Here is a 112,708-nt window from a genome sequence, read left to right as displayed (position 1 = left end):
GCGATCCTCGTCTCCGGCGTTGGCTGGCGCCAACAGAAGATCACCATCCGGCGGGGAGGCTGAACCATGCGCAAGCTTCTCGTCATCATCATCACCGCCACCCTGCTCTCAGGCTGCCAGACAGCCGAGGATGGATTGACCACCAGTTCAACCCCGGTCGCCGTCACCGGCCCAGCCGCTAGCGCCATCGCCGGCGACATGGCGAGCCGCCTCGCCGAGCAGATCGATCCGGCAGGCACGACGACGCTCAAAATGGAAAAGGACACGTCAGATTTCGCGGCGGCGCTCGAGGCGGCGCTGAAAGGATGGGGCTACACCGTCATCACCGACGGCAAGGTAGGGAAGGATGTGAAGACGGTCGAGCTCGTTTATTCGATCGATGACGTCGACGGCCAGGTGCTCGCACGGCTCTCCACGCCGTCCGTTGCCCTTGGTCGGGCCTACACGGCCACGGCGGCCGGCGCCACGCCGGCAAGCCCGCTTTCCATCATGCAACGCAACTGAGGGGAGGCGAACATGGTCCAGTCTCTCCAGCTTGGCGCCTCCAACCAAGCCGACGATCAGAAGGGTATGCGCCGTCTCAATCGGCTGCCGATCATCATCGCCATCATCATCATCGCGTTGTTCGTCGGGGTGGTCGTGGTCGGGCTGTCGTGGCGCGGGCTGGCATTCAATCGGAACAATGATATCGAGAGCGCCTCGAATGCTCCCGCAACCAATTTTGGAGACCAACTCAAACGCGGCGTTACCGACGGCATCATCGGCGAGCCGGTTGAGCGCGAAGCGTTTCAGCCAACGCCCGCCGTCGAACAGAAGGTCGAGAAGGAAACATCTGTTGTCGACCGCCAGTCCGCGGAAAGGCAAGAACGGCGGCCAAGGCTCGAATCCGAAGAGGAATGGAAAGCCCGCCTGAAACGGGAGCAGGACGAACAATATATCCGCGAGGCGCAGCGCCAGCGTATGGCCCGCCTTCAGGCGCGGGCAACGGCTTTGGACTCGCCATTGAAGGTGGATATTTCCGATGTCGAAAAAGTCGCCAACAATTCCAGAGACACGGGCCGGCAGACGACAACTGCGACAGCCAACAATGCCTCCGACCTCTACGCCTCCGCTGTCAAATCAGGGCTGATGGGACAGAACGTCGATCCGAACACCCAGACTTCGAAGCAGGATTTTTTCAATCAGGACATCAAGGATCTCGGCTATCTGCCGAACCGGGTCGTACCGCAGATCTCGCCCTATGAGCTGAAGCGCGGCTCGGTTATTCCGGCCACGTTGATCACCGGGCTCAACTCCGATCTTCCGGGCAGAATCACCGCTCAGGTCAGCCAGAACGTTTTTGACAGCGCCACCGGCTATCGGCTCCTGATCCCGCAGGGGTCCAAACTATTCGGCCGCTACGATTCCAAGGTGTCGTTTGGCCAGGAGCGCGTACTCGTCGTCTGGACCGACCTCATCTTTCCGAACGGATCGACCCTGCAGATCGGCGGCATGGCGGGCACGGATGCCGAGGGATATGGCGGGTTCAAGGATAAAGTCGATCGACATCTCTGGCGCACCTGGGGTTCGGCAGCACTCGTCGCGCTGATCGGAACCGGGATCGACATGTCCATGCCGGAGAGTTCGACGCTTGCGACGCAGGATACGGCGTCCGATGCCGCCAGACGGAATTTTGCTGAAAGCTTCGGTCGCGTCGCCGAGCAGACAATCTCGAAGAACCTGAATGTACAGCCGACGATCCAGATACGCCCCGGCTATAAGTTCAACGTCCTCGTCGACCAGGACATCATCTTTCCGTCGGCTTACCGCATAAACTAAAGGAAACGCCAAGTCTGCAAGAGGTGCAAATCTGCGAGTTGCGCTGGCTGAAGAAATGGTGCCGGATGGTCCTGCTCAACGCAGGAAAGGATAGGCGATGACAGAAATGGATTTTGGCGATTTGCCGGATGACGACCCGGACCTTCTCGAAAACACCGCTTTGCCGAAGCAGTTTATCTCGCGCCTTCGAAGTGCGTTTTACACCCGGCTTTCGGATTTCGACAACATGGACGATATCCAGATGCCACGCGAGCCGGGAATTAACTGGCGTATCATCAAAGCCGTCAGATCCGAGCGGGCGCGTATCGACGCCAAGTGATCTTGCCGCTTGAAAAGCGCTGGCAGTTTTAGGATTTGGGGCCTTGCGTGGGCAAACGGGCCGGGCCTTATATCGCGTTCTCTTCAGTACATAGCACTCGCGTCAGAACACGGTTTCCATTCGCCCGCAAAAACTTTTCTTGATTTGTCATCTTTTTGAGGCAGGGAGCCTTGAAAGCTCCCCCTTTATGGGTAGTGCTAACGTACACGGCAAGAGGGACTGCTTTGCATCAACCAAGCACCGCCGGTTGCGGAGCTATCGTCAGTTGGCGATTAGCAGGTCCGCCTGTTGCCAAACGACGATGCCCATCATCCAGCGTCTCGGCTGGCAAATAAAGGACCGCGTTACGGGTCAAAAACATAGGAGAAGCGTTCGTGGACGGAGAATTTCGCTCGCTCGTTGATATGCTGGAAGTCGCGCAAGACGAGGCCATGGTCAAGGGCGCCCTCAGGCAGTTCACGCGTTCCTGCGGATACGAACGGTTTGCCTATCTCGAAAAAGAAGGCGCCCAGATCAGGACATTCAACTCCTATCCCAAACCCTGGGAGGGTCTTTACCTCTCGGCTGACTATTCCAGCATCGATCCGGTGGTGACGGAAGCGAAGCGCAAACGGGACGTTTTCTTCTGGACTGCGGAGGATTGGCCGGCCCGCGGTTCTTCACCACTCAGAAAATTTCGCGACGAGGCGATCGACCACGGGATCCGCTGCGGCATGACGATCCCTGTTGAAGGTGGTTACGGCGCGTCGATGATGCTGACCTTTGCATCCTCGGAAAGAGACGTGGACGTCCCGGCCGCATTCGACTCGAAGAGAGCTGTCCAATTGGTGATGATGGTTCATTATCGATTGAAGATGATTGCTGCCAAAACCGCCGTCAATCCGAAGCAGGTGCTGTCACCACGCGAGATGCTGTGCCTGACATGGGCGATGAAAGGAAAAAACACACTCGAAACTGCCGCTGTGACCGGCATCAATTCGAGGACCGTGCAGCACTACCTCGATAAAGCCCGTGCCAAGCTGGGCGCTGAATCAGTGCCGCAGCTTGTTGGAATCGCGAAAGATCGTGGGTTGCTAAGCTCTAATTAGCATCGTCGCGTCAGCCCTCCCACAATTGGAATACGAGCTGCAGACGCGCCCAATTCTGCTGTGTTTGGGCTTGGCGGCAACAGCGAAAGGCCGCCATTATGATGCCTTCGGTCCTTACTTAACTGTCACGGTCTGTCCGTCCGATAGCGTCCGCGCCACCACTTGATTGCGACCGTTCTCTTTCGCCTCATAGAGGGCGTCATCGGCTTCCGAAAGGATGCGTGCTGAGCCGAAGTGCAGACCTTTCCCCGTGACCGTTGAGATTCCTACACTCGCGGTCACTCGCCCGAACTCGCTCCCAGCATGTGGGATGTTCTCTTTGGCCAGGAGATGAGCAAATTCGTCGGCAACGATTGCAGCGCCTTTTTCGTCCGTGTTTGGAAGTAGAACCACGAACTCCTCGCCGCCGTAACGCGCCACGAGGTCCCCTGCGCGCTTCACGGACTTGTCTAGACATCTTCCGACGATGCGCAGGCAGTCGTCACCAGCAAGATGGCCATAGGTGTCGTTGTAGGCTTTGAAGCGGTCGACATCGATCATCAGGACACTGAGCGGCATACCCCTGCTGATACAATGTTCGGTTTGGGCCGCAAAAGCCCGATCGAAAGCGCGGCGATTGGTGAGATTGGTCAGTCCATCCGTGTCTGCAAGGGCTCTGAGCTGGTTAGCCGATTCCTGGAGAGCGATTTCCGCCTGCTTCGTCGCCGTGATGTCAGACACGACCACCATCGCCGTGCCATCATGGGCGAGCCGGGTCTTAAGTGCGCGCCACTCGCCGTTCTGAAGCTGGATTTCTTCGTCCTTGTTGACAGGAAGGCTTGCTGCCGCCAGCTCGATCCATTGCTCTGAAGCCACGTCGGGCATGTCGATACGCTCGCCCGTTTCCGCTACGCTGCGTAAGATGTCGCTGATATGCGCACCGACGACTCGAGCATCGCGTGAAAACGGGAATGCGTCCCGGTATTGCTCATTGCAGAAGACGAGGAACCCCTTCTTGTCGAAAATGGCGAAACCCTCGGACATGCCATGCATCGCAAGCGTCAGCAGGTTTCGCTTTTCGCGAAGCTCGCTTTCGAGTTCCACGCGTTCGGCAATGTCACGGGTGACGCCTGCGAGGCCAACGATGTGCCCCTCACTATCCCGAAGAGGGACCTTCGACGCAAGCAGGTGGCGATCGTTCAACCGCTCCTGAAAGTCTATCTGCGGTTCGCCGGTGCGCATGATCTGCTGTTCGCGGAAATACAGCTCCTCGGCTTCTGGAGGAGTGCGCAGGTTGAAGTCGGAAAGCCCGATCATGTCGGAAGCTGCGGGAAAACGGAATAGCCGGGCCATATTGTCGTTCACGGTCAGGAATTTGCTCTCCCTGTCTTTAACGTACAGATAGTCGGGGGACTGCGAGAATGCCGTTTCCAAAATTCGGCGCTCCAGCTGCACCCGATCTGTCTTGAGCATGATGAGGCCACACAGGATTGCAGCGACACAGTTTGCCGTGATGAGTGGGAACCCGATGGCCGAGAGCGCTTGGACCTCCGACAGGCTTGGAAGAATAGCGAGCACCAGGGTTAGCGCAAGCGCCAGGGCCAGGCTGAGAAATAGAAGGATGCGTCCCGCTGAGAATTTTGTGCGCGGCAGCAAATAGGTCGCCGCTCCCACCGAGCTCACGACCAGGATCGCCACGATCCCGTCAAGGGTAGCCGTTCCGGCAAGATAGAGGCGAAAGATAGCGGCTGGGACTACTGCACCGATGGCAGATATGGGGCCGCCCAATGCAGCGGTCAGCGCAAGCGGAACAAAACGAAGATCAAGATAGATTCCGGGCTGGTATTGGACTGCGAGCAACATGGAGCCGATAGAAGTGCAGCCCGCGAACGCACCAAAAAGAACTTTGTCGTGCCGAACGATTAGCCGACGGTACCAGATCGAAAAATGTGCCCACATGGCGAAGCACAAAACGACAAATGCCAGATTGCCCGCAAGCCGCTCCCAGACGCCCGTTGCCATGCATATACCCTGTGTAATCGCCGAGACCCGGCTGACAATCTGAGAGCGAAGCTGAAATATCAGCCAGAAGTTGCCTGTTGACGATTGATATTGCGTTAAGCATTCAGCGCAAAAATGTGGTTTTCAGGATTCGGCGAGAGATCAGTGATGGGGCATACACACGGGGAGGGGTTTGACCGCTTCAAGAACCTTTCGGAAGTTCCAGTTCAGCGACAACTGCGCGATAACGAGCTGCTTGAACATGTGAGAAAGGCTGTCGGGTTCCGGCACGTCGCCTTCGGTGGACTTGACCTGAACGGATACCACATCGGGCGAGGGCGCTCGATCGAGAGCGACATGCCGCCAGCCTATGTCGAAACATACTTTTCGGAACAGTGGAACCGCTCCGATCCCCTGCTTGTTCGGTCGACTGCACAGGCGACACCGATGACAGAGGAAGAGGCATTTGACCTTTCGCCGCCGGCCCAACGTCTTTCCTATCTGCATCGCTCTTACGAGATCGGCAAGCGCCTGCAAATTCCCGTCGCCAGGGGTGGTGTTGTTTATGGCGGTGTTTGCTTCACGACGGAGCGGGCGTTTACCCCAGGCGAACGAGAGTTCCTGGTATTCATCGCGGAGCCGTTGCACCGGACAATTTCAAAGCCTTTGATGGATCGTTTTGCCGCTGATGCCTTGCGGCTTACAGATGGTGAGCTGCGTTGCCTTCAGCTCGCCAGCACTGGCTTGACCAGCGAGGAAATTTCCGGGGTTTCCGAGTATCGAACCGAAACTGTCAACAGCTACCTGAAGAGCGCGGCGAAGAAGCTGGGCGCGGCTAACCGCGCTCATGCGATCGCCGAAGCAATTCGCCGGCATCTAATATGATGCAGGAGTCTTTGCTCTAACTTCACGTGAAATATAACGGCGCAGCCATCGTGGTTTCGGCAACATCTGCTCGGCAGCCCGTCCTCATTTTAGCAGAAAATTAGCGAATCGACCCAAATCTGGGGTAGGAAGAGACGAGCTCTCGCCTCCACGACACCGCATTTTGAGTATTCTGAGGTACGTACCACAATGTTCATCGAATTTGCAAAGCCGACTTGTGCGGATACTGTTGCCCACGGGCAACTTCCCATTCTTCGGTATCCCTCGGCTGAAATCTGGCGAGAATCTGGGCGGAGCGGTACGGAACTTACCCAAAAGCTCCCTGCCCGATCCGCACGCATCCGGGGGCACTGATGGTGCGGGCTCCTCAAACGTCTCGTTTCAAGTTCGTGCAAATGGACATCGACGAACTTCAGGAACAGCTTCCTCAGAGCCGTGAATGCGTAAAACTCCGCCCTCTCTCCAAGGCCGGAAAGGTCAGCATGGAGAACCTGCAGTTTTCCGCCGGCAGTTTTGACATCTGGCGGACGGATTGTGGCATCGGCGTCGAGGCAAGTTTCGATGCCCCTCCCGACTCGTGTGCTCTGTACCTTCCAATAGCGGGGGCAATGGAAGTTCGTTGTCGCGGCCTCGATCTCGTTTCCAAGTCAGATAGTATTCTGGTCGGCAAACTGCAGCAGACGGAGTTCGTTCGTAAGCATGCGGGACGCTCGCATATCGGCGTCACCTTCAGCCAGAACGCTCTCAAACGGGAACTGAGCTTGTTACTCGATCGGCCTGTGACGGGGGATGTGGATTTCGCGATTGAGATCGAAGCCAACACGACCTTGCACGGATATCTCATGTCCTTGGGAGGCTTGCTGTGGTCGACGTTTGCAAACGACAAAGAAGAAGCCTTGCCACTCCGGTCAACGGAGCTTCTGTTCCGGTCAATGCTCGTATGCATGCTGGAACAGTTGCCACACACCTATTCCAGCGCGCTCAAAGACCCGGCGGCGGCCGCTGTGCCTCGCCACGTGAAGCGAGCGATAGACTTCATGATGGCTCACCTTGATACGTCGCTAGAGATGGCGGACCTCGCAATAGCCGCTGGTGTGAGCATCCGCGCTCTGCAATCAGCATTCCAGCAGTTCAAGGACACGACCCCATCCGACTACTGGCGGCAATTGCGGTTGGAAGCCGTCCGGCGCGATTTTCTCGTTTCGGGAGACTTGACGGTCTCAGCTGTGGCCAGACGCTACGGGTTCGTCCACATGGGCCATTTTTCAGCTCTCTACAAAGCGGCTTTCGGGGAATTGCCTAATGAGACAATTCGCAGGGGTCGGGAAAGCCAAGCCCAGCGCGATTGAAAGAGGCGGGCGGAGACCTTGAAGGGTTTTCCAACCTTGCCCGGCCGGTTCGTTTAGATAGGCGCCGTTTCCATCGACGGTCGCTTTCTTCCCGGATATCCCTGTGGCGTGCCGAATATCCGAAATCCGCAACCTATTTGTTCGCCTTCATCTGGCCAATATTTGATTAATCACAAATTTACAATTGAGCCCAATTCTGGGCTTTATCGGAAAGGCGGATGAACGCCGGGGCTGGCAGGATGTCGGATTTCGATACGACCGGGGTCTGTGCCTGGTCGATATCAACTTTCACCGCCATCGAGACTACTGCGTCAGCTCATCCTTACGATCCGCCGGTTCCCAATTTCTCCTAATACAGCGTCGTTGCGAAATGCCGTGAGGGCTATTCGCTACTGGAAGGCGTGCGGGAAGGAGATGGAATGTCACAATGCTGGTGGCGCTGAAAGACCAACGAATTGCATGATTTAGGGGAATACTCTCAAAATGTCTAATCTCATTTCCTTTCCCAGTACCAGGTTCCAACAGCATTCATCCCCTGAGCTGCGGGCTGTACGTGACCAGATTCTGGAGGTCTATGCACAGCTCGAAGAGATCCGCATGGCGATAACTGCTTCTGCATCGCAAGGCGCTGCCGCACCTCGAATTCAATTGCTGGATCATACGGAGTTTGGTCTCTGGGCCGCGAACGGGCGGGGTGCTGCCTCCGAACTTGCCGGCGAGGGCTGATGAGATGCCGTTTGCTGGACAGCTCATAAGCGAACACAACAAGTCCATGGGTCGGTATATTCGGTCGATCAGCCGGCAATACCTTAACACGGTCATCATTATGATGTTGTTGATCGGGGCTACGTGCGCGACGGTGCTGGTGGCGCTGGACCGCCACTCGCTGCAGCAGAACATCAGCTTTCTGACCAGCAATCAGTTCATACGGTTTCAACAACTCGCCAACCAGACCCGTGCTCTGATGCGCGCTTCGGCTGACCTCAAGCTGCCCGAATATATTGTCGATGCGATGCGTGACGACATCCTCCAGGCAATTACGGACCTCCGCTCCGTGGCGAGCCGGTTGGAAACCATGCATGCAGAAATCAAGGGGAACTACCTTGAACGTCTACTCCCCCAGGACGAGGCGTTTGAGCGCGCAAGAGAGGATTTGGGCAAGTCTGTAGTGGAATTCCTTGGGCGAGCTGAGCAAATCGCAACGGCCGGCACGCAAGAGAGGCGGGATCGATATTCGTTCTGGGGAGCGATAGATTTTGCGGCAGCATCCGACAGCATGTTGATGCGCGGATTTTCAGATCTCAGTCAGCGTACTCACGAACGAAGCACGCTCAGTGTCTACAACGCGAAACTTGCGGGCGTGTGTCTTCTTGCGCTCATCGCAATGACCGTCCTCGTCACAGCCACGCTGGTGTTCCGCCCCCTGCTGCAGAAACTGCGCAATGAGCATTTCCGGACCGTAGACTACCAGTCCAAACTGGAGCATCTTGCGCATACGGATGGTTTGACGGGGCTTGGCAATCGCTCCCAGTTCAACACCGTTCTTACGCATCTTGTCTCTGAACTCGGACGCAAGGATCCGGGTTTTTCAATACTCCTGGTCGATCTCGATCACTTCAAGGGTATCAACGACAGCTTCGGTCATACTGCCGGAGATGCGATCCTCCGGCATGTCGCAGAGGCGCTTCGGCAGGTTGTGCGTGCAGGTGATACGGCAGTGCGTCTTGGGGGAGACGAATTCGCGATGCTTCTTCCTGGCGTGACGGATGCGTCATTATTAATTTCTATTGCGGAGCGCATAAGGCAGGCCATTGCCGAAGATATCGTCTTCGAGGGGCGAATTCTTCGGACGTCGGCATCCGTTGGTGGGGCTATCGCGCCTCTTCATGCAAATGATGGCACCGGTCTGCTGCAAGCGGCCGATGTGGCTTTGTACGCCGCCAAGGGGGAACGTAGTGCCGCCGTCGTCATCGACGAAGCTGCACTTGCCAACCGGATCGAGGACACTCAGCTCTTGGCTGCACTTGCCACCGCAGCCGACCGACAGGAGTTTGTCGTTCACTATCAGCCAAAGGTCGACCTCCTCACAGGCAAGCATGTGGGGTTTGAGGCGCTGGTGCGCTGGCAGCACCCATGTTTCGGATTGCTGCCGCCCGGTCGGTTCCTGCCATTGATGGATGGCACCCAACTCATGAAGGGTATGACCAAGGCAGTCATATCGACTGTTGGCCGTGACCTTCGTTTCTGGAAGCGTTCCGGCTTGGCGCCCGGCACCGTCGCCATCAACCTGCCAGAGATGCTTCTCCTGACGGACGAAAGCTATGATATCTTTGCGAAGGTAATCCGAGAAAACCGCCTTGAATGGAGCGATTTTTCTGTCGAGATCACAGAAGATGTATTCCTCAACCGAGGTTCCCAGCGGATTCTCAACGCTGTGGAGGGATTTCGTCGACAGGGCGTTTCCGTGTCGCTCGACGATTTTGGCACTGGGTTTGCTTCCTTGGTCCATCTGCGGGACTTCCCCTTCGACGAACTGAAAATCGATCGTAGCTTCGTTTCCGGCATCGAAACGGATCCGCGGTCGGCACAAATCATCCGCGCAATCGTGGACCTCTCCAACAATCTCGGAAAACGATGCGTCGCCGAGGGTATCGAGACGGATGCCCAAAGCCGCTTCCTTCTCGAGATCGGCTGCGAGCTGGGTCAAGGCTACCTGTTCGGCAAACCCGCGCCCGCTGAGATTGCGGTCTCTCACATTCCTGCGGTCCAATTCGTACCGTTTGTCGAAACAATCCACCCGGTCGCCGCGGGCGCACATTGACGCATCATTCCGGAGCAAATGCAAAATGACCTTTTCAAACAAAGCAAAGCATCTTGGTCTGGTTCTTGCGCCACTGGTATTTGGCCTGCCCTCCAGTCCTGTTTCGGCAGACGAGCGCGGCGCCATCGATGTCGTCCATTATTGGGTGTCGAAGAGTGAGGCACGAGCGCTCGACGTGTTTCGGGATGCTTGGTCGCGTGCGGGAAACCGTTGGATCGATCTTCCTATGGAAAACAAGGTTGCCGTTCAACGCACAGTGAGTGATCGCGTCGCCAGCGGCTACGCACCCGCGGTCATGCAGTGGAACGCCAATGAAGGTTCCCGGGAATTGCCGGAAATGGGAATCGTCCTGGATCTGGAAGAGGTTGCCGCGGCAGACCGCTGGCGTGAGGTGCTACCTGCGACCGTGGTTGATCGGATAAGCTTCAAGGGGAAGATCTACTTCGCACCAACGAACATTCATGCCGAGAACTGGCTGTGGACCAGCAAGGCCCTCTTTGATCGGCTGGGACTTCCGGCGCCGAGGACGTGGGAGGAAATTATTGGCGCTGCCGACAGGATAAAACAGGAGGGGCATGTTGCTCTCGCACTGGGAGGCGGCCGCTGGGAGATCTCGCTCATATTCAATAACATCATGTACCAGCAGCTGGGTTCGCAAGGATATGCCCGCGTAATCCGGGGTGACGCGTCGATGATACGTGATCCCCGGATGGCTGAAGCGCTCTCGATGTTGCGACGACTGTCCAGCTATGCTGAGCCTGCGCAGCGGCGGGTGGGCAAAACCTGGGCGGATGCTGCTGCGGCGGTGGGAAGCGGGGATGCCGGCATGCAGTTCATGGGTGATTGGGCCAAGGGAGAACTGATGACAAGAGGCTATGTCTTGGACAAGGACTTCCAATGCAGCCTCGTGCCGGGTACGGAAATCGCCTACTTCATGGTCGTCGATGCCTTCGCCTTCCCGATTACAAATCGCGAAGCTTCAATCAAAGCACAGCGGGATTTTGCCCGCGTGGTCATGGACCCGGTCAATCAGGTTGCTTTCAGCGGGCTCAAGGGATCACTTCCCGTACGGACAGACGTGGATCCGAGTAACCTTGATCGCTGTGGTCGTCTTGGATTGGAAATGATCGCAAGGAACAGCGACGTTAGCGCCCAATCCATGGCAATGCCCGCCCAGATGTCCGAAGCATTTATCGCGGTTCTTGCGAACTTTTTCGACGATGATCGCATACCCGTCGAAAGCGCTCAGGAGCAGCTTTATGCTGTCCTAAGCAAGAAATAGGCTCATCAGGGGAAGTGAGCGCTGATCACTCGCAACGGCCGGAGTGCCAGAGCGGGCCGCGGAGGTAGATGAGCCGAGCATAGCACATGCGGTGGCGGTCGTGTGCCTGCCAAGCAATTGATCGCGTCGGAATGACCGCTCATTTTTCATCCCGACAGTATCGGCCGATAATATCCGAAATTCGCACGCGATGTCCCATGGGCGCAGCTAAGGGTGAAGGGTCAAGCACCTATGGGTTTCGGTTAACACCAAATTAACCAGGTCGGCCAAATTTGGGGTCGTCGAGAAAGGCGGATGAGCGCCAAAGCCGGACATGATGACGGGTTTCGACGTGATTGAGGCACTGCCCGATCACCGTTTCAGCCATTTTAATCGAGGTCGGGAATGTCGAGCCAGTCCGCCATGCATACCTGCAGCAACTCCGTCCAGAGTGCTGCAGCTGTAGTCTCAAAGTCAAAAAGTCAGAGTGTCGAGCGTCGTCTCGATTTCATGCAACTCGATCAGGAAGGACGCGCCGGGATCCGATCGCTGAAGGCCCTCGTCGAACGCGAACTGCCACATGGCCTCGACAAATTCTACACGCAACTGCGAATAACCCCCGAAGCCAGCCGCTTCTTCTCCTCCGATGATCACATTTCCCGCGCCAAGGGCGCACAGATGGGTCATTGGGTCAATATCGCGGACGGCAACTTCAACGAGGATTATGTTGCCAAGGTGCGGACGATTGGCACGGTGCATGCCCGCATCGGCCTGGAGCCACAATGGTATATCGGTGGATACGCCATCATTCTCGACCATCTGATCAACAGCGCCGTCGAAGAGATATTCCCGAAGGGCGGGATGTTCTCGAAGAAGACGATGAAGCCGGCAGAGTTCGGCAAAGCACTCGCCGGTCTCGTGAAGGCCGTGATGCTGGACATGGACCTGGCGATATCCGTCTATATCGACGAGGCGGAGATCGCCAAGCAGAAGGCCCAGACAGAAGCCATCGACGCGGAGCGTCAGCTCGTCTGCAACTGTTTCGGCAAGGCGATGGCGGCAATCGCCGCCAAGGATGTGAGCTACCGGATCGATGACGATCTACCGGCGGCCTATCATGTGCTGCGAGACGACTTCAACAATGCACTGGAACAGCTGTCGACGACGATCCAGCATATTGATGGTGCCGCGACCCAGATCAGCGCCGGCGCGCAGGAGATCCGCTCTGCCGCCGATGATCTCGCCAAGCGCACCGAACAACAGGCCGCCTCGATCGAGGAGACGGCGGCGGCGCTGGAGGAGATCACGACAACTGTCAAGGATTCGAGCCGACGCGCGGAAGAGGCTGGGCACCTTGTTGCCAAGGCCCGTGCAGGCGCCGAAAAGTCCGGCCAGATTGTTCAGCAGGCCGTCTCCGCCATGGGTGCGATCGACAGCTCATCGCGGGAAATCTCCAGCATCATCGGGGTGATCGACGAGATCGCCTTCCAGACCAACCTCCTGGCGCTCAATGCGGGTGTCGAAGCCGCAAGGGCCGGCGATGCGGGTAAGGGCTTTGCCGTTGTCGCCCAGGAAGTCCGCGAACTGGCGCAACGCTCGGCCAAGGCCGCCAAGGAGATCAAGGAACTGATCAACAATTCCGGCGAGCAGGTAAAGGAAGGTGTATCGCTGGTCGGGCAGACCGGTGAAGCTCTGACGGAGATCGTCGGCGAAGTGAAAGAGATCGACCGTCACATCGGGGCGATCGTCAGGGCATCCAGCGAGCAGGCGACCGCTCTTCAGGAGATCAATACTGCCGTCAACACGATGGATCAGGGAACGCAACAGAACGCCGCGATGGTGGAAGAATCCACTGCTGCAAGCCATGCTCTGGTCCAGGAGGTCAGCCGTATCACGGGTATGCTCAGCGATTTCAACACCGGCCGAGGTTCGATCGCGCGTCCTCGCCCTGTTGGGAAAGCCACTGTGCACGCGGCGTCCTCTCCGGCGCGCGACCTTCGGTCGAAACTGCGTGAAACATTTGCCAGTCAGGGCAATGCAGCAATCGCTACCGGAGATTGGGAGGCGTTCTGAGAACGCGGACTGAGCGATTGCTCAGTGGTGTCCATTCCGTCGGGCTCTGTCCGCGTTCGCGGTGAAGTGCAGCCAGGAACAGCGCAGAGCACTTCGTTTTTCGGTCCCATCGCTGGAGCGAGAACCCTGTTTTGGGGTCCCTCGTGGAACGGAGCCGGGTCGCCATTTGCCAGACAAAAAATATGAAGAGCAAAGGCGCCCGGCCATCAGGTTTGCACTGGCCCATGGCTCCCAAAGAGAATTTTGACCATGAAGATTATTCACCACCTTATTTTACGTTTGAGCGCCGACCGGCACGGCGGCATCGCGATCATGGCGGCAATACTGCTGCCGGTCATCATTGGTTTTGCTGCTTTGTCCGTCGAGTATGGATACGGGTTGCTGGTCCGGGACGAAAATCAGCGCACTGCTGATCTGGCATCTTACGCGGGCGCGCTCGCCTATAGTGAAACAAGCTCGCAGGATCGGATGAGGTCTGCCGCGCTCAATGTTGCGAAGCTCAACGGCGTCGATCCCGCGAACGTTTCCGTCTCGCTTGCGGCGTCACCGAAAAACGAAAAGCTCCAGGCGGTATACGTTGAGGTGAAGACGACGAACACGCTGTTTCTGGCGCCGGTTCTAGGGGTGAAACCTCAGCTTGACGTCGCAGCAGAGGCCTATTCTTCGTTTGGCGCGGCGGAAAGTGCCTGCATCATCGCGCTTGATAAATCGGGAACAGGCGTGACGCTTTCCGGTGGTGTCCAGGTCGGCGCGCCAAATTGCTACGTGGCCTCTAACAACGATCTGATCGCACCATGTGGTACCAAGATCACAGCCAAGAGTGCCACCTACTTTGAGGGTTCTTCGCAGCCCTGTCCGTGGACAGCGAACATTGTGAAAGGCGACGGCAGCGAAGCTCCCGTCACCAAGCAGTACACCTCCGATCCCTTGGAAAATCACGCGGGCGTGGCGGAACTCAATGCTCGCCTCGACATAATTCGGAAGGCGTCCTGGCCGACTGAGGCTTCGGTCACCAAAGGCAAGGACATCGAGTTCGGTGGCAGCACCTCACCCCCGGACACTGCCGCCGCCCTGCAGGCCATTGGATGCAGCTACGATCCGGCCAACTACAATCAGTACTGGATGGACAAGTGGGATGTGACCTGCAGCGGTTCCAAGATCAACATCGGCTCGTTGCTTGTCCACGGCAACCTCCAGGTGAAGTTCAACGTCTCGGGGGTCAAGTCGACAGTCTATAACTTCTCGGGCAGGATTCAGAACGACTTCGGCACGAAGCTCGAATTCGGTGACGGCACGTTCAACGTCGAGAAGGGGGTCTATGGTGCGGACCTGACATTTGGAACTGGTTCGTTCCACTTCGGCATGGGAGGCGAGAAATGTGGTGATGCCCGCTATAGCCTCTGTGCCTCGGGCAAAGTCACCATAGATGGACCAAGCGCCTTCGTGTTTGACGCAGGTTTCTACACGGGTGCAGGCGCCACACTCAAACTCGGGGCCGGTACGTCCAACAGCTACACCATCGGGAAATCCAGCGGCGACAACGCCATCGGGCTTGATGGCGGCTCCATCACGGTCATGGCGGATGCCAGCACCGGAAAGGGTGTTTTCCGCCTGAACGGAGATCTGAACGGCGGTGGTGGCGGTAGCTGCATCACCATCCCCGCAAGCGCCGAGCATGACATATCCGGAAACGTCAATCTGGCAGGCGGTGCACGACTTGGCGCTGGTACCTATACCGTTGACGGGTACTTCTCGGTGAATACCGGCGGCTCCGCATGCAGCGACAACGTCGCGGTCTCCGGCAAGGACGTCACCATCGTCCTGTCAGGCACCGAAACACCTTCTGATTGGGAATGTAGCGGAAAGTCATTCTGCCTGACCGGCGGCAACGCCATCACGCTCAACGCCCCGAAATCCGGCCCCTATGCGGAATTGGCGGTTATCGGTCCGCAGTCTTCCAAGAATACGACAGGCGCTGAGATCACCTCCGGCGGCAGAGCGAAAATCTCGGGCGCCTTCTATTTTCCAAATGGCGTGATCGATTTTGGCGGTGGTGGTCAGCTCGGGGACGCGGGTAACGGCTGTCTGCAACTGATCGGCACGAGCATCTCGCTATCCGGCGGCTCCCAAGCGATGTCCGAATGTACGCAACTGAGTGGAACCCGAAAGGTGGCCTTGGTCCAATGAAGACGTTTCTGAGAATAATGGCGCTGCGAGCACGCGTTCGCCTTGGCCATCCGCTTTTTGTGTTGAAAGACACAAAGGGCAATGCTGCTATCGAATTTGCCTTGGTCGTTCCCATCTTCGCTCTCGTCTTCGTGGCGAGTGTCGATCTGGGAATGCTGGTGTTCTCGCGATTTCAACTGGAGGCGGCCGTCTCGGCAAGCGCCAGCTATGCAATCGCCCATGCCGACCAGGTCGATGGCAGCAACGGTAGCGAACTGGCCAAGAATCTTGCCCTCATGATCGCCAGCAATTATCGGGGCGATGCCACCGCGGCAATACAGGTCAATAACGGTCCGCAGGCCAGTTATGACGGGGCGACGATCAAGATCGGTGGCGTCTCCAGTCAGGCCAATGCCTGCTATTGCCCGAAGGGGAATGCCGCATCTGTCGAGTGGGGGTCGCAAGTCACCTGCAACTCGTCTTGCCCTGACGGCGGGCGTGCCGGACGCTATGTCGCTGTAACGGCAAAGCAGGCATATACCCCGTTCTTCACGATGTTCGATGTCGTCAAGGACGGTTCCATTGCCGCCAACGCAATGGTGCAGACGAAATGAGGTATTCCATACGCAGGTTCATTCGTGAACGTTCCGGCGCCAGCGCCGTTGAGTTTGCGTTGGTCGCGCCGGTCTTTTTGTTGTTGCTGTTTGGTATGATCGAATTTGCCCGGTTGTTCTGGGCGACCCATGCTCTTCACGAAACAGCAATCGCCACGGCGCGTTGCATGGGCATACCGCAGATCCAATGCGAAGACGGTGGAGCCTACAGCTCGGAGAATGCGATCGCATTTGCGAAGTCCAAAGCGGCGGGGTGGCTCATCCAACTTGATCCGACGGCGATCACTCTCGATCGCAGTGCCAGCTGCAACGGTTTGGAAGGTCTTTCAAAGGCGAGGATCGAATACGAGTTCACGACCGTTGTGCCAAATCTCCTGACGTCCCTGGCGGGCGGCACTCAGCTGAAAGCCGAAGCATGCTACACCAACTACTGATGTGGCCGCACGGGGCTCCATACCACGTTGCACGTCCCGACGGTTTGCTCTGCCGTGGATGAGCGGCGGGCGTCCCCCAGAATACGCGCCTTCAAGGGCGCGCGTATCATCTATAACAACGGCGTGGCCACGCGGGATTGCACGATCCGCAATCTGTCTGCAGGTGGCGCCCGGTTGGTCATGGAAACGACGATGGAACTTCCCAACGTGTTCGAGCTGGCGCTGGAAGGCGGTTCTCGGCGTCAATGTGAAATACGTTGGCGTAGGTTTAATGAACTGGGCGTCGAATTTATGGGTGGCAATATACCAACATGAACACAACGAGCTAGCTTCCAGTCTTCTCCGCCCGATACGATGATACTGATGGCCGGATTGTATGTTCGAAACACCGTGCTGAATCGTCCAATGGGACGTCGGGGATGTAGCCAAGTGCGTCGATGATCTGCGACAGCTCTTCCTGCTGGGCTTCGGACTTCTTCTGACGGGCAATGTATTCATCCTGCAGGTTTGCCAGGACGTCGCTGGAAACCGAGGGGTCGCCGCTCGCGCGAGTCCATTCCTCGTAGACAGCCTCATCCGCGGCGAGCAGCCGGCGGTGTTCGTGTATTGCCGACACCGCCAATTCCTCCAACGCTTCCTTCGGCATCGAACAGAACCGCGGATCCCGCTCGCTCTTGTCGGTCTCAGAGGACTCCGCATCGTTCATTCGTTTTTCCTCGAAACTCATTCCTTCACCACTCGAAACGATGCTTTGGTCCCGCACTGTGCGGCCGCGCTACAGACTATCATAAGACCAACATTGCAAATCCGTCGAAGATCGATTGCCCCCAATATCACAGGACATGTCGAATCGGAACTATAGTTCCTAGAACAATAATTCCGATTCAGGTTCCGCTCACGTCATGGATCTCAACGAGGTCATGGCGGTCAATTTGCGTCGAATACGTCATGGCAAGAAACTGACGCAGGAGGAACTGGCGCACCGCACAGGCCTGAGCGCACGCCATATCGGTGCCATTGAACGCGCCGAAATGTCGGCAACCCTAACGGTCCTTGGCCAGATTTCAGAAGCACTGGGTGTCGAACCTGCCGAACTCGTGACCAAATCGAACTGATCTGCAAATCGCGCGCATGGTGGACTGGATTTTTACGGTTTAGAGGCGGTTTTCGCTTCGAGGCCAATGTGCATTGACCAGTCGGGACAGCTTGACCACAGAGATCATTGATCAAAGGCTTTACACGAGCGTCGGCCGCATTATATATTCTCCACAAGGAGAATGATTATGACCAGCACCTCACACGCCTACACGCCCGCCGAGGCTGCAGCAGTTAGCGAGATCGCAGTAAAGTCGGTGCACAATGCGATCGACAAGCGGATCATCGCGACACATCTCATCGGCGGCACGGGGCGAGCACTCACCGATGATGATCTGCTTCGGTTGAAGCTCTGGTATGGCGTCGGATCGATCTTGTCCGCCGAGCGACGCAAACGCATGTTCGACACCATCGATCAGAACCCCGATGCCGATACCGTCAGGGCGGACGACTATCTGATCGTCGACGTCGCGCGAGCACGGGAGCAGCTGGCCGCGCGCGCCGAGGCACTTCGAGAAGCAGAACGGATGATCGAGAGCGTGAAAGGCGTCGTTGGCGGAGAACCGGTTTTCAAGCGAACCCGTGTTCCCGTGCGAACGATTGCCGCGATGAAGATCCAGGGCGCAAGCACGGCGGAAATCGTCGAGGGTTATCCTGCCGTCACCGAGCGTATGGTGGACCTTGCCGAGATCTGGGCTGCGGCCCATCCCGCCAGGGGACGGCCGCGGAAGCTTTCGGAGCAGGGCCTGAAGGTGAAATCCGTGAAGCGCCTGAGCCTTCGGAACGAGAACGTCTCTAAACCCTCTGGCTCGACCTCGTGAAGTTTCTTATCGATGAATGCCTTCACACGTCTCTCGTGGCCGTGGCGCAAGCGCACGGCCACGATTGCTTCCATGTGAATTGGCTGGGACTGAGCGGCGAAACCGACTGGGATCTGATGCCTCGGATCATCGAGGAGGATTTTACGTTCGTAACGAACAATGCCCGCGACTTCCGGAAGCTGTACGCGAAAGAGGAATTGCATGCGGGCCTGGTGATCATTGTCCCGCAGGTGCTTCCCGCGCAGCAACGAGAATTGTTTGCCCTCATACTGCAGGATTTGGCAGGGGAGCAGGCTATGGTCAACGAAGTCATCGAAGTGACCCTCGACGGCGAAAACGCTGTTCTCACGCGTTATTCGCTTCCGGAGGCATAGCCGCCTCCACTTGGGATCATTTGCCCCCAATTCTCGACAGGTCGATCCGCATCTCCGCTGATCCGACGCTTTCGCCTTTCTCGATACTTTCAGTGTTTGTATTCGCAGGCGGTATGTCCACGCTGGCCTTGTCCTGGACTGCCGGCAACACGTTGTCGATCGTAATGCTTTTTCCGGGATCGTCCGCCTGGAAGACGCTCACGCCCTCGAACTCGCCGGTCTTCCAGGCATAGACCGCATCGTCGAAGATCTGGGGGAACACGTCGTCGCTCTTGGGATTGCCGTACCACTTGGCAACGATCCGCAAGATCTTGGCGAACATCGCCGTTCCCCTTCGAAGGTTTTGGCAGGCGTCGACCAGATCGGGCTTCAGATCGGCCGCGTCCTTCACGCCGACGCCCGCCGGAAACTGCGTGAGGCCGACACGTACCACGGCCTGGCCGACATACTGCCGGACAATCGCCATCGACTCGTCCTGCGTTGTCGCCTTCGGAACGAGGATCAATCGGCCACCTGATTTGACCGTGACGGCAAGGGGATCATTCGCGCCTGCAGCGGTCACGAACTGCTCGACGATCGCCGGCTTCAGCGACGGATCGGCGCATTGTTGGATCAGGGCAGCATCGAGCATACGGGCTCCTTGGAACTCAGATGTTGAAGGAAAGAATGACTGGTTTGTCGAACAGGCGCGCCCAGGCTTGCGTGCTGGCGCGCTGGATAGCCACGATCGATGTCCCCTTGGTCCACCAGCCGTTGCCAACGGCAATGACGACGTCCGGATCGTGGATCATGGATTGGAGAATGGGCCAGACGATCAGCTGCTCGTAGCAAATCAGGGGTGCGGCGCGACTGTCGGCAACGGTCACGACCGGATTCGCGAAGAAGTGCGCTCGCGCGCCGCCGCTCTCACCGAGCAAGGGACGCCAAGGTTGCCACATCGAGCCTGGCACCGGCATGCGCTCCCGATAAAGAATTTGCGCATCGTCGCCGGAGATGGCGATCAGAATGTTGTCGTATCCGCCCGCATCGACAACTGCCGCGCCGGCGATGACGATGGCGTCAGTTGCCCGCAGAGCTCGCACCCAGAGCCGTTCGACGGTCGGCGTCCAGAAGCCCAGAGAGCTTTCGGGAAGCACAAGCGTGCGGGTGCCGCCCGATGCCCGCTCCGTCACCGTGGCAATCAGATCACGGTAACGCTGCAAGCTGGCGTCCCGCCCCAGCGAAGCGCCCATTTCGAGGTCGACCCCCTGCCAGGTTTTCGGTAGTTTCGGTTCGTCCCAGGTTGCGGCGGACCAGATCCAAAAGCCTGCCAGGACAATCGCGACAGCTGGCCATATGCGGGTTACGAGGCCTATGAGGCCGGCTGTCGCGGCAACCAGCCCCCACCATCCCCATCCCGGAAACAGCACGCCCGCGGCGGTGATCGGATGAGCCCAGCCGGTGATGCCGAATGGCGGAATGGCCATCAGAACCGCTGCCAGAAGATAGCGACACGGACGAGCACCCGTCCGCTTCGTCCAGAGGACGGTGTGCACGATGACGAAGCCGGCGGACGCACAGAGCCAGAGCAATAATCCAGGCCAGAGGTCCGACGAATAGAAGTTGGCAACGCCCTGCGGCAATCCACGAGATGCGGCCAGGAAATGGCCGGCCGAGACAAACGCGGACATCGCTCTCGTTCGCGCAAGCGCCCAGAGGATCGGAAACGTGAACGCGAGCGGAAGAAGCAGGACATGGCCACCCCATCCCACCGTCCCGACGACGATTGAAACGACAATCAATGCGGTTGGCTGGAGCTGCTCACGGCGCATAGGTGAGCACCTGTTGTGCCAGGCCGAGAATCCCGGATGCGGGCAGGGCCCCGAAATAGCGGGAGTCGTAGGAGCTCCTGAAGGGTGAATGGAGAAAGACGCTTTCATCAGGCACAACGCCGCCGGCAAATGGTGTCATCGGCCGGCCGTTGCCGTCCCGCTCTGCCAGATCGGACGAAGGGACCGGTCGCCCATCAATCGTGACGCCAGCGCCGATTTCGATATGCTGGCCGGCAACGGCGACGACAGTCTTGATGAGTGGCGCGACGCCGCCTGGGCAGGTGCCGGAGCGAAGATAACCACGTTCTCTCGCCTCCCGCATTTCTGTCGTTTGCGGGGGACAAATGAAGATGAGGTCACCACGAGACACCGGGCGACCGAGCGCCACGATACGCCACAGTCCGAGGGGTTCGCTCGGTGTCAGGTTGATGCGAAAGCCGCCGACGATTGCGGCAGCAACACCGCCGCCAACGATGGATGCCGCGAAGGCCAAGAGCACGACAGCATGCGCCCTTTGAGCGCGTGGCGTCCTGAACGTAAACACGGCTGTCTTCATTTGAGCGAGAGCCCCTGGCTCTTCGTCTGGCGCAAGGTCTCCGCTTGCTTCAGCGCCTCGGTCGTGCGCTCATGTGCGGCGAGTTGCTGCACCGTCCGCATCGAATTCCAAGCACCTTGGAGCTCTGCCTTCTGTCCGGCTGTCATTCCTGAGGTCAGGGTGTTGAAGGTCTGCCCATTGGGGTCCTTGGCCGCAAGCGACAGGAAGGTCCGCTCGCCGAAACGCTCGGACACCGCCTTGGCAAAACCCTCCAGTTCCGCCTTCACCATTTTGTCGGCGAGCGCATATTCGAGGCCGGCCGGCAAGTCGTTCCGGTCGATCGCATCGCGAACGCGCTCCAGGGTCTGCTTAGCGTTAGCCGAGAGCGCTGGAATATCGATCGACACCTTCAAACGAGCGGCACGTTCTTCGACCCCGAACTTGCGTTCCGCCTCCGCGCGCTGGCGCAGATAGCGCTCCAAATTGCGGGCCAGGGCCGGCGCATTGGTCTCAGCATTCTCGCGCTCCTGCCTGTCGGCGCGGCTGGCGAACATCCCGGTTTTGCCCTTCAGCGCACCGAAGTGTTCAGGGTTCGATCCGATCGTCGCCAGCGTGGATTTCGCGGCAGTCTCATCTTTCAGCATCGCGTCGACATCGACTGCCTTGAACGCGCGTTCCGGCTGGGCGTAGACGAGATGGAAGCGGGTCGAGACCTCCTCCCACTGCTTCTTCAATCCTGGATCGGCGGCGACCTTGTCCTCGATCGCCTGGTCGACGGATTTGGCGAAGGTTGTGATGCCCGAGACCATCGGCTTTGCCTCCTTGGTGCTGGGTTGGGTTGGGGACTGTGCGGCGCCGCGGACAAGCCCGAGCTTGCCGGCAACGGACGCAAGGCGGACACCGAGATTGGCAAGTTTTTGCTTCTGACTGACGAGCCATTCGAGCCGATCGCGAACCAGAGTTCGGGCGACGTTGACGAGATTGAGGCCACGCGCTTCGGCAAAGCGAAGCGCCTCCCGGTAGAAGGCACTCTTCTCGTAATCGAGAGTCGTTTCCTTCGCGTTCCTTCGCGACAGGATCGGGATCAACCCGCCGTTCTTCGCGAAGGATCTGCGCCCGTAATAGACGGCCAGGTCCTCACGATGACGGGTCATGGCGACATAGGTGAGATGGCGGTCAAGCGAAAGGGAAGCGAGCACCTTGACCTTGTCAACCGTCGCGCCCTGGCTCTTATGGATGGTCGTGGCATAGCCGTGAGCGAGGTTGTTGTAGAAGCGCTGTTCGACCAGCACGTGGCGGGCATTCTCCCCATCACCGATCAGCGCGGTGATGCGCCCCGGTCCCACTTCCACGACCTTCGCCAGCATGCCGTTCTTTACGCCGAGCGATCCCTCGTTCTTCAGGAACACGATCTGGTCGCCGACAGCAAAGTTACGATCGCCATCCGCTGTCTTGAACATGGAGCCCTCGCCGAGAACCCCGCGTTCGATGAGTTTGATGCGCGCCATCTGGTTGAGCATGCGCACGTCGCGGCGTAGGTGAGCCAGGATGAGCGACGTCTTTGCCGGGTCGTAATCGCGGTCCCAGGCGGCGATCAGGTTGTCGACCGCGTCGGCTTTCAGATCCGATCCTATTATCTTGCCGTTGGCCCGGTAGGCATCGATCGCATTGCCGACCTTGCCGCGCGCGAGATCGAGCGAAGCATCGCGCATCCATTGCCGGCGCTGGCGATAGATGGTTTCGAGTTCGCCATAGCCGATCCGATCGGCAATCGCGCGGAAGGCGGCACCGGCTTCGATCGGTTGAAGCTGTTCGGGATCGCCGACGAGGACGAGCTTCGCGCCAGCCTTCGTCACCGCTTCGACGAAGAGCGCCATCTGCCGCGACGACACCATGCCGGCCTCGTCGAGAACGAACACCGTCTTGCCATCGAGCTGGTCACGGCCTTGGTTCCAGCGAAGCTCCCACGACGCAAGTGTCCGAGAGATGATGCCCGCTTCCTTCTCCAGGCCCTCGGCCGCCTTGCCGGCGAGCGCGCCTCCGACGACCCGATAACCGGCCGCTTCCCATGCCTCCCGCGCCGCCTTCATCATTGTCGTCTTGCCGGCGCCGGCGCGGCCGATCACGGCGGCGATCCGCTCAGGTCCCGCCACATGTTCGATCGCCGTTTTCTGCTCGTCCGACAGACGCTCATGACGCGCAAATGTCGCCGCCAGCACGGCGTCGCGAACGCCATGGGAGGACCGCTGAGACAGCCAGACCGCTCGATTGGCCATCTGGGCTTCGAGCCGGATCATGTCGCGGGTCGTGTATTTGGCGGGAAGCCTGGACCCGGTGGCAAATTCGACCCGCTCGCGCTCGATGCGGAACGTGTCGGGGTGCAGAATGATCCGGACCATGAGGCTTCGGAACAGATCCGCGTCGTCGACGTAGCGGTGCAGGATCTTCGCCACGTCTCGTTCATCAAAGACGCTCTTCTCGCGCATGATCAAGGCGAGGACGAGTTCGGGATTCCTGTCGATGCGCCTGACGTTTTCGTTCCGCCTCGCGTCCTGCAGTTCGAGACGCTCGAGCTCCACGGGCTTGGAAGCGCCATCGGATTTCCGCTCGATCGCCTTCGTGCCGACGCCGAGATGGATGGTCGGTTCCAGGTCAATTCCCTGCTTCTCGAAGGAGCGGCCGTCGACACGAATGTCGAGGCCGGCGAGCGCCAGATGCCGGTTCTGGCAGGCAAACCAGCCGTCGCGAAACGCGTTGAAATCGTCGATGCTTCCGGCCCAGAGCTCATAGACGATTTTGCCGGCGTCGTTGCGGATCGGATTGCCGTCCGGTCCTGTTACCGGGATCTTCTTGCCGCCAAAACCGTCCGCAGTCAGCGGCCGCAAGGTCGTCATGAGATGAACATGCGGATTGCCGGGCGCATCATGGTAGACCCAGTCGGCCACCATGCCTTTTGCCGTGATGTGCTGGTCGACGAAATCCCGCACCAGCGCGATGTTCTGCTCGGCGGTCAGCTCGATCGGCAGGGCGATCGTGACATCCTTGGCGAGCTGAGCGTCGGAGCGCTTCTCGAAGGCCTCGACCTTGTTCCAGAAGGCTTCGGAGGCACCTGAGACCGAGCGGTCCGCGATCATCGAGCGCAGCCATTCGGGCGCATCGGCGGGGATGACGAACTCCTCGTGCAGCAGTCCCTGCTTGCGGGTGTAGTCGATCGTTCGGGCCTCGCGGGCGAATTCCATCTTGGCACAGTGGCGGTAGGCGGCCGACAAGACGGCGCTGCGGCCGGAGCCGCGGGCAACGACGCTGACGGAGAAATGGGGGACGGCCACGGCGGAATTCTTTCCCGGTTGCGAACGAAATCAAGGGTTTCGTCGAGAGCGGCAGGCCCGCCACGGGCCTCAAGCAAGAGCGTCGCGGCAGCGACGTATAATTGCGCCCTTCGGATCCGCTCCTTCGGAACGGCCGGGATCATTCACCAAAGCTCGCGCTTTGGCGATTGTAGGATTCACAGTAGTGCGTTCCGCACTCACCTCCGGAAAAATGGGTTCGAAAGACAAGCTTTCTCACCCAAGGGAGACAGACGGAATGAAGAAGCCATCCTCGAAAATCCGCGACGAAATCGCCAAGCTCCAGGAGCAGCTTAAGGCCGCCGAGACCCGTGAGGCAGAGCGTATCGGCCGGATCGCCCTCAAGGCCGGTCTTGGCGAGATCGAGGTCGACGAGGCGGAGCTGCAGGCAGCCTTCGAGGATCTGGCCAAACGGTTTCGCGGAGGAAAGGCAGCTACGACCGGAGGGAAGAAGGGTGGCAACGCCGGCGAAAGCAGCGCATCGTCCACGCAGGACGCGGCTGGCGCGGCTGCGGGCGGGACTGCTGAGGCTTGAGCGGATGGCGCGCACCACCACGTCCGACGCCCGCAGACAAGACACGCGGGAAAAGATCGAGCTTGGCGGCCTGATCGTCAAAGCCGGTCTTCGCTACGAGAAACGCGCGCTTCTGCTGGGGGCGCTGATCGATTTGCGTCAGCGCCTCAAAGTCGATGAGATGGAACGAGCGCGGCTGATGGCGATCGGCGCGGAGGCCTTCGGGAAAGCCGATGAATAGGATCATGCTCTTCATCGCGCCCGTCGCATTGATGATCATGGTCGCCGTTGGGTTGAGCGGGATCGAACACTGGCTGTCCGGTTTCGGAAAAACGGAAGCAGCGCGGCAGACGCTTGGCCGAGCAGGGATCGCGCTGCCGTATGTCAGTGCAGGGCTCGTCGGCATCGTCTTCCTGTTTGCCAGCGCCGGCGCGATCAGGATCAAGACGGCTGGATGGGGCGTCGTCGCCGGCGGTGCGGCGACGATCCTGATCGCCGCAATTCGCGAAACGATGAGGTTGTTTGCGCTCACCGATAAGGTTCCGGCGAGCAAGTCCATTCTCGCCTATGTCGATCCGGCGACTCTGATCGGAGCTGGGGCGGCGGCGATGGCCTCATGCTTCGCGCTGCGCGTCGCGTTGGCCGGCAATGCGGCCTTCGCCAGCGCCGAGCCGAAGCGCATCCGCGGCAAGCGGGCGCTGCATGGCGAGGCCGAATGGATGAAGCTGCCGGAAGCGGCAAACTTCTTTTCAGATACCGGCGGCATTGTCATCGGCGAGCGATATCGTGTCGACAAGGACAGCACCGCAGCGCGTTCGTTTCGGGCCGACGACCCGGAGACATGGGGCGCTGGCGGCAAGTCGCCACTGCTCTGCTTCGACGGATCCTTCGGTTCGTCGCATGGTATCGTGTTCGCCGGTTCCGGTGGCTTCAAAACGACGTCGGTGACGATACCGACGGCGCTCAAATGGGGCGGCTCGCTGATAGTTCTCGATCCATCGAACGAAGTGGCGCCGATGGTCTCAACCCACCGGACGAGCGCGAACCGGGACCTGTTCGTCCTCGATCCCAAAAACCCGGAGACCGGCCTCAATGCGCTTGACTGGATCGGGCAATTCGGCGGCACCAAGGAGGAGGATATCGCAGCCGTCGCCTCATGGATCATGAGCGACAGCGGCGGCACGCGCGGTGTGCGCGATGATTTCTTCCGGGCCTCGGCCTTGCAGTTATTGACGGCAATGATCGCCGACGTTTGCCTGTCCGGCCATACGGAGAAGGAAAGCCAGACGCTTCGCCAGGTTCGCGCCAATCTCTCCGAGCCGGAGCCGAAGCTGCGGCAACGCCTGCAGGAGATCTACGACAATTCGGACTCGGATTTCGTGAAGGAAAATGTCGCAGCCTTCGTGAACATGACGCCCGAAACCTTCTCCGGTGTCTACGCCAATGCAATCAAGGAAACCCATTGGCTGTCATACTCGAACTATGCCGCGCTGGTTTCGGGCAAGACGTTTTCCACGGCCGATCTAGCCGATGGGAACACGGACGTGTTCATCAACATCGATCTGAAAACACTGGAGACGCACGCGGGGCTTGCGCGCGTCATTATCGGCTCGTTCCTCAATGCGATCTACAATCGCGATGGTTCGATGAAGGGTCGGGCGCTGTTCCTCCTCGATGAAGTTGCCCGCCTTGGCTACATGCGGATCCTTGAGACGGCGCGCGATGCCGGCCGCAAGTATGGCATCACCCTTGTCATGATCTATCAGTCGATCGGGCAACTACGCGAAACCTATGGTGGACGCGATGCCGCCAGCAAATGGTTCGAGAGCGCGAGCTGGATCAGTTTTGCAGCGATCAACGATCCCGAAACCGCCGACTACATTTCACGCCGTTGCGGCATGACGACGGTCGAGATCGACCAGGTCAGCCGCAGTTCACAGATGAAAGGATCGTCGCGGACGCGATCCAAGCAATTGGCCGCACGGCCATTGATCCAGCCGCACGAGGTGCTGCGCATGCGCGCCGATGAGCAGATCGTGTTTACGGCCGGGAACGCACCGCTCCGATGCGGCCGCGCCATCTGGTTCCGGCGCGACGACATGAAATCCTGCGTCGGAACGAACAGGTTTCACAGGCACGAAAACACGGCTGGAACCCATCCGATCGAGCCGGCGCGCAGTGCAACGAGCAAGGCCGATTAAGGATCATGAAGAGTATCGGAGAAATCAGCATAGCGGCCACCCGGGGGTGGGATTTCGGGAATTCTCGTCGTGCGAGAGCGGGAGAGAGCGCAGCCGCAGGAGCCTCAACATAGTGGCCCGAAGGGGAGGCGGGACCGACTGCGCCCCGCTCCCGCACACCATACTGCCGGCCCGACTGAAGGTCGAGGCCGAGCGTATCCGTAAACGCAGATGAAACCGGGTTCGATATAGGGTGAGGCAAACAGGAGAGGACGGGCGAGTGGCGAAATCGAATGTGGTTCCGTTCAGAAAGCCGCGGAAGTCCGGTAGCAGGAATGATCGACATCGCCTGCGGGGAAAATCACCGCTATCTGGAGGGAGCATCTCGCGCATATCGCTGATGGCAGTCATCTCAGCTATCGGCATCGCTGCGGGAGGATGGCTTGCCTTCGGCGGCGCGGGAGATCTCACCGGTGACCTCGCTCTGGGCAAAATTCCGACGACGGACTCGCTGTCGGAAGCGTTTTCAATCTGTGGCGGGGGCAGACATGTGAATTGCGTCGTCGACGGCGACACGTTCTGGTTCAAAGGCGAGAAAATCCGCATCGCGGATATCGACACGCCTGAGCTCAGCCCGCCGCGTTGCGAGGCGGAACGGATCAAAGGCGAGGCGGCGAAAGCGCGCCTGCTTGCGCTGCTCAATGCCGGCAGGTTCTCGCTTTCAGCCGGGTTGCGCGACGAAGACAAGTATGGCCGCAAGCTCCGTACCGTAACGCGGGCAGGGCGCTCGCTCGGAGACACTCTCGTCGACGAGGGCCTCGCCAGGAACTGGGACGGCGCAAGACATGGATGGTGCGGCTGAGATCCGCGAGAGGATCGTCGCCCAAGGGGCGGAGACCGTGTGCGGGCTCCGTGAGCACCGCGAACAGAGCCGTGCGCCGCCGGCGTCTCGCCCAAGCTTGTCACGACCTTTCGCATGTCATCACCGTTATGAATCGATCTGCGCCGACCGATTCATAAGTGTCGTTGGACGGGATCCCCGCGATCAGAGATTCTGACCTCATGATCGCGCAACCCTACCATCTCTATGTCGAGCGCTCGGACGCCTCGAAGAACATGGCCCGCTACTATGCCATGTCGATCGAACCAAACCTGTTCGGGGACGTCTGTCTCCTGCGCAAATGGGGCCGCATCGGAAGCAAGGGGCAGATGATGGTCCATCATTTCAGTCGGGAAGAGGAAGCCGTACGGCTGTTTCTCGATCTGCTCCGACAAAAGCGAAAACGCGGGTATCGTCCGCGCGCCTGCGTGGCGAGTTGAGAAAGGCCCGCCGAAGCGGGCCGTGAGCGTGCCTCATCGGCGCCGGTTCCAGTCGGTCTCGAAGGACACCTCGATCTCGACGAAAAACGGGATCTTGAGGCCAAGCTTCAGGCCGAGCTTGCCCTTGCGGAAGAAGTGGCTGATCACCTTTCCGAGGGTGTGGAGCCGGCGGCCGGTAGCGGCGAGGAATTGAGCGAGCTGTTGCATGATGGATCTCCTTGTCGATTGCGGTCATCGCGGGATGTGAGCGCAGGCCCGAAAGGAGGGGCGCACCCAAAGGGCCGTAACGGACGTGGAGGACCTGACGGCGGCTGAATTTTGATTCGCGAGGAGCCGCAGCGCGGCGGGGAAAATTCTGGCGGCGGCAGGTTGCGTCGCGACGCACGGGCTGCAACATCCCCGATGAGAGATGACGGCAGGTCGAAAGGAAGAGGCTCAACTGGTCGTTCTCGCCATCATTGCGATGGTCTCGCCGGCATCTCAACGAAGGGCCGCTCTCGCCGCCCTCCGGATGGTCGAGCCCGCCGACGGATTGATTATGATGCTGGACACCTGATGTAGCTGACACGGGAGGCACTTACTGCGATACCGGTTTCCCGCGTGATATCCTTGATGATCGGCGCAAGTGAGCCGAGTTCGTCGTCGGTGAGCGCAATCAGTTCCGGATAGTCGATGTCGACGCCGGTATAGTCCGCCGTCAAAGCGATGGACCAATCGCCGCCGTTGATGCGGTATTCGTGCGTGTCGAAATCGATGTCGAGCTCATCCAGCAGGATAATGGTGAAGCGCCCGAAGATCTCGGTCTCACCTTCCAGCCGGTACGCGGCATATTCGTCGTCGCCGGCCCGCTCCAATGCCGTGATGGTCCGGATACGACCGGCAGCCGCCTCGAGCCCTTCGAGCAGTCGCTCATGGAGCTTTCGCGAAACGTCGGTATCGCAGCCGAAGCGGTTGGCGAGGACGACGAGCCGGAAACCGGAAAGCTTGGTGTAGAGCGCAAGGTTCTGGTCAGGTGTCATTGTGTGATCTCCTTCATTGATGACGGAAATCGGCCTCTCTGTTGCAAAGAGGGGTCAAGGACCGCGGGACGCGGCTCGCGAGCGGGGGAGCCAATTTTTTCGGGAAGCGCAGCGGCGGAAAAATTGGGGGAGACCGCGCCGTCCTTGACGCCGGATTTGCTGGAGTACCATGGGACGTCAGAGAGAGAAGAGACCCACGGCCCTGTAGGGGACGTGACCGTATCCGGCGCGAGCCGGCAAGAGTGTCGAGGGGGAAACCCCTGACAGCCGGGAGGCCGGTCGATCCGGCGGACCGGCTCATGATCCAGCAGAATGAGAGCCGCCTCAGAAAGGCGGCTCGGCTTCGATGATGCCGTCCTGTTCGGCAAGCGCCACGGCCAGATCGGCCAGGGCGAGCTGAAGCTCCGCTTCGACCTGAGCCCGCTCGACGGCGTCGCAGGCGTTCCTCAATTCGGCGCGCAGTTCCTCGATGTGCCGTTCGATGGTCATCGTCTCATCTCCTTGAGTTCGTGAAAGACGAGACGGCGGGGCGGGAAGAGATAACGGGGTCAAGGAGCGCGGAAGCGACCGGCGGAGCCGGCGAGTGGGGGAGCCGATTTTGTTGGAGCGCAGGAAACCGGAGCGGAGGCAAAATTGGGGGAACCGCTCGTCCTCGAGGCCGGCATTTCTTCCCGGCACGATAGCATCCACTGAGCAGACATATTCCGGTTCCGTATCGCACCGAAAAAGCAGGCGGCAGGCTCGATGCCTGCCGCCTGCTTGTCTTTGTGGCCAGTTGGCCCCGCCTTGGTGGCGGGGCCGTCCGGGCCTCAGTCCCGGTTGGGGCGGGACCAGATCAGCTGGTAGCCGTCCTCGCCTTCGACTTCGGTGAGGGTTGCGTAGATCGGAGCGGGGAAGCTCGGGTCGTCCAGCTTGACCGAGAGGTAGTCGCGGTCCTGCTCGGAGCGCTTCTGCCAGGCCGCACCCAGCTCTACGTTGCCGGCGTAGATGCGGAAGTGCGGGCCCTTGTCGGAGGGGTTTTCGACGCGGGCGATGCGGGCCTTGACGTTGAGGGCGAGCGTGCGGATCGAGCCGTTGAAGCCGGTTTCGGAGGTGGTGAAGGTGCCGATGGTTGCCATTGTCGTATTCCTTTTGCTGTTTCGGGCCGCGCCTATCGCGGCCTCGATGGCTGTCGCAAGGATCGGGGACGATCGGACCGCACCCCAGGGGCCGGAATGAAATGGAGGGCGGCCGGGAGAAACTTTGTTGTTCCGCGAGGAATGGGCGCGACCGCGCTCAGGGGAAGAAAGTTTTGGAAGGCCGTTGCGGGAGGACGATCGAGGCGAAGCCGCTCTCCGGTCAGACATGCCTCATCGAGCCCGCGAATGGAGCGCCGCTGACCCTTGGCAAAGGGACGTGGCAATGGCGGCCGCGCGCAGTTGGGCCATGGCTCCGATCCCGGCGCATCGGCGGACCAATCACTCCGGCTTTAGTTCAGGCCGTACCAGGTCCCGCGACCCGCTCCATGAAGAGTCAGATGCCCCTGTTCGGTCAACGCCCGAAGATGATCCTTGACGGTGTTGCGGCTTGCGCCTGTGGCCTTGGCCGCGTCCATCACCGTAACGCGCCCGCGCTCACGCGCCAGTTCGAGGATCGAGACCGACAACTCCGGCAGGTCGCCCAGCAGGATACGTTCACGCTCGATCTTGCGCTCGAGCCGCTGCTTCTGGCGCTGCAGGCTCCGGAGGAAAAACTCGACCCACGGATTCCAGTCCTGTTGATCTGTCCGGATCGTGCCCTGCGTTCGACGAAGCGCGAGGTAATAGGCTTCCTTGTTCTGCTCGACAACACTTTCGAGGGAGCTGTATGGCACGTAGGTATAGCCCGCCCGAAGGAGCAGCAAAGTGGTCAAGGCTCGCGACAGGCGGCCATTGCCGTCCTGGAAAGGATGGATTTCCAGAAAGACCACCACGAAGGCAGCAACGATGAGCAGAGGGTGAAACGTCCCATCCTTCTCCTGGGCCTGTTGCCAGGACACCAGTTCCGACATCCGGCCCGGCGTATCAAAGGGGGATGCTGTCGCGAAAACGACGCCCAGGCTTCGCCCATCTTCGTCGAAGGCTTCGACGTTGTTGACAAGGGTTTTCCAGTTTCCCCTGTGCCGCTCATCTTTGGTCGAGTGAGCGAGCAGATCCCGATGGAGTTGGCGGATGTGATTTTCGTCAAGCGGGATCGTGTCGAAGGCGGAGAAGATCGTTTCCATTACCTCGGCATAGCCTGCGACCTCCTGTTCGTCCCGGCTGGTGAACGAGCCGATTCGAAGGTTCGAGAGCAGCCTTTCGACTTCTCGGTCGCTCAGTTTTGCGCCTTCGATACGGGTCGAAGAGCCGATGCTTTCGATCGTCGCGACCCGGCGCAAGCTGGAGAGCCGGTCTGGCGCGATACGACCGAGCGCTCGCCATGCACCTTTGAATTCGTCGATCTCGGCGATCAACGATAGGATCTCAGGCGTGATACGCAGTTTCGCCAGATCAAGGGCCGTCATCCATTATCCCATCCGTTTCCATCCGAATGGGATATGACATACCGGACTCCATTTTTCCATCCATTTTCATCCAATAAAGAGAACGGCGGAAAAAAGTCAGAGCACGGGAGAGGCCCCGCCTTGGTGGCGGGACCGTCCGGGCCTCAGTCCCGGTTGGGGCGGGACCAGATCAGCTGGTAGCCGTCCTCGCCTTCGACTTCGGTGAGGGTTGCGTAGATCGGAGCGGGGAAGCTCGGGTCGTCCAGCTTGACCGAGAGGTAGTCGCGGTCCTGCTCGGAGCGCTTCTGCCAGGCCGCACCCAGCTCTACGTTGCCGGCGTAGATGCGGAAGTGCGGGCCCTTGTCGGAGGGGTTTTCGACGCGGGCGATGCGGGCCTTGACGTTGAGGGCGAGCGTGCGGATCGAGCCGTTGAAGCCGGTTTCGGAGGTGGTGAAGGTGCCGATGGTTGCCATTGTCGTATTCCTTTTGCTGTTTCGGGCCGCGCCTATCGCGGCCTCGATGGCTGTCGCAAGGATCGGGGACGATCGGACCGCACCCCAGGGGCCGGAATGAAATGGAGGGCGGCCGGGAGAAACTTTGTTGGTCCGCGAGGAATGGGCGCGACCGCGCTCAGGGGAAGAAAGTTTTGCAAGGCCGTTGCGGGAGGACGATCGAGGCGAAGCCGGTTTTCGATCAGACACGCCTCATCGAGCCCGCGAAGGACGTGGCCTGGCTCAGGGGCATAAGGAATACGGCGATGGCAGCTGTGCCCCGACGGCTAGCCGGATCCCGCAACGGTGGGTCCGCTGCCTTGCCACATGTCAAAATCAAACGTCCGGGAACACCCGAACAAGGGCGTTGCGTTGGCCGTTCTTCGGGCTATCGTCGTGCTCGCGAATCGTCGCCTGGAGGATCTATGCGTCAGCAGCCAAAGCCGTTTACCGTCGAAATCAAGCCGTCCCGGAAGCTCAAACAGGCCGATCGGAAAACCTCGATCTGGGGCAAACTGGATCTCACGGCTGATTCTGACACGCTCTCTGCGTCGAAACCCGAACAGGTGCCGGCCGCTGGCGAGGCCAACGACCGACGCTGATGGTCCTCAGGCAGCGAGGCGCTCGTCATCGGCTTCGGGCTGCAGGCCATGCAGGAAGCTTGCGGCCCGCTGCGCATGCGCCGCCGCCTGGAAGATCGCCCGTCTGTCGTCGGTCAGGACCTTGAGTTATCCGGAGCAACCCATAATGCGGAGGAACGCAACCAGACTGGCTGAAGTCCGAGGTTTGGGGCCGCGTTCCTCCGCATTATTTCAGAGGGTATCCAGCCAGGCGAGAACGCTCGTATCGCGTTTCCACGAGGGCTGCTGGCCGGTTGTTTCGGGAACGCCAATCTGCTCCAATGCCTTGCGTTTTGTCTCGAGGTTGGCTCTGGCGTAGTGGTTCGTCGTATCGAGGCTCACATGACCGAGCCAGCTACGGATAACCGTTACGTCAACGCCTGCCGATATGAGGTGCACAGCGGTAGCATGCCGGAAGGCGTGCGGGGTCACATGCTTCTCGCGCAACGTCGGCGTGGTCTCGGCGGCCGCCCTTACATAAGCGGCGAGTTTGAACCGAACTCCTGAAGCGCTCAGCGGTTCACCATACCGGTTGACGAACAGGCGGTGGTCTGGCGCTCGTGGTTGCCGTTCGAGCAGCTTCTTCAGCAAGATAACGGTTTCCGGCCAGAGCGGGCAGATGCGTTCTTTCCGACCTTTACCGATCAGGCGCACGCAGCTTGGACTGTCGAAGCGGATCGCACCTGGGCATAGGTCCAGTGCTTCCTGTATTCGCGCGCCACTGTTGTACAGGAACGAGAGCAAGGCGTGATCGCGCATACCTTCGAGTGTCGAACGGTCAGGCTGAGCCAGGATCGCCGTCACTTCCGCCGGGTCCAGATAGCATGGTTCCGAGACCGGTCCACGCTTTATCGGGATGTTGAGGATTTCGACACACTGGGCAATCGATCCAGGATCCCTGGTCGCAACGAAGTTGAAGAAGCTGCGAATCGCTGCCAGTCGGCAGTTGCGCGTGCCGATCGTGCCGCCGCGTTCGTGTTCGGCGTGGCCAAGGAACGCGATAACCTCTCCAGCGGTAAGATCGGCTAGCGTGATTGTCGCCACCTTCTTACCGGCGCGCTGTGCGACGAACCGGAGGAACAGCCGCCAGGCATCGCGATAAGAACGCACTGTGTTGATGGAGGCATTGCGCTGTTCGACCAGCCATTCGTAGAAGAACGCGCGCATCAGGTGTGGGAACTGATTGTTTTTGCTCATGCACCCACCTCCGGACGGAAGTTGAGGCAAGGCGCGCCCAGCACGCGGAACCGTTCATTGGCGTGATGCAGAAGGTCCTGCGTGACGGTGATGTACACCAGCGTTGAGTTGATGTCCCGATGACCGAGATAGGTAGCAAGGAAAGGCAGACGGTCCTGTGGGTTGATGCCAGCCTCGTACCATTCGATAATTCGATTCACGACCATCGAATGCCGCAGGTCATGCAGGCGAGGTCCTGTTCGCCCTCGTGGTGGTTTCAGCCCGGTGCGGCGGATGACATCAACGAGCAGCCAGGCGACGGCCTCTTTGGAATAACGATCACCACGCTGTTCGTGCCAGAACAGGCCCGAGCTTGGATCTTGAGATCCACCGGCGCGGCGGCGCGCTTCGGTATAGGATCGAAGCTCGACCATCACGCTGTCGGGCAGCGGCAGTATCCTGGTTTTGTAGAACTTCGTTTGCTGGACCGTAATCGTGCCGCCCTGGAAGTCCACGTCACCAAGATCAAGGTAGGCCAGTTCGCTTCGCCTCAGCCCTGCGCAATAGGCAAGCAGTAGCATGGTGTAAGTACTCAACGGGCGAAGCGGCGCTCGCGGTGACGGGTAAGAGCGGGCGATGTCAAGCATACGCCGCACATCGGCGGGTGTGTAAATATACGGTTTTCGCCAATGCCGGGCCACGTCCTTTCCCGGCCTCGGGTCAAGTCGGCGCGGCGGGATTGAGGGGTCCTGATGGCGGAGAATTTTTCCCAGAACCCGCTTCAGTTTTTCGCACTCGTTCGGATGATTTCGTGTCGATTTTGCAGTCGACCAGTGCTCAAGCATCACATCGATTGGCTGATCCTGAAGAGTAGGATTTAGTTGCAGGAAGCGGTCAAACCGCGTTAGCCACACTGCTTGGGTGAGATACTTGTAGCCCCGGTTGCGCATCAACGTGACATGGGCGGCCAGCATTTCGCCCAATATGCTTCCGAATGGCTTTGGCTGGTGTAGTTCGGCAAGCGCGTTATCGGGATCGCGGTCGGCCAGCGCCCGCCACACCGGCATGCACTGCTTGATATTGCATGCTTCACGCAGCGCGGTGATGGGATTGCGTTCGATAGCTCCTGTTTCCTCAAGGTGATCAAGGAACCGGTTGACAATCCGGGTACGGTGCAGCCGCGTCGTTAGCGCCCTGCCTGGAGCTACCCGCAACCAGGCCACCAACATATTTCTGTCGAGTGTGGCGTGGCGCTCGGCGACATCTTGGAATGTGTTGAGCGCTTGCCTGTAATAGATCGGGCTAATCGTAGTGCGCAGGTTGAGGCTTGCAATGTACCGGGCGATCAACTTGCGCTCAGGGTCGGGCCACTTCGTCATGAGCGCACCTCCTTTCCCGGCACATCGAGCGCGATGGCACGGAGATCTTCGGTCGCAAGCTTCAAATAAGGTGCCGTAGACTCGGCAGAACGATGCCCCAGCAGGTCGCCGATCACTTTCTGGGGCACTGCGGCGCGCAGCATTTCGACTGCACGAGCGTGGCGAAAAATATGGGAGCCGTTCTTGCCAGCCGGTTTGACCCCGGCAGCTTTAAGTCGTCGCTGCACTATGTTGGCGAGCATGCTGAGCTTGCGATAGGGCGCTCTTGTACGGATGAAGACTTCTCGGGCATCGGTCACAGGCCGCCCCGTCTGCAGATAGGCAAGCACCGCTTCGCCGACTGGCGCCATCAACGGCAGATATGAAGTGGCGTGGGTCTTGGTGTGCCGGATGCGGATCGATTCCGCCCGCCAGTTGATATCCTTGACATGAAGGTTACAGATTTCGCCAGACCTGAGGCCGTAGGTGGCAAGCAATTGCAGAATTGCATGATCACGCAACCCCGCGGGCGTCTTGTCCATGCCCGAGGTCTGTAGAACCGCGGCGATCTGGTCTGGCGTAAGGATCGAAGGTACCCCCTCATAGGCATAGAGCAAGGGGGCGATGACGTGCGGCGACAAGTCGATTGCAGTACGTCGCGTCCGATGGAGATAGCGCAGTATCGAACGAAGGCGCTCCGCTACATCCTTTACGGATTTGCGCGTTTGGTGAGGGCTGCGCATGTCCATGTAGCAATCGATGTCGCCCACGGTCATTGTCATCAGACCATCAATGCCATGCCGATTGAACTGCCAGGCCAGGAAGTTTCGCCCCTCCCACATCAACGCGTCGATGCTGGCCACCGCTAGACCTCGTTCCTCTCGAAGCCATGTCTCGTATTCCTCACAGATAGCAAAGCGAAGTGCGTCGGCAGGGCACGTCGCTATCGGCGTGGGTGGCCACTGCCCCTGTGCGAGCCGCAGCAACGCGTGGATTCCGGAGCGAGGGATCGAGTGCCAGTATGGCCCTGGAGATCGACCATGGCGTTCCAGGAACAGCGCGATAGCGTGGTGCAGATACTGCGCCACCTGCACTTCGCTCACATCAGCGACGGGGATGTTCTGCAGAAAAAGGTGGTCAAGGAATCCGCGCGCATAGGCACAATAATTGTGGACTACAGTCGGGCTGTACTGCTGGCGGATTAGTTCGGTCCTGAGCGCTGCGATCAGGTGGTCACTGTTACTCGACATCGATGACTCCTCTGCTGGTCAAAATGACCGCAGAAGTTTGCCATCAGAACGCCGAGACGCTTACTCTTCGACCTTACTGTGATCTTTTATGCCCGCCTTCAGCGATGACGTCTTTGGCCCGTATCGGTCATTCCTATCTGATACTCGGAAGCCAGTTATGCGCTTTCATTTTGGACGTTGGGTGAAAGGAGCCCCGCACCTGAGTGCCGCCATAGGCTAAGCGCAGTCACGCTCCACGATCCTTCAGGTCTCGAAACGGGCATACGTCGTCCTCGAAGGGTACGCGCCTTTTGCGGAACGTTGCCCCGTCAACGACAAGGGGGCAACTGATCCGATCCATCCTAAAATGCCGAAAGTCGGCGCGTCCCGGATCCCACGCCACAAGATACCAAAGCGGCGGTAGAATCAGCATGGCTTGCGGTTCAACCTCTCGGTCGGTTTGCGCGCCCTTTGCATCCTGGTAGCTGAAGCGCAGCAGTCTTCGCTGAAGGAAGGCAGCCTCGAAAGCGGGAAGCAAGACAGGATCGACGGGGCCGGCTCCCGAGATGTCTTGGAGTGGGGACAACCGCCCAACATGCAGACTGTCGAGAAGACTGCGTAGCTCACGCACCTTTTCCGGGGGAAGGGTCCGTTCGATCTTGGCAAGGCCGGAATCGGCCAGAGTGGAAAAGGGAAAGCTCTGCCCGTTCTGCATCGTGGAGACGCTGATTACCAGCGCAAACACCTCGGCGACCGAAAGTGGTGACGCAGTCTGCACTGACCGCGGCTCCAGCTGAAGGCCGCCTCCCGGCCCCGGTTCCGAATGGATGACGAAGCCCTGATCCCGCAGCGAGCTGATGTCCCGAAGCACCGTCCGGCGAGAGACCTCTACCTCTGAGGCCAACTCGTCCACTGTCGCGCTTGAGGAGCGACGGAGGGCGCGAACTATTGCATCTTGGCGGGTGCGGCTTTTCATGACCACACCCTAGCATGATTGGTGACAATTTCTGGCACCATTTGCTCGTACTGCTGATCGTGTTGAGACGCAAGGGAACAACACGATGACAAAAGGCTGCAAACATCTGCTCATTGGAGGAGCAATCATTATGGGTCTTACAGGAAATGCAACTGCCAATGATCTGGTTATAGTGAACCCGCCGAGCCTGGGTGACCCAACGTCAAAGGGTTATAGCACTGCAGTCGTTATCCCGCAGGGGAAACGCCTGGCCTTTGTATCGGGACAGGGAGGCTTCGACAGCAGAGGCCAACTTTCCCCCGATTTTGCCACCCAAGTGACGCAGGCCTACGACAATCTCGCGGTGGCCCTCGAAGCGATCGGCGCTCGACCGGATCAGGTTGCCAAGCTTACGGTTTTTGTTGTCGATCACGACATGTCGAAGCTTGGCATCCTCACGGAAAACGTAACCCGTATGTTTGGGCAAACGCTGCCGGCACAGACCATGATCTCGGTGCCAAAGCTGGCGATCGACCCGATGCTCTTCGAGGTAGAGGCAGTTGTTGCCCTGGATTGATGTCAAGGAGCTAGCGCGATCGTGACCGAGGATCTGTTTCAGGGATTGCAACCCGCGGGCCCTGAGTCGAAACAAACGCAGGTGCGTCTACCATTGGCGGTACGCATGCGGCCGCGTTCGGTCGAGGAGGTTGTCGGGCAGGCGCAGATATTGGGTCCCGGCACTCCTCTTCGACGCCTCATCGAAGGTGGCCCAGCAGCATCAATAGTGTTGTTCGGGCCTCCGGGAACCGGAAAGACGACGATCGCCCGTCTGCTCGCCGCAGTCGAGTCGCGCCACTTTGTGGCTCTGTCAGCGCTCTCCACCGGCGTGAGGGAAATACGCGAGGTTATCGACGATGGGCGGCGGCGGCGGGATCGCTTCTCTCAACAGACGGTACTGTTCATAGATGAGGTGCATCGGTTCTCTAAGACCCAGCAGGACGCGCTGCTGGGTGCCGTTGAGGACCAGGTTGTGCACTTGGTGGCCGCCACGACTGAGAATCCGTCATTCTCAGTCGTGGCACCGCTCCTGTCGAGGTCGCTGGTGCTCCAGCTTCAATCACTAACCGATTCCGATATTCGTGAAGTCATTGCTTTGGCCGTGACCGATCCACGCGGACTTGACCGCCGCGTCTCGATCTCGTCCGAAGCGATAGACGCAATAGTCCGTCTTGCTGCGGGGGATGCCCGCCGAGCTCTGACTGTCCTTGAGGTAAGCGCAGATGGCCTGGTTGCCAGCGACAACTCGTTGGTAGATCTGAGTGTGGTGGAAAGGGTGATTACGGAAGTCTCAGTGCGCTACGACCGCGATGGCGACCAACATCACGATGTCATCAGCGCGTTCATCAAGTCGATCAGAGGTTCCGACGCGGACGCCGCACTCCACTATCTGGCGCGGATGATCGTGGCAGGGGAAGATCCCCGTTTCATTGCTAGACGGCTGATCGTACATGCCAGTGAAGATGTCGGGCTAGCCGATTCCAGTGCCTTGGTAACTGCGGTGGCTGCTGCAAAGACTGTTGAACTCGTCGGAATGCCCGAGGCGCGCTTGGCGCTGGCGCAGGCAACAGTTCATCTGGCGACGGCCCCGAAATCGAATTCTGTCATCATAGCGATCGATGAGGCTATTTCGGATGTTCGAGCGGGCGCCATCGGATCCATACCGGCACACCTGAGATATGGTCGCTACTCCGGCGCAAAGGCGCTGGGAAATGCAGTCGGCTACCGCTACCCGCATACGAACGCAGACGGTGTTCTCCAACAGCAGTATCCGCCGGATCTGCTGGTTGGAAAAGACTATTATCGCCCCACGCAGCATGGCAACGAGATCGCTTTACACGATCGCCTTCAAAAGCTTCGCCGCATGGTCCGCGGAGAGTTGGACTAAACGCCGCAACCGCATGATTACCTCAAAGTCGGGGAGTTGCCCGACAAAACGTCCAAGACCCGCGAATCCGCTACCGGCTCCATGTCGGACAATGTGTCGATTGAACCGAATCTTCGGCGTTGGAACAGATTCGCCGATCAAATGAAAACGCTGGTACCGCAGCTTTTCGCTCCAGTCTTGTCGTCCCTTTCATCAACAGTGGCGTGACACGATCCAGCGCATCGCGACCATCAATTCGCGCACAGCTCAATTCCATTTGCCGAGCGAATGGGAGCGGCAACCCGAAGCGTGTGGCTGGATACGCTTTGAAATAATGCGCAGGAACGCGGCCCTAAACCTCGGACTTAAGCCAGTCTGGTTGCGTTCCTCCGCATTATGGGTTGCTCCGGATAACTGAAGTTATGCCGACCTCATCATAACTTAAGCCAGGAGCCAAGGTACGAGGCGTGATCAGGGCGGGGCTCGAGCTCGGGAACAATGCCGAGGTCGGCGCAAAGAAAGCAGCTGCCGAGTTCTGCAATCAGTTCCTCTCGCGCCCGCTCGGATTTGTCCTTGGCATAGCGGCTGAGGTCGCGGCCGAGGCGATGCGCCGGCGCCGTCCAGTGGGTCTTATGCCGATATCGGCATAAAATCCATAATGCCGACCGCCGGATTATGCCGATAAGGGTGGGAATGCGCCGACGTTCGCAACGATTCCGGCGCATCCTGCGCGGCATAATCAGAGCGATCATTAAACCGCGAAGCTGATCTGCAATCAAAAATGCGGAGACGATGAGATCATGTGGGGGCGCCTTCAACAAAGGAGCACCATATGAAGTCCGAACTCAAAAATACTGCCGCTCAGAAATTGCCCTCCTCACTCGTTGAGGAGTTTTTTGATCGTCTTCGCAGCGAAAGATACTCTCAAAATACGATCGGCGGATATCGCCACGCAGTCCAACACCTCAGCACGACAGTCGCAGAAAACGGCCTCGAATGGCAAACGCTGACCCCGGATGACGCCGTTGCCCTGGTGAAGCCAAAGTCGAGAAATGCTTGCTATCGCCTAAAGGCGTTTGTCCGTTTCCTTGGTGAGAAGGGCTTTGCTGCGCCACTTCCAGAACCCAGCGAAGCCGAACTTGCCCGCAACTCGCTCCGTGCCGAGTTCGAGGAATATTTGCGGACTCAACGGGCCATGAGCGAGCGCACGATCCGACATGCCTCCTATATGGCGAGGCGCTTCCTCGCGTTCCGATTTGGCGAGGCCCGAGACCAACCCGGCGAAATCGCCGTTAAAGATATCTCGGACTTTCTTGCCGATGTTCTGGATCGCAAATCGGCCTTCCGCGACAAAACCCTCTCCACGCACCTGCGTTCCTTCTTCGGCTTTCTCTTTCAGACTGGGAAAACGCAGACAAACCTCGCAAAGGTGGTCCCGCGGGTTGCCATCCGGCACGGCACGAGACTGCCTCGACATTTAAAGCAGGATGACGTCGAAGCCGTGCTTCAAGACGTCGGCAAGGTGAAAAACTCGCCAAAGCGCGATTATGCGATGCTTCTGCTGATGGCACGATACGGATTGCGGGCCCCCGAAGTCATTGCAATCCAACTCGACGATATTGATTGGCGGGCTGCGGAGATTATTGTCCGCGGCAAAGGACAGTTGCACGACAGGCTTCCGCTTCTGCCCGACGTCGGGGCGGCGATCGCAGACTACCTCCAGTCAGAGCGTCAAGGTCAGACCCGCGACCTCTTCGTGTCGTCCCGGCCACCTCACAAGCCATTCAAGGACTCGCAGCGACTGAACCAGCTTCTGCGTGGCGCCTATGAAAGATTGGGCATGAAGCCGCCGGTACCATACGTCGGCTCGCATATCCTCCGCCATAGTCTGGCGACGAACCTACTGGAACAGGGTGCGTCGCTGAATGAAATCGCCGACACGCTGCGGCATCGATCTCGAACGACGACGCTCAAATATGCCCGACTGGATGTCGAAGGGCTGCGAACGATTGCAAGGCCGTGGCCGACAGCGGAGGACGCCGCATGAGCATGCTATCGGCACAACTGAACACCTATCTCCAAATCCGCCGCGGCCTTGGCTTCTCTCTTCGGACAGATGAACGCATCCTCCGTAGATTTATTGACTTTGTCTTATCGGAAGGCTCCGAGTTCCTTGAGCGAGATCATTTTGCGCGATGGATGAAGAACTTCGGCGTGGCCGGTCAATATACATGGTCCCGCCGGTTCGGCATTGTCAGGCTGTTCGCAGCCTGGCTGCACGCAAATGACAGCCGGCATAAGATCCCGCCGGCAAATCTGATCCCGCATCGCAAGCGGAGGCCAAAGCCCTTCATCTACACGTCGGGTGAGATCGCTCAGCTCCTTGATCAGGCTGCTATGCTACCTTCGGTAAATGGCATCCGGCGGCTGACGTACCCCACGCTCTTTGGCCTGATTGCGGTCACGGGGCTTCGCATCAGCGAGGCCTTGTCGCTTGATCGCGCCGATATCGACTTCACGCAAGAGATCGTGATCGTCCGCAACGGCAAATCCGGTAAGCAACGGATTGTCCCGTTCAGCCCAAGCACCTCCCATCGGCTTCAAAGCTACGCCCGTGAGCGCGACCGGCTCTGCGAGGGGCGGCCCGTTCCCTTCTTCGTCGACGATCACGGTAGACGGATCAGCGACTGCGCGGCACGCTATAACTTTGCGTCGATCTCCCAAGCCGTTGGCTTGCGCCAGCTTCAACGGTTCCAGCGGCATGGGGTCGGCCCGCGAATCCATGACTTACGCCACACATTCGCCGTCCAGACGATGATCGACTGGTATCGACAGGGCCTGGACCCCGACCAGGAAATGATCAAGCTCACGACAATGCTCGGCCATGAGAGCGTGTCTCATACCTACTGGTATATCGAAGCGATTCCGGAACTCCTGGAACTGGCATCCCGCAGGGCGGAGCTTTCCCTTGAACGGGAGGTACGCCCATGAAGCCTTCGCGCCTTCCCACACTGGTCCAGCGTTTCTTTACCGAGCGGCTGACCGAGCAGGTCAACGCAAGCCCCAATACGATCGCAGGCTACAGGGATACGTTCCGGCTCCTCCTGATGTTTGCAAGTGGGCAACTAGGCAGGCCGCCGACCAAGCTCGCGGTCGAGGATATCGATGCGGCATTGGTCGGAAACTTCCTCAACTACGTAGAGGCTGACCGAGGCAATTCCGCACGCAGTCGGAATACCAGGCTTGCCGCCATACGCTCCTTCTTCCGGTTTGTCGCGATGTTGGAGCCTGACCTGCTCCGGCATTGCCAAAAGGTTTTAGACATGCCGAACAAGCGTTATGTGAAGCGAAGCATCGACTTCCTCGAAAGACACGAAATCGATGCGATTATCGCTGCCCCGGACAGATCGACATGGGCCGGCCGGCGAGACCATACCCTTCTCGTTCTCACCCTTCAAACCGGTCTACGAGCATCCGAGCTCATATCCTTGCGCACATCAGATATTGTTCTCGGAACCGGCGCCCATATCCGGTGCCAGGGCAAGGGGCGAAAGGAGCGCAGCACGCCGCTTCGGCGCGACACGGCGAGGCTTTTACAAGCGTGGCTGCATGAATGCCGTGGCAATGAAACGGACATCGTGTTCCCAACGATCCGCGGGACCCGCATGAGCAGAGACGCGCTGGAGCGCTTAATCAGCCGGCATGCACTGACTGCAGCTCGATTTTGCCCATCATTGGCAGAAAAACGGGTGAGCCCGCATGTTCTGCGTCATAGTACCGCGATGGAGCTGCTTCATCACGGTGTGGATCAGACGGTAATCGCGCTGTGGCTTGGCCATGAATCCGTGGAGACAACCCAGGTCTATGTTCACGCGGACTTGCGGCTGAAGGAAAAAGCGCTGGCTCGAATGGTCGCCCCGGACGCAAAACCTTCGCGTTATAAGCCAAGCGACAAGCTCCTCGCATTCCTCGAAACACTCTGATTATGCCGAACAGGATGCGCCGGAATTCGTTGCAAACGTCGGCGCAACCCCACCCTTATCGGCATAATCCGGCGGTCGGCATTATGCGTAACCTCGTGGCTCAAGGTCGCATAATAGCTTGCCGCATCCTTGAAGCTCTCAAACGGCGGCATCTGGACGATGTCGGCGGCCGGCGCAAAGAAGGCCTGGTTGCCACCGTGGCGGATCACAGCACCCGTGTTGCGAAAGAAACGGTCGGCATGCTCAATGCGCTCGACCGGATCCGGACCAGGCGCCGGCTGGTGATAATATTGGTCGAGAAGTCCGTCGATCTGTTCGACGTTGAAGACACTGTAGGCCTTCAGGAAAGGGATCTCCCGCTCGACCTCGCCGCCATTCCCGTCGGTTTCGGACTTGGTGAAACGGCTGGCGAAGACGACCGTCGCCCCGGTCTCGCCCTTGCGGACGGCAGCACCCAGCTCAAGGGCCTGCTTGAACGTCATCCATGTGGATGACGTATAACCCCGGGCGTTGCCCTCCGACCAGAGAAGGAGCACGTTGACGCCCGAATACGGCTGTCCGTTATGACGCAACGGCCGGGTGATACGGCCGGTCGCGTTCGCGGCGTTCCATGGTTTCATCCACGGCCGCACGCCCTTCGCCAGATCCTCTACGATTCTGTCCGTGATACGGGTATAAAGATCGACCCGCTGTTTCTCCATATTGCTCATGTCAGAGCCTCCATTTTGAGGCCGCGCCCGTCGCGGCCCGTTGCGGAGGGCAGAAGGCAGGAGCCGATCAGCCGGCCGGTGCACCGGAACGGCCGGAACGAAAGTGGAGGACGGCGGAGCCGTTGCATCTGCCGGTGGCTCCTGCAGACCCGACGAACGGAACGGGCCGCGACGGTCGTGCCATCTGTCTCATTTCCGTTTCCCTGTGGGCCGCGTCAGCGACACGAAAACAGCCGGCTCCGCCATGGAACCGGCCGTTTTCGCGTTAGTCGAAGAGCGGGGCCGGAGCCCCGCCGGCAGTACCTAGTCGAAGGCCGAGATCTGCGCTTCGGCCGCCTTGCGGCTAAGCGAATGGCCCGGCTGCTCGACCGGCCGGTCGAAAGGCTTCCAGGTCTCGCCAATCACCTGGGCATAGGCGGCGACGGCGCCTTCGGCCGCCATTCTAAGCGAATGGGCCTGTATGCCCATGTCGGCGGCGAATTCGCGCTTGCGCTGGGCGGCGCTGTCATAACCGACCGGGCCGTCGAGGTCCTCGTCGCGGGCGTCGTTGGCGGCCTTGGCCGTGGCATCGCGCGCCTCGGTGACGGCGCGGCTATAGAACTGGCCGGCGCCGTGGGCGGAGCCGACGAAGGCGCCGACGATGCGCTGCAGGTGGATCTGCATGGCCTTATCGCCCAGGCCGTCCCCCAGCGCATCGGCGGTCTCGATGACGAGCCGTTCGTGAAGGTCGCGGATGCCGTCGCTGTCGATGACAGCGGTGCCGAAACTCTCGGCGATCTTCAGCGCCTGGCTGGCGTCCGGGCATGTCAGCCGGACCATCTCGATGGTGGCGCCCTTGCGCAGTTGCACGACGCGGGCGGATTGGCGAGAGGAGGGTGCGGGCTTGGACATGATCGTTTCCTTTCGAGGTCGTCCGAAACGGTTCCGGCCCTTGCCGGCTTGCCCTTCGGTGCGGTCATCCCGAACCGGCGGAAGACGGGCGTTTCAGGGTCCGGTCCTGCCTGGACGAGCGGAGCCGGTTTGCGGGCGAGGAGGGCAAACTGCACTCGAAAGAGCACGCGAGCCTGCTCCGTGAAGGACGGCGGGGTCCGGCCGCACGGCGGCGCGACAGCGGCCTTGAAGCGTACGGCCGCCGGTTCAGACCGCAGCAAAACCGAAGGGCGATCCGGCAGGGGAGGAATCATGGAGTCCTCGAACGAAACGACAGACGCTGCCGCCTATCTCCGCCCTTCCCGCCCGCTGACGCCACGCGCCCGGCCTATCGCTTGGCCGGCTTGGACAACCGGTAGGATTGCAGCCAGGTCGGACCGTGCGAGTTACGAAGTCCGCGCAGCAGACCGCCGTCATCATGCGGCGGCCCGCCCATCCAGGCATTGTTGAGGATCGATTTCCAGCGCCGTCCATGCCTGACGGCATAGGCCTGAAGCGCTGCTTCCTGTTCCGGCGTCAAAGACGGCAGGGCTTCGCGTGTACGACGAACGGCGCGCGGTTTTGGTCTGGGATCCGGCCGCGCTTCCCTCTGGGCGATCAGCCGCCTGAGTTCCGCGACACCGGCATTGAGGCAGGCTTCGCCTTCGAGGTGATGGAACTGCAGCCAGAAAGCGGTTCGCTCCGCCGGGGATGCGCCGATGCCTGCTCTTCGCTCCAGGTCTCCGATCGTGCTCATGGCTTCCTACCTCCCAGACCGGTATCGGCGACGACTGTGCCGTCGGAACTGGCTCGCCCCCGCAGCGCCGCGATTGCCGCATCCTGTCGGGCGAGTTTTCTCGAAAGCGCATCGATTTCCGGCTGACGCTCGGCGGTGATGGCTGCCAGATTGGACCGGTAGCGTTCGAGGAAGGCGCCTGGCTCCGGCGCCTTGCCGCGACGATATCCGGACTGACGGCGACCAAGCAGAGGAATGATCGTCGTCATGCGTCGCGTGATCTGCCGGTCGATCAGATCGAGCTGGTGCTGCGTCTGCCGCCGTGCCGATTCCATTCTGGTAAACTGCGCGGCGCGGTGCTCGAGCTTGGACATCATGCCGCCCTCCCGCGCCATGCGGCGAAGCTGGAGGAACCCTCATAGATGGCATGCCGGGTCTCATCGATGATGAATCCGAAGCGGCCGACCGCATACTCGTCGCACGGCACCAGAAACCGGCGCTCTTCCACCCGCGCGCCGCGCGTGCCGCCGATGGTGGCGATCACCTCGGTCATACCAGGATGATGGTCCGAACGAATTGCCGCGGTGACGATCCAGTCGCCGGCATGTTCCCGTGCGAACGCCTGGGCGTCCTTCTCGTACGATTCGCCGGGTGCGAGCGACCGACCGAAAATCGTTTCCCAGGCATCCGGCCAGCTGTTGCGGATCGTCTTGTCGGCGCACTTGCGCTCATAGGTCGTGAACAGGTCCGGAAAGGTCAGCGCAACGATTGCCCAGGCGGCGTCCTCTTCATACCAGCCGCCATCTGTCCTAAGCGTCGAGTGGACCTTGGCATTGCAGGCGTCGGAGAGCCTGAAGCCGCCATGACCTGCCGTCGTATGGCAGACAATTCCGTCTGCGTAGACGGTGGCGCCCTGTGACGGACCCCATGGCGTGCTGCAGGTCAACCGGACGGTCTGGCGGGATAGTAGGCTGAGTTCGCGGCTGTGTCCGGCCTGTTCGATCATGCGGTTGCGAAAAGCGGCTTCGCCCTCGACAGAGCCGTGGTGCGAATAGAAATCATCGCGCTTCAGTTCGGCAAGCGGCCGTGACACGCGCCAGGCACTGGCTAGGAAATACTGACCATCCCGGGCGGGAACCATGGCGAAGACGAGATCGGACACACGCGCAACGGCCATGCCGTCGGCGCTTCTGCCGAACTCCACCCCTGACGCGTCAAGGGGGGAGACTTCGAAGGATTGAGAAGGGACCATAGTCATGCTGCAGACCTCCCCTCGATATGATCGGCGGCGACCTCGTCGGCAGTCACCTCCTCGAGAACGGCATGCGGATATACATGCCGGGTGAGCCATTCCGCGGCCGCCTGCCGATTGTCCGCCAGGTGGAGGAGTTCGGCATTGGCGCCGGGGCGATCGAAGACCCGAACTGATCCAAGGGCGGGTCGCTCGACGACTTTGAATGTCAGGCCGCTATCGAGCGAAAAGGTCCGGTGGATACGGACGGTGATGACGCCATTTGCGCCGAGATCGCCTTCATGCACCGTGAAACACGGTGACAGGCTGGTGTTGCCGAGGCCGCGCTTGCCTTCCTTGCGGATCAGCCGGCCCTGGCTATTGCGCGTTTGCCAAGCTGACAATTTCTTCCTGTGGCGCTCGGGCGGTCGTGGGCTACCATCCGACCAGGCGACGATGGAGCCGATCGGGGCGAGGTCATAAATCAGAGACGCGGACATCGCATCTTCCTTCAGGTTTTTGCGGGTGGTGGAAACGAAACCGCCGCCGGGAGGACCGGCGGCGGAAGATCAGGCGGAGAAGGGCGGGGGCTATTCCGCCGCGATCCCGTAGGCGGTTTCCTCCTCGTCGGAGGCGGCATCACGCACGGGGTCGGCGGCAGGATCGTCATGTCCCGTCGCCGTTGGATCAAACCCTTCCACACCGATGCTCTCGTCCTGCGCGCCATCGCTGTCGTCGCCGACGAGATCATCGGCGTGCTTCATGAGATCGGCGATGTCCTTCGGGTCGGGCGCAAACAGCGCCGCCGGAAGGACGAAGGCAGCATCGGCCGCGAAGTGATCGACGAGTGCTGCGCGGGTTTCGCGGACCCGTGCCCGCGGGACGAGATTGACCGACTTGGCGACCGCTTCCAGCGCCTGACGCGACAGGCACAGGAGGAAATCCTCCGTCCCCATGTTCGGAAGGAATGCGTCCGCGCCGATTGCGTCGCCGGCAATGCGCGAGACGACGCCGCTGTTCGAAATGCCGCGCCGGCATGAGAGCACGTCGATGAGAACGGAACGGGCCGCGACGCGCACGTTGTCCATGTCGAAGGACAAGCGTCCGTCCGCGGAATAGAGGCGCGCGACATGACGCTGGAAACGCTTCGGTCCGAACACCGTGTCGTTGGCGCCGGAATCGACCCGCACATTGGTGCCGGCGAAGGCCATGACCAGTAGCGCCATCAGCATGTCGTCCTCGATCGGCGCCCGGGCGAGCGCCTCATGCAGCGCATCGGTGCGGAAATCACCGATCATGTCCTGGCCCTTTTGCGTGACCTCGGGCCTGGTCTTCCCGACGACATCAGTGTCGTCATCGGCCTCCGTCGAAGCATCACCGGCGGGACCGGATCGCCCTTCGGTTTTCCTTGCCTCCGGCATCCGGTAGTGGACGCTCTGCACCTTGCCATCGCGATCGAGATACATCGCGGTGCAATCGCCCTTGGCCGGCTTGCCGTAGACGCGTTCGGCCTTCTTGGGCAGGTCCGGCTGGCCCCAATTGTTGACCTCGACGATGGCGCCCTTCTTCGGAAGGTTACTCGCCATCCACTCCTGCTGGGCGCCGAGAAAGGCTTCGACGTTGGTGGTGTAGCGATTGTCCTGATCGGCAGGGCCGAACAGGTCCTCGGCCCACTCGATACCGTAAGCCATGCGGAGGTCGTCGCCGAAGCTTGCATCGCGAGCAAACATGCGGGTCTTCGAGAGGCCGTTGGCGATCTGCCACCAGGCCGCCGTGTCGCCCTTCTTCGGCTTGTGGGCTTTCCAGACCTCTTTCTGCTCCTCGGACGATGCGGCCGCGATCGTCCTCAGTTGCTGCTCGTTGGGCATGTCCCCCTTCGCCATCTGGTCGAGCATGGAAGGCAGCACGTTGGCAAGCTGACGAAGCTTGCGGATTTGGCGGACGGGGAGGGCCAGCGCCACGGCGATCGCCTCCTCGGTCCAGCCGAGCGCGACCAGTCGCTCGATGCCCCGCCATTGATCGACGGGGTTCAACGGCTCGCGCGCGATGTTCTCGACCATCGAGCGCATGGCGCCGTTGTCGTTGGCCGCCTCGACGACGATCACGTCGATTTCCTCGAGACCGGCGGCGATCGCCATGCGGGTGCGCCGGTGACCGGCTTCGATGACGTAGCCGTTGCCGCCTGCTTCCGGGAAAATGACCGGCGGCTGGATCACGCCGACGGCCTTGATCGTCGCTAAAAGCAGGGCGTCGGCCTGCGGCGTCGACTTCGATTGGCGCGTATTATCAGGGTTGTCCTTCAGCGCACGCGGATCGACCTTCATCAGTTGCATGGGATGCTCCTTCTCGGGGGATTGGACACGGCCCTCTGCCTGCCCTTCTCGTGTCTTCATTCTTTTCGAAGACACTTCCCGGACCGCGGAGCGGGCGGCCGGGTGCAACTGCGGCCGAGCATTGCTGCCGCGAAGGACGAGCGGGGCTGACAGCCCTGCGAAGGACGAGTGGCCGGGATGCGGAGGCGGCGTTTGAGCGTCAGCGGCGACCGGCCGGCTGCTCTGCGAAGGGTTTATCTCCCTCTTTTCTTCTTTTCTCCTTGCCTGCTTCTCATTTCGGCGGCTGACGCGCCGGCCTGCAAATGCACGCGACTGGATGTCGATCGGGATGGAAGACAAAAAAAATGGGCCAGCGGAAACCGCGGCCCATGAAGTGTGAAGGTCAATAAACCTCCAGAGGGGAACAGCTGCTGCGGCGGAACTGGGAGGAAAGCCGCCATGTGCATCAGCTGTGTGCACTATGCTCGAATTTTGACCACTTGGAAAACACTTTTTGTGCACTGCAGCTATGTGAATGCTGCAGTGCTCCCAAAATCCGAGCGGATGGAGGTCCAGCAAATGGCGTCGGACCTCAGGCAGCTTCCGAGCCGGCCAAACAACCCTCCTCACATGCCACGGCTGCCAATGCATGATCGACGTCTCGCAGCTGCCGGCGCTTCTCGGCGAGTTCTTCGGAAAACGCAAACAGCCCGCCCTCGCGCGAGCGGTAGGAGGCAAGACGCCGCTGGGCGTCATGAAGGCGATGGCGATAGCGTTCCTGCTCCTCATCAAAACCGTCGAACGCACGCTCGAGGCGGGAGATGGCGCCAAGCGGCGTCACGGTCACCGGCAGATCGATCTCGTAATCGGCTCCAGTGCGTTGGAGAAGGGTCGTGTAGCGATACCCATCGTCCCTGCCGAACCGCTCGCCGGAATAGACGAGGTCAAAGCCCCCGATCGAGGCGATGGCGCTGTCGTCTTCCTGCTGGAGCTGAACAAGGGTGAGGATTTCCCTCATCAAGGCGCGACCGGCGGCTTTCCGTTCGTCGAAAGCCTCGCCGACGACAGTCATGACAAAGGCATCGGCCGCCGTCGGAACGAGGCGCTCGATATCCTTGCCGATTTCCGCAATCCGCCGCTCCGAGATCTCGATATCGCGTTCGGCGTCGCGGATCTGCCGGCGCACGGCATATTGATCGTCGTCATGGGCAGCGCGCAGCCGTTCGAGGCGAGCGATATCGGCTTCCAGCCCTGCCTTCTGCATCAGGCGTTCGTCGCCACTCGCAATCGCCTTCGCCATGGCGAACTGATTGGCCGCCCCTTCGCCGAGATCTTCCAGCCGCCGGATCGAGGTATCGCCGGAGAGTGCGGCCGCGATGAAACGGGCCTTGCGTTCGTTGTTCTGCCACATCGAGGCGTCGAGCGAGCCTTGGGTGGCGTAGGCGAAGATATCGACCTCGTCATGCTGGTTGCCCTGACGCACGATCCGACCCTCGCGCTGTTCGATCTGCGAAGGCAGCCATGGGACGTCGAGGTGATGCAGCGCCTTGAGGCGCAGTTGCGCATTGACGCCGGTCCCCATGGTTTCGGACGAGCCGATCAGGAAGCGGACCCTGCCGGAACGGACGTCGGCGAACAGGCGCTGCTTCGCCTCGGTTTTCTTGTAGTCCTGCATGAAGGCGATTTCGGATGCCGGAACACCCATGCGCACGAGCTCATCCCTGATCCAGCGGTAGGCCGAAAAGCCACGGCTCTTCTCGACATTGATGGTGCCGAGATCGGAAAAGATCATCTGCGCCGCACCGGGCAGATCGAACGCTTTGCCGTCCGGACGGAGGTAGGTGCATTGCGCGGTCTCCTGCCAGATGCGGTGGGCGTTTCGAACGAGCAAGTTGAGCTTGTTGTCCGGCTCGTTGTCATTGTCAGCGTCGACCAGGCGGAGATCGATTGCCGCATGGCGCCCGTCGGTGATAACGGAAAGTAGGATGTCATCGCCGGGCTGGGCAGGTCCTTCGCGCATCTCGATCGCCTTGATGCGGGCGTCGAGGATCACCTGGTAATTCTTGAAGGCCTGCGTCGGCTTGGCTGTAAGGATCTGCCGGCGGCCGGTCGAGATTTCAGGCACCTTGACGTATCCGCGGAGATCCTCAGGCATCACCACGTCGGCGAAGCTGCGGAACATCGCGATCAGCTCCGGCACGTTGACGAAGGAAGCAAAACGGCTGACCGGCTTGTATTTGCCTGATGGCTGGATCTCCAGCTCCGTCGTGGTATCGCCGAAGGTCGAGGCCCAGGCGTCGAATTCATGCAGACCGCGTTCAGCCAGGGCCGCGTGGCCGAGCAGGCGTTGGACCGAGAACATCTCTCCGAGCGTGTTAGTAATCGGCGTGCCGGACGCCAGTACCAGAGCACGGCCGGGGTTCTTCGTCTCGATGAAACGAGACTTGACGTAGAGGTCCCAGGCGCGCTGCGAGCCGTTCGGATCGATGCCTTTCAGGGTCGACATGTTGGTCGCAAAGGAGAGCTTGCGGAATTCCTGCGCCTCGTCGACGATGATCTGGTCGACGCCGATTTCGGAAATGGTCAACAGGTCGTCCTTGCGGGTGGACAGCGCCTCCAGCCGTTCCTTCAGTCCCTCCTTGAGCCGCTCCAACCGCTTGCGCGAGACTCGGTCCTCGCTGTCGACCTTGGTCAGCAGCTCCTCGTAGAGCTCCAGTTCGTCCTGGATCATTTGGCTCTCGAACGCCAACGGCACGGCGATGAACCGGAATGCCGAGTGGGTGATGATAACAGCATCCCAGGTCGCCGTTGCCGCCCGCGACAGGAAACGAGCGCGTTTGTCCTTGGTGAAGTTGGTCTCGTCGGCGACGAGGATGCGGGCGTTCGGATAGAGCGCGAGGAACTCACGGGCGGCCTGGGCCAGGCAATGTCCCGGGACAACCAGCATCGCCTTGGCAATCAGCCCGAGCCGGCGCTGTTCCATGATGGCGGCCGCCATCGTCATCGTCTTGCCCGCACCGACAGCGTGCGCGAGATAGGCCGAGCCGGACGAAATGATCCGCCAGATGCCGCGTTTCTGGTGACCATAAAGAACAAAGGCGCCAGAGGCGCCGGGAAGTTTCAAATGGGAGCCGTCGAACTTTCTTGGCGCGATGTTGTTGAAGCGATCGTTATAGACCCGCGCTAGCCGGTCGGTGCGATCAGGATCGGTCCACACCCAGTTCTGGAAGGCCTGCTTGATCTTCTGCAGCTTGTCGCGGGCGGCTTCGGTATCGACGACGTTCAGCACCCGCCGCTCGCCGTCGGCATCCTTGAAGACGTCGAAGATCTGCGGCACGCGGCTGTTCAGCGCATCGGCGAGCAATTCGCCGGCGTGGCGTCGGTCGGTGCCCCATTCGGATGTGCCGGCCGCCGTCCATCCGAGCTGCCGCGCCTCGACGGTCCATGAGCCGAGTTCAGGCATGTGATGGATCCTGATCTTGGCCTCCATCGTCTCGTGCACGAAGTCGACGATATCAGCGGCCGGAATCCAGGGTGCACCCAGCCGGGCGGTGATATCCGATGGGCGAAGGTCGGCGGGCTGCACCGCCTGAAGCGCGCGGACATTGCGCTCATACGCGCGATCGAGCTCGGCCGCAGCTGCCGCGGCAGCAAGTTTGGTGCGCACGGCGCCGGAGAGATAGGCGTCCGAGGTTAGCCAGGAACCATCGGCCGGATCGCGAAAGATTGCGTCACCGAGCGCATCGAGAACCGCCTCCGTGTCGCAATGCAGAAGCTCGGCGATATGATCGAGGTCGACGCGCCCGCGCTCGTTGAGGACGACGGCCAAGGCATCGGCGGCGAACGTGATGACAGGCGGGGAAGGGGGCGCGATGACGCGTTCGGAGAAAATCGGCCCGGGCCTGGCGGTGTCGGTTTCGAGGTCATAGTCCTCGATGGAGGCGACCAGCCAGCAGTCCGGATCGTCGCGAAATGGCAGAAGGTTTGGCTGGCGATGGCTCTCACGAACCTCGCCCGTCGTCTCATCCTCCGTGATCGAAACAGTGGTGTGGTTGATCGGGCCGAAATCGCGCACGAAGCTCGACCAGGCGATGCGCAGCCGCACTTGGCAGTCGCGCCACGGCCGGTCGAGTTCCTGGGCTTTCAGGACGTCGCGCACGGCATCGCGGATCGGGATCAGTTTGCGAATGATCCGGACGTGTTTTTCCGAAACTCCCTCGCCACCGCGGGCCTTGCGCACCAGCACCGCGACAGGCGCGCCATCGACGACCTGCATGAGACCCTGTCTGACGTCGACAAAATAGCTGCCTTCGCGCACCTTGGCATTGTCGGGGCGGAGATCGACGATCTCGGCAAGCTCGTCCTCCAGCTCGATGTCGATGGCGGTCGGCTCGCCGTCATAAAGGCCTTCCGGAAGAAACGCGATGGCTGCCGTCAGCGCCGCGTCGAGTTCCTCGCCGGCGCGGGTCCGGCACGTATAGGTCTCCCCGAAGGGACCCGAGGTCAGGGCATGATCGCCGAGCACGAACTCCGGATGCTGCGCGAACCACCGGTTCACGCGGATCGCCCCCTCGTCCTCTGCAGCCGGTCGGACTTCCTCCAGGTCGAGCCACGAAAGGTCACCTTCCGGTTCGCCCGGTTTGCGCTTGCGGAAAAAGAGGATGTCGACCACGACGTCGGTCCCTGCGTCACGCCGAAAACTGCCTTCGGGCAGTCGGATTGCAGCAATCAGGTCGGCGGACTTGGCAATGTGTTCGCGCGCGGCGCTATCCGCCTTATCCATGGTGCCGGCGCTGGTGACGAAGGCAGCCAGGGCGCCCGGTTTCAGGAGATCGATCGATCGGGCGATGAAGTAGTCGTGCAGCCGAAGGCCGAGAGAACGATATTGCCGGTCGGAGCGAACCGTGCGATCGGAGAAGGGCGGATTGCCGATGGCGAGATCGTAGATCGCATTGAGGTCGGTGCGCGCGAAATCCCCGTTGATGATGCGCGCCTTCGGCTGCAGCAGTTTCGCGAGGCGGGCCGTGATGGGATCGAGCTCGATGCCGGTGACGTAGCTCAGTTCGCGATACTGTTTCGGCATAAGCGCGGGAAACAGGCCTGTTCCGATTCCCGGCTCCAGCACGCGACCGCCCCGCCAGCCGAGGCGCTGCAATCCCTTCCAGATTGCCCGGATAATGAATTCAGGAGTGAAGTGGGCATACTGGGTGCAACGGGCCAGCGACGCGTATTCGCCCTCGCTGACCGCTGTCTCCAGAGAGCTGCCGAGATCGTCCCAACCCGTGCGGAAGTCGATTTCCCCCGGCCGCCGGAACATGCCATTCGCCAATTCACCAGCGCCGAAACCAGTGAAGCGGATCAGCCTCGCCTGCGCGGCCGGGGTCGCCGGCAGGTTCATCTTCTCAATTTCGTTGGCGGTGAGGATCGTGGCGACATTGACGCGTGCCCGTTCCTTCCAGGTCGCGGCGAGCTCGCGGTCGCCATCGTCCAGATAGAAGTTGGCGCGCTGCCCTTGCTTTCGCGGGACCGGCCGGCTGCTCGCCGGCAGAGCCCGCGCCGGCGCAGGAGAGGGCGGTGTCGGGTCGGGCTCGTCGTCGTTGGCGGCAAAACCGCCGAACGCTGTGACGCCAAGACCAAGTCCTGATGACAAAGCGCTGCTACCTGATATATCAAGGGTGAAGGGATCGATGCTCATCGAAAGCTCCTTGTGAACGAGCGTCATCGATCCGTGGCCAAGGGACGGTCGATAAACGCGAGGGATGGAAGAGGCCGCCTGCATGGCTGCGCGCGGCTATCGTGGCCGAGCGCGATTGCTTCGGGCACGCAAGCGGAAGCTCTCAAGCCGCGATCGGCGAGGGGAGGTGACGCAGTTGTACCGGCAATTTGGCGGCGATCTCGTCGTCGCTGAGGTCTTCCAGCAGCTTCAGAACGGTGCCGCCTTTACCGCCGTAGATCCGCAGGGAGCGCTTGCCGCGCGAGGCACCCGGCCAGCGCTCGCCCGCATAGCCCCGATAGTCGTCCGCCGTACTGCTCCAGATATGCTCGAGGCGTTCCTCGCGCGTCATGGCCCGGACCGGGCGGCTCTCCCGCTCGACAATCGCGACGCGCATGATCTCGACGGACGCTTTGTCGGAAAGGTCGCAATAGCCGTGGAAATAGCGGATTGCCTCGTCGATCCGGAGCGCGAAGAACACTGATGTCACCGAGCCGGTCAGGGGCTCGCGCATTGCGAACATCGAACCGCGGATCCAGAGCGGCGGCAGGATTTCGAACATATAGTCGTGCTCGGCCTCGCCGATCTCGAACCATTCGCCGGCGTAGAGCGGCGTTGCATCGTCTTCCCAGCGGCTGGGTCGTTGGAGATGACGGTCGAACATGCGGAACATCTGCGGTCGGCTTGCGACGCCCTGGAAGACTTTTCGGATTGCGGGAGAGGGGTTCATCTGCAGCTCCATCGGAGGTTTCGGGCCGAAGCGCGGCACTGTCCTCTCGACCTTGCCTTCCTCTTCAGTCCTTCATGACCCCATGCCCGCCGCCGGCATCGTGTCCGTTCGGGTCAAGGGCCGGCTCCGCCGGGCGAAGCCTCCCTTGACGCGGGCGGCACACATGCGGCACGCCTCCTCCTTCCATCCTTTCCCTCTTTTCCGTTTCCCTGATCTTCAGGGTTTCGTTCCAATCCTCCTCCGGCGGCCGAAGCCGCGTCCAGTCGCAACCTGCGTCGTCGGCAAGCGTCCTCAGCCGTTCGGCAAACATGTCGCCCTGCGGATTGGCGTCGGTCGCCGCAACCATCTGGACGCCAAGCCTCGCGGTCAACGCCCGCAACGCTGCCTCCGTGGTCGGCGACCATCCACCACCCGTGCTGAGATAAAGCGTGCCCTCGCGCAAACCCTCGATCGCCGCGAGGCTCATGGCATCGATCGCGGCTTCCGTGACAGCCAGACGCAGCGCGCTATCCGAACCGAAACGGAAAAGAACCTTGGTTCCTCCGGATGCAAAACCCCGGTATTGCGGACCCCGCGCTTCCCAGCCGGTCAAAACCCCGGCCTGGTCCCGGTGCGCCGCCCACATGCTGCCTTGCGGACCTTCGCGCAGAAGATCGCCTTTGACGGTCGCTCGAAGCACGGTCGCTGGCAGGTAGCGCTCGCCGTTAAGGTATCGCCACGACGAAGAACCAGGCCAGGGTCGCCGGCGGGACTGCCAACGATCGGGAAGGGAGAGGTCGCATCTCTCGCCATCTTTCGCCGGCTGCCACTCCGCCTGCGTGATCTGAAACCCGACCAGACTCGCGACCCGCTCAGCACCTTCGAGAAAACCGACCCGATCGAGATGCTCGACGAGCCGGAACACATCGCCTTTCGCGTCGGACAAAGGATCGAACCATCCGCGCCCTTGATAGGTGACGATAATGATCTCGCCGCCGCGACGAAACTTGACCGCCCGCCGTGTGCTTTCTTTCGCGTCTATTGCAAACCCGGCATGCTCAAGCACCGCCGCACAACTGACCTGCTCGCGCAGCGCCTCTATCTCTCTTCTCTTCATTTTTCCTACCGATCGCCTGCGATCGGCCTCCATAGTCCTTTCCTGCCTGTCGGTTCACCCGACGCCTTTCGGCAGGGCCCGAAGAGCAAAGGCCGCAAGGGCGCGGCGCGCAATTGTCGGATCATGCAAGCTGAAATTGGCCGCGGCGAAGCTTCCCTTGCGGCCTGCCGCTCGCAAGGGGCAGCCGGCACGGTCCAAAGACCGAAGGAGGGCGGCTCAATGAGCCACCCAAGGGAGGAATTCGTGAATGATCGCGAGGTCATCGTTGGCGTCGATCTCGTCAGAGGGAAGGACGCCGTATTCGCCGTCGACTTCGAAGACGGTGACCGGGACCATGAGGTCACGGGAGAGCTGGAAGGCGTGGGACTGAGCGAGCGAAAGATCGTGCGACATATGAGAGGCTCCATTCGGAGCGGGCCAATTCCCGCTCGATGGCTCCTCCAAAGGCCCGGCGACGGGCGCGGTCACCACGAGGCGAAGCCGAAGCGGCCGCAGCTTGCTAGCGGACCCTTTACGGGTTGACCGTGGAAGATCCGGCGTTGGGCCAGGACGCCATCACAGACAAGCGGGATTGGCTTGCTTCGTCTGGTGACGCAGGGTCTGCGTACGGCCACCGCTCTTGTGCCAGTTGCTTCCTCGTGCTCTGGGCAGCAAGCTCGCTCAAGGGCGCGGCAGAAATCTATCAAGTCAATCCGACTGACCGAGGTCGGCCTTCTGAAGTGCCTCCTCTATCGATTTTGCCTTCAGCGCTACCAACGCACTTTGCAGGCAGTTCTCGATAATGGCGACGCTTTTACCCTCAAGCGTAGCGATCTCGGCGACGGTCATGCCTCGGGAAATCCATCGCAGGCAGGCTTTTTCAACGGGCGAAAGAATCCATTCCTTCATAACAAAATCGTACTCAGTTGCGCCGCGGTCGGCGGCAGGTTTGGTACCGGACGCCAGCATTGAAATCTCGGTAGAAGCCAAGTCTGCGACGCCCCGGAGAAAAGTGGCTGCCGCCGAGACCTGTGCGACGGCAGCCGAGTTGCCCCGGGAGGAGGCTGGGAGTTCGATACCTCGTTCTCTACTTTCACATGTTATGTTATAACATGTTGCATAATGCGATTTATGGAACCAGAAGGCCCGTTCCGCGAGAACTCAAGTACATGAGATCAGACTGAATTAGCCCCCGCGGCTGCCGCTTGCGTCGGCACATGCACATAATTCCGATCGAAATAAATCAGGGCGTGTCCATCGCAACGGCACCTTATATCGACGACCTCGGCGATGAAGATATTGTGCGTCCCAACAAGACGGGCTTGGATCAACCGGCAATCAAAGGAAACGATGGCATCTGAGAGCGCCTGATTACCGGATGGCAAGTTGGTCCAGTCTGCTGCCGCATACCGTGCCTCCATGTCGCTCTGCTGACCCGCGAAGAGACCCGCCAGATCTCGGTGTTCCTGGGTAAGGACATTGACGCAGAACCGGCGGTTTTCGACGAAGAGACCAGTCTGCGACGACTGGGAATTCATGCAGACGAGCAGCGTCGGCGGCTCGTCGGTGACGGAGCACATAGCGGTGGCTGTGAACCCACCGCGACCGGCGGGTCCATTGGTGGTGATCACGTTGACCGGGGCGCAAACCCTAGCCATAGCGTTGCGAAACTCGGTCTTGGAAACGGAGGTCGTCATTGCTGCCCCCTCACTCTGCCGCGTCGCGCAGGGCACGCAGGTCGTCCTGCGGTGACATCCAGGTGTCGCCGGTCCAACCGTTCTCGTCGTAATCGGCCATGCACTGGTCGACGAGCGCCTCCATCTCCTTCAGACGCCCGCCCCGTTCAGCGCCCTTGAGCACCTGCAGACGAACTTCTTCGGGAGCGCCGGCGTAGTTCAACTCGTAGAGCGCATGGCGCCCACCGAATTCGGTGCCCGTCGCATCCCACAAGAGCTTCATGATCTTGATGCGCTCGATATGGCCCATGTCGTTCGAGCCGCGGACATATTGTGCGAGGTAGCGATCGATATCGGGATTCTGGAAATCCCTGGCCGACGACGGCAGGTAGATCAGCCCGGAAGCCACTGTCCGACGCACGATGTCGATCACCTTCGGATAGGCCTCCGACATAAAGGTACGATAGCAGAGTGCCGCTTCGAGGTTCGGCAGAACCGCGCCATTGGCCCACGGGATCGGGTTGTGTGCCATGGCGTTGGAGAAGGTCCAGAACTGGTGGCGGATCGCGATGACCTCGCCCAGCATCGCCTGGTTGCCGCGGAAGGCATCACCGCCGGTGGCCCGGAGCGCCTTGGCAAGGAGCCCCGCCAGGAAGTCCAGCTTGACCGCCAGACGCGTGCAGCCCTGGAAGCAGTAGCCATGCATGAAGCCGGAGGCGGGGTGGAAGGACAGGATCTTGGCCGCATCGCGCAGCACGAGCACGTCTTCCCAGGGCACGAAAACGTTGTCGAGAACCAGGATGGCATCATTTTCGTCGAAGCGCGAAGAAAGCGGATAGTCGAACGGCTGGGCCGCCGAGGTCGCGGTCTGCTCATAGGAAACGCGGCAGAACATCTTGATGCCGGGCGCATTCATCGGGACGATGAACATGACGGAAAGCGACGGATCTTCGGTCACGGTCGCCGAGCTCTGGGCGAGAAAGTTGTAATGGGTCAGCGCCGACGAGGTCGCCACGACCTTGGCGCCCGAGACATAGATGCCGGCATCCGTCTCCTTTGTGATATGGACGAAGACATCCTTCACCGCGTCTGCCGGCTTGTGCCGGTCGATCGGCGGATTGACGATCGCATGGTTCATGAACAGCACGGACTCCTGGGCGCGCTTGTGCCACGAAAGCGCGTTGTCCTTGAACGGACCGTACCAGTCGGCATTGGCGCCGAGCGTATTCATCAAGGCCGCCTTGTAATCTGCAGTGCGCCCCATCCAGCCATAGGACATGCGCGCCCAGTCGGCGATCGCGCCCTGCTGCGCGACCAGATCTTCCGACGATTTGGCAACGCGAAAATATTTATGCGTGTAGCCCCCCGAACCGGTGTCCGTCTGCGAAGTCAGGCGCGCCTTGGTCTTCTCGTCATGCAGGGCGTCATACATGCGCGCGATGGAACGCGCCGAATTGCGCATGGAGGGATGGGTCGTGACGTCAGCGACGCGCTCGCCGTTGATATAGACTTCACGTCCATCCCTCAGGCTCTCGAGATATTCGGCGCCGGTAAAAGGACGCATTTTGTCTTTCCGGTAATCTTCTGCACGCATGTGCGATCCTCCCTGTAAATCCTGACAAACGTTAAATCCGCCGAAGGCTCCGGACTATGGACAAACAAGCCAATTCGCTGGTACTTTTTCCGGCATGACAGAGAGACACGACGTCCCAACCTACTTCGTTTACGGCGAACCGCCCCGAACGCTGGATGTCGGGTTTTTCCACGTGGAAACGGTGATGGAGCGCAGGAGCGTTCATTTTGGCCATGTTTCGCCGCACAAGCATCCACAGATGGGACAGATCACATACTGGTTCAAAGGCGGCGGGACGTACCGCATCGAAGATCGCACTTGGAATTTTTTGGCTCCAACCGTCAGTTTCGTGCCATCAAGCGTCGTCCATGCCTTCGATGTCGAAGAGCATTCGGATGCCGTGGTGATCTCCATCTCCGACGACCAGCTTCGCTCGCTCGCCGCGACCGTCGATCTGCCGCTTGACGCGCCTTGCCTCGTCGGAGGCAGCTCGGGGGATCCGGCCTGGATCCGTCTCGACCGCCTCTCCGAAATGGTCATCGACGAGTATCTCGGCACAACCTCGACCAGCCCGCGGCTACTCGCGGGCCTGACCGGTGTTATGCTTTCTCAGATCGCCCGGGTGGGAGGGGGCAGTGACATCATCGAAGCCGCCCCGTCGAAGCGGTTGGCGGCCAGCCTGCGCCGTGCCATCGACCTGCATTACCGCGAGGACTGGACCGTCGCGCGTTACGTGACGCTGCTCGCCACCACCCGGCACCTGCTCGACAAGGCGGCGGAGGAGATCTTCGGGCAATCCGTCAAGGAGATGCTGATGGAGCGACGACTGCTCGAGGCCAAGCGTCTGCTGATGTTCACCATCAGATCGGTGGAAGACATCGCTCGTGAAATCGGTTTCGATGACCCCGCCTATTTCTCCCGCTTCTTCCGCAAAAGAACGGGTATCTCACCCGCAGCCTGGCGGCAGGGTCGCATCGCCCCCTAAGCAGAGGGCCGGACCGCGCTGTCACACCGCAAGACGCCCACCGAAAATCCAGCCGATGCTACCATTCAGGCCAGATAGGACGTTGGCGCGCGGATCATTAATCGGATTGGCGTAGGCGCATGGAAGGTCAATAGTCGGTTTGTCGCAGCCATGCCTTTCAAACATAATGTGTCCCGCCGTCCTCGCATCGGTAAGATGAGGTTAAAGGTGACGAACTGGCAGGAGTATGAGACTGGACTTCGTCGGCGTGGTAGTTTGACCTTATGGCTTACGCCGGAAGCCCTTTTGTGGCGGTCGCCAAGACGAAAGGCCAGAGGTGGCCCCCCGCTATTCCGATCTGGCGATCGAGACGGCCTTGATGGCCTGGTATTCGGACGGCGGCTACGCCAGACAGAAGGCTTGGTGGAATCGGTACTGTCATTGACGGGGCTGAAGCTCGCTGCTCCCCATCATACCAAGCTGAGCCGAAGGGCGCGGATATGCCTGCTGCTCGGTTCGAGCGACATACCCGTTAAGTTTCGGACGAAGCTGTGCATATCCTCGTCGACAGCACCGGCCTTCAGGTCTACGCGCACGAGGCACCCGGTCTTTTGCCGTATTTTGCATTGTATTCAAGGCTTGCTTCGCCGCGCCCGCCCGCTGGAAAGAACTGCCTGTCCGAGGAGGAGATATGACCGTCACCCCAGACCGCGGCGAAGGGATGGGCTTGCTGCGCATCGACCAGCACGGCGGTCGCCGAGGCGTAGGTTTCTGATCGCAGATGCCGATCCACCATTAGCATCATCTGGTGGATCGTGACGCCGAGCGAGCTTTCCGCCATGCGTTCGGCGCCGGCTCATCGTTCGCAGTCTCGCCCGGTGCGATAATGCGTGAAGCTGTCTAGGAACCTGGTCTAGCTCTGCACCTCGGCAAGCAGGCTGGTGATCCTGATTCGTGGCACCGAAACATAAAGTCGACGGCTGAGCGCGACGATCCTGTCACGCTCCTCCTCGCGGTTCGGGGAGACCGACAAACCCTTGTCGGAAATAGCCGAATCCGGAATGGCGTTGGCAGCCGCCGCCCTTGCCAGCTCTTTGAGTCTCGCGTCGAGTGTGGGAGTGCGTTCGGCTTGCCATTCGGCAAAGCTGTCAGGGATGGCAAGCCCGAGCCGCCCTTCGGCGCGCATCAGGGCGAAGATCGGTCGAGGCAGAAGATAATCCTCGAAACTGCGCCATGCCCGGCTGCGATCGACCCATATGTCGCCGGCCCGCGGCCGCTCTCGCAGGTGAACGAGCACCGCCACTTCCCAGGCCGTAGGAGTGACGCCGTCCGAGCGCGCACGCCGCCACCACTTGCGGGTCATGAACGCGAACGGCAACAGCGAAAGGAAACTACCCGCGCAGGTTAGAGCGCTTCCGTATAGTTGGCAATGTGCAGGATTCTGTCACGCTCCCGTTCCAGCGCTGCCTTCGTCTCGAGATCACTTGAGGCTTGCGAAGCGCCGTTTGTGTTGGCTGGCTCAAGGTGAGGGAGTGCGATGAGTCGATTCATCGGAAGTATCTTTCGGGAGTATTCTTTTTTGATAGGCCCCGGCCGTCTTTGGCCGGGATCGCGAGTCACGCGGCGTGTGCTCCGTCTTCGAACCTCTCGAACATGTGGTCGAGGTTAAGAAAGCAGACCATGCCGCGTTCGAGCGGGATGATGCCGTGCGAAAAGGCCGGATCGAAAGACGTTCCAAGATCCGGCACGGGCTGAATCTGGTCCGCCCGGATAGAGAGAATATCCGACACCTGATCGACCACGAGGCCGACGATGTTTTTGTCAACCTCCGCAACGACGATCGCGGCGCGGCTGGTGTCTATCGTGCTCCGCACGCCTAAGCGCGCGGCGAGATCGATGATCGGTATTACGGATCCTCGCAAGTTCATCACCCCGATGACATCAGGAGGTGAGTGGGGCAGCGGCGTTGCCGCTGCCCACCCCCGGATTTCCCGAATTGACGTTGTCTTGATGCAGAACTGCTGGTCGCAGAGATGAAAGGCAATGATTTCCAGAATCGTCGCTTGGCCTGGGGCGATCGCTGTTACCTGCATCAGAATTCCTCCCAGGTATCCACGGCAACTGCGGTCGCCCCTTTGCCGCCGAAGGCACCGGCGAGTTTAAGGCCGAGTGCGCGGGCGGGGGAAGGGACCGGCTTGCTGTCAGGGGCGACGGTGCGCGGCGCGGATGCCGACCCGTCGAGCCTGAAGCGGGTGATCAGTCGAGCAAGGTTCCCGGCCTCGTCGGCCAATCGGTTGGTGGCTGCTGTTGATTCCTCCACCATCGCGGCATTCTGCTGGGTCGTCTGGTCCATCTGGTTGACGGCCGTGTTTACCTCCGCCAGGCCCGTTGATTGCTCCTTCGCAGCCGTGGCGATCGAATGGACGTGCTCGTTGATCTTGACCACGTGGCCCTGGATCAGCGACAGCGCCTCTCCGGTTGCAGTCACCAGCTTGACACCGGAGTTCACTTCCTCACCCGAGCGCGAGATCAAGGCCTTGATGTCCTTGGCCGCGGCGGCCGAGCGCTGCGCCAGTTCGCGTACTTCCTGGGCGACGACGGCAAAGCCCTTGCCGGCGTCGCCGGCGCGCGCTGCTTCCACCCCAGCATTGAGCGCCAGAAGGTTCGTCTGAAAGGCGATCTCATCGATGACGTTGATGATCTGACCAATCTCGCCCGAGGCCTGCTCAATCTTGCCCATCGCCGAAACAGCATCCTTCACGACCGCGCTCGATTGTTCGGTGCTGCGGCGCGCCTCGTCGACCATATGGCTGGCTTCGGTCGCCCGCTCGGTCGAGCTCCGCACGGCGGCGGTGATTTCTTCCAAGGCCGAGGAGGTTTCCTCGAGCGAGGCGGCCTGCTGCTCTGTGCGCTTGGAGAGATCTCCTGAGGCCATCCGCATTTCACCGGCGCCGCCATTGATCGTGTCGATGGCCGAACGCACCTCGCCGAGAACGGAGCGCAGGTTCGCCATGGTTGCGTTGACGTTGTTCTTGAGTTCGCCGAAGGCACCTTGGAACTCGCCGCGCATGGTTTCCGTCAGATCGCCTTCCGCCAATGCGGAGATAACCCGGCGGGTTTCGGCCACGCCGCGATCGACCGAAGTCACCAGCTCGTTTACCTGGGCGGCGAACCGGTTGAGGTCGGCGTTGTGGTAGTCCTTGTCGATGCGCTGCGTGAAGTCGCCGGCGACCGCCGCCGAGACGACCTCGCCGATGCTCGACTGCAGGTCGGCGCTTTTCGCTTGCAACGCCGCTTCCTGCGCGTTCAACTCGCGCACCTTGATGCCGTTCTGCTTGAACACTTCGACGGCGCGGGCCATCTCGCCGATTTCGTCTTGGCGGGCGCTGAAGGGGACGTCCGTCTCGAGATTGCCGTCGGCAAGAATGCTCATGCTGCCCGTCAGCCGGCCGATCGGGCGGGCGATCGACCGGGCGCCGAACACGGCGGATCCGGTCAGCAGCAGCACCATGGCAAATGCCATGCCGATATTGATGATGCTGGTAAACGCCTGCACTCGTTGGCTCTCATTCACGGCCTCGGTCGCAAGGTCCTTCGCGACCTGGACGCCTTCGTCCAGCGTCTTCGTCATCGCTTCCGCAGTTGCAAGCAGGGATGTGCGAAGCTCCTCCTCCTTGCTATTGACCTCATTGGTCGATGCGCCGCCGTTCGATCTGGCTTCGACCACCTTCGCTAGATCGCCGGCCAAACCCGAATAGGTCTCGGCGAGATTCTTAATCGCCTGAACGCGATCCCCGTTGGCCGGCGTCCACATCTGCGCCTTCGCTTCGTCCAGGTATTTTTGCACGGAGTGGTAGCGCTCCTGCACGTTGGTAATCGCTTTGTTCGCATTCTCGGCTTTGCGGGCCAGACGGAGATCGCGCACGCCTATTTGCATGCCGCGCACGGAAGCCTTTGCATCGACAAGATTGCGGGAAATGGTCATTTGCGTGAATGCGCGTGAGGCTGCCTCATTGGCGTCCTGAGCGCAGATCCAGCCGACCAACGTAGTAAGTACCATAAGAAGAATACCTGCCCCGGACATGAGCGCGAGCTTGGTACTGATGCGTGAGAAAACGCTTGCAGACATTAGTTGAAGTTCCTGCGTAGCTGAAAACGTCATTCTTTCAGGTCGAACGTTGAGCGAAATGCCGCTCGAATCATTGAACGGCGTCGGGCGGGCATGCTCAAGGCAGATTGTATACCTACGTGAGCATACCTTTGGTCAGCACTTGGCTGGCTACTCGCCAGTAGTATTATTTAACGTGTTAATAATTTGTCACCGGTGCTACATCCGCGTACCCAAAGATGCGCGAGTCGGACAATGCTTCTGAACTTGGATCTGGCCGGGCTCGGCTAGGCTTTTGTTGCTCGTCTTTTTCGTGTCCGATGGTTTCTCGCCATAGGACTTCCGATAGTCGGCGGGAAAACGGCCGAAGTGAAAGAAGCCCTATTTCAGGCATATGTCTTTCCCGGATTCTGGATAGGAGGATCGAGAAGATCCTTACGCACTGCGCGAAGGCACTGCGCAAAGGCGGATAGCACACAGATAAGCCGAGTCGTTTCCCTGAGCTCGGAAACGGTTTCGAGTGCGCGGGCACAAATCGCTTCAACCCAAACAACTTCAAATCCCCTTAGCTGCTATTATTGCAGAAATCCCCACGGCGCCCCATGGCGCCAGATCCCGTCGCCGTTGGCGCAAGCTGCACCCTGGCTCTGGAGGCAGGTAGTGGCGAGATCATCGCCCATAAGATGCCCGGTCAGGACATTGGCGACGGCTCGCGGGTGGGGCCATTGCTCGACCAGATCGATCGTCCGATCGGCTTCCACGAGCTACGGCAAGCGCGCACCCGTCGAGAGCACCATCGGGCGATACAAGTCCATCATCGGACGGCGCCTGCGGGCTCGGTACTTCCTCGCTGAGCGGACGGAAGTCGCCCTTCGTTGCGCCGTCCTCAGCCGCATACATGGCTGCGCACACCCGAAATCCGTCCGGCGCCATGAAGCGATCGCATAAACAGCACCATCAGTGACCGGCATCCGCTCACGTCCCGATCCTTCGCATTAGTCTGCGACGCTCGTGACGGCAGCGTCGATCGACAAACTCCACTAGATCGATGTGCTGCGGAAGCCCACTTTGCGAGCCTTTGCGTATGCGAGAGACGTCGTCAGACACACGAATCTATCCAATTCAGGTCTGCTTGGTCCATTTTCGGCAGCGTTTTGCGCGCCGGGCTTGATGATTAATCCTTTGTTTAGGCGATACCGTGCTGGTGGCGAGTGCTGTGATGGTAGCCACTACTAACTCGGGGCCGAATCTCCGCCCAAAGTGGTGATGCAGCAATGCGATTGCTCTAACGCCAATCGCGTCTGCGGGATGAACCCGTTGGTTTTCCTAACTTATACATTCGATGCCTGGCTGGCCGCGTCCGATTACGTCTTAGCTGCCCATAGCATTGAATTCGTGGGCTTCGCTCGCCAATGCCTCGGAACCTCCTCCTATTTTCCGAGGCCACGGGAGCGGAGTGAAATCTCATGAAACGCGACTTCGCGGTCTGCGGCTATAGTTTTAGGGTAGTTACAGTGAAGCGGCCAAAGAGGCAGGAATATCTCACCGGCAAACCAATGTCGCCCGACGGATTTCAATAAAGCTGACGCATGAAGATTATGCAGCAGGACAGCTCGGAAAGCGCGTTCGGATGCCGTGATGGACGCTTGATTAACTCCCATACGGAAATCTCGCTAGCGCACATCCGTGCCCTTTATTTTTCGGGGGGCGATATTGGGGGCAGTTAAGTGCGATTTCGTCAATTTCAGTAACTATGAGCGAAACTTCATTACTTATCAAAAGCGGTGGAAAGGCAAAACATGTTGATCAAGCGACGAATTTTTATGGCAATCGTCTTTGCCTCAATCGTTTCCGGCTTAGCCGTAGGAGTTCCTCTCTATCTGGGTGCGATCAACTTAGTTGGGTCTGCATCGCAGAAGCAACTCAATGATCTGCGCCAGAAGTTTAATCAATCGATCGATGCCGAAATCGAGCGCGCGAGGAGCCTTGGAGGTCTGGTGGCCGAGATGCCGGAAGTTCAGGCTGCAATGGCTGAGGGAGACCGTGACAGGCTCGTGAGCATCTTCACCCCCGGATTCCCCTTGATGAAAGAACAGTTCGGCATCGACCAATTTCAGTTCCATACGCCGGATGCGAAGGCATTTCTTCGTATACATAAGCCAGAAAAATTCGGCGATGATCTGTCCAGCTTCCGCTTCACCGTGGTCGAGGCAAACAAGACGCAAAGACCGATCTTCGGCTTGGAGCGTGGTGTCGCCGGGGCCGGCATCCGCGCAGTCTATCCTGTCTTCCATCTCGGCAAGCACGTGGGTTCACTTGAATTCGGGATCAGATTTGGGGAAAACTATATTAGACAGATTATTGGCGAAAGCGAACATCAGGCGGAACTTTATTTCCTTCCAATGGATACAAATGCGGTTCTCGAGGTAAAGTCTCTCCTCACCGCAAGCAGCAAAGCCGGGGATCCGCTGCTCACAGCAGAACAGCTTTCCATGATTCAGCAGGGAGGTGAGGTCAAAACCAATTTTGACCTTTCCGGCACTCATTTCGCCGGGTTAGCATTCGCGATTCACGACTACGCCGGTCAAGTTGTTGGTGTGGGGCACATTCTTACTTCAATGGCCGATCTGGAGCAACAATCCCGCAATTTTGCCATCCTGGCAGCTCTGGCCGGTATCGCGGCTTTCGCTGCATCGATAGTCATTGCCACCTTCGTTGGTCGACGTCTTGGAGGTTCTATTCTTCGAATGACCGACGCCATGGGGAGGCTGGCCGAAGGTAACAACGATATTGATGTACCCTCGCGCGGTGGTAAGGATGAACTTGGGCAGATGGCTGACGCAGTGGAAGTGTTCCGCCAGAACGCCATTGAACGGTTGCGACTCCAATCCGATACGGAGGCACTTCAGATCGAGGAACTGGAGCGTCAGCAGACACACGAAGCCGAGGAGCGCCGCCGGATGCATCTGCTGATGCAGGCAACGGAAGGTCTTGCCCTGGGGCTCAGCCGTTTGGCGGAAGGAGACCTGGCGCACAAACTCGAGATACCCTTTGCACCGGAATACGAGCGCTTGAGAGCCGACTTCAACGCTGCCACTACACAGCTTTCCTCCACAATGACTTCAATTGTCGACGTGGCTACGGAGATTGACCGTGGTGCAAAAGAGATCAGCACCAGCGTCGATCACCTGTCGAAGCGCACCGAACAGCAGGCCGCAGCTTTGGAGGAAACCGCCGCGGCGCTGGACGAGATCACTGTCAACGTCTCCGGTTCGGCCCAAACCGCCGATGAAGCACAGGGCATTTCCGCGCGGGCTGCGACAAATGCGATGCAGTCCATGGAAATAGTGAAGGACGCCGTCAAAGCAATGGGAGACATTGAGGCGTCCTCGTGCGAAATCTCAAATATCATCGGTGTAATCGATGATATTGCCTTCCAAACCAATCTTCTGGCCCTCAATGCAGGTGTCGAGGCCGCTCGAGCAGGAGATGCGGGCAAGGGATTTGCGGTTGTGGCCCAGGAAGTTCGAGAGCTCGCGCAAAGATCAGCCACCGCTGCGCGCGAAATCAAAGCGCTCATTTCCAAATCATCAGGCGCCGTCGAACGGGGCGTGACATTGGTTAATCGGACCGGCGCTTCACTGCAGCAGATGCAGCAGTCCAATTCGCAGGTGAACGGACAGATGAATGCTATTGCACTGGCTGCTCGGGAACAGTCGAATGGGCTGATTGAAGTCAATCGTGCCGTCAATCAAATGGACCAAGTCACCCAGCAGAATGCGGCAATGGTGGAGGAGGCCAGCGGGGCGAGTTCTGTTCTCGCCGGAGAGGCGCAGAAGCTCCGAATGCTGGTTGCGTCCTTCCGGGTGGCGGAGAATCTTGAGGTTGAAAGGCGAACGGCGGCGTAACCGGCACTTCGAAATGCAGGCAATACATCGGGGCGATCGTCTTACCACGATCACCCTGGTGGTATTGAACGCGCCGCGCTATCAGTCGGGCGGAGTAGATTACGACGGCCAAATCTCCCGACGCGGAGACACCTATGCGCGTTCGCTTCTCGATGAAGCGGCGGTAGTGACCCTGACACGCAGTTGGGCTCCGCTGCGCGAGCCAATTGGGTCACTCGCTCCTGACAATTGGCCTTGTCGAGTTGAAGAAGATGCTTCGTCCGCTGGAGACCCAGCCCAGCGCATTCCTCGGTGATCTCAAAGTGCTTCCGCACGGCGTTCCGAAATCCGGATGCACGAAAGCGTGGACCTCAGCGCAACTTGATGGTTTCCGACGGCGTTTCGCCGAATGCTTGTCGATAAGCCGCAGCAAACCGCCCCATGTGGGTAAAACCTGTACTCCGTGCGACGTCGGAGATTGACGGAGAGGTTGTGTTGCCGAGCAGAGTTTTGCGAGCGGCTTCTAGGCGGATAGTTCGCAGGTATGTCAAGATTGTAGTACCTTTGAACTGCTTGAAACCGCTCTGCAATGCTCTCACGCTAGTCCCGATCTCGCGCGCTATTTCAGACACCTCAAGGGAACGAGACAGGTTGGCATGCATGTATTCGATTGCTCTCTTCACACGCCATGGCACGGCCGGCGAAGTAGACTGTGAAACTCGGCGGAGGTAGTTGTTAGGAACAGCATTCAAAAGCGCGATCATCGTTGCTTGGAACAAGTGCTCAGTTGCCAGCAGCGGGAAGCTGTTTCCGTCGGAACCATTAATGCAATACCAGACAAGATTACCAAGTGCCGCCAACCTCGAACCACTTACTGTTGTCAGGTCGACAACGCAGTCAAATTCAACATCATCTACAACAGGTCCCTCAATCAGCGCACTAACTTGCTGAATCATTGCCGCCTTTTCGAATGCCAGTAGAACATAGCTGCCGTGATCGAGTTGAATGAGCTCTCCGAACCGGCTGGAACTCGTTATAAAACCCCTGGTTCGCGTCAGAGAAACAAGTTTTGCGGCACTTTCAGTTTCCGAAGCGGGCAGACAAAGGATGTAAACGTCAGGCGCAGGATCGAAAGGCAATTTCGCCCAAGGACAGCGCTTTCCCTTCCATGCTCTGAACCGGCCGACAACATAAAGCTTTCCTTCGACGAAGATCTTGTGGTCCCGTGGTTCATCTTCGGAGTAAAGGAATGTCTCCCCATCGGCCTCCGAACTACTGCCAGCGTTGGATGCCTCCATCCCGAAAGCAGGGAGCCCAGCAGAGCGCAATTTATCCTCCAAAATCGGTAGTTTGCCACACTGCACCAATGCTCACCCCGGCCCCTGGATCGCTCTCTCTCTCCAGTCAATCGGACCCGAACAGGTTTGCCGTCGTGGCGCGTTACGTTACGGGCTCGCGACCACCCGGCACCTGCTCGACAAGGCGGCGCAGGAGGCCCCGGGCCATCCGTCAAGGAGACGCTGATGGAGCGACGCCAGCTCGAGGCAAAACGCCTGCTGATGTTCAACATCATTAAGTCGGTGACCCCGCCTATTTCTCCCGCTTCCTCCGCCAAAGAACGGGTATCTCACCCGCAGCCTGGCGGCAGGGTCGCCTCGCCCCCGAAGCAGAGGGCCGGACCGCGCTGCCTCGCCGCAAGACGCCACCGAAAATCCGGCCGATGCCACCATTCAGGCCAGATAGGCCTTGTGCAGAATATCCGGCTCCGAGATCAGCCTCTGAGGCTCGCCGGAATAGGCGAACCGCCCTCGCGACATGACGATGGCGTGGTCAGCCAGCGAGAGAGCGACGGCAGTGAACTGCTCGATCAGCAGGATGCCCGTCCCTTCCTGGGCCAGCCTTTCAATGACGTTCATCAGCCGCTTGACGATCAAGGGCGCCAGTCCCAGCGACATCTCGTCGGCGAGCACGAATTTTGGTCGACAGATAAGCGCCTGCCCGAGTGCCAGCATCTGTTGCTGACCTCCGGACATGGACCCGGCCCGCTGGTTCTTCCGCTCAGCCAACTCGCCGAAAATGGAATAGATTTCATCGAGCGCCCGATCGAGCTCCGGGCGGGAATGGGCATGCCCGGCCGTGCGCAAGTTGTCGTCGACGGAAAGCCCCGGCAGCACCCGGTGCCCCTCGGGAACAGCCGCGACACCGGCGGCCCGAACCGCTTCCGTCCCCAACCCGGAGAGGCGACGGCCAGCCATATGGACGGAGCCTGCCTCGAGCGGGAGTGCGCCGGCAAGGGCCAGCACCAGCGAACTCTTGCCGGCGCCGTTTGGCCCCAGCAGGGCCGTGACCGTGCCCGGTTTCAGGCTCATCGACACACCATCCACGACGCGCTTGACGCCCCGGCGGACGATCAGCCCCTCGATCTCCAGAGTTTGCATCACGTTTCCTCCATACCGAGATAAACCGCCCGCACCCGAGGATCGGCGAGCACCGAGGCCGTCTCGCCATAGGTGACGAGCGATCCGAAATCGAGAACCATGGTTCGCTGGCACGTGGCCTGGATCAGATCGACATCGTGATCGATCAGGAAGGTTCGGGCCCCGATCGTTTCGGAAATCCCGTTGATCACGGACCGCAGCGTTGCGACCTCGCTCTGTGAGAAGCCGGCACCCGGCTCGTCCAGCAGAATGAGTTTGGGCGAACCGGCCACGCAACGCGCCAGTTCCGTCATGCGCCGTTCAAAGGAGTTGAGGCCCGCGACGGAGCGGCGGCGGACGGCATTGATCCCGGTGAATTCCAGAGCCCTCGTAAGGGCATCCTCCGCGTCACCCCGTGACAGACGAAGAGAGTCGAGCACAACCCTAACATTGTCTTCCACCGTCAGTTCATCGACGGCCTGCTCCTTCTGAAAGGATCGGCGAAGGCCCCATTGAGCCCTCTGATGTGGCTGCAATCCAGTTAGTTCCTGGCCGAAGACGCGGATCCGCCCTGAGCCCGGCCTCACGAAGCCGGAAAGCACGTTTAGAAACGTCGTCTTTCCAGCGCCGTTTGGCCCGATGATGCCGACCACCGGCGCATCAAGTTGCACAGTCAGCCTGTTCAGCGCCGTCACACCGCCGAAGGAGACCGTTACTCCATCGATCTCGATCATCTGGCGCTCCCTCCGTTCGACTTGCCGAGCAACAGGACCGCGAGATCCTCGATCTGCCCCGCGATGCCTCTGGGAGCGGTGGCGAGCGCGTGGATCAGGGCCGCACCGAAGATGATGTAGGCAGTGTCGCCGTTGACCCCCAGATCGTTGAGCAGGGCCGGAACGAGGCGATAAAGCGCCGCTGCGATCAGCGCCCCGACCGGGCTCCAAGCGCCCCCGACGATAGTCAGGGCAAAGATCATCACCGACTCTGCAGCCGGAAAGCTGCGCGCGTCGAGCATTTGCAGATTGCCGGCGAGCAGCACGCCGGCAATCCCGGCGAGGAAGCCTGAGAGGGCGAAGGCCCAGACCTTGTAGAAGGGGACGTCGACCCCGGTCGACATCGCCGCAGCCTCGGAACGCCGGATCAGCGCCCAGGCCCGGCCCGCCTTCCCGATTTCGTGCCAGTGAGTGAGTGCCATGCCGAGCGCCGTAACCACGACGCAATAGGCAAAATAGGCCGCATCACTGCTCGCGAAGGTCGGACGCGGCATGTATCCGGCCGATTTCACAGCAAAACCCAACCATCCACTGCCGCCATTGGGAAACTGGATGACATTGACGATGATGGCGAAGGCGCCGGCGATCATCAGGGTGACCAACGCCAGATAGAGTCCACGCATGCGCAGTGCCGGATAGGCGAACACCATGCCCAGCCCGGCAGCAGCGACCCCGCCGGCCAGCATGTTGACCTCGAAGGGCGTGCCAAGCCCGTAAGCGAGTCTGAGACCGACCCAGCCGCCAGCACCCATGAGAGCGACATGCGCGAGAGAGACCAGCCCAAGACGCCGATAGAGCAGCGCGATAGCGGCGGCCGTCAGCGTGTAGATTGCCACGCCGGTCAGGACCTTGATCCAGAGGGAGGCCAGCAACAACGGTGGCAGAAAGGCGAGAGCCGCAACGAGGACGGCGAGACCGATCGCGCGGGACCGCCAAAGGGCCGAGACAGGGGTGGAAACCACCGGGGGGTTCGATGCCATCATCTCAATCCTCTCCCGCAAATGTCAGCCGTCGGCCGCGTTGTAGCCACATCAGCGCCAGTGTCGCGATGACGAAGGGAGCGGCGACGCGGAATGGGGCAAGCGGTTTCACAAGGGTCAGCATGCTTTCGGTCACGCCGATTAGCAGCCCGGCCACGAAGGTAACCGGAATGGATTTCAGTCGTCCGATGATAGTGGTGGCGATCACCGGGATGACGAGAAAGGTGAGAACGGCCGGATCGAGCCGCACCAATCCTCCGAAAAGCAGACCGGTAAAGCCGGCCAGCACACCGGAGATCCCCCAGGCGAAGGCCTCGACGCGGCGGACCGGAACACCGAGGATGGCCGCGACGTCGCGACTGTCGGCCAAGGCCCGCATCAGGAGACCCGTCCGGGTTCTGGACAGATAGATCCCCATGGCCAAGGTAGCGATCACACCGCCGGCCAGCGCGATCAGCCGGGTCCCGTTGATACGGACCCCGATGATGGACAGGCCGAGGCTGTCCGAGAACAAGCCGAGCTTGCGGGACGTCACCATCCAGATTAGGTTCATCAGGCCAAGCAGGCACAGTGCGAAGCCGAGTGTTGCAACCGCCTTGATCACCGGTTCCCGGTGGGCAAGTTGCGGAGCGACCAGCAACCCGAAACCCAGCGAGAGGGCGAGGCTTACCCCCATCGCGGCCGCCCAGGCGAGAGGCTCCGGCAGGTGCCATTCCAGCACCTGCCAGGCAGTCATGGCGCCCACGGCGCCGATGGCGCCATAGGCGAAGTTGAGCACGCCGGTAGCCCGGTTCAGGATCACCAGCCCCACCCCGCCCAGCGCATATAGGGCGCCGACAGCGAGCCCCGAGACGAGAAACATTCCAAAGGCTCCCAGCATGACCGCGGGGCCTCAATTCACGATGCCAAGCGCCTTTTCATCGGCGCGATAGGGATCGAGATAGGCGCTGTCCATGTCCGTGCATTGGCCGACGACCTTGTAGCCACCTTCGATCATCTGCACCATCATGTTGGCGTGGTTTGGCATGTGGCGGTCGCCTGGGCCGACATAATAGGGGCCGCACAGGAGGTCGGACTTATAGTTCTTGATATTGCGGATCGCCTCAGTCACTGTAGCACGGTCGAGTTTCGCCGGGTCCTGCTGCAGCATGGCATCGACGAAGAAGCGGGCAGAGAGGTATCCGGCCTGGCTGAACGTGTCCCGCGGGTCATCGGCATTGCCGTGAGCATCGAGAACCGCACGCCAATTGTTGGCATCGGGACCGGTCCCGTCAATCGGCGTCAGTTCGATATTTACGTGCATGACGCCTGCCCAGTCGGCACCAAGCATGGCCGGAACATCACGATCATAAAGTGGTGTGGAGGAAATCCACTTGTAGCTGTCGCGCTGGCCCGACTCGAGGGCGGCCTTCAGGAAGGCGGCGGCCATACCTGCAGGCAGATTGACGAGCATCGTGTCTGCCCCGGAGGCCACGGCTTCGAGAAAGGCCGAGTTCATGTCTGCGGCCGACGGATCGAGCAGGACGCTCGATCCTGCGAGGTTCTTCGACTGCATGTATTTCTCGGTCCAGCCGCAGGAATACGGACCGACGCTTGGAATGGTCAGACCGATGCACACGACGTTGGTGGAGCCCAGATTGCCGACGGCCCACTGGGCAGCACCCACGGAAGAAGGCAGCGGACCCTCGTTGGTGGAAACGATATTCTTCGATTCGAAGCACTCCGCCACAGCGCAACCGGACGCCATGGCCATCACGCCCTCTTCCTCGTAGAGCTTGGCATTGACGCCCATCTCGACGAAGGAGGCGTTGCCGACGAGGGCGACCACCTCTTCGTCCTTGACCAGCTTGGTCGCGACCTGCGCGGCAACTTCTGGATTCCACTGGTCGTCCTCGACGAGGTACTCGATCGGGCGGCCATTGATCCCACCATTAGCGTTGACGCAGTCGAAATAGGCCTTCGCCGCTAGCGAGGCGGACGAGAAGTCGTCGGGGCCCGTCCGGCCGACGATGGCGCCGACCTTGAGTGGTTTGCCGGACGCAGTCTGACCGTTGTTCAAGCCGCAACTCGGTGCGGCAGCGGCGGAACCCGCCGACAGTAAGAACAGAGATGCAATGGCGGCGGTGCCGCACAGAAGATGCGATTTCATGTTTTCCTCCCAATGTGAGCCGGAACCCGGCTTCGTGGCCAAAAGGCCGGTTTTGATCGCGCGATCTCCTCAGGCCGCCCGATCCTTCCGCAAGATGAAGCGGCTGGCGCGCTCCCCGATCATGATCGTCGGTGCATTGGTGTTGCCCGAAACGAGCGTCGGCATGATCGAGGCGTCCGCCACCCGCAGCCGGTCGACGCCGAAGACCTTGAGTTCCTCGTCGACAACAGCCATCCGATCCTCCCGAATGCCCATCTTGGCCGTGCCCGAGGGATGGAAGACGGTTTTCGAGATCCCGCGGATGTAATCGCGCAAAGCGTCCGGATCTTTCTCGATGCCGGGTGTCGGCAGGACGCGACGCTTGATGATCTTCGCCAGCGACGGCGCTTCCGTGATCTTGATCGCCAGTTCGACGCCGCGGACCAGCGTCTCCAGATCTGCGGGGTTCGCGAAGGAATTGGCGTGGAAGAGCGCTGGATCATTGGGATTGGCCGACCGGAGTTTGACCGTGCCGCGCGATTGTGGCCGCAGGAAGCAAGGGCCAATAGAGATACCGTGTCCAGACGAGGCCGTCCGTTCGCCGAAGCCGACGAAGCTCGGCAGCACATGGAACTGGATGTCGGGCTGGCCGAGACCGGCCGTGTCGACGAAGCCGCCGGACTCGACGACGGTCGACGTCAGCAGACCCGTCCTTGTCAGCATGTATTGCAGCATGTGGCTGACGGCGGCGAAGCCCTTGTCCTGTCCGAACAGGGAGAGGATGTTGACTTCGGCCTGAACTGTCGCCTCGAGATGATCCTGATAGTTCTCCCCAACGCCCGGCAAATCGGCAACGACATCGATGCCGTGCGAACGCAGATGCTCGGCCGCGCCGATGCCGGACAACTGGAGGATCTTGGGCGTGGCGATCGCGCCTGCCGTCATGATGATCTCGCAGCGCGCCTTCACCGTTGCGCCGGAGGATAGCTGCACGCCGACCGCGGTCCGCCCCTCGAATAGGACCCTTTCGACCTTGACGCCGGTCATGATCTCGAGATTAGCGCGCCCCTCAGCGTCTCGCAAAAATGCTTGCGCAGCGCTCCAGCGGCGACCATTGTTCGTCGTCGTCTGGTAAAACCCGACGCCCTCTTGCTCGGCGCCATTGAAGTCTTCGTTGTACTTGATCCCGACCTCTTGGGCCGCCCGGACGAAGGCCCAAGACAGCGGATGACCGTAGCGGCGGTCGGACACCTTCAATTGACCGTCCGCGCCGTGAAACTCTCCGGAGAGCCGCTGGTTGCCTTCGAGGTCACGGAAGACGGGAAGCACCTTATCGTAAGACCAGGACCGGCATCCCATCTGCGCCCAAGTCTCGTAGTCCTGGCGCTGGCCGCGGACGTAGATCATCGCATTGATCGAACTCCCGCCTCCGAGCACGTTGCCCTGCGGCACAACGTTCGGCTTGCCCTTGATGCCGGGATCTGGCTCGGACGTGTAGAAATGCACGTCGCGTCCCTTCTCGATCACCTTGAAGAAGGTGGCAGGGATATGAATGAACTTGTCGGTGTCCTTCTGTCCGCTTTCGATCAGCAGGACTTTCCTGGACGGATCTTCCGAAAGACGCGCGGCCACCACGGAACCCGAGGACCCGCCACCGACGACGATATAATCAAACTCACGCATTTGAGCCTCCCGCGCGGTGTCGAAACATCCGCGCCTTGAATAAAGCCTGACGAACCGTTCAGGAGAACACTGTCTGGATGGTGGTGAATTCCTTCAGTCCGTCGACCCCGAATTCGACCCCGATCCCGGACTGCTTCACGCCTCCAAACGGTGCATTGGGCTGGATTGCACCATGCTTGTTGATCCAGACCGAGCCGCATTCGAGCCGCGCCGCGACCTGCTTTGCCTTAGAGACATCTTTCGACCAGACGGAGCCGCCAAGACCGCTGGGATTGTCGTTGGCCTTGGCGATCGCCTCCTCGATGTCGTGGTAACGGATGATCGGCAGGGCCGGACCGAACTGCTCCAGGTCAACGAGTTGGGCACCGTGATCGACGTCGGCGACCAGGGTCACGGGGTAAAAGTACCCCGGTCCGCCCTGCGGCGCACCCCCCGTCAATACCCGACCGCCCCTGGCGACCGCTTCCTCGACGAGTGCCGAGACGATGCCGAGCTGTGCTGCATTCTGCAGCGGCCCGAGAACCACGTCCTCCACCAAGCCATCACCGACCTTAATGGCGGAAGCATAGGTCGCGAGCGCGTCACACACCGCGTCATAGATGCTGTCATGGACGTAAAGGCGCTTCAGGCAGGCGCAGGTCTGGCCGCCGTTGATGAAGGCACCCCAGAAAAGGCCCTCGGCGATCGCCTTGGGATCGGCATCGGGAAGAACGATGCCGGCATCGTTGCCGCCCAGTTCGAGCGTCAGGCGCTTCAGTGTATCGGCAGCGGACGCCATCACGCGGCGCCCCGTGGGGGTCGATCCGGTGAAAGTGATCTTGGCAACATCTGGATGCGACGTGAGCGCCGCGCCCAGATCGTTGTCGTCGGCGATGACGTTGACGACACCGGCCGGCAGCACCTCGTTCATCAGTTCCACCAGACGGATGGTCGTAAGCGGCGTATTCGGCGACGGCTTGATGACCACCGTATTGCCGGTGCGGATGGCCGGGATGATATGCCAGCAGGCGATCATGACCGGCCAGTTCCAAGGCGTTATGGCGCCAACGACACCGATCGGCTTGCGATGCAATTCCACCCGACCTTCCGGTCCGTCCTGGACCACTTCGACCGGCAGGTCTAGGGAAGCCGTATGACGGGTCCAGGCAACGGCCCCACCGATTTCGAAGCGCGAGCCGAGCCCGTTGAGCGGCTTGCCCTGCTCCAGCGTCAGAAGCCGCGCCATTTCCTCCGCATTCGCCTCGATCGTTTCCGCCACACGGGCGCAGAGCGCGGCGCGCTCGGAGGAGGGCCGAGCAGCCCACGCCGGAAATGCCGACTTTGCGGCAGCTACGGCAGTGTTCAGGTCGTCGTTGGTGGCTAGCGGCGACATGCCGACGACTGTGCCGGAAGAGGGATTTCTGACCTCTCTGTGACGTGCAGTCGAAACCGGCTTGCCGTCGATGACAAGCGTGAATTCCTTCATGATACATCCTCCCATGCAATGCGATGAGAGGATATTAGCCGATGGCCGTCGGTAATTCTTGGATCACGGCGCGGCATGAATTGGACAAAAGCGCGACACCCGCTTCAGGACGTTACCACATCCTTGGGCGAGCAGTCGAACAGCTTGCGGAAGCTGCGATTGAAGTAGGAAATGTCGTTGAAGCCGACCGAGTATGCGACGTCCGCGATGGCACCAGGATGATGCGCGCCCCGCAGTCTTTCGAGTCTCGCCCGGGCGAGATGCAGGCGCTTGAGCTTGATCATGCCCGTCACCGTCATGCCCTGGGAGCTGAGATCCTCCTGAAGGGTTCTCAGCGAGACGCCCACGCGGTTGGCGAGCCATTGCGGCGTCAGGTACTCCTCGGTCAGGTTCTCGTCGATCAGCACCTGGACGACCTCGAGCCTTCCCGTGCCGCTGTCGCCACGCACGAAGAACTCTTCGCCCGGATCGGTCGCGAAGGCCTGTCGCGTTGTGTTGAACAGCAATTCCCTCAGATGCGGCGCCCGGTTGTCGTCGCTTGCCGTGCTTATCATCTTGGCGACGAGCGCGCCGAGCATTATCGACATCGGATCGTCCGCCCTAATCTTCCTTGTCACCGAAATCCGAACGGCCCTGTCCGACAGCAGCATCTGCCTGGGCAGGTGCACGGACAGGTGATTTGAAAACGAGCCGCCAAAATAGAAGATCGACGGCCTTGTTGAATCGACAAGGATGCATTCGCCCGGATGGAGCTGCTCCTGACGGCCGGACTGCTCGACGCCGCAGGACCCTTCCAGTTGCAGCAGTAGGAACAGGTTGTCGCCCTGATCGGCCCGGATGTCGTCAGGATCACGGCGGATGTAGTCGAGGTCGTTCGCCACCTGCGCAAGTTCTATCCCGGCGGCGTGAGACAGCGCGGCACTACCACGCACAACGTTCGACCCGTCGTATCGGCTGGGATTGAAATGGCCGCATATGGATTTCAGGTCCGACGTCCATGCGTCGAACTCGCGCGTCACCCACTGCGTGGGAACGCAACGTCCCAAGCTCGCCAAGTGCATGCCCGTCTCCTCCCAAAGCCGGCGACCTAATTACTGATCATGTTAACAAATCGGGAATTTGTCAAATTCCCGGGTTCAGATCCCCGGCGTAGTCAGTAGACTTTCGCGCCCGCCGTTGGCTGCGTCGGCTTTGCATCCTTGAAATCCTTGAGCAATCGAGCGGAGGCATTGCCAAGCAATCCCACGTCGTTGCCGATCCCCACGAATGTCGCCCCGAACTCGCAGTAGCGTTTCGCGAGTCCGAGATCCCCGATCAGAATCCCGGCGGCTTTGCCAGCAGCGAGGATCCGCCCGATGGATTGCTCCACGACCTCCTGGACTTCTGAAGCTCCCGGCCGCCCCAGGTAACCCATGTCTGCGGCCAGATCGGAGGGTCCGATGAAGACACCATCCACACCCTCGACAGCACAGATCGCATCGAGATTGTCGATCGCGACACAGCTCTCCACCTGCACCAGGAGGCAGATCTCGTCGTTCGCCGTCTGCAGATAGTCGCCGATACGGTTGAAGTCCGAGGCACGCGCCAGCGCCGCGCCGACGCCGCGGATGCCTTGGGGCGGATAACGCACGGCCTTGACCATCTCGGCGGCAAGTCCCGCATCGTGCACCATGGGGACGAGTACGGTCTGCGCGCCAATGTCCAGCATCTGCTTGATGACCCAGGTCTCACCGATGGGCGGTCGAATGATTGCATGCGAGGGCGAACCGCGCATTGCGCGCAACTGCTCGGCCAGACGTGGTACGTCACTCGGCCCGTGCTCGGCGTCCAGCAATAGCCAGTCGTAGCCGGCGCCGGCACAGATCTCGACAGCGTTCGGGCTTCCGAGAGCCTGCCACAAGCCGATCTGGAGGCGGCCCTCTTTCAATCCACGCTTGAAGGTGTTGACGGGTGCAGGCATCACGGCTTCCTCTTCATAGTCGGGTCGGACGAGATTCGTCCGACTTGGTAGGCTCATTCAAAAAACAGGCTGACGGTTCCGTAGGGACCGAAATCGCCGACGATCGTATCTCCGTGCCGAGCCTCGACGGGTCGGATGAACGAGCCGGCAAGTACGATCTGCCCCGCCTCGATGCCGTCACCATACTGGGCCAGCCGGTTGGCGAGCCATGCAACCCCGCGGGCCGGCTGATTGAGCACGCCCGCGCCGAGCCCAGTCTCCTCGACTTCGGCATTGCGGCTGACGATCGCGCCCATCCATCGCATGTCGAGAGCATCCGGTCTGACCGCGCGCCCACCGGTGACGATCCCCGCATTGGCGGCATTGTCGGAAATCGTGTCGAACACCGTCCGCGGCTTCTTCGTTTCCGGATCCGCCCGGAGAATGCGCGTATCGAGGATCTCCAGTGCAGGCGTAACGTAGTCGGTGGCGTTCAGCACATCGAAGACGGTGATCCCCGGTCCCTTCAGCGGCGCCTTCATGACGAAGGCAATCTCTGCTTCGATGCGCGGCTGGATGAAGCGATCCTTCGGAACTGTGGCACCATCCTCGAAGACCATGTGGTCGAAGAGGACGCCTGAATCCGGGATGTCGATATTAAGGGCATACTGCATGGCCTTGGAGGTCAGCCCGATCTTCCAGCCGATGACCTTGCGCCCGGCGGCAACCTTCCGCTTTACCCAGGACGCCTGGATGGCATAGGCGTCATCCATATCGATTCCTGGATGTGCAAGTGACAGCAACCCAGTCTGAACCCGTGTGCGCTCGGCCTCATCGAGCTTGGCGGCAGCGGCTTCGATCTCGTCTTTTGTCAGCATGTCAGACCTCGTCATCGATCGTGTTTCTCAGGACGCCCAGTCCATCCGCCTCGATCTCGACGACGTCGCCAGGCTTGAGCCAGATGGGCGGGTCGAAGCGGGCACCGGCCCCGGTCGGCGTGCCGCAGACGATCACATCGCCGGGCACTAGAGTGGTGAAGGTCGAGATATAATTGATGATTTTGCGGAAGGAGAAGATCATCCGGCTGGTGCGGTCGCTCTGGCGAACCTCGCCATTGACCCGGGTCTCCAGCTTGATGTCGGCGATCTGGCTCTCGTCCACGAACGGAACGAGCCATGGCCCGATCGACCCGCTCCGGTCGAAGTTCTTCCCCTGGGTCACGTTGAACTTGGCGTGCCGCACCCAGTCGCGGATCGTACCCTCATTGCACAAGGTCAACCCCGCGATGTGATTGAGGGCGTCCCGTTCCGCGATCCGTCGGCCACCCTTGCCGATGACGATGACGATCTCGCCCTCGTAGTCGAGTTGTGGGCTTTCCGGCGGACGGATCAGCGGATGGTCGTGACCGGTAAAGGACCGGGAAAAGCGAATGAAGAGCGAGGGATTGGCGGGGGCGGCCTGCCCGTCCTTGTATTCCTCGTTGCGGTCCGGGAAATTGACGCCGACGCAGATCAGTTTCTCCGGTGCAGGAATCGGTATCTCGAACGAAACATCAGCCAGCGCCATGTCCGGTTTGTCTCCTGCATGCCGCTCCGCAAGCGTTGCGAGCGCTCCGTCGGCAACGACCTCGCGCAGTGTCGGATACTGTCCGGCATACCTCATGGAAAGATCGACGATGCCGCCCGCGACGACAAGACCGAAGCCTCGGCCGCCGGTGGAGGTGCTGAAGCTCAGGAAACGGGGATGGGACATGGACGTGCTCCTCACTCGACGCCGCCAAGGCAGACATACTTGATTTCGGTGAATTCCTCGATGCCGTAGCGCGACCCCTCGCGTCCGAGGCCCGAGAGCTTCACACCGCCAAAGGGGGCTTCCGCTGTCGAGATCAGCCCCGTGTTGACGCCGACCATCCCATACTCCAGAGCCTCGGCGACACGGAACACGCGCGCGAGATCCTTGGCGTAGAAATAGGAAGCGAGCCCAAATTCGGTGTCGTTCGCCTGGGCGATAACATCCGCCTCGTCCTTGAACCGGAACAGGGGGGCGAGCGGCCCGAAGGTTTCCTCCCTCGCGACCATCATCATCGGCGTGACGTCGGCGATGACGGTTGCCTCGTAGAAGTGGCCACCGAGTTGGTGGCGCCGGCCGCCGGCCAGGAGCCGGCCGCCCTGCCCGCACGCGTCCGCGACATGTTCCTCGAGCTTGGCGAGTGCATTGCCGTCGATCAATGGGCCGAGTGTAACACCCTCGTCGAAACCGTTGCCGGTCTTCAACCGGTCCACCGCGCTTGCGAGCTTTTCGGCAAAGGTGTTATAGACGCGATCCTGGACATAGATCCGGTTGGCGCAGACGCAGGTCTGGCCGTTGTTGCGGAATTTCGCGATTAGCGCACCCTCGACCGCCGCATCGAGATCGGCGTCGTCGAATACGATGAACGGCGCATTGCCGCCGAGTTCCAGCCCCAGTTTCTTGATGGTTGGCGCCGACTGCCTGTAGAGCTCCGCCCCCACTTCGGTGGAGCCGGTAAAGGTCAACTTACGCACGACAGGGCTCGACGTCAGTTCGGCACCGATCACACGGGCAGAACCGGTGAGCACGCTGAACAGCCCCTTCGGTAAGCCGGCGCGTTCGGCGAGGATCGCGAGCGCAATGGCCGAGAATGGTGTCTGCGAGGCGGGCTTCAGAACCATGGCGCAACCGGCGGCAAAGGCGGGGCCCGCCTTGCGGGTTATCATCGCATTCGGGAAATTCCACGGTGTGATGGCAGCGACCACGCCGATCGGCTGCTTCATGATCAGGATGCGCTTGTCCTTCTGGTGGCCTGGGACGATATCGCCGTAGAGCCGCCGCGCTTCCTCGGCGAACCACTCGATGAAGGAGGCACCATAGGCGATTTCACCCTTGGCTTCGGCGAGGGGTTTGCCCTGTTCGAGGGTCAGGATCCGTCCGAGATCGTCCTGACTGGCCATGACCAGCTCGTACCAGCGGCGCAGGATGACACTTCGTTCCTTGGCAGTGCGGCACGCCCATTCGACCTGCGCCGTTCTGGCCGCCTCGATCGCAGAACGAGTTTCCTCTGCGCCGAGATTGGGCACGCGCCCGATGATCTCACCGGTGGCGGGATTGTCCACCGCGATGGAATTGGCCGGATCGGCCTCGATCCAGTCACCCCCGACGAGGGCGGCCTGGCGGAAGAGTGTCGGGTCCTTGAGCTGCATGAACTGGCCTTGCTGAGAGGATCGGACGGGCAGCACCTGTACCGTGCTGCCCCCTAAGGGATGAGGTCAGGGCGCGATGATCGGCTGCGCCTTGAGGTCGGACTCACGGACTGCCGCTCCTGCAAACAGGCTCCCGTGTTCGAACCAGGAGCGCGGCGCCGGCGCACCCCAAAGCGTCTGTCGCTGCGGATCCTTCAGGTCCCACTTGATCGGCTCCAGATCGGGATCCACGGTCTGGTAATCCGAGCAATAGATCTCGATGCGGTGACCGTCCGGATCGAGGATGTAGAGGAAGAAGGCGTTCGAGATGCCGTGGCGGCCCGGACCACGCTCGATATTGGCGACCCAGCCGGTGGTCGACATCAAGTCGAGCAGGTCGATGATGTTGAGCGGCGTCGGAACCCAGAAAGCCGTGTGATGCAGACGGGGACCCCTGCCATTGGTGAAAGCGATGTCGTGCACGCCGCCCTTGCGGTGTGTCCAGGCGGCCCAGAGACGACCCGTCTCTTCATCGGCGGTGTACTCGGTGACCCGGAAGCCGATCTCGTTGTAGAAGGCCACACTTTCATCGACGTTCGGCGAGAAGCAGTTGAAGTGGTCGATGCGCAGCGGCTTGACGCCGCGATAGAGCGCGTATTTCTGATGGATCGGCGGCAGCCGGTCCATCTTGGCGTAGAATTCCAGCGGCGTGCCCAGCGGGTCGCGGGTGCGGAAGGTGCGCGCCTGGTAAGGTCGCTCGACCCATTCGACGCCGAGCCCCTTGCCGTCGAAGAAGCGCGCCGCCTTCTCCAAGTCGGCTTCGTCATAGACCTTGAAGCCGAGATCCCGCGCCTCTGCCTTGTCGGACTTGCGCAGGACGATGCAATGGTGGCCACGTTCTTCCATCGCACGCAGATAGATCGCATCCGACGTCTCGTCGGTCACCTGCAGGCCGAGCGTGTCGACATAGAAGGCTCGCGAACGGGCGAGATCCGTCACGCCGAATTCCACGTGGCTCAGGCGCACGATGTTGAAGGGCGGGTAGAGATTGGGTTCCGGTAGTGCCATGATGTACCTCCTCCGTCCTAGGGTTGGCGCCGTAGGACGTCGATCGTGTCGTGGGAAATTCAGCCGCCGAGCTTCTGAATTGCGTGTGGCTTGGTGGCGAAAGCGATGTTCTTGGTTTCCATGTAGAAATCGAAGGACCAGTCGCCGCCGTCGCGGCCGATCCCGGAATTCTTCACGCCACCGAATGGCGTCGGCAGGTGCCGGACGTTTTCCGAATTCACCCAGATCATCCCGGCCTCGAGATGTTCGGTGAAGCGGAAGGCCCGCGTGACGTCGGATGTCCAGAGATAGCCGGTCAGGCCGTATTGGACGTCGTTGGCGAGCGACAGGGCCCCGTCCTCATCGCGGAAGGGGATCGCGGTCAGCACCGGGCCGAAGATTTCCTCCTGCGCGATGCGCATCTGGTTGTTGGCGCCGGTAAACAGCGTCGGGGAGACATAGCAGCCGCCGCCGGGACCATCGAACTTCTCCCCGCCGGCCGCGACCTTGGCCCCTTCCGACTTGCCGATCTCGATGTATTCCAGCACCTTCTTCTCGTGCACGGGATGGATCAGCGGCCCTATGACCGTCTGCGGATCGAGCGGATGGCCGACCTTGATCCGTTTGGCCTTCTCCGCGACCATGGCGGTGAATTGGTCGTAGATCTTCTCCTCGACCAGCAGTCGCGATGAGGACGTGCAGCGTTCGCCGTTCAGCGAATAGATCATGAAGACGGCCGCGTCGGCGGCGCGTTCCAGGTCGGCGTCGGCAAAGACCACGACCGGGTTCTTGCCGCCGAGCTCGAAATGCACCCGCTTCAGCGTGTCGGCACCCTGCTTCATAATCATCGAGCCGGTGCGGCTCTCACCGACGAAACCGATCGCCTTGATCAGCGGATGCTCGGTCAACGCCTTGCCGGCATCCTCGCCGAAGCCGTTGACGAGGTTCCAGACGCCCTTGGGCAGCCCCGCCTCTTCCGCGATTTCCACGAGAAGGCGCGCCGTCAACGGCGAAAACTCGGCCGGCTTGTGGACGATGGTGCACCCGGCGGCAAGCGCCGGCGCGATCTTCCAGGTCGACAGCATGAACGGGGTGTTCCAGGGGGTGATGATACCCACCGGGCCGATCGGCACGCGGGTGGTCACGTTCACCTGCCCGGGCGCCCGCAATGACTTGCCGTCGCGCGCTTCCGGGGCGCGATCGGCGAAGAAGCGGAAGTTCTCCGCACCGCGGAGCGCCGCCTTGGCCATGAATTTTAGCGATTGTCCGGTATCCATGCACTCGACGAAGGCGATCTCTTCCGCCCGCGCCTCGACCGCGTCGGCGATCCTGTGCATCAGCTTCTTACGGGCATCCCCCGGCATTGCGGCCCATTCGGCGAATGCGGCCTTCGCCGCCTTTGCTGCGAGATCCACATCCTGGGCCTTGCCGCGCGCGACCTTGGCCAGAACACCGAGATCCACCGGCGAGATGGTCTCGAAGGTCGAGCCGTCGAGAGCGTCGACATCCTCTCCGCCGATGCGGTTCTTCACGCCGCCTTCGAACTTCTTCAGATAGGCCCTGGACTTGGCCAGATTATCTTCAAACGATGCCATGCATCCGTCTCCTTGGACTTACTGCGCGCCGAGCCGGCGCCGTGTGTCTTTTTGTCTGTTGTCAAATGGTCTTCTGTCGAAGCCGCGGATGAATGGCGTTCTTCTTCCAGCTGAAATTGGCGTCGATTTCGCGGATTTCGAGCGACAGCATGAAATGCGGCGTCTCGAACCGCTCGGACAGAAAGACATCGACAGCGGCGAAGATGACATCGCCAGCGCGCTTCCGATCCGCCTCACTGCGCCCTTTACCCATGCGCAACGACATGTCGATGAAGCTGTTCTCCTCGAGCAGATCGGCCACGGCATAGACGTCAGTGCGAAAGCCGCGCACGCGGACCGCCCCGAGCTCGAAGAGGCCCGTCTCCATCATCGTTTGATGAATGAGCTTCGCCAAAGCCTTCAAGTCGACCAGACGCTCGAGATTCGCCGAGTAGTCGAATGTGAAATGCGGCATGGTTCCTCCCGAAATTTATATTTAACATGTTAAATGAATGTTGCCGCCTGTCAAGAAGGGAAATGCTAGTCAACGAACGTTTGCAAATTCAGCCGAACTTCCGCATAGAGGGAGCATGATCACGGCCGAAAGCAAGTCCACCCGACTCACGCAGGACGCGCTCCTGCCGCGCAACACCAAGCGGTCCCTGCCGATTGCTCTGCTGCGTGCGCGCGAGGCCGTGATGACGCACTTTCGCCCGATGCTGGCCGCCCACGACCTGACCGAGCAACAATGGCGGGTCATCCGTATCCTCGCCGAAAACGGCACGGTCGATGCGTCGGAAGTGGTCGAGCGGGCCTTCATCCTCGCCCCTTCCCTCACCAGGATCATCAAGTCGCTCGAAGAGCGTGGACTGATCCTGAAAGAGCGCGACGAGGCCGACGGGCGACGGGTTATGCTGCGGATTACCGCGGTCGGGCTCGGGATCATCGAAGAAGTCACACCGGATAGCCGCATGATCTACACCGAGCTTGAGCGGAAGTTCGGCGAGGAGAAGATCAATCTCCTTCTCGACCTTCTGGGAGAACTAACGGACTCGATGGGCCCCAAATAGACGAGAAACCCAGAGGGACCCCGTGCAAACGGCGCTCAGAGCGCCGCAGCCCCGACTCCAGAGCCGACGCGATCTTTGCGACCGTAAGGCGCAGATGAAGGCCGTGGCGGAGCCGATCGGGGCGGCCAATTTCGTCAGGGATGCGGCAGATGCGGGCCCCTCTGGGTCACCACGGACATGGTCGATGCGGGGACGGATGAATTGCGAGCTAGGATAAACCTTGCCACCCGTGAGGAAGCCTCTAGCGTTGTCGCGCGACGTGCCCCTGGCTCGCCCCGCCCATCCCGACGAGGTCGCGACAGTCATCGCATTTCTCTGCTCGTCGAATGCGTTCGTGGTCACCGGCGCAACCCTGACCGTCGACGGCGGATCGCATTGTCGGCGTTCCCACCCTCGCCTTCGGCTGGTCGGTCCGAATCGGACGGGCTGGGTAAGGCGCTGGAGATCAACATTGCCAGGACGCCGAAGATCGTAGTGCCGGGCATCCGACACGTTCGAGCAGGTGGGCTGAGCCCCTACAGCGTCAGGCCGGCATGACGTCGGCCTGACCTCTCCAAAAAGTTTTCACGCAACGTCGGCTCGGTCCCGAGACCGGCAGCCTCGGCCCGACCTAAGCCGCCCGCGCGCCCGCCCGCGCCGATCCTGCGGCAACCGAGCGCAGGCTGGAAGCCTCGAACTGGAAATGGGACAGGAGTTCGCTTAGTATAGAACTCTCCTGCGCTAGGCCCGCACCCGCCGCACTCATCTCCTCCACCATCGCCGCGTTTTGCTGTGTCACCTGGTCCATGTGGTTGACCGCCCTGTTCACTTCAGCCAACCCGGTGGACTGTTCGTTAGTGCCGGTGGCGATCGCATCCATATGGGCGTTGATCGTCTGCACCAGTTGCTCGATGGTGCTCAATCCTTCACCGGTATCGCTGACGAGCTTGACCCCTTCCGAGACGGCGGCGGACGAATTCGTGATCAAGCCCTTGATCTCCTTGGCCGCATTGGCCGAGCGTTGCGCTAGTTCGCGCACTTCTTGGGCAACGACGGCGAAGCCCTTGCCGGCCTCGCCCGCACGGGCGGCTTCGACACCAGCGTTGAGGGCGAGAAGGTTCGTCTGAAAGGCGATTTCGTCGATCACCGCGATGATCTGATTGATCTGCCGGGAGGATTCTTCAATCCGCTGCATAGCGCTGACGGCGTTGCGCACTACGGCGCCCGACTGGTCCGCACGGCGGCGAGCATCGCGCACCACGTCACGGGCTTCGGCCGTGCGCTTGGAGGTCGCGACGACGTTAACGGTTATCTCTTCCAGTGCCGCTGCCGTTTCCTCCAGTGAAGCTGCCTGTTGTTCTGTTCGCTTGGCCAGATTGTCCGATGCGTCGGAGATCTCCTTAGAGCCACTGGTGACCGTCGAGACCGAATGCCCGACGCTGAGCAAGGCTTCGCGCAACTGACGCACTGAGGTGTTAAAATCCGCCCGCAACGCCTCGAACTGAGCGTTCATCGGCGTATTGATCTCGCAGAGCATGTCACCCCGGGCAAGCCGGCGCAGATTGGAAGCGAAAGTCTGCGTCGCCTTTTCGAGCCGCTCCTCGGCCTCCGCCTCCGCACGCGCCTGCATCTCGGCCCGTTCCGCTTCGGCGCGGGTTCGGTTCGCCGCCGCTTCCGCCTCGAGTTGCGCATTTCGGATGGCGGCCTGGCGGAAGGCCTCCACCGATTGCGCCATGTCCCCGATTTCATCACTTCGGCTTATGAACGGAATGGCACTTGCCGTATCGCCATCCGCCAGTAGTCCCATGCGCTGCTGAATGGAACGGATCATCCGGGAAATGTTGCGCACGACTACGAAGCTGAGGACGAGGACGAGCGTCGTGACGCCCAGAGCAATGGCGGCGCTCTTCATGAAGGCCCGCTCCAGCGCATTCAGCTCCGTAGTCGCTTTCTTGCCCAGACTTTGCTCGGCTTTCGCAATCAGCTCCGCCATCAGACCAGCCTGGGCACTACTGCCCTTTCTCCAGCGGTCCGATCTCGCCTGATCACTTCCCTGCGCCGGCTCGTTGTACATCTGCTCACGGACCGAAGACAGGAAAGCCCCCTCCGGCCCATTGAAGAGATCATTAAACGGTTTGACCAGTTCCGGCGGAAGAAACTCCCGCAGCACCGGTAGGTAGCGGTCTCGCAGGCCTTTCGCGAGGAAAAGGAACTGCACTTCGCCCGGCGACAGGGCCGCACCGGAGAGATACTTTTCGCCAAGGTTGATCTCAATCAGACCGGCATCATTGACCTGCATTAGGGCGTGATAACCATCGATGTATCGCCCCAAATCGATGTCAGTGATAGTACCGCCCGAACGGCGGACCAGTTCCAGCCCGGCAGCGGAGGTCGGCTGGAGGATTTCCCGCTCTTCGGCGTCCGTCGGCTTTCCAGCATCCACTTTGGCGCGGTAATCAGAAAATAGCTTTTGTTTGTCTTGGATAAAGGCGAATGACCGGTCAATCGTTTCGTCAGAGTTGCCCTCGGCCTTCCATGAGGCATAAGCCGTGCTCAGTTCCTTCATGACCTGATCGGAAATCTGACGGCGAGCATCCCTTTCATTGGCAGTGGCGAAGGCCTCCGCTGGCATTGATTGCGCAATTCTCCCGCCCGCAGAGGCGAGTTTTTGCACGACCATCTGCTCGTTCAAGCGCTGATACTTCGCATAACTGTTGATCACGGACTGCACACTCAACCACAGGAATGCGGCGAGCGGCGCAGCGGCGATCAAGCAGAGAAGGCCGCGGATTGACACCTTGCTCATATTTTATCTCCAGCCTCACAAGTCGATACTTAACTTGTATAGTATGTGGGATAATAATTGGTTAAGTGACCTCTAAGAAGCACTGCGCTCGCGTCGCTCGACGGCATCTGTAGGCACTTGCCAACATAAGGGCGTGTGGTCGCAAAGATCGGCGTTTTCTGCTCGGACTATCTGACAATGGATCAATGTGATGCGTGGAACCAGGGCTACGAGCCTATCGGTCGAATATTCGCGCATGGGTCGGAACAGGAACACAGGATGACCATAGCGGAAATGCTGGCGATTATGCGGCATCTCGATGCCCGGCCGGGTGCCTTACTGCTCTGCCGGCGCCGATGACATCAACCTCTTGTCGCCATGTCCGACCTCATGCCCGATTTCGAGGCGCTTCTCGACAGTCCATACAAACAAGAGGTCGAAACGACAGCCGCCCGCTTCACGGCCTTCTATCGTTTCGTGACCGTTCCCTCCAATATCGCTGAGCGCATTGCGACGACTCGTGACTGCACCGTGTCATTGGCAATCAATGTTAGCACACGCTCGAAGTTGGCAAGCGCTTACAGCTACGATTACTAACCGTTCCTGTCTCCAGCATCGTATGCCGCCTGCGCGGTAAGGACGGCCTCCATATTTCTTTCAGCCCAATGGGTGAATGCCGACACTGTTTCAGTCAAGGTCCGCCCGAGCGGGGTCAAGGCGTATTCGACCGTCACCGGTACGGTTGCGAAGATCGTACGGCTGATCAGTCCGTCACGCTCAAGCCTCTTCAGCGTCTGCGACAATACCTTTTGCGAGATGCCCTTAATGTCACGGCGCAGGTGGTTAAAGCGGATCGGGCCACCCTCTAGGCGGTCGAGAATCAACAGCGCCCACTTCTCTGCCAGGCGCTCCAGCACCTGCCGGGTTGGGCAGCCATCCTCATAGACATCGTAGGCTTTATCAACTGTCAAGTTTTTCTCCTGCAGGCCACGGGTTTCCCTTTGGGAACCAAGTGAGCTCGAGGTGCTCTCTTTTGCTGCATCGCAATCGAACGTATCTAACCAATGGAAACATGATTTCCAACAGATACTAGGAGTATGTGCGTGAACAGACGCCCCAAAATGCAAACCACACATCAGTCCATGGGTGTCCTGCCCATGCGTTCAACAATCTTTGCTGTCGTCATCGCGGCCAGTGCGGCGTTGTTGAGCATCTCCGCCGCTACAGCCTCGGCGACAGAAATCAACGACGCCCAGCGCCAGAGCAATCTAAAGACAGTTTTGGAGTTCTACGAAAAAGGGCTGAATCAAAAGGATGTGGAGGCCGCACTCGCTCTTGTTGGTCCACGGTACACTCAGCACAACCCACTTGCCGAGGATGGCCCCGAAGGGTTCCGCAAATTCATTGCTCTTCTACGTGAGAAGTTCCCGAAATCTCGCAGCGAAATAAAGCAGTCCTTCGTGGATGGTGACTACGTTGTCCTCCACGTCCATTCCGTGCGAGAGCCAGGCACTCGCGGAAATGCCATCATAGACATCTTCAAGCTCGAGAACGGGAAAATCGTAGAGCATTGGGACGTCGTCCAACCCATCCCCGAGAAGGCGGCAAATACCAACACAATGTTCTAGCATCGGCCCTTGCAAACCTACTTGGGTTCTCACTCAACAGAGCCGCTGGCGCGCTTCGGTCGCGCCAGATGCCTTCCGAAGGGAGCGGCATCATCTCGGAATAAGGGGGCGGATTGCATCGGACTTTGCAACGAGGTTGATTTAACGGCCCTGGAAACGATCAACGACCGCTTTTGAAAAACGTCATGTGCGGCGTCGTCCATACCAAAGGGAAACCCAAGGAAGAAGCGCGCGAAATCGCTCGCGAGGAAATTGCCAGGGTCGGCCTCGCCGACAGAGAAGGTCACTATCGGCACAGCTGTCGGGCGGGCAGAAGCAACGTGTGGCCATCGCGCGCGCGATTGCAACCAAACCTCCTGCGATGCTGTTCGATGAGCCAACCATCCCCTCTCGACCCCGAGTTGCGGGGAAGTGTGGTCCCGGTCATGCAGGATCTGGCCAAAGGGGCAATGACCATGGTGGTGGTGACCCAGGAGATTGATTTTGCACGCGCGGTGGGTAACCGTATCGTCTTCCTCGAGAACGGCGAGATCATCGAGGAAGGACTGTCGAACGAATGCCTCGACAACCCTAAGACCGAGCGGCCTCGGCGCTTTCTGTCAGAGATCTCGCCTGAGGTGTACCGGGAGGCCGCCCGCGGTTCTCCATCGCCTTCTTTCGATTCACCGGTATCCGACGCGCGAGCGAAATGGATGGCTTGCGCACTTGTCTCTTTTCTTGTAAGTTCAATTATTGAAGTTACTGGTTTGGCCGCTTGATAAAGCGAGATTGGAGCTGAGATGAAATTCCTCAGCATGTTCTGGCAGAGCACAGCAAACCTACTCAGCGCTGCTCCACGGTCTGAGCAGGCCGCGCGTCTCGAGTGGCGGTATCGCTGCGACCTGACACCTTGGAAATGGAGCTGCGGATGAAGACTAGGTCATTCTCGGGCATGCGCTGCTCCATTGCAGGAGCGATGGAACTGATCGGCGACCGATGGGCCTTGCTGGTGATACGCGACCTGTCGCTCGGCCTCAGCCGCTACGACGAGCTGAGGGCCAGCACGGGAATTCCGGCCGCGACGCTTGCGGCGCGGCTGAAGCATCTGACCGCGTCGGGCATCATCGAGCGCGTCCGCTATCAGGAGCGCCCCCCGCGTGATGAATACCGCCTGACGCGCAAGGGGCATGACCTGTGGAAGGTCAGCGTAGCTTTGCGCGAATGGGGCGATCGCTGGGACGCGACCGGATTTGGGTCGCCCTCGATCGAAATGGTCGATCGAGAGACCAACCATCCCGTGACCTTAGCGCTGGTCGATGCTGTGACCGGCGAGCTCTTGCCGCTCGAACGTGTTCGGCTGCGGCCGGGGCCGGGAGCCGATGACGCCACTCACCGCCTTTTAACTGCAACAGGAACCGACTGATGTCCTGCACAATAGAATTTTTCTATGATTTCCGCAGCCCTTACTCCTATCTCGCATTCACCCAGCTTCGCGCGCTGGACGCCTCAATCGACTTCAAGCCTATGAAGGTGCTGACAGTCATGGAAAAGGTCGGCAACACGCCGACCACAATCACCTGCGCCGCCAAAGGCCGGTACGCGCGCACCGATCTCGGTCGCTGGGCACGGCGCTACGGGATTGCGCTCAATCCCTCGGACATGCGAACGAACGACGGCGAGGCGATGGCGCGCGCGGTCATCGTAACTGCAGCGGAGCAGCGGGCGGACGTGACGCTCACGCTGTTCCGCGCCATTTGGAGCGAAGGCCGATCGCTGGCGACATCGGAAGCTGTTGTCGCCGAACTCGCCGCAGCGGGCATCGACACCGCCATCATCGCCGCCCAGATCGACACGGAAGAAACGGCGGCGCAGCTCGACAGCTTCACCGACGAGGCGGCGATGCGCGGGGTTTTCGGGTCGCCGACCATGATCCTCGACGACGCAATGTTTTTCGGCAACGACCGGATCGACTTTCTGCGCGAGGAAATCGCGCGCCTTGAGGTGGCAGCATGAGCAATATCCAAAAGCCGCTCGCGCTCGTGACCGGGGTCGGCCCGGGGACGGGAACTGCGACCGTTCGCCGTTTTGTGGAAGGGGGCTACCGCGTGGCGATGCTCGCCCGCGATGCCGACCGGCTCACCGTGCTCGAGCGCGAAATCGCCGACACGGTTGCGGTGCCGTGCGACGTGTCGGATCCCGAGGCGCTGGCACACGCGATCGAGCGGGTGGGCGCTCCGAAGGTGGTGGTTCACAATGCGGTCGGCGGAGCGTTCGGCACCTTCGACAAGATCGAGGCGGCAACGCTCGTCCGCAACTTCGAGATCAACGCGATGGCGTTGTTCCATCTCGCCCGGCTGACGACACCCGCGATGGTCGAGACCGGCGAAGGGGCGATCATCGTCACTGGCAATGGCGCGTCACAACGGGGCAAGGCGGCCTTCGCGGGATTCGCGCCAACAAAAGCTGCGCAGCGCATCCTTGCCGAATCCCTGGCACGCGATCTCGGGCCTAAGGGCGTCCATGTCGCCTATCTCGTCATCGACGCAGCGATCGACGTACCGTGGCAGCGCGAGCTCCAGCCAACCAAACCGGACGACTTCTTCATCTCGCCGACGTCGATCGCGGCAGAAGTGTTTCACCTCGCCCACCAGCCCAGGGACGCTTGGTCGTTCCTGGCCGAGGTGCGCCCTTTCCACGAGCAGTGGTGAGAAAGCATTACAATGAGTAAGACGAACGACAACAGCCCTGACGGGCTGGCCCAACTCCGAGCGATGCTTGCCGCCGACCATCGTGCACCCATCGGTGAGACCCTGAACTTACACTTGGTCGAGGTCGAGCGAGGAAGAGCCGTGTTCGAGGGTACGCCTGACCGCAGCGTCTATAATCCGCTGGGCGCGGTGCATGGCGGCTATGCCGCCACCCTGCTCGACAGCGCATGCGGTATCGCCACGTATTCGGCCTTGGGGCCGGGGCGCGGCCATACGACACTGGAGCTGAAGATATCCTACCTGCGCGGTCTCGGCACCGATAGCGGAACGGTGCGCGCGACCGGGCGAGTAGTCTCCTGCGGGCGGCGCGTCGCCTTTGCCGAGGCCGAACTGCACGACGGCGACGCGCGCCTATGCGCGACGGCGACCTCGACGCTTCTGGTCTTCGACGTCGAGCCGGGCGCTCGCGGGGCGCTCGAGGCGGTGCTTCCGACGGGAGGTGACCAATGAAGGCCTACGCCCTCGAACGCTACGGCGCGCCGCTGACCGTCCACGACCTGCCCGAGCCGATCGCCGGTCCGGGGCAGGTGGTGGTCGAAATAGATGCAAGCAGCGTCAACCCGCTCGACGAGAAGCTCCGCACGGGCGCCTTCAAAGCGATCCTACACTATGACATGCCGCTGGTCCTTGGGCATGATCTTGCCGGCATCGTCGTAGCTGTCGGCGAGGGCGTGCGGCGTTGGCAGGTCGGCGACCGGGTGTTCGCCTGCGTCGGCGGCGACCGCATCGGCACCTTTGCCGAGCGGATCGCGGTCGCCGAAGCGGATCTCGCCCCCCTCCCAGCGAACCTGGATCCATCGGCAGCGGCAGCGCTGCCGCTAGTGTCGCTCACCGCCTGGCAAGTGCTGGTCGAACGCGCGAAGGTGCGAGCGGGACAGCGAGTGCTCATCCATGCCGGTTCGGGCGGCGTTGGCACGATGGCGATCCAACTCGCTAAGCATCTCGGGGCCTATGTTGCGACTACCGTCGGAACCGCCAACGTGGCGCTCGCCCGCGACCTCGGCGCGGACGAGGTAATTGACTACCGCCAGGAACCGTTCGAAGAGCGGCTGAGTGGTTACGACATGGTATTAGATACGCGCGGCGGCGATGTGACGACCAAGTCCCTCGGCGTGCTCAAACCAGGCGGCATGCTAGTCTCAATCGTCGGACCTCCCGATCCCGCCTTCGCTAGAACGATTGGTGCCAATTGGATGGTCCGCCAGGTGATCAGACTCGGGAGCTTTTCGATCCGCCGGAAGGCGCGAGCGCGCGGCATCGAATACGGCTTCCTGTTCATGCGCCCGGACGGCGGCCATCTGGCGGAAATCGGGAAGCTTGTTGAAGCCGGCGCCCTGCGGCCGATCATTGACCGCGAATTTGTGTTCGAGGACACCCCCGCCGCGCTGGAGCGATCGGCGTCTGGCCGGGCGCGAGGAAAGGTGGTGATCCGGCGAACGGTTGACGCGTGAGGCAAGGCACCGTCCTGGCTGAAAACACGTGAATGAATGTTCGTACCACGTGGGAATTCTTGGCCAAGGAATTGCTGCTCATAAAGAGATCGTTTGATCTGTCCCATCTGACGATCGCAAGGTGGATGGGACGATTGACCCTTGGTCCAGCATCCGTGCCGGTCGTGTCGACGATGCCGGGCTCACCGGCCAAAGGATGAGTTGCTCGTAGCAGATCAGCATCGCGGTCCCGATACCGCCGACCTCGACGGAGGGTTTTCAAACAAGTGGACGCGAGCGTTGTCACAGATCATGAACCTATCCCCGCTCATTGCTCAAGGCGCCTTGATCGATTGCGGGGCGAGGGACTCGTCCAGCATGTTGTGGCGATATTAAACCCCGAAAAGCTGGGTTTCACCGTCGTCGCGCATACAATGCCAACTGCCAGGAAAGCGCGAACCGAAAATCTGAAGCAGGAAATGAGGCGCCGTCTGAAAGGCACGCTACGGACAACTCCGGATAAGTGGCGTTGAAGCAGCAAATTAAGGTGGACGGACCTCCACGCCTAAATCCTCCACAGGACTACTCGGCGGGAAGAATACGGGCAAAATGCGCGGCATCTCCGCGCGTTTCTGGAACAGCCGTTTCAACTGACCTCTTCACCGGTTCGGCGGTATCGGTCGCCTCCCCGCCGCAAAACAGCTCGAACAACAAGTCCATTACAGCCCCGGCGCGGCCGTCCGCAATGGAATAGTAGATCTGGCGCGATGCCCGGCGCGTTTTGACGAGACCGGCCTGCCGAAGCTCCGCCAATTGCTGGGAGAGCGCTGGCTGCTTGATGCCAAGCGCCTCCTGAATGTCGCTGACCGAACTTTCTTCACGCGCGATCTGGCACAGCAACATGAGACGGTTGGCGTTGCTGAACTGGCGCATGAAATCCGCCGCTTCCGGCGCCTTGGCAATCATCGTCTCGAGCGAAACTCCCGCCTTCCCGCTCACACCCGCTTCTCCCGATAGTACCAGGTTTCGCCCGTACGCAGAGCGCCCTCGTCCTCGTTGGCAAGGGATATCTGTTCCAGGAGCGCATTGCCCGGCCGCCAGCCTTCCGGCGTCGAGGCCTCCTCACGCTCGGCCGTTTGAAGGGCCGCGACGAGGCGCAGGAGCTCATCGACCGAGCGTCCGACATTCATCGGATACCAGACGACCGCGCGCACGATGCCTTCCGGGTCAATAACATAGGTCGCCCTGACGGTCGCGCTGGTTTGCGCGGTGCCGTCGATCATGCCGTAGGCCTGCGCGATCACCATCGCGCTGTCCTCCACGAGCGGGAACGTGACCTTCACGCCGAAGCGCCACTCAATGTCGCGCAGCCAGGCGATGTGGGAATAGAGGCTGTCCACGGAAAGCCCGAGCAGCGCGCAGTCAAGCTTCTCGAATTCCGGGATCGCGCGGGCGAGCGCGATGAATTCGCTGGTGCAGACCGGCGTAAAATCCGCGGGGTGCGAGAAGAACACGAGCCAGCGCCCGCGGAAGGTCGACAGCGTGATGGGGCCTGCCGTAGAGCGCGCGGCAAAGTCGGGCGCGACCTCGTCGAGGCGCGGCGGACGGGTGGAGTGGGTGTCCGTTTCAGTCATAATCGCATTCCTGAGCGCAGGCCGGATATCCGTGATAACGGCTGTCGGTTTCGATTTCCACAAAATACACACTTGCATAATTACTGTAAATATATATTTATTGACCGTCCCCATGGAGAACCCAGCCATGCCAAGCACCGTTACAGATCTCCCGCTCGATCACGCCCGTGACATCGTCGCGGCGGGCCTTGCGAATCCGGCGAAACGTCCTGTCGTGAAATCCTTCTTCGACGAGCAGACCTTCACAATCAGCCATGTCGTGCGCGATCCGAAATCGAATGCCTGCGCCGTCATCGACAGCGTGCTCGACTACGATCCGGCCTCGGGCCGCACTGCGAGCGCGTCCGCCCAAGCGCTCATCGATTACATAAAATCTGAAAGTCTCAACGTGCACTGGCTGCTTGAGACCCACGCCCACGCGGATCACCTCTCCGCCGCGCCGCTGCTGCAGGCCGAACTCGGCGGCCAGCTTGCCATCGGGCGAGAAATCGTCCGCGTGCAGCAGGTCTTCGGGAAGATCTTCAACGCCGGCACCGAATTTCAGCGGGACGGCAGCCAGTTCGACCAGCTTTTCAACGACGGGGACCGCTTTTCGATCGGCACTCTCGACGCGACCGTGCTGCACGTGCCAGGCCATACCCCCGCCTGCCTCGCTTACGTCATCGGCAATGCCGTCTTCCCCGGCGATACGCTGTTCATGCCGGACTACGGCACCGCGCGCTGCGACTTCCCCGGCGGCGACGCACGCCAGCTTTACCGCTCGATTCGGCGCCTCATGAAGCTGCCGGACGACGCACGCATGTTCCTCTGCCATGACTACAAGGCGCCCGGCCGCGACAGTTACGCTTGGGAGACCACCATCGGCGCCCAACGAATCGGTAATGTCCATGTCCATGAAGGCGTGAGCGAGGGCGACTTCTACACGATGCGCACGGAGCGCGATGCGACGCTCGCCATGCCAAGGCTGATCCTGCCGTCCGTGCAGGTCAATATGCGCGGCGGCCAGCTTCCGCCCGCTGAAGACAATGGCGTGCAATATCTCAAGATCCCCCTCAACGTGCTGTGACCCAATGAACAACCTGACCATACTCTGGCCGCTTTCCGGCGGCCTTCTGATTGGCCTGTCGGCCGGCCTTTATCTGCTGACCACCGGCCGTATCGCCGGGATTTCGGGCCTTGCCGCATCGGCCGCTGGCCTCACCGGCGCCGGCGTCAGCACGTTGGGCCTCGGCTTCCTCAGTGGCATTCTGGCCGGCGCGGCGTTTGCATCGGCCTTCATCCGGCAACCCGAGATCGTCGTCACCGCGTCGGCTCCGCTGCTCCTTGCCGCCGGCCTTCTCGTCGGCTTCGGCACGCGCCTCGGCTCCGGCTGCACGAGCGGTCACGGCGTCTGTGGCCTTGCACGTCTGTCGAAGCGCTCGCTAGCCGCCACATCGGTGTTCATGGCCGTCGCGGCCCTCACCGTGTTCGCCGTCCGCCTTGTCTTGGGAGGCATCAACTGATGTTCGCCAGAACCCTTGCCGCGATCCTGAGCGGCCTCCTCTTCGGCGCGGGCCTCGTCGTTTCGGACATGATCAACCCGGCCCGCGTCCTCGCCTTCCTCGATGTCGCCGGCAATTGGGACCCCTCGCTTGCCTTCGTCATGGGCGGTGCGCTGATCCCCTCCTCGCTCGCCTACGTGATCCGAAGGCGCCAAAGAGCACCGATCTTCGACGACCAGTTCCACGTTCCCGAACATGGCCGTGTCGATGGAGCGCTAGTCGGCGGCGCGGCGCTGTTCGGCCTTGGGTGGGGGCTAGTCGGCCTTTGCCCCGGTCCCGCCATAGCCGCCCTGACGACGGGCCGCTGGGAGGCCGTCCTGTTCGTCGCCGCGATGCTCACCGGCATGGTCCTCTATCGCCTGACGTTCGGCCGCGCCGCGGCGGCGATCCGATAGTCCGCAACGAATGTCCTCGCCTTGTACGCTTTTCGACAACACTGGACCACGGCCGCTTGAACGTGCGGCAAAAGGTGCGCCATGCCTCTGGAATCCATTCAATACGGCCTCGGCGCGCTGTCCGGCGGGCTCGTCGGCTTCACCCTCGGCCTGTTCGGGGGCGGTGGCTCCATTCTCGCCGTTCCGCTGATGGTTTATGTGGTCGGCGTTCCCAACCCGCATCTCGCCATCGGCACCAGCGCCTTCGCGGTCGCCGCCAACGCCTTTGCCAACCTTCTCGGCCATGCCCGCTTCGGCAATGTCAAATGGCGCTGCGCGGGCGTCTACAGTCTCACCGGCATCGCTGGCGCCTTCATCGGCTCCTCCATCGGCAAGATGATCGACGGGCAGCACCTGCTTATCCTATTCGCCCTGCTAATGCTCGTCGTCGGCGCGCTCATGTTCAAGGGGCGCGGCGCGGAGGGCGATCCCGATGCGCAGTGCTCCAGCGAGAACGCCCCGAAAGTGATCGCTTTCGGCGGGCTAACCGGGGCCTTTTCCGGCTTCTTCGGCATTGGTGGAGGCTTTCTCATCGTGCCCGGCCTCATCGCTGCGACCGGCATGCCCATCCTCTTCGCCATCGGCTCCTCTCTCCTCGCGGTCACTGCCTTCGGCCTGACGACGGCACTCAACTATGCCTATTCCGGCCTGGTCGACTGGGTACTCGCCGCCGTCTTCATCGGTGGCGGCATAGTGGGCGGCTTGATCGGCGCCTTTGCCGCGCGCGGGCTTGCTGCCCGAAAGGGCGTGCTCAATACCTTCTTCGCTCTACTCATCTTCGTCGTTGCAGGATACATGCTCTTCAAAGGCTATGGACAATTAGTCACCTAACCGGCGCCAATTCTTTCTAGCCTGTGACCAAAAGAGCTTTGACCGGCGGTGATAGAGGGATGTATTCCATCACGACACGGATTTGGGATTGAGGCCGCGGGCGTAGTTAAGGGCGACAAGTCGATCAAGGTCTCGTCTTCAGCCGGCGCGCTGACCGTTCCCCGCCAAGGGCGAGTGCTCGTTCGGCCCGGCGGCGCATGCTTCGGTCCTGCTGAACGGCGCTTTCCAGCAGTCGCCGTTGCTCTGCGATGGTGTCGAAAATAAACTCCCGATAGAGCGGATCCCGCGCAATCTGAGCGCTGCACGCGCCAGGCGGACCCCGGTAGCGGACAATCCGTGGGCGAACCGGCATTGCCGCCGAGCAGCCGCTTACGCTGCTTCGTCAGAATTCCTCCCAGTCGCCAGCGGCAAGCGCCGCGTTGCCTTGGCTGGGGAAGGATTCGAGTAGTTCGTCCGCAGGTTGCGCGCCGGAGAGGATGCCGGCCGGATAGCCGCTCTTTCGACAAGGGGCGGCTGAGCGGAGGTACCATGTTCTGATGGGCAGTTTCCCACATCGCGAGCCAATTCGCATAGCCAATTTCCGATCGGTAAGAACTTTGTGCTATCCTTGGTCGAGTATGGCGTATAGCCGCTCCTGCGCCGTTTCGACTGAAATGCAGTTATGGTCAAAGAAGTCGGCTAGCAGAGTGATAAACCCTTCTGACATCTGCCCATGACATCGCCATGGACTGAGCACCGACGTCACTGTTTTGGGCAATCATTTTCATCAAAGCGAGGGCCACGTGCCCTCTCTGTTGGAGCCTATCAGCGGCTACGAATATATTGACCCAGCGATTTCCCGCCCGTGTCCACGCGTGTCGAACACATCGAGCGCTGTCACCTCGCTCTTGGAAATCCAAAAGTGAACGATGTCGACTGCCCTACGTTCCGGACGTGTGCACGATTTGACGGTAGTGCAAGCAGCAGTGACGTTACCGCCCGCAGAAAGATGCTAGGGCATTTCCAGCCGAAGCGAAGTCGCTTCGTCGTCGGATAATGCGGCAAAAACAGCTCACAACTAGAGCATTTCCGGTGAACCGGAGTTCACCGGAAATGCTCTAGATTCCTTACCAAATTTGTTCTCCTTCTATGGCCTCGGAGCGTCTTTAATGTGCGCTCCCGACGATGCTGAGTTCCGCCCAGACCGATTTCATAAGCTGTACCGTGCGAACCGCCGGGATATGGGAGGTTGCCATTGCGGCCGGTGCCGGCTTACCGAACAGGTAGCCCTGTCCCAGTTCGCAGCCGACCGTGAGCAGGAAACGCTGCTGCGCATCCGTTTCGATACCCTCAGCAACACATCGTTTCCCGAGATTGCGCGACAGGTCCACGATTGCACGAATGATCTGTGCTGAGCGCGGATCCGTTTCGATCCCCGAAACGAAGCTCCGGTCGATCTTCAATTCATCGAACGGAAAGTCCCGCAGGTGTACAAGAGAAGCAAATCCGGTACCAAAGTCGTCGAGGGAAACGGAGACCCCACGCCGACGAAAAGCCTCGACGGAACTAAGTATCTGTTGTGAGTTTCGGTTGAGAAATACATCCTCGGTGATCTCGACTGCAAAGTCGCTCCATTCAAGAGAATTCGCTCGAACGACTTCGGCGAAGATGTTGTACCCTTCCTCCGAGAGAAGAAGCAGCTCAGGCATATTGATGGCGATTGTACCTGGGGCCAGCCCGGCCCGTTTCCAGGCATTGAGGTCGCGACCGACCGCCGAAATCACGCCTCGCGTCATGCCTCTCATAAGCTCGGTCCCCTCCATCAACTTCAGAAAGCGCCCGGGGGGCAATAGTCCGAGGCTGGGATGTTGCCATCGCACCAACGCCTCGAATCCAATATGAGCTCCCGTAACAAGATCGACTTTGGGCTGGTAGTGCACGACAAACTCATCGCGATCAGCGGCAACGCCAAGAGCGCTCACAAGTTGCGTGCGCTCAAGGCGCTTGGCAAGCGCAGCCTCGTCAAAAATAACGGCCGCTCCACCCTCACGTTCAGCCGAATACAAGGCAACATCGACCGCTTGAAGGAGGGATTTTTCATCGTTCGCGTGCGTTGGCGCAATAGCACCTCCGACAGATGCCGAAGTCCGCAAAAGGCGCCCGTCGAAAGGTATATCAGCTGCGATAGCCTGCCGGACGCGCTCGGCAATCGTGGCCAGCAACGATGCATCTGTCACGCCGGAGAGGAGTATTGCAAACTCGTCCCCACCCAGACGCGCCGCGATGTCACCAGACCGAATAGTCTGGCGCAGCGCTTCGGCGACATGCCGTAAAACCGCGTCGCCGGCGGCATGACCAAGGCTGTCATTGATACTCTTGAAATGGTCGAGATCTACCAATAGCAGCGAGAAGCCCGATTGCTTGGCTTCAACGCCTGCGAATAGACGCGCCATGGCCGAGTTAAAGTAGGCGCGATTGCCGAGTCCAGTTAGATCGTCCATGCTCGCAATTCGGGACAGCTTGCATTGGTAGTTCACGGTTCGGCGATGTTCTGTGCGCCGCTTTTGCAAAAGGGGACGGAATACCAGAATGGCGGTGAGAAGAACGGTCGCTGCAATGAGTGAAAGAAGGCTCACTACTGCAAGCTTGGCGTTATGGGTGCTGAGCGAGCTTCTTTCACGAACCCGCCGGCTGAGGTCGCCAAGACCGCGCATCAGCATGCTGTCCGAGGAGGCGGCGAAGTCTATCGCTCCCCAGAACGTATAGCGATCCCGGCGCTCTTGAGAATCAGCCTTGGCGATCCTCTCGGCGCGCTCGAGAAATCCGTTTGCCGAAGCATTTAGATCCTGTCGTAGACGCTCGAATTCCTCATCCTGCGGCAGGATTTGTCCAAGATAATTTTCGTTGATCTCATCGTGCAGCGTGTCCAAGCGGGCGCCTACTGAACGTATCTCCCCGATCGCCTGCAAAATATCGTCACGCATTCCGTCGACAATGTATTCAGGCAACTGGACATCCACAGAAGCGCGCATCAGAGCTCGGGTCTGGTTGGCAAGCTGTTGAAATCTTATGAACTGATTGCTGGTTAGAAAGCTTATGTCCTCCTGCAAAGAGTGACGATCAAGCGCCACCAGCACCGTCATGCATGTGGCTCCGACCAGCAACACCGCGACTGCAACAGTATTGACGTACTGACGGCCGATCGACCGGATATACCGCCCCATGGACCGGTTTTGTTCGCTTACTGGCGTTGCCGATCCGACCATCTTATGCTCCGTCATCCGAAAGACAGATCGCCACGATTGCAGGCCGATCTCTCGCCCCATCGAACTTCAGCTCTTCGTGCGAGACCTCCCTATCTCGTGAGAAATCCCCCCCTTGGGACAGAGATGCCATGGCCAAACGGATCTCTTCGAGCTTAGCGAAGATCTCGACCATCTGGTCCCGTGCCTCCTGAAGTTGAGGGAATGAAGTCTGTTGGAACCTGACGCTGGGAAAAGATACGATATTTGGCATTTTTGATATACTTCCTGAATTACGAAGATAGATGGTTTTGTTATTTCTCGCACCAGCGCCGCTTACAGCTTCAGCGTTCGATCTCAATGTTGAGCATACTTCATGGAATCTGGCGCAGCCTCCAGCGGAGTTATTGCGGGCAAGAACTCGTATGGTCGTTGGGAGAGTAAGCTGGCAACGTGTCCTCGATGGCGTAGAAGGGAGACATCGACTGGGCATCTGCCTCAATCGTATCGAAATCCGACATCCTGCCAGCCCTGGCGTCACCCGCCTTTTCGATCAGACCCAAAATTGGGGTCAATCGTAAACTCGTATTTAATCAGCTAGTAGCTGGGTAGCAGATAAGCCGAAATGTTGCAGCTTTAGGATAGAGGGCGCAGCCACTGGATATCCGCACTGGATGCAGCTCGGCCTGCCGGTGCGCTTTCACCTGGACCCGGCCAGCAGTACGATCTGGCTTCTGCCTGCGACGTCGTCAGGGGGCTGTCGGCCAAGCATGTGCTCACCGACCGCGCCTATGGCGCCGATAGCCTGCATGACATTATCCTTGAACAGGGTAGCGAACCGGTCATTCCACCGCGCCGTCATCGAAAATATCAGCACTGCTACGACCGCATCGCCTATAAGGCCCGCTGGGGCGTCGAGAGCTTCTTTGCAAAGCTCAAGCAATGGCGCCGAATCGCAACGCGCTACGACAAAATCGCCGCCCAACTTCATGGGATTCATCAAGATCGCCGCCATCATGCTCTGGCTCAAATGATTAAATTGTCACCACAGCCTAGAATTTTCTAAAGCGGACCGCGATCTTTCCCGTGTGGTTGCCGCAAAAGCCGCCGCACACTTTTCGCGATATGCTTCAGGCGTCCAGCTGCTGCATCTGTGTGTCGGCAACGACGGCTTGATTTCGCCCTGCCTGCTTGGCGCGATAGAGCGCGCGATCGGCTTCGAGCAAAAGCGCTTCCGGAGAGATATTCTCATCCGGCGCCGCCAGCGCAATGCCGACGCTGAGCGTCACGTGCCCGAAAGGCGATCCCTCATGCGGCAGCTTGACGGCCGCCATTGCCGAACACAGAGCCTGTCCGATGGCAGGCGCGTTCCTGGCTGAGGCGATCCGCGCAATGATGGCGAATTCCTCTCCGCCATAGCGGGCAACGAGATCCTGCTGGCTGCGCGTATTGCGTTCCAGCACCCCGGCGATTTCCTTCAGGCAGGCGTCTCCCGCCGGATGGCCGTATCGGTCGTTGTAGCCTTTGAACCAATCGGCATCCACCATGGCAAGCATCAGCAGGTCCTGACCTTGCCCAAACGCTGCGAGTTCGCTTGCGAGAACGGCGTCGAAGCGGCGGCGGTTGGCGACGCCCGTCATCTCGTCCGTCTGGCTGATGGTCACGAGCTTCTGATTGAGCCGCTCCAGCTCTGACGTTCGATCCCGTATCTTTCCCTCAAGCGCTTCATGGGCTGCGTGAACGCGCGCGGCCATCGACGCAAAATCGCGGGCAAGCTCGCCGATCTCGTCGTCGGAGTGCGTGGGCAGGGCGTCGTTGGCAACGGTAACGCCGGAGCGGCCGACCAGCTGCGTGGCGTGGATCAATCGCACCAGCGGTTCGGCGACCTGCTTTTGCAGGATCGAACGGAGGATGAAGAGTTCGACGAACAGGGTAAGCAGCCCGAGCGCGATGACGATCCCGAGATTGGTGAGGACGGCGGGCCGCATGAGAGATTTCGGATAGTGGACGGCAAGCACCCAGGGCGTATCCGGAATCCGGCCGACCGCGGTAATTTCGCTGGCGCTGTCGACGAGCGACACCGAACCCGCTCCGATCGACCGGCTTGCCTTCAGCAATGGCTGGTAGTCGGCAATTTCAAGGGAGGAAATCGAGGCTTCGCCGGCGCTGGCGGTGATCGCATCGGCGTATTTGCCGTCGAAGATCAGGGTTCCCTGATCATCGGCCGCAAAGATCGTCGCGCGTGCGCCCGGCAGCGTCGGATTTGCAGTTCGTTTCATCAGATCGTCGAGCAGCACGTCGACGCAGGCCATGATGCGATGCTTGCCTGAAACGTCTGGCGCACCGGGCGTCGCGATCGTCGTCATCCATGCATTGTTGGAGGGATCCCAATAGATGCGCGTAAAGAACGTATCGTTTTGAGGCCCCCCGAAGCCGCGGGAGAAAAATTCGAAAGTCTCGAGCTTCAGTGCATCCGGGCCTTCATATTTGAAAACCTTGGCGATGTCGGCAGCCTGATAAATCGGGAAGCCTTTTTCCGGAACCACGCCGTAGAAATTGAAGAGGCGGCCCTTGGTGGCAGAACCGAATTGGTAAGAGAGCAGGTAAGACAGCGCAAACCGCGTTTTCACGTCCTCATCCGGCGTCACGTCGGGCGCGTAGGTCGCCGACATGTTGGGAAATCTGCGCCCGTCGGGCAAAGGCTCGCCTTCAAACAATCCGGGACGCTGGGTGTAGGATCCGTCCTCGTGGCGATAGAAAATATCATCGAAATTCCGTGCCAAGGATTGCCGGGCTTCCGGTATCGCGTAGATCCTGCTGAATTCGGCAAGGAAATTCTTTTGGAGGTCCTTCACTTCGCGGAAGGGCAGCGACTCGCGCTGCAGAGCCTGCTCGGTCGAAAAGGAGAGCTGCGAGCGCAACGAGCGCTCAAGCGCGGAATGATTGATGAAATAGGACACGCCGCCGGCACAGGCGCAGACCAGCGCGATACGCAGTGCCGCAAGCCGCAGCGCCCGCGACGCCAGCGTATGGCGTGTTTTCCGCTTCACCTTCGGCCTGAAGACGATCTTCAACAACGTGCTCATGCCGGTGCCGCTCATTTCAGTGCTCCGGCCTGCATGATCGACAACCCGATTGCGTCGACCGCTCGCATGCCAATAACCAGCAGGCTGCTCGAGATCATGCATTTACCTCAGTCGTTGGAAGCAAGCCCGCCCGGCTGCCCCTCGAGAGCAGCATCAAGACGTCGTGCATTTATGGGCATCGGGGAAAGCGCCACAATTCATTCGTGGAGCGACGAGTTCGGCAGCGGCGCCGAAGCTCAGCCAGCGCATCGAGACATTGCTCGAAGAACCGGAGCCATTAAGGCGTGGCGAGAAGTTAACAAAGGATGCTGACACCGAAACGCGGCCGAAGTTGCCTGCGCAATTTGGATAGAATCTTAAAAACTGGCTCAAAACCCAGAACAAACAGCTAGACATAGGTGAACGACGTTGAGAACGGAGGCAACAGGTTGCTTTTGTCAAACGACTGGCGCTCGTGGCTATTGCGGCATTATGGAGCAATTGCCGCAGTGGCACTTGCTTAGTTGCTTGTCGCGTTGAAGCCACCCTGCTGAAGGAAATTGCCGGTCACGACGAGATAGGGGTCTTCGTCCAAGCGAAGCTGCGCCTGCGTATCCTTGAAGGCATGCTTCCGATCCGCAGTGAAGATTTAACTATTAGAGCCAGATTGCGATAGCGGCGAGTTTGACGAAGCCCATGAAGTTGGCGACGAGCTTGTCGTATCTGGTTGCAATGCAAATTCCGAGGCAATCCGCCCCCTGATTCCGAAATGATCTCGCCCCCCGATTCCGAGAATTAGTCGCCCCCTCGTTCCGAGATGATGCCGCCCCCTTCGGACGGGGTGTGGCGTGGGTGTTCTGCCGGTGTGAAGTTCCTTCCGTCGATGGTGACGAGGAAGGAACGGTATGCCTGCGGAGAGACTAGAGATGCGGCGTGTCCGCGAGATACTGAGATATCGAGCCGAGCAAGGACTGGGCCACAAATCGATCGCGGTTCGGGTCGGGGCAGCACCGTCGACGGTGCGCGAGACCCTGCGGCGAGCGACGGCTGCGGGGCTTTCGTGGCCGTTGGATGACGACGTGAGCGATGCCGTCCTGGAGGCGGCGCTCTACAAGGCGGCCGGGACGAAGACGGGTCATCGCCGGGCCCCCGAGCCGAACTGGGCCGAGGTCCATCGCGAGCTCAAGCGCAAGCACGTGACACTACAAATCCTCTGGGACGAATATATCGGCCGCTATCCGGACGGGTATCGCTACAGCCGGTATTGTGACCTTTACCGCGGCTGGGCACTGAAGCTGCCAGTGACGATGCGGCAGGAGCATGCAAGCGGCGACAAGCTGTTCGTCGATTATGCGGGCGACACGGTTACAGTCGTCGTTGATCGGCTGTCGGGCAAGACGCGGCAGGCGCACCTGTTCGTCGCGGTTTTGGGAGCGTCCAGCCTGTCTTATGCGCAGGCGCGCTGGACAGAGACGCTTCCGGACTGGATCGAATGCCATGTTCAGGCGCTGGAGTTCTTCGGCGGTTCGCCGGCCCTTCTGGTCCCTGACAATGCCAAGGTGGCGATCATCAAGGCCTGCCACTTCGATCCTCAGGTCAACAGGACCTATTGTGCCATGGCGGCGCACTACGGGAGCGCGGTCCTTCCGACACGGCCGCGGCGGCCGCGCGACAAGGCGAAAGTGGAGGCCGCGGTTCGTATCGTCGAGCGCTGGCTGCTGGGCCGGCTGCGCCATCGCGTCTTTTACAGTCTCGCCGAGGTCAATGCCGCGATCATGGAATTGCTCCGTGACCTCAACGACATCAGGGTCTTGCGTCGGGTCAATTGCACGCGGCGTCAATTGTTTGAGGAACTCGATCGTCCGGCTCTGCGGCCATTGCCTGTCGAGCGCTATGTCTTCGCCGAATGGCGTATCCGGCGCGCTGGACTGGATTACCACGTCGAGATCGAACGGCATTATTACTCCGTTCCCTATCGCTTCGCCCGCGAGCAGGTCGAGGCGCGCATCACCGCCAATACGATCGAGATATTCCACAAGGGCGAGCGGATTGCCGCGCACCGCCGCTCGAGCGGCAACGGCAAGCACACGACCATCCCCGATCATATGCCCTCGGCGCATCGTCGGTTTGCCGACTGGACGATCGAACGCATTCGGCGCGAAGCCTCTGCCATGGGGCCGGATGTCGAGCTGTTGTGCGAGCGCATCCTTGCCGACCGGCCGCATCCCGAGCAGGGCTTTCGCGCCTGCCTCGGCATTATCCGCCTTAACAAGAGCTTCGGCCGCGACAGGGTCAATGCAGCCTGCGCCCGCGCGCTGGAGATCGGGGCCCGGACCTATGGCTCGGTGCGCTCCATCCTCGACAATCGCCTCGACCGAACAGCGGACACGAAAGGAGCCGCCTCGCACGAACCGATCCACCACGAGAACATCCGCGGACCTCGCTATTACCACTAAGGAGAACGAAGAATGCTTGCTCATCCAACACTTGATAGACTGAACGCCATGGGCCTGGCCGGCATGGCCAAAGCCTTCGGCGAACTCGTCGCCAACGGCGAGGCCGAACATCTCTCTCATGCCGAATGGCTCGGACTGCTGCTCGAGCGGGAATGGAGCTCCCGTTACGACCGCAAGCTTGCGGCGCGTCTTAGGTTCGCCAAGCTTCGTCATCAGGCCACCCCGGAAGATGTCGATTATCGCGCCGAACGCGGTCTCGACCGTGCGCTCTTCATGAAACTGCTCGGGGGCGACTGGATCGGCGCTCACGACAATCTCGCTATCTGCGGTCCCTCGGGTGTCGGAAAGAGCTGGTTGGCATGTGCCCTTGGCCACAAGGCTTGCCGTGACGACCGTTCTGTTCTCTATCAGCGTGTCCCAAGGCTCTTTGCCCAGCTCGCGCTCGCCCGCGGCGACGGTAGATACGCTCGCCTACAACGCACCCTGGGCCACGTTCAGCTCCTGATCCTGGACGATTGGGGCCTCGAGCCACTCAACGAACAGGCCCGTCACGATCTGCTTGAAATCCTCGAGGACCGTTACGGCCGGCGCTCGACGATCATCACCAGCCAACTCCCCGTATCCGCCTGGCACGGTGTCATCGGTGATCCCACCTATGCCGACGCCATCCTGGATCGTCTCGTCCACAATGCCCACCGCATCGAACTCAGCGGAGAAAGCCTACGACGAAATCTGCCGCGCAAAGCTTGACACATCACTCGAACGAACTGACAACAATTATTGCCTGCAGACCCCTGAAACGGGGGGCGAGATCATCCCGGAATCCGGGGGCGCAATCATCTCGGAACAATGGGGCGGCTTCATCGGAATCGGCAGGTTGCAACGCGCCAAAACTGTTTAAGCTTGTTGAAGAAGCGTTCGGTCTTGTTGCGCTCCTTGTCGAGATCGGCGTCGTAAGGGCGCAGGACTTTGCGCTTGGGTGGGATGACGACGTCAATTCCGGCCTTGTCGGCCCTGTCGACGAGATGATCTGCGTCATATCCCTTGTCGGGGATGGTGGCGTCGGCGTCGAAGCCCTCGACGAGATCATGGGCAAAGGCGATGTCGTTGCGCTGCCCCGGGCTGGCGATCAAACGGACTGGAAGCCCGAGCGCCTCGGTGGCGGCGTGGATTTTGGTGCTCAACCCGCCCCGAGACCGACCCAGGCCCTGGGCATCTGCCCCCTTTGACTTTGCGCGCGCCTGCCGCATGCTGATGCGCCCACACGACGGTACTGTCGATCATCAGCCGTTCGAGGTCGGCTTCGCGGGCCAAAACCGAAAGCATCTCGTCAAGGACGCCCATTTCGATCCAGCGGTAATAACGTCGTTTCACCTAGCGGTAATGGCCGAGCCGTTCTGGCAGATCACGCCAGCGACCACCGGAGCGGGCGATCCACAACAGCGCGTCCAGGAATCGACGGTTGTTCGTGCGCGGACTGCGCTTGCCTTTCGTGCCGCCGGGCACAAATCTTTTGATCTGTTCCCACCGATCATCCCGAAGCGCATCGCAATCCATGGCCAATCTTCAAAACTAGCCTTGAACCTGATTTGGTCCGCCCCGGGAATCCCAAATCGTTAAATCGTCACCACGCCCTCGTTAATCGGTTCAAGCGAGGGGCATCTGCACCGCATTTATGATGCACTAAAACTGCTGCCTCGATCTCTCATCCATGGTGGCGAGACCGTCAGGTCCTCTAGGAAAAGGACAAAGCGGGGGCTCTAGGGCCGCTGTTACGACTTGTCTTCGAGTCGCGGTCCGAAGCTGGTTGCGGCCGTTCCGCTTCGCCACGTATAGCGCTTCATCGGCTCTCAAGAGCAGTTCCGCGGGCGTATCATTGTGGTCGAACTCGGCCGCGCCTACGCTTGCGGTCACGGTAAGCTTAGTTCCGTCCGATAAAATTAGTGGCCGATCTGCGATATGGCGCAGCATCCTGTTGCCGAGAGCATCGGCAGCATTGATGTCGTGATCAGGCGCGACCACGACAAACTCCTCACCGCCATAGCGAACGACCGTTCCCATTGTCTGGAGATGGCTGTCGATCAACATACAAACGTGCCGTAGAAGCTCATCACCGGTCGGATGTCCGTAGGTGTCGTTGATATGCTTGAAGTGATCGAGGTCCAGGATCAACGCCGAGAGCGGCCGGCTTAAGCGTCGGGACCTGTTGATTTCTTCGTCGAGCTTGTGGTCGAGATAGCGTCGGTTGAATGCGCCGGTCAACGGATCGCGCATGACGTCGCGTTCAAGAGCGGCGATCCGCACGATATCCTTGGTGGTGAAATCGGACAGACGCGACACAATCAAAACAAAGGCGCCGCCGGCCATCAAAATGGTCGAAACAACCAACTCCGTCATTGCTGCTCGCGAGTTAACCGCGAGAACGCCAAAACAGGCATAGCCTATGAGGAATAGAAAGATAAGCGCCCGCAGGCTGTACCAGCCCCGGCGCATCCGACCCTGGTTCAACGTGCGTAAAATAGAAGACAGGGACGGCACGGCCGCAACAAGCAATCCGATTCCAATCACAATCATCAAGGAGCAGAGCAAAGACATTAGATGATTTTAGCCGCAGCTGGATAACATATTCCTAAGCGAACGTGAGAGTTCCCCCGGCTTTGCCGGGGCGGCAGTAGAAGTTTGATTTTTGCGGGAGCCCACCGCGACTTTTCCCTTGTGAGCCGCCAAGCACACGAAGGGTTCACATCCGCCTGCTTGGCTACAAATGTCTGAAACTCGGTGGGTTCTTTGACGGGAATGATGGAGATCTCGCGTGTCGGTGTCCGCAACCGTGAAGATGTCGATAATGGCGTTTCCCAAGTTCTGCTTGACCAGGCTGCAGACAGGTCGTATGCGGCGTCCACGCCCCATCGATTATTCAGTTGCGGCGATCTGAGGTTGATCTACGGGCCGTCAAAGGAGCTCACCGAAGAGTATCTGACGAGCTCATTGTGAGGC

105 protein-coding genes and 8 pseudogenes (1 of these 113 cut by a window edge) are annotated in these 112,708 nt (G+C 60.2%); 51 read left to right on the top strand and 62 right to left on the bottom strand.

The window, feature by feature from the left end:
• From trbG to EXN68_RS24395, 5 genes are all read left to right on the top strand, one after another.
• Positions 1–63, top strand: partial view of a P-type conjugative transfer protein TrbG gene (trbG, locus tag EXN68_RS24415; protein WP_142843332.1) — the 3' end only. The gene continues 750 nt to the left of window position 1, outside the view; the window shows 63 of its 813 coding nt (coding positions 751–813); the start codon falls outside the window, past its left edge; it ends in the stop codon at positions 61–63.
• Between the two features lie 3 nt (positions 64–66).
• Positions 67–504: a conjugal transfer protein TrbH gene (gene trbH / locus EXN68_RS24410; protein WP_142843331.1), complete on the top strand. Its 438-nt coding sequence runs from the start codon at positions 67–69 to the stop codon at positions 502–504.
• 12 nt (positions 505–516) lie between these two features.
• Complete coding sequence (gene trbI / locus EXN68_RS24405) at positions 517–1,818, top strand: IncP-type conjugal transfer protein TrbI (RefSeq protein ID WP_142843330.1); 1,302 nt, start codon at positions 517–519, stop codon at positions 1,816–1,818.
• A 97-nt stretch (positions 1,819–1,915) separates the two neighbouring features.
• Positions 1,916–2,137 (top strand): hypothetical protein, encoded by a 222-nt coding sequence (locus tag EXN68_RS24400; RefSeq protein ID WP_142843329.1) that lies wholly within the window; start codon positions 1,916–1,918, stop codon positions 2,135–2,137.
• Positions 2,138–2,511: 374 nt separating this feature from the next.
• Complete coding sequence (locus EXN68_RS24395; protein WP_161991475.1) at positions 2,512–3,225, top strand: autoinducer binding domain-containing protein; 714 nt, start codon at positions 2,512–2,514, stop codon at positions 3,223–3,225.
• A 114-nt stretch (positions 3,226–3,339) separates the two neighbouring features.
• Here EXN68_RS24395 and EXN68_RS24390 read toward each other — a convergent pair whose 3' ends face one another.
• The gene (locus EXN68_RS24390; RefSeq protein WP_142843328.1) at positions 3,340–5,226 is read right to left on the bottom strand and encodes a diguanylate cyclase; all 1,887 of its coding nucleotides are present in this window, start codon (positions 5,224–5,226) and stop codon (positions 3,340–3,342) included.
• A gap of 147 nt (positions 5,227–5,373) precedes the next feature.
• Between EXN68_RS24390 and EXN68_RS24385 the strand changes: the two genes are divergently transcribed.
• The 10 genes from EXN68_RS24385 to EXN68_RS24340 all read left to right on the top strand — a co-directional run bounded on the left by EXN68_RS24385 (position 5,374) and on the right by EXN68_RS24340 (position 17,123).
• Positions 5,374–6,090, top strand: a complete 717-nt coding sequence (locus EXN68_RS24385) for a helix-turn-helix transcriptional regulator (protein ID WP_142843327.1) — start codon at positions 5,374–5,376, stop codon at positions 6,088–6,090.
• A 353-nt stretch (positions 6,091–6,443) separates the two neighbouring features.
• Positions 6,444–7,439: an AraC family transcriptional regulator gene (locus EXN68_RS24380; protein ID WP_142843326.1), complete on the top strand. Its 996-nt coding sequence runs from the start codon at positions 6,444–6,446 to the stop codon at positions 7,437–7,439.
• 483 nt (positions 7,440–7,922) lie between these two features.
• A complete protein-coding gene (locus EXN68_RS24375; protein WP_142843325.1) occupies positions 7,923–8,165 on the top strand; it encodes a hypothetical protein in 243 nt (80 codons plus the stop codon).
• A 100-nt stretch (positions 8,166–8,265) separates the two neighbouring features.
• Complete coding sequence (locus tag EXN68_RS24370; RefSeq protein WP_237681479.1) at positions 8,266–10,260, top strand: putative bifunctional diguanylate cyclase/phosphodiesterase; 1,995 nt, start codon at positions 8,266–8,268, stop codon at positions 10,258–10,260.
• Positions 10,261–10,285: 25 nt separating this feature from the next.
• Positions 10,286–11,542, top strand: coding sequence for an ABC transporter substrate-binding protein (locus EXN68_RS24365; protein WP_142843323.1), 1,257 nt, complete (start codon positions 10,286–10,288; stop codon positions 11,540–11,542).
• Between the two features lie 384 nt (positions 11,543–11,926).
• Complete coding sequence (locus EXN68_RS24360) at positions 11,927–13,594, top strand: globin-coupled sensor protein (RefSeq protein WP_142843322.1); 1,668 nt, start codon at positions 11,927–11,929, stop codon at positions 13,592–13,594.
• Between the two features lie 249 nt (positions 13,595–13,843).
• The gene (locus tag EXN68_RS24355; RefSeq protein ID WP_237681478.1) at positions 13,844–15,781 is read left to right on the top strand and encodes a pilus assembly protein TadG-related protein; all 1,938 of its coding nucleotides are present in this window, start codon (positions 13,844–13,846) and stop codon (positions 15,779–15,781) included.
• Positions 15,778–16,374 carry a TadE/TadG family type IV pilus assembly protein gene (locus tag EXN68_RS24350; protein WP_142843321.1) on the top strand — a complete coding sequence of 199 codons (597 nt, stop codon included), beginning with the start codon at positions 15,778–15,780 and terminating at the stop codon, positions 16,372–16,374. The genes EXN68_RS24355 and EXN68_RS24350 overlap by 4 nt, the downstream gene beginning before the upstream one ends.
• A complete protein-coding gene (locus tag EXN68_RS24345; protein WP_142843320.1) occupies positions 16,371–16,808 on the top strand; it encodes a TadE/TadG family type IV pilus assembly protein in 438 nt (145 codons plus the stop codon). Before EXN68_RS24350 ends, EXN68_RS24345 begins: the two co-directional genes overlap by 4 nt.
• Before the next feature lie 54 nt (positions 16,809–16,862).
• A complete protein-coding gene (locus EXN68_RS24340) occupies positions 16,863–17,123 on the top strand; it encodes a PilZ domain-containing protein (RefSeq protein WP_161596383.1) in 261 nt (86 codons plus the stop codon).
• A gap of 85 nt (positions 17,124–17,208) precedes the next feature.
• Here EXN68_RS24340 and EXN68_RS24335 read toward each other — a convergent pair.
• A pseudogene (locus EXN68_RS24335) lies at positions 17,209–17,514 on the bottom strand (transcriptional repressor TraM); the annotation flags it as partial.
• A 196-nt stretch (positions 17,515–17,710) separates the two neighbouring features.
• Between EXN68_RS24335 and EXN68_RS24330 the strand changes: the two are divergent.
• The 3 genes from EXN68_RS24330 to EXN68_RS24320 all read left to right on the top strand — a co-directional run bounded on the left by EXN68_RS24330 (position 17,711) and on the right by EXN68_RS24320 (position 19,098).
• Entirely contained in the window at positions 17,711–17,923 is a 213-nt protein-coding gene (locus EXN68_RS24330; RefSeq protein WP_037094533.1) for a helix-turn-helix domain-containing protein, read from the top strand.
• A 168-nt stretch (positions 17,924–18,091) separates the two neighbouring features.
• Positions 18,092–18,724 (top strand): DUF433 domain-containing protein, encoded by a 633-nt coding sequence (locus EXN68_RS24325; RefSeq protein ID WP_142843318.1) that lies wholly within the window; start codon positions 18,092–18,094, stop codon positions 18,722–18,724.
• Positions 18,721–19,098, top strand: a complete 378-nt coding sequence (locus EXN68_RS24320; RefSeq protein WP_142843317.1) for a DUF5615 family PIN-like protein — start codon at positions 18,721–18,723, stop codon at positions 19,096–19,098. The genes EXN68_RS24325 and EXN68_RS24320 overlap by 4 nt, the downstream gene beginning before the upstream one ends.
• A gap of 16 nt (positions 19,099–19,114) precedes the next feature.
• On the opposite strand, the gene EXN68_RS24315 is transcribed toward EXN68_RS24320, so the two are convergent.
• Genes EXN68_RS24315 through traA form a run of 4 tightly spaced genes read right to left on the bottom strand, consistent with a single transcriptional unit; the run spans position 19,115 to position 24,773 of the window.
• A complete protein-coding gene (locus tag EXN68_RS24315) occupies positions 19,115–19,729 on the bottom strand; it encodes a TraH family protein (RefSeq protein ID WP_142843316.1) in 615 nt (204 codons plus the stop codon).
• A gap of 16 nt (positions 19,730–19,745) precedes the next feature.
• Positions 19,746–20,909, bottom strand: coding sequence for a conjugal transfer protein TraB (locus EXN68_RS24310; protein ID WP_142843315.1), 1,164 nt, complete (start codon positions 20,907–20,909; stop codon positions 19,746–19,748).
• Positions 20,899–21,465: a conjugative transfer signal peptidase TraF gene (traF, locus tag EXN68_RS24305; protein ID WP_142843314.1), complete on the bottom strand. Its 567-nt coding sequence runs from the start codon at positions 21,463–21,465 to the stop codon at positions 20,899–20,901. Before traF ends, EXN68_RS24310 begins: the two co-directional genes overlap by 11 nt.
• Entirely contained in the window at positions 21,462–24,773 is a 3,312-nt protein-coding gene (gene traA / locus EXN68_RS24300) for a Ti-type conjugative transfer relaxase TraA (protein WP_142843313.1), read from the bottom strand. Before traA ends, traF begins: the two co-directional genes overlap by 4 nt.
• A gap of 256 nt (positions 24,774–25,029) precedes the next feature.
• On the opposite strand from traA, the gene traC reads away from it, so the two are divergent.
• The 5 genes from traC (at position 25,030) to EXN68_RS24275 (ending at position 28,805) form a co-directional block, all read left to right on the top strand.
• Positions 25,030–25,326 (top strand): conjugal transfer protein TraC, encoded by a 297-nt coding sequence (gene traC, locus EXN68_RS24295; RefSeq protein WP_142843312.1) that lies wholly within the window; start codon positions 25,030–25,032, stop codon positions 25,324–25,326.
• A gap of 4 nt (positions 25,327–25,330) precedes the next feature.
• Positions 25,331–25,546 carry a type IV conjugative transfer system coupling protein TraD gene (traD, locus tag EXN68_RS24290; RefSeq protein WP_142843311.1) on the top strand — a complete coding sequence of 72 codons (216 nt, stop codon included), beginning with the start codon at positions 25,331–25,333 and terminating at the stop codon, positions 25,544–25,546.
• Positions 25,539–27,506: a Ti-type conjugative transfer system protein TraG gene (gene traG / locus EXN68_RS24285; protein ID WP_142843310.1), complete on the top strand. Its 1,968-nt coding sequence runs from the start codon at positions 25,539–25,541 to the stop codon at positions 27,504–27,506. The genes traD and traG overlap by 8 nt, the downstream gene beginning before the upstream one ends.
• Before the next feature lie 379 nt (positions 27,507–27,885).
• The gene (locus EXN68_RS24280) at positions 27,886–28,347 is read left to right on the top strand and encodes a thermonuclease family protein (RefSeq protein ID WP_193559553.1); all 462 of its coding nucleotides are present in this window, start codon (positions 27,886–27,888) and stop codon (positions 28,345–28,347) included.
• 200 nt (positions 28,348–28,547) lie between these two features.
• The gene (locus EXN68_RS24275) at positions 28,548–28,805 is read left to right on the top strand and encodes a WGR domain-containing protein (protein ID WP_142843308.1); all 258 of its coding nucleotides are present in this window, start codon (positions 28,548–28,550) and stop codon (positions 28,803–28,805) included.
• A 33-nt stretch (positions 28,806–28,838) separates the two neighbouring features.
• Here EXN68_RS24275 and EXN68_RS27740 read toward each other — a convergent pair whose 3' ends face one another.
• From EXN68_RS27740 to EXN68_RS24245, 6 genes are all read right to left on the bottom strand, one after another.
• Complete coding sequence (locus EXN68_RS27740; RefSeq protein ID WP_193559552.1) at positions 28,839–29,012, bottom strand: hypothetical protein; 174 nt, start codon at positions 29,010–29,012, stop codon at positions 28,839–28,841.
• 329 nt (positions 29,013–29,341) lie between these two features.
• The gene (locus EXN68_RS24270) at positions 29,342–29,824 is read right to left on the bottom strand and encodes a hypothetical protein (RefSeq protein ID WP_142843307.1); all 483 of its coding nucleotides are present in this window, start codon (positions 29,822–29,824) and stop codon (positions 29,342–29,344) included.
• A gap of 324 nt (positions 29,825–30,148) precedes the next feature.
• A complete protein-coding gene (locus EXN68_RS27735) occupies positions 30,149–30,313 on the bottom strand; it encodes a hypothetical protein (RefSeq protein ID WP_193559551.1) in 165 nt (54 codons plus the stop codon).
• 320 nt (positions 30,314–30,633) lie between these two features.
• Positions 30,634–30,942 (bottom strand): DUF736 domain-containing protein, encoded by a 309-nt coding sequence (locus EXN68_RS24260; RefSeq protein ID WP_011427400.1) that lies wholly within the window; start codon positions 30,940–30,942, stop codon positions 30,634–30,636.
• Between the two features lie 350 nt (positions 30,943–31,292).
• Positions 31,293–32,348 (bottom strand): Fic family protein, encoded by a 1,056-nt coding sequence (locus EXN68_RS24250; protein WP_142843306.1) that lies wholly within the window; start codon positions 32,346–32,348, stop codon positions 31,293–31,295.
• Between the two features lie 143 nt (positions 32,349–32,491).
• The gene (locus EXN68_RS24245) at positions 32,492–32,800 is read right to left on the bottom strand and encodes a DUF736 domain-containing protein (RefSeq protein ID WP_011427400.1); all 309 of its coding nucleotides are present in this window, start codon (positions 32,798–32,800) and stop codon (positions 32,492–32,494) included.
• A gap of 443 nt (positions 32,801–33,243) precedes the next feature.
• On the opposite strand from EXN68_RS24245, the gene EXN68_RS27730 reads away from it, so the two are divergent.
• Positions 33,244–33,420, top strand: coding sequence for a hypothetical protein (locus EXN68_RS27730; RefSeq protein ID WP_193559550.1), 177 nt, complete (start codon positions 33,244–33,246; stop codon positions 33,418–33,420).
• Between the two features lie 6 nt (positions 33,421–33,426).
• On the opposite strand, the pseudogene EXN68_RS27965 reads toward EXN68_RS27730, so the two are convergent.
• From EXN68_RS27965 to EXN68_RS24215, 5 genes and pseudogenes are all read right to left on the bottom strand, one after another.
• Positions 33,427–33,546, bottom strand: a pseudogene (locus EXN68_RS27965) (antirestriction protein ArdC); the annotation flags it as partial.
• Between the two features lie 84 nt (positions 33,547–33,630).
• Positions 33,631–34,635, bottom strand: a complete 1,005-nt coding sequence (locus EXN68_RS24230) for a site-specific integrase (RefSeq protein ID WP_142843305.1) — start codon at positions 34,633–34,635, stop codon at positions 33,631–33,633.
• Complete coding sequence (locus EXN68_RS24225; RefSeq protein WP_142843304.1) at positions 34,632–35,993, bottom strand: tyrosine-type recombinase/integrase; 1,362 nt, start codon at positions 35,991–35,993, stop codon at positions 34,632–34,634. Before EXN68_RS24225 ends, EXN68_RS24230 begins: the two co-directional genes overlap by 4 nt.
• Entirely contained in the window at positions 35,990–37,222 is a 1,233-nt protein-coding gene (locus EXN68_RS24220) for a site-specific integrase (RefSeq protein WP_142843303.1), read from the bottom strand. Before EXN68_RS24220 ends, EXN68_RS24225 begins: the two co-directional genes overlap by 4 nt.
• A 226-nt stretch (positions 37,223–37,448) precedes the next feature.
• Entirely contained in the window at positions 37,449–38,177 is a 729-nt protein-coding gene (locus EXN68_RS24215; RefSeq protein ID WP_142843302.1) for a helix-turn-helix transcriptional regulator, read from the bottom strand.
• 85 nt (positions 38,178–38,262) lie between these two features.
• Between EXN68_RS24215 and EXN68_RS24210 the strand changes: the two genes are divergently transcribed.
• Both EXN68_RS24210 and EXN68_RS24205 read left to right on the top strand, forming a co-directional pair.
• Positions 38,263–38,733: a RidA family protein gene (locus EXN68_RS24210; protein WP_142843301.1), complete on the top strand. Its 471-nt coding sequence runs from the start codon at positions 38,263–38,265 to the stop codon at positions 38,731–38,733.
• A gap of 21 nt (positions 38,734–38,754) precedes the next feature.
• Entirely contained in the window at positions 38,755–40,101 is a 1,347-nt protein-coding gene (locus EXN68_RS24205; protein ID WP_205125328.1) for a replication-associated recombination protein A, read from the top strand.
• Between the two features lie 416 nt (positions 40,102–40,517).
• Here the strand turns inward: EXN68_RS24205 and EXN68_RS24200 are convergent.
• Positions 40,518–40,709 (bottom strand): annotated as a pseudogene (locus tag EXN68_RS24200) (zincin-like metallopeptidase domain-containing protein); the annotation flags it as partial.
• Positions 40,710–40,912: 203 nt separating this feature from the next.
• Here EXN68_RS24200 and EXN68_RS24195 point away from each other — a divergent pair.
• The 3 genes from EXN68_RS24195 to EXN68_RS24185 are packed head-to-tail and all read left to right on the top strand — an operon-like array spanning position 40,913 to position 44,063.
• A complete protein-coding gene (locus EXN68_RS24195; protein WP_142843300.1) occupies positions 40,913–42,127 on the top strand; it encodes a tyrosine-type recombinase/integrase in 1,215 nt (404 codons plus the stop codon).
• Positions 42,124–43,071, top strand: a complete 948-nt coding sequence (locus EXN68_RS24190) for a tyrosine-type recombinase/integrase (RefSeq protein WP_112518764.1) — start codon at positions 42,124–42,126, stop codon at positions 43,069–43,071. Before EXN68_RS24195 ends, EXN68_RS24190 begins: the two co-directional genes overlap by 4 nt.
• On the top strand, positions 43,068–44,063 hold the full coding sequence (locus EXN68_RS24185; protein WP_112518763.1) for a tyrosine-type recombinase/integrase: 996 nt from the start codon (positions 43,068–43,070) through the stop codon (positions 44,061–44,063). The genes EXN68_RS24190 and EXN68_RS24185 overlap by 4 nt, the downstream gene beginning before the upstream one ends.
• Here the strand turns inward: EXN68_RS24185 and EXN68_RS24180 are convergent.
• From EXN68_RS24180 to EXN68_RS24120, 14 genes are all read right to left on the bottom strand, one after another.
• Positions 44,018–44,773, bottom strand: a complete 756-nt coding sequence (locus EXN68_RS24180; RefSeq protein ID WP_237681477.1) for an ArdC family protein — start codon at positions 44,771–44,773, stop codon at positions 44,018–44,020. The genes EXN68_RS24185 and EXN68_RS24180 overlap by 46 nt on opposite strands.
• 303 nt (positions 44,774–45,076) lie before the next feature.
• Positions 45,077–45,664: a hypothetical protein gene (locus EXN68_RS24175; RefSeq protein WP_142843299.1), complete on the bottom strand. Its 588-nt coding sequence runs from the start codon at positions 45,662–45,664 to the stop codon at positions 45,077–45,079.
• A gap of 367 nt (positions 45,665–46,031) precedes the next feature.
• On the bottom strand, positions 46,032–46,439 hold the full coding sequence (locus EXN68_RS24170) for a hypothetical protein (RefSeq protein WP_142843298.1): 408 nt from the start codon (positions 46,437–46,439) through the stop codon (positions 46,032–46,034).
• On the bottom strand, positions 46,436–46,795 hold the full coding sequence (locus EXN68_RS24165; protein ID WP_142843297.1) for a hypothetical protein: 360 nt from the start codon (positions 46,793–46,795) through the stop codon (positions 46,436–46,438). Before EXN68_RS24165 ends, EXN68_RS24170 begins: the two co-directional genes overlap by 4 nt.
• Complete coding sequence (locus EXN68_RS24160) at positions 46,792–47,676, bottom strand: DUF7007 domain-containing protein (RefSeq protein WP_142843296.1); 885 nt, start codon at positions 47,674–47,676, stop codon at positions 46,792–46,794. The genes EXN68_RS24165 and EXN68_RS24160 overlap by 4 nt, the downstream gene beginning before the upstream one ends.
• Positions 47,673–48,149 (bottom strand): hypothetical protein, encoded by a 477-nt coding sequence (locus tag EXN68_RS24155; RefSeq protein WP_142843295.1) that lies wholly within the window; start codon positions 48,147–48,149, stop codon positions 47,673–47,675. Before EXN68_RS24155 ends, EXN68_RS24160 begins: the two co-directional genes overlap by 4 nt.
• A gap of 90 nt (positions 48,150–48,239) precedes the next feature.
• Positions 48,240–49,982, bottom strand: a complete 1,743-nt coding sequence (locus EXN68_RS24150; protein WP_142843294.1) for a ParB/RepB/Spo0J family partition protein — start codon at positions 49,980–49,982, stop codon at positions 48,240–48,242.
• A gap of 571 nt (positions 49,983–50,553) precedes the next feature.
• Positions 50,554–55,656, bottom strand: a complete 5,103-nt coding sequence (locus tag EXN68_RS24145; RefSeq protein WP_142843293.1) for a DEAD/DEAH box helicase family protein — start codon at positions 55,654–55,656, stop codon at positions 50,554–50,556.
• Positions 55,657–55,798: 142 nt separating this feature from the next.
• Positions 55,799–56,404 (bottom strand): DUF1419 domain-containing protein, encoded by a 606-nt coding sequence (locus EXN68_RS24140; RefSeq protein WP_142843292.1) that lies wholly within the window; start codon positions 56,402–56,404, stop codon positions 55,799–55,801.
• A 64-nt stretch (positions 56,405–56,468) separates the two neighbouring features.
• Positions 56,469–57,533, bottom strand: coding sequence for a DUF3991 and toprim domain-containing protein (locus EXN68_RS24135; protein ID WP_404944532.1), 1,065 nt, complete (start codon positions 57,531–57,533; stop codon positions 56,469–56,471).
• 183 nt (positions 57,534–57,716) lie between these two features.
• A complete protein-coding gene (locus tag EXN68_RS27725) occupies positions 57,717–57,893 on the bottom strand; it encodes a hypothetical protein (RefSeq protein ID WP_193559549.1) in 177 nt (58 codons plus the stop codon).
• Positions 57,894–58,187: 294 nt separating this feature from the next.
• Complete coding sequence (locus tag EXN68_RS24130; RefSeq protein WP_237681476.1) at positions 58,188–58,448, bottom strand: helix-turn-helix transcriptional regulator; 261 nt, start codon at positions 58,446–58,448, stop codon at positions 58,188–58,190.
• A 206-nt stretch (positions 58,449–58,654) separates the two neighbouring features.
• The gene (locus tag EXN68_RS24125; protein WP_142843291.1) at positions 58,655–59,176 is read right to left on the bottom strand and encodes a flavin reductase; all 522 of its coding nucleotides are present in this window, start codon (positions 59,174–59,176) and stop codon (positions 58,655–58,657) included.
• A gap of 10 nt (positions 59,177–59,186) precedes the next feature.
• A complete protein-coding gene (locus tag EXN68_RS24120; protein WP_142843290.1) occupies positions 59,187–60,749 on the bottom strand; it encodes a 4-hydroxyphenylacetate 3-hydroxylase N-terminal domain-containing protein in 1,563 nt (520 codons plus the stop codon).
• 94 nt (positions 60,750–60,843) lie between these two features.
• Between EXN68_RS24120 and EXN68_RS24115 the strand changes: the two genes are divergently transcribed.
• A complete protein-coding gene (locus tag EXN68_RS24115; protein ID WP_142843289.1) occupies positions 60,844–61,713 on the top strand; it encodes a helix-turn-helix domain-containing protein in 870 nt (289 codons plus the stop codon).
• 150 nt (positions 61,714–61,863) lie between these two features.
• Positions 61,864–62,130 (top strand): annotated as a pseudogene (locus EXN68_RS24110) (IS5/IS1182 family transposase); the annotation flags it as partial.
• Positions 62,131–62,278: 148 nt separating this feature from the next.
• On the opposite strand, the gene EXN68_RS27835 reads toward EXN68_RS24110, so the two are convergent.
• From EXN68_RS27835 to EXN68_RS24095, 5 genes are all read right to left on the bottom strand, one after another.
• Positions 62,279–62,533, bottom strand: coding sequence for a Tn3 family transposase (locus EXN68_RS27835; RefSeq protein WP_204814859.1), 255 nt, complete (start codon positions 62,531–62,533; stop codon positions 62,279–62,281).
• Positions 62,534–62,605: 72 nt separating this feature from the next.
• Positions 62,606–63,055 carry a hypothetical protein gene (locus EXN68_RS27830; protein ID WP_204814857.1) on the bottom strand — a complete coding sequence of 150 codons (450 nt, stop codon included), beginning with the start codon at positions 63,053–63,055 and terminating at the stop codon, positions 62,606–62,608.
• A 41-nt stretch (positions 63,056–63,096) separates the two neighbouring features.
• On the bottom strand, positions 63,097–63,243 hold the full coding sequence (locus EXN68_RS27500; protein WP_161596382.1) for a hypothetical protein: 147 nt from the start codon (positions 63,241–63,243) through the stop codon (positions 63,097–63,099).
• A gap of 65 nt (positions 63,244–63,308) precedes the next feature.
• Positions 63,309–63,785 carry a chemotaxis protein CheW gene (locus EXN68_RS24100; RefSeq protein WP_142843288.1) on the bottom strand — a complete coding sequence of 159 codons (477 nt, stop codon included), beginning with the start codon at positions 63,783–63,785 and terminating at the stop codon, positions 63,309–63,311.
• Positions 63,785–65,821 (bottom strand): HAMP domain-containing methyl-accepting chemotaxis protein, encoded by a 2,037-nt coding sequence (locus tag EXN68_RS24095; protein WP_142843287.1) that lies wholly within the window; start codon positions 65,819–65,821, stop codon positions 63,785–63,787. Before EXN68_RS24095 ends, EXN68_RS24100 begins: the two co-directional genes overlap by 1 nt.
• 580 nt (positions 65,822–66,401) lie before the next feature.
• On the opposite strand from EXN68_RS24095, the pseudogene EXN68_RS27955 reads away from it, so the two are divergent.
• The 3 genes and pseudogenes from EXN68_RS27955 to EXN68_RS24080 form a co-directional block, all read left to right on the top strand.
• Positions 66,402–66,748: pseudogene (locus EXN68_RS27955) on the top strand (IS5/IS1182 family transposase); the annotation flags it as partial.
• An 851-nt stretch (positions 66,749–67,599) separates the two neighbouring features.
• Entirely contained in the window at positions 67,600–69,708 is a 2,109-nt protein-coding gene (locus tag EXN68_RS24085; RefSeq protein ID WP_142843286.1) for a methyl-accepting chemotaxis protein, read from the top strand.
• Between the two features lie 64 nt (positions 69,709–69,772).
• Positions 69,773–69,892: pseudogene (locus EXN68_RS24080) on the top strand (transposase); the annotation flags it as partial.
• 166 nt (positions 69,893–70,058) lie between these two features.
• Here EXN68_RS24080 and EXN68_RS24075 read toward each other — a convergent pair.
• From EXN68_RS24075 to EXN68_RS23995, 16 genes are all read right to left on the bottom strand, one after another.
• Entirely contained in the window at positions 70,059–71,027 is a 969-nt protein-coding gene (locus EXN68_RS24075; protein ID WP_161991474.1) for a helix-turn-helix transcriptional regulator, read from the bottom strand.
• A 390-nt stretch (positions 71,028–71,417) separates the two neighbouring features.
• Entirely contained in the window at positions 71,418–72,125 is a 708-nt protein-coding gene (locus EXN68_RS24065; protein WP_142843284.1) for an ABC transporter ATP-binding protein, read from the bottom strand.
• Positions 72,125–72,838 carry an ABC transporter ATP-binding protein gene (locus EXN68_RS24060; protein WP_142843283.1) on the bottom strand — a complete coding sequence of 238 codons (714 nt, stop codon included), beginning with the start codon at positions 72,836–72,838 and terminating at the stop codon, positions 72,125–72,127. Before EXN68_RS24060 ends, EXN68_RS24065 begins: the two co-directional genes overlap by 1 nt.
• Positions 72,835–73,860 carry a branched-chain amino acid ABC transporter permease gene (locus EXN68_RS24055; protein WP_142843282.1) on the bottom strand — a complete coding sequence of 342 codons (1,026 nt, stop codon included), beginning with the start codon at positions 73,858–73,860 and terminating at the stop codon, positions 72,835–72,837. The genes EXN68_RS24060 and EXN68_RS24055 overlap by 4 nt, the downstream gene beginning before the upstream one ends.
• Position 73,861: 1 nt before the next feature.
• Positions 73,862–74,719, bottom strand: a complete 858-nt coding sequence (locus EXN68_RS24050) for a branched-chain amino acid ABC transporter permease (RefSeq protein WP_161991473.1) — start codon at positions 74,717–74,719, stop codon at positions 73,862–73,864.
• A gap of 30 nt (positions 74,720–74,749) precedes the next feature.
• The gene (locus EXN68_RS24045; protein ID WP_142843280.1) at positions 74,750–76,006 is read right to left on the bottom strand and encodes an ABC transporter substrate-binding protein; all 1,257 of its coding nucleotides are present in this window, start codon (positions 76,004–76,006) and stop codon (positions 74,750–74,752) included.
• A gap of 69 nt (positions 76,007–76,075) precedes the next feature.
• Positions 76,076–77,668 carry a GMC family oxidoreductase gene (locus EXN68_RS24040; protein ID WP_142843279.1) on the bottom strand — a complete coding sequence of 531 codons (1,593 nt, stop codon included), beginning with the start codon at positions 77,666–77,668 and terminating at the stop codon, positions 76,076–76,078.
• Between the two features lie 58 nt (positions 77,669–77,726).
• On the bottom strand, positions 77,727–79,133 hold the full coding sequence (locus EXN68_RS24035) for an aldehyde dehydrogenase family protein (protein WP_142843278.1): 1,407 nt from the start codon (positions 79,131–79,133) through the stop codon (positions 77,727–77,729).
• A gap of 104 nt (positions 79,134–79,237) precedes the next feature.
• Positions 79,238–80,194, bottom strand: a complete 957-nt coding sequence (locus EXN68_RS24030) for a helix-turn-helix domain-containing protein (RefSeq protein ID WP_142843277.1) — start codon at positions 80,192–80,194, stop codon at positions 79,238–79,240.
• A gap of 92 nt (positions 80,195–80,286) precedes the next feature.
• Positions 80,287–81,093 (bottom strand): 4-hydroxy-2-oxoheptanedioate aldolase, encoded by an 807-nt coding sequence (hpaI, locus tag EXN68_RS24025; RefSeq protein WP_142843276.1) that lies wholly within the window; start codon positions 81,091–81,093, stop codon positions 80,287–80,289.
• A gap of 53 nt (positions 81,094–81,146) precedes the next feature.
• Positions 81,147–81,950 (bottom strand): 2-oxo-hept-4-ene-1,7-dioate hydratase, encoded by an 804-nt coding sequence (hpaH, locus tag EXN68_RS24020; protein ID WP_142843275.1) that lies wholly within the window; start codon positions 81,948–81,950, stop codon positions 81,147–81,149.
• A gap of 1 nt (position 81,951) precedes the next feature.
• Positions 81,952–82,824 carry a fumarylacetoacetate hydrolase family protein gene (locus EXN68_RS24015; RefSeq protein WP_142843274.1) on the bottom strand — a complete coding sequence of 291 codons (873 nt, stop codon included), beginning with the start codon at positions 82,822–82,824 and terminating at the stop codon, positions 81,952–81,954.
• Positions 82,825–82,835: 11 nt separating this feature from the next.
• Entirely contained in the window at positions 82,836–84,290 is a 1,455-nt protein-coding gene (gabD, locus tag EXN68_RS24010) for an NADP-dependent succinate-semialdehyde dehydrogenase (protein WP_142843273.1), read from the bottom strand.
• 66 nt (positions 84,291–84,356) lie between these two features.
• A complete protein-coding gene (hpaD, locus tag EXN68_RS24005) occupies positions 84,357–85,337 on the bottom strand; it encodes a 3,4-dihydroxyphenylacetate 2,3-dioxygenase (protein ID WP_142843272.1) in 981 nt (326 codons plus the stop codon).
• Positions 85,338–85,396: 59 nt separating this feature from the next.
• On the bottom strand, positions 85,397–86,911 hold the full coding sequence (hpaE, locus tag EXN68_RS24000; RefSeq protein ID WP_142843271.1) for a 5-carboxymethyl-2-hydroxymuconate semialdehyde dehydrogenase: 1,515 nt from the start codon (positions 86,909–86,911) through the stop codon (positions 85,397–85,399).
• A gap of 61 nt (positions 86,912–86,972) precedes the next feature.
• Positions 86,973–87,365 carry a 5-carboxymethyl-2-hydroxymuconate Delta-isomerase gene (locus tag EXN68_RS23995; RefSeq protein ID WP_142843270.1) on the bottom strand — a complete coding sequence of 131 codons (393 nt, stop codon included), beginning with the start codon at positions 87,363–87,365 and terminating at the stop codon, positions 86,973–86,975.
• A 115-nt stretch (positions 87,366–87,480) separates the two neighbouring features.
• On the opposite strand from EXN68_RS23995, the gene hpaR reads away from it, so the two are divergent.
• Both hpaR and EXN68_RS23985 read left to right on the top strand, forming a co-directional pair.
• Positions 87,481–87,960 carry a homoprotocatechuate degradation operon regulator HpaR gene (hpaR, locus tag EXN68_RS23990; protein ID WP_142843269.1) on the top strand — a complete coding sequence of 160 codons (480 nt, stop codon included), beginning with the start codon at positions 87,481–87,483 and terminating at the stop codon, positions 87,958–87,960.
• 229 nt (positions 87,961–88,189) lie between these two features.
• The gene (locus EXN68_RS23985; RefSeq protein WP_309546942.1) at positions 88,190–88,435 is read left to right on the top strand and encodes an SDR family oxidoreductase; all 246 of its coding nucleotides are present in this window, start codon (positions 88,190–88,192) and stop codon (positions 88,433–88,435) included.
• Positions 88,436–88,570: 135 nt separating this feature from the next.
• Here the strand turns inward: EXN68_RS23985 and EXN68_RS23980 are convergent, their stop codons facing one another.
• Together EXN68_RS23980 and EXN68_RS23975 are read right to left on the bottom strand one after the other, a co-directional pair.
• Positions 88,571–90,745: a methyl-accepting chemotaxis protein gene (locus tag EXN68_RS23980; protein ID WP_142843268.1), complete on the bottom strand. Its 2,175-nt coding sequence runs from the start codon at positions 90,743–90,745 to the stop codon at positions 88,571–88,573.
• 572 nt (positions 90,746–91,317) lie between these two features.
• On the bottom strand, positions 91,318–91,695 hold the full coding sequence (locus tag EXN68_RS23975) for a winged helix-turn-helix transcriptional regulator (protein ID WP_237681475.1): 378 nt from the start codon (positions 91,693–91,695) through the stop codon (positions 91,318–91,320).
• Between the two features lie 186 nt (positions 91,696–91,881).
• Between EXN68_RS23975 and EXN68_RS23970 the strand changes: the two genes are divergently transcribed.
• The 8 genes from EXN68_RS23970 (at position 91,882) to EXN68_RS23935 (ending at position 96,550) form a co-directional block, all read left to right on the top strand.
• Positions 91,882–92,352, top strand: coding sequence for a nuclear transport factor 2 family protein (locus EXN68_RS23970; RefSeq protein WP_142843266.1), 471 nt, complete (start codon positions 91,882–91,884; stop codon positions 92,350–92,352).
• Positions 92,353–92,539: 187 nt separating this feature from the next.
• Positions 92,540–92,833 carry an ATP-binding cassette domain-containing protein gene (locus EXN68_RS28210; protein ID WP_142843265.1) on the top strand — a complete coding sequence of 98 codons (294 nt, stop codon included), beginning with the start codon at positions 92,540–92,542 and terminating at the stop codon, positions 92,831–92,833.
• A complete protein-coding gene (locus EXN68_RS28205; protein WP_142843264.1) occupies positions 92,808–93,110 on the top strand; it encodes an ATP-binding cassette domain-containing protein in 303 nt (100 codons plus the stop codon). Before EXN68_RS28210 ends, EXN68_RS28205 begins: the two co-directional genes overlap by 26 nt.
• A gap of 197 nt (positions 93,111–93,307) precedes the next feature.
• Positions 93,308–93,754 (top strand): winged helix-turn-helix transcriptional regulator, encoded by a 447-nt coding sequence (locus EXN68_RS23955; protein ID WP_237681473.1) that lies wholly within the window; start codon positions 93,308–93,310, stop codon positions 93,752–93,754.
• Positions 93,754–94,344 carry a 2-hydroxychromene-2-carboxylate isomerase gene (locus tag EXN68_RS23950; protein WP_142843262.1) on the top strand — a complete coding sequence of 197 codons (591 nt, stop codon included), beginning with the start codon at positions 93,754–93,756 and terminating at the stop codon, positions 94,342–94,344. Before EXN68_RS23955 ends, EXN68_RS23950 begins: the two co-directional genes overlap by 1 nt.
• Positions 94,341–95,039, top strand: a complete 699-nt coding sequence (locus tag EXN68_RS23945) for an SDR family NAD(P)-dependent oxidoreductase (RefSeq protein WP_237681472.1) — start codon at positions 94,341–94,343, stop codon at positions 95,037–95,039. Before EXN68_RS23950 ends, EXN68_RS23945 begins: the two co-directional genes overlap by 4 nt.
• 12 nt (positions 95,040–95,051) lie before the next feature.
• Complete coding sequence (locus EXN68_RS23940; RefSeq protein WP_142843261.1) at positions 95,052–95,549, top strand: PaaI family thioesterase; 498 nt, start codon at positions 95,052–95,054, stop codon at positions 95,547–95,549.
• Positions 95,546–96,550 carry an NADP-dependent oxidoreductase gene (locus EXN68_RS23935; RefSeq protein WP_142843260.1) on the top strand — a complete coding sequence of 335 codons (1,005 nt, stop codon included), beginning with the start codon at positions 95,546–95,548 and terminating at the stop codon, positions 96,548–96,550. The genes EXN68_RS23940 and EXN68_RS23935 overlap by 4 nt, the downstream gene beginning before the upstream one ends.
• 561 nt (positions 96,551–97,111) lie before the next feature.
• Here the strand turns inward: EXN68_RS23935 and EXN68_RS23925 are convergent.
• Positions 97,112–97,528, bottom strand: a complete 417-nt coding sequence (locus tag EXN68_RS23925; RefSeq protein WP_237681471.1) for an ArsR/SmtB family transcription factor — start codon at positions 97,526–97,528, stop codon at positions 97,112–97,114.
• Positions 97,525–98,163, bottom strand: coding sequence for a peroxiredoxin (locus EXN68_RS23920; RefSeq protein WP_142843259.1), 639 nt, complete (start codon positions 98,161–98,163; stop codon positions 97,525–97,527). The genes EXN68_RS23925 and EXN68_RS23920 overlap by 4 nt, the downstream gene beginning before the upstream one ends.
• Positions 98,164–98,290: 127 nt before the next feature.
• Here EXN68_RS23920 and EXN68_RS23915 point away from each other — a divergent pair, with 127 nt between their 5' ends.
• The 4 genes from EXN68_RS23915 to EXN68_RS23900 all read left to right on the top strand — a co-directional run bounded on the left by EXN68_RS23915 (position 98,291) and on the right by EXN68_RS23900 (position 100,969).
• A complete protein-coding gene (locus tag EXN68_RS23915) occupies positions 98,291–99,229 on the top strand; it encodes an MBL fold metallo-hydrolase (RefSeq protein WP_142843258.1) in 939 nt (312 codons plus the stop codon).
• 4 nt (positions 99,230–99,233) lie between these two features.
• Complete coding sequence (locus EXN68_RS23910; RefSeq protein ID WP_142843257.1) at positions 99,234–99,665, top strand: YeeE/YedE family protein; 432 nt, start codon at positions 99,234–99,236, stop codon at positions 99,663–99,665.
• Positions 99,665–100,099, top strand: a complete 435-nt coding sequence (locus EXN68_RS23905) for a DUF6691 family protein (protein WP_142843256.1) — start codon at positions 99,665–99,667, stop codon at positions 100,097–100,099. The genes EXN68_RS23910 and EXN68_RS23905 overlap by 1 nt, the downstream gene beginning before the upstream one ends.
• 81 nt (positions 100,100–100,180) lie before the next feature.
• Complete coding sequence (locus EXN68_RS23900; RefSeq protein ID WP_142843255.1) at positions 100,181–100,969, top strand: sulfite exporter TauE/SafE family protein; 789 nt, start codon at positions 100,181–100,183, stop codon at positions 100,967–100,969.
• 1,145 nt (positions 100,970–102,114) lie between these two features.
• On the opposite strand, the gene EXN68_RS23895 is transcribed toward EXN68_RS23900, so the two are convergent.
• Together EXN68_RS23895 and EXN68_RS27495 are read right to left on the bottom strand one after the other, a co-directional pair.
• Positions 102,115–104,214 carry a putative bifunctional diguanylate cyclase/phosphodiesterase gene (locus EXN68_RS23895; protein ID WP_142843254.1) on the bottom strand — a complete coding sequence of 700 codons (2,100 nt, stop codon included), beginning with the start codon at positions 104,212–104,214 and terminating at the stop codon, positions 102,115–102,117.
• A gap of 380 nt (positions 104,215–104,594) precedes the next feature.
• Positions 104,595–104,765 (bottom strand): hypothetical protein, encoded by a 171-nt coding sequence (locus EXN68_RS27495; protein ID WP_161596378.1) that lies wholly within the window; start codon positions 104,763–104,765, stop codon positions 104,595–104,597.
• A 105-nt stretch (positions 104,766–104,870) separates the two neighbouring features.
• On the opposite strand from EXN68_RS27495, the pseudogene EXN68_RS23890 reads away from it, so the two are divergent.
• A pseudogene (locus EXN68_RS23890) lies at positions 104,871–105,224 on the top strand (IS5 family transposase); the annotation flags it as partial.
• A 96-nt stretch (positions 105,225–105,320) separates the two neighbouring features.
• On the opposite strand, the gene EXN68_RS23885 reads toward EXN68_RS23890, so the two are convergent.
• The gene (locus tag EXN68_RS23885) at positions 105,321–107,291 is read right to left on the bottom strand and encodes a diguanylate cyclase (protein ID WP_142843253.1); all 1,971 of its coding nucleotides are present in this window, start codon (positions 107,289–107,291) and stop codon (positions 105,321–105,323) included.
• 890 nt (positions 107,292–108,181) lie between these two features.
• On the opposite strand from EXN68_RS23885, the gene istA reads away from it, so the two are divergent.
• Positions 108,182–109,711, top strand: a complete 1,530-nt coding sequence (istA, locus tag EXN68_RS23875; RefSeq protein ID WP_142843251.1) for an IS21 family transposase — start codon at positions 108,182–108,184, stop codon at positions 109,709–109,711.
• 12 nt (positions 109,712–109,723) lie between these two features.
• A complete protein-coding gene (gene istB, locus EXN68_RS23870) occupies positions 109,724–110,461 on the top strand; it encodes an IS21-like element helper ATPase IstB (RefSeq protein WP_126924644.1) in 738 nt (245 codons plus the stop codon).
• Positions 110,462–110,586: 125 nt separating this feature from the next.
• Here istB and EXN68_RS23865 read toward each other — a convergent pair.
• Positions 110,587–111,268: pseudogene (locus EXN68_RS23865) on the bottom strand (IS5 family transposase); the annotation flags it as partial.
• Positions 111,269–111,394: 126 nt separating this feature from the next.
• Positions 111,395–112,078, bottom strand: coding sequence for a GGDEF domain-containing protein (locus EXN68_RS23860; protein ID WP_269835163.1), 684 nt, complete (start codon positions 112,076–112,078; stop codon positions 111,395–111,397).
• Between the last annotated feature and the right edge of the window lie 630 nt (positions 112,079–112,708).

Source organism: Martinezella rhizogenes (assembly GCF_007002745.1).
GTDB classification, from domain to species: Bacteria; Pseudomonadota; Alphaproteobacteria; order Rhizobiales; family Rhizobiaceae; genus Agrobacterium; species Agrobacterium cucumeris.
Note: the sequence above shows the minus strand (reverse complement) of the source record. Positions and strands in the feature narration are given on the sequence as shown.

What these genes read in the sequence shown, in the direction of transcription:
- EXN68_RS24310 (WP_142843315.1), bottom strand. Translation starts at nt 20,909, where the DNA reads ATGCGCCGTGAGCAGCTCCAGCCAACCGCATTGATTGTCGTTTCAATC.
- EXN68_RS24360 (WP_142843322.1), top strand. Translation starts at nt 11,927, where the DNA reads ATGTCGAGCCAGTCCGCCATGCATACCTGCAGCAACTCCGTCCAGAGT.
- EXN68_RS24370 (WP_237681479.1), top strand. Translation starts at nt 8,266, where the DNA reads ATGATGTTGTTGATCGGGGCTACGTGCGCGACGGTGCTGGTGGCGCTG.
- EXN68_RS24280 (WP_193559553.1), top strand. Translation starts at nt 27,886, where the DNA reads ATGGCAGTCATCTCAGCTATCGGCATCGCTGCGGGAGGATGGCTTGCC.
- EXN68_RS27730 (WP_193559550.1), top strand. Translation starts at nt 33,244, where the DNA reads ATGCGTCAGCAGCCAAAGCCGTTTACCGTCGAAATCAAGCCGTCCCGG.
- EXN68_RS24095 (WP_142843287.1), bottom strand. Translation starts at nt 65,821, where the DNA reads ATGTCTGCAAGCGTTTTCTCACGCATCAGTACCAAGCTCGCGCTCATG.
- EXN68_RS23995 (WP_142843270.1), bottom strand. Translation starts at nt 87,365, where the DNA reads ATGCCGCATTTCACATTCGACTACTCGGCGAATCTCGAGCGTCTGGTC.
- EXN68_RS24270 (WP_142843307.1), bottom strand. Translation starts at nt 29,824, where the DNA reads ATGACACCTGACCAGAACCTTGCGCTCTACACCAAGCTTTCCGGTTTC.
- EXN68_RS24245 (WP_011427400.1), bottom strand. Translation starts at nt 32,800, where the DNA reads ATGGCAACCATCGGCACCTTCACCACCTCCGAAACCGGCTTCAACGGC.
- EXN68_RS23935 (WP_142843260.1), top strand. Translation starts at nt 95,546, where the DNA reads ATGAAGGCCTACGCCCTCGAACGCTACGGCGCGCCGCTGACCGTCCAC.
- gabD (WP_142843273.1), bottom strand. Translation starts at nt 84,290, where the DNA reads ATGCAGCTCAAGGACCCGACACTCTTCCGCCAGGCCGCCCTCGTCGGG.
- EXN68_RS24050 (WP_161991473.1), bottom strand. Translation starts at nt 74,719, where the DNA reads ATGTTTCTCGTCTCGGGGCTCGCTGTCGGCGCCCTATATGCGCTGGGC.
- EXN68_RS24190 (WP_112518764.1), top strand. Translation starts at nt 42,124, where the DNA reads ATGAGCATGCTATCGGCACAACTGAACACCTATCTCCAAATCCGCCGC.
- EXN68_RS23955 (WP_237681473.1), top strand. Translation starts at nt 93,308, where the DNA reads ATGGAACTGATCGGCGACCGATGGGCCTTGCTGGTGATACGCGACCTG.
- hpaR (WP_142843269.1), top strand. Translation starts at nt 87,481, where the DNA reads ATGATCACGGCCGAAAGCAAGTCCACCCGACTCACGCAGGACGCGCTC.
- EXN68_RS24085 (WP_142843286.1), top strand. Translation starts at nt 67,600, where the DNA reads ATGTTGATCAAGCGACGAATTTTTATGGCAATCGTCTTTGCCTCAATC.
- EXN68_RS24130 (WP_237681476.1), bottom strand. Translation starts at nt 58,448, where the DNA reads ATGCTGGCGTCCGGTACCAAACCTGCCGCCGACCGCGGCGCAACTGAG.
- EXN68_RS27500 (WP_161596382.1), bottom strand. Translation starts at nt 63,243, where the DNA reads ATGAATCGACTCATCGCACTCCCTCACCTTGAGCCAGCCAACACAAAC.
- EXN68_RS24275 (WP_142843308.1), top strand. Translation starts at nt 28,548, where the DNA reads ATGATCGCGCAACCCTACCATCTCTATGTCGAGCGCTCGGACGCCTCG.
- EXN68_RS24120 (WP_142843290.1), bottom strand. Translation starts at nt 60,749, where the DNA reads ATGCGTGCAGAAGATTACCGGAAAGACAAAATGCGTCCTTTTACCGGC.
- EXN68_RS24160 (WP_142843296.1), bottom strand. Translation starts at nt 47,676, where the DNA reads ATGACTATGGTCCCTTCTCAATCCTTCGAAGTCTCCCCCCTTGACGCG.
- EXN68_RS23860 (WP_269835163.1), bottom strand. Translation starts at nt 112,078, where the DNA reads ATGGCCGGCGGCGCCTTTGTTTTGATTGTGTCGCGTCTGTCCGATTTC.
- EXN68_RS24195 (WP_142843300.1), top strand. Translation starts at nt 40,913, where the DNA reads ATGAAGTCCGAACTCAAAAATACTGCCGCTCAGAAATTGCCCTCCTCA.
- EXN68_RS24385 (WP_142843327.1), top strand. Translation starts at nt 5,374, where the DNA reads ATGGGGCATACACACGGGGAGGGGTTTGACCGCTTCAAGAACCTTTCG.
- EXN68_RS27735 (WP_193559551.1), bottom strand. Translation starts at nt 30,313, where the DNA reads ATGACCATCGAACGGCACATCGAGGAACTGCGCGCCGAATTGAGGAAC.
- EXN68_RS24400 (WP_142843329.1), top strand. Translation starts at nt 1,916, where the DNA reads ATGACAGAAATGGATTTTGGCGATTTGCCGGATGACGACCCGGACCTT.
- EXN68_RS23970 (WP_142843266.1), top strand. Translation starts at nt 91,882, where the DNA reads ATGCGTTCAACAATCTTTGCTGTCGTCATCGCGGCCAGTGCGGCGTTG.
- istA (WP_142843251.1), top strand. Translation starts at nt 108,182, where the DNA reads ATGCGGCGTGTCCGCGAGATACTGAGATATCGAGCCGAGCAAGGACTG.
- EXN68_RS24215 (WP_142843302.1), bottom strand. Translation starts at nt 38,177, where the DNA reads ATGAAAAGCCGCACCCGCCAAGATGCAATAGTTCGCGCCCTCCGTCGC.
- EXN68_RS24030 (WP_142843277.1), bottom strand. Translation starts at nt 80,194, where the DNA reads ATGCACTTGGCGAGCTTGGGACGTTGCGTTCCCACGCAGTGGGTGACG.
- EXN68_RS24170 (WP_142843298.1), bottom strand. Translation starts at nt 46,439, where the DNA reads ATGAGCACGATCGGAGACCTGGAGCGAAGAGCAGGCATCGGCGCATCC.
- trbH (WP_142843331.1), top strand. Translation starts at nt 67, where the DNA reads ATGCGCAAGCTTCTCGTCATCATCATCACCGCCACCCTGCTCTCAGGC.
- EXN68_RS24175 (WP_142843299.1), bottom strand. Translation starts at nt 45,664, where the DNA reads ATGTCCAAGCCCGCACCCTCCTCTCGCCAATCCGCCCGCGTCGTGCAA.
- EXN68_RS23940 (WP_142843261.1), top strand. Translation starts at nt 95,052, where the DNA reads ATGAGTAAGACGAACGACAACAGCCCTGACGGGCTGGCCCAACTCCGA.
- EXN68_RS24390 (WP_142843328.1), bottom strand. Translation starts at nt 5,226, where the DNA reads ATGGCAACGGGCGTCTGGGAGCGGCTTGCGGGCAATCTGGCATTTGTC.
- EXN68_RS24100 (WP_142843288.1), bottom strand. Translation starts at nt 63,785, where the DNA reads ATGCAGGTAACAGCGATCGCCCCAGGCCAAGCGACGATTCTGGAAATC.
- EXN68_RS24325 (WP_142843318.1), top strand. Translation starts at nt 18,092, where the DNA reads ATGACCAGCACCTCACACGCCTACACGCCCGCCGAGGCTGCAGCAGTT.
- EXN68_RS23895 (WP_142843254.1), bottom strand. Translation starts at nt 104,214, where the DNA reads ATGGTCGGATCGGCAACGCCAGTAAGCGAACAAAACCGGTCCATGGGG.
- EXN68_RS24065 (WP_142843284.1), bottom strand. Translation starts at nt 72,125, where the DNA reads ATGCAAACTCTGGAGATCGAGGGGCTGATCGTCCGCCGGGGCGTCAAG.
- EXN68_RS24125 (WP_142843291.1), bottom strand. Translation starts at nt 59,176, where the DNA reads ATGACGACCTCCGTTTCCAAGACCGAGTTTCGCAACGCTATGGCTAGG.
- EXN68_RS23885 (WP_142843253.1), bottom strand. Translation starts at nt 107,291, where the DNA reads ATGAGCGGCACCGGCATGAGCACGTTGTTGAAGATCGTCTTCAGGCCG.
- EXN68_RS24055 (WP_142843282.1), bottom strand. Translation starts at nt 73,860, where the DNA reads ATGATGGCATCGAACCCCCCGGTGGTTTCCACCCCTGTCTCGGCCCTT.
- EXN68_RS24220 (WP_142843303.1), bottom strand. Translation starts at nt 37,222, where the DNA reads ATGTCGAGTAACAGTGACCACCTGATCGCAGCGCTCAGGACCGAACTA.
- traD (WP_142843311.1), top strand. Translation starts at nt 25,331, where the DNA reads ATGGCGCGCACCACCACGTCCGACGCCCGCAGACAAGACACGCGGGAA.
- EXN68_RS23915 (WP_142843258.1), top strand. Translation starts at nt 98,291, where the DNA reads ATGCCAAGCACCGTTACAGATCTCCCGCTCGATCACGCCCGTGACATC.
- hpaI (WP_142843276.1), bottom strand. Translation starts at nt 81,093, where the DNA reads ATGCCTGCACCCGTCAACACCTTCAAGCGTGGATTGAAAGAGGGCCGC.
- EXN68_RS24040 (WP_142843279.1), bottom strand. Translation starts at nt 77,668, where the DNA reads ATGCGTGAGTTTGATTATATCGTCGTCGGTGGCGGGTCCTCGGGTTCC.
- EXN68_RS24365 (WP_142843323.1), top strand. Translation starts at nt 10,286, where the DNA reads ATGACCTTTTCAAACAAAGCAAAGCATCTTGGTCTGGTTCTTGCGCCA.
- traC (WP_142843312.1), top strand. Translation starts at nt 25,030, where the DNA reads ATGAAGAAGCCATCCTCGAAAATCCGCGACGAAATCGCCAAGCTCCAG.
- EXN68_RS24345 (WP_142843320.1), top strand. Translation starts at nt 16,371, where the DNA reads ATGAGGTATTCCATACGCAGGTTCATTCGTGAACGTTCCGGCGCCAGC.
- EXN68_RS24375 (WP_142843325.1), top strand. Translation starts at nt 7,923, where the DNA reads ATGTCTAATCTCATTTCCTTTCCCAGTACCAGGTTCCAACAGCATTCA.
- hpaH (WP_142843275.1), bottom strand. Translation starts at nt 81,950, where the DNA reads ATGCTGACAAAAGACGAGATCGAAGCCGCTGCCGCCAAGCTCGATGAG.
- traF (WP_142843314.1), bottom strand. Translation starts at nt 21,465, where the DNA reads ATGAAGACAGCCGTGTTTACGTTCAGGACGCCACGCGCTCAAAGGGCG.
- EXN68_RS28205 (WP_142843264.1), top strand. Translation starts at nt 92,808, where the DNA reads ATGGTGGTGGTGACCCAGGAGATTGATTTTGCACGCGCGGTGGGTAAC.
- EXN68_RS23910 (WP_142843257.1), top strand. Translation starts at nt 99,234, where the DNA reads ATGAACAACCTGACCATACTCTGGCCGCTTTCCGGCGGCCTTCTGATT.
- EXN68_RS24250 (WP_142843306.1), bottom strand. Translation starts at nt 32,348, where the DNA reads ATGACGGCCCTTGATCTGGCGAAACTGCGTATCACGCCTGAGATCCTA.
- EXN68_RS24165 (WP_142843297.1), bottom strand. Translation starts at nt 46,795, where the DNA reads ATGATGTCCAAGCTCGAGCACCGCGCCGCGCAGTTTACCAGAATGGAA.
- EXN68_RS24140 (WP_142843292.1), bottom strand. Translation starts at nt 56,404, where the DNA reads ATGAACCCCTCTCCCGCAATCCGAAAAGTCTTCCAGGGCGTCGCAAGC.
- istB (WP_126924644.1), top strand. Translation starts at nt 109,724, where the DNA reads ATGCTTGCTCATCCAACACTTGATAGACTGAACGCCATGGGCCTGGCC.
- hpaE (WP_142843271.1), bottom strand. Translation starts at nt 86,911, where the DNA reads ATGGCATCGTTTGAAGATAATCTGGCCAAGTCCAGGGCCTATCTGAAG.
- EXN68_RS27725 (WP_193559549.1), bottom strand. Translation starts at nt 57,893, where the DNA reads ATGTCGCACGATCTTTCGCTCGCTCAGTCCCACGCCTTCCAGCTCTCC.
- EXN68_RS24185 (WP_112518763.1), top strand. Translation starts at nt 43,068, where the DNA reads ATGAAGCCTTCGCGCCTTCCCACACTGGTCCAGCGTTTCTTTACCGAG.
- EXN68_RS24225 (WP_142843304.1), bottom strand. Translation starts at nt 35,993, where the DNA reads ATGACGAAGTGGCCCGACCCTGAGCGCAAGTTGATCGCCCGGTACATT.
- EXN68_RS27740 (WP_193559552.1), bottom strand. Translation starts at nt 29,012, where the DNA reads ATGCAACAGCTCGCTCAATTCCTCGCCGCTACCGGCCGCCGGCTCCAC.
- EXN68_RS24230 (WP_142843305.1), bottom strand. Translation starts at nt 34,635, where the DNA reads ATGAGCAAAAACAATCAGTTCCCACACCTGATGCGCGCGTTCTTCTAC.
- EXN68_RS24315 (WP_142843316.1), bottom strand. Translation starts at nt 19,729, where the DNA reads ATGCTCGATGCTGCCCTGATCCAACAATGCGCCGATCCGTCGCTGAAG.
- hpaD (WP_142843272.1), bottom strand. Translation starts at nt 85,337, where the DNA reads ATGGCACTACCGGAACCCAATCTCTACCCGCCCTTCAACATCGTGCGC.
- EXN68_RS23950 (WP_142843262.1), top strand. Translation starts at nt 93,754, where the DNA reads ATGTCCTGCACAATAGAATTTTTCTATGATTTCCGCAGCCCTTACTCC.
- EXN68_RS24015 (WP_142843274.1), bottom strand. Translation starts at nt 82,824, where the DNA reads ATGTCCCATCCCCGTTTCCTGAGCTTCAGCACCTCCACCGGCGGCCGA.
- EXN68_RS24350 (WP_142843321.1), top strand. Translation starts at nt 15,778, where the DNA reads ATGAAGACGTTTCTGAGAATAATGGCGCTGCGAGCACGCGTTCGCCTT.
- EXN68_RS24260 (WP_011427400.1), bottom strand. Translation starts at nt 30,942, where the DNA reads ATGGCAACCATCGGCACCTTCACCACCTCCGAAACCGGCTTCAACGGC.
- EXN68_RS23920 (WP_142843259.1), bottom strand. Translation starts at nt 98,163, where the DNA reads ATGACTGAAACGGACACCCACTCCACCCGTCCGCCGCGCCTCGACGAG.
- EXN68_RS24150 (WP_142843294.1), bottom strand. Translation starts at nt 49,982, where the DNA reads ATGCAACTGATGAAGGTCGATCCGCGTGCGCTGAAGGACAACCCTGAT.
- EXN68_RS24035 (WP_142843278.1), bottom strand. Translation starts at nt 79,133, where the DNA reads ATGAAGGAATTCACGCTTGTCATCGACGGCAAGCCGGTTTCGACTGCA.
- EXN68_RS27830 (WP_204814857.1), bottom strand. Translation starts at nt 63,055, where the DNA reads ATGACCCGCAAGTGGTGGCGGCGTGCGCGCTCGGACGGCGTCACTCCT.
- traG (WP_142843310.1), top strand. Translation starts at nt 25,539, where the DNA reads ATGAATAGGATCATGCTCTTCATCGCGCCCGTCGCATTGATGATCATG.
- EXN68_RS23980 (WP_142843268.1), bottom strand. Translation starts at nt 90,745, where the DNA reads ATGAGCAAGGTGTCAATCCGCGGCCTTCTCTGCTTGATCGCCGCTGCG.
- EXN68_RS24045 (WP_142843280.1), bottom strand. Translation starts at nt 76,006, where the DNA reads ATGAAATCGCATCTTCTGTGCGGCACCGCCGCCATTGCATCTCTGTTC.
- EXN68_RS24330 (WP_037094533.1), top strand. Translation starts at nt 17,711, where the DNA reads ATGGATCTCAACGAGGTCATGGCGGTCAATTTGCGTCGAATACGTCAT.
- EXN68_RS23905 (WP_142843256.1), top strand. Translation starts at nt 99,665, where the DNA reads ATGTTCGCCAGAACCCTTGCCGCGATCCTGAGCGGCCTCCTCTTCGGC.
- EXN68_RS24145 (WP_142843293.1), bottom strand. Translation starts at nt 55,656, where the DNA reads ATGAGCATCGATCCCTTCACCCTTGATATATCAGGTAGCAGCGCTTTG.
- EXN68_RS24380 (WP_142843326.1), top strand. Translation starts at nt 6,444, where the DNA reads ATGGTGCGGGCTCCTCAAACGTCTCGTTTCAAGTTCGTGCAAATGGAC.
- trbI (WP_142843330.1), top strand. Translation starts at nt 517, where the DNA reads ATGGTCCAGTCTCTCCAGCTTGGCGCCTCCAACCAAGCCGACGATCAG.
- EXN68_RS24115 (WP_142843289.1), top strand. Translation starts at nt 60,844, where the DNA reads ATGACAGAGAGACACGACGTCCCAACCTACTTCGTTTACGGCGAACCG.
- EXN68_RS24135 (WP_404944532.1), bottom strand. Translation starts at nt 57,533, where the DNA reads ATGGAGGCCGATCGCAGGCGATCGGTAGGAAAAATGAAGAGAAGAGAG.
- EXN68_RS23945 (WP_237681472.1), top strand. Translation starts at nt 94,341, where the DNA reads ATGAGCAATATCCAAAAGCCGCTCGCGCTCGTGACCGGGGTCGGCCCG.
- EXN68_RS24060 (WP_142843283.1), bottom strand. Translation starts at nt 72,838, where the DNA reads ATGATCGAGATCGATGGAGTAACGGTCTCCTTCGGCGGTGTGACGGCG.
- EXN68_RS24155 (WP_142843295.1), bottom strand. Translation starts at nt 48,149, where the DNA reads ATGTCCGCGTCTCTGATTTATGACCTCGCCCCGATCGGCTCCATCGTC.
- EXN68_RS23900 (WP_142843255.1), top strand. Translation starts at nt 100,181, where the DNA reads ATGCCTCTGGAATCCATTCAATACGGCCTCGGCGCGCTGTCCGGCGGG.
- EXN68_RS24355 (WP_237681478.1), top strand. Translation starts at nt 13,844, where the DNA reads ATGAAGATTATTCACCACCTTATTTTACGTTTGAGCGCCGACCGGCAC.
- EXN68_RS24180 (WP_237681477.1), bottom strand. Translation starts at nt 44,773, where the DNA reads ATGAGCAATATGGAGAAACAGCGGGTCGATCTTTATACCCGTATCACG.
- EXN68_RS24210 (WP_142843301.1), top strand. Translation starts at nt 38,263, where the DNA reads ATGACAAAAGGCTGCAAACATCTGCTCATTGGAGGAGCAATCATTATG.
- EXN68_RS27835 (WP_204814859.1), bottom strand. Translation starts at nt 62,533, where the DNA reads ATGGCGGAAAGCTCGCTCGGCGTCACGATCCACCAGATGATGCTAATG.